The following is a 115,343-nucleotide window of genomic DNA, read 5'->3' as shown; positions in this document are numbered from 1 at the left end:
CTTTTATGATGCCCAGATCGCGCGCATCGATCTGCTGCCGCTGCCGGAAAATCCGTCGAGCAAGATGCGCCAGATCATCGAGGCGGTGATGCAGACCGGCGCGGTGCGCCGCCGCATCTCGATGATGCTGAACCGTGTCGCCCAGGATGCCGCGCGCCGCGCCATGCCGGTGATCACCGCGGCGATTCGCGGGATGAGCCGGGATGAGGCGCTAGCTGCCTTCAACGCGGGCCCCACCGCGGCGACCGACCTGCTGCGCGAGCATGTCGGCCCGGCGGTGATCGATGCGATCATCCCCGGCGTCTCGCAGGGGCTGCGCGCCGATGCGCTGGAGATTCTCGGCGCGGTCGGCGCGGCGGCGACCGGGGTCGATTATGTCGAGCTCGGCCGCGCGCTGGCCACCCAGGCGATGTACGGCATGTTCGCCGCGATCGGGCGGGAGGAGGCGGCGATCCGCGCCGATCCCGCCGCCACCCGCGATCCGGTGCTGATCGCGCTGATCCGCCCGCAACGTTAACGGACTCCCCCCCGGCTCTCGAAAGGTCTAGGGCTCGGAGGATCAGCTTTCCCCATCTGTCGGAGCCAGCTCATGAAATTCTTCGCCGATACCGCCGACACCGCCGAGATCCGCGAGCTCGCCGCGACCGGGCTGCTCGACGGCGTCACCACCAATCCGTCGCTGATCCACAAGTCCGGGCGCAAGTTCGTCGAGGTGGTCAAGGAAATCTGCGCGATCACTCCGGGGCCGGTCTCGGCCGAGGTGGTGGCGATGGATCACGAGACGATGATGCGCGAGGCCAATGTGCTGCGCGCCATCGCCGACAATGTCTGCATCAAGGTGCCGCTCACCGTCGACGGCCTCAAGACCTGCAAGGCGCTGACCAGCGAGGGCACGCTCGTCAACGTCACGCTCTGCTTCTCGGCCAACCAGGCGCTGCTTGCCGCCAAGGCGGGCGCGTCGTTCATCTCGCCCTTCGTCGGTCGCTGGGACGATATCGGCACGGACGGCATGAGCCTGATCGCCGACATCCGCCAGATCTACGACAATTATGATTTCGGCACCGAAATCCTCGTCGCCAGCGTCCGCCACCCGATCCACGTCCTCGAGGCCGCCAAGATCGGCGCCGACGTGATGACCGCGCCGCCGGCCGTGATCAACAAGCTGTTCGACCACCCGCTTACCGCCAAGGGTCTGGAAAGCTTCGCCGCCGACTGGGCCAAGACCGGCCAGACCATCGGCTGACTGGTCGAGGGGCGGGGAGGCAGGCGCCCCCGCCCTCCTTGCCGCTGAACGTGTTCAGGGGGCCACACCGCCACCGGCCGGGAGCCTGTGGTCGGATGGATGCTGAACCGAGTTCAACATGACGGGGTAGGGCGCGGCACTGGCGCACGTTCCGAGGCCGTCACCCCGGACTTGATCCGGGGTCCATCTCTCCATGCGGGCAGGCGCCATGTGCGGGCGATGCCGCACCGGGTGCAGCACGACGGGTGTGGCGCGGCCCTTGCGTGCCCCCCCCTCTTCCCCGCGCAAGGCAAACGCCCTACTCCTTGGCCTCCGCTTGGGTATCGAGGGCTGGATATGGCGACGCTGGCGCGGAACGGGGAAACGTCGGGCAGGGATCCCGGCCTCGGCATGCCGCGGCGCGATCGCATGGTCATCGCCGCCGCGTCGCTCGGCACCGTGTTCGAATGGTATGACTTCTTCGTCTACGGCACCCTCGCGGCGCTGATCGGACGGCTCTATTTCCCGGTCGGCAGCGAGACCGCGCAGTTCCTGCTCGCGCTTGCCACCTTCGGCATCGGTTTCGGCGTGCGGCCGATCGGCGCCGCGCTGTTCGGCTATCTCGGCGACCGGCTCGGTCGCAAATACACTTTCCTCGTCACCATCACCATCATGGGCCTCGCCACCGCCGGGGTCGGGCTGGTGCCGACCTATGGCCAGATCGGCATTGCCGCGCCGCTGGCGCTGATCGTGCTGCGCGTGCTGCAGGGCCTCGCGCTCGGCGGCGAATATGGCGGGGCGGCGATCTATGTCGCCGAAAACGCGCCGCGCAACCGCCGTGGCTATTATACCAGCTTCATCCAGGCGAGCGTCGGCGGCGGATTCCTGCTCAGCCTGCTCGTCGTGCTCAGCGCCGAATATCTGGTGCCGCCCGAATATTGGGACGGGATCGGCTGGCGGCTGCCCTTCCTCTTCTCCCTGCTGCTGCTGGCGTTGTCGCTGTTCATGCGCATGCGCATGGAAGAGAGCCCGGTGTTCATGAAGCTCAAGGCGCGGCAGGAGCTCTGCCACAATCCGCTCAAGGAGAGCTTCACCACGCCGGGCAATATCCGCCGCATCCTCGTCGCGCTGTTCGGCGTCTCGGCGGGCCTGACGGTGATCTGGTACACCGCCCAGTTCCAGACAATGTATTTCCTGCAGAACGCGCTGCGTGTCGACGATACGGCGGTGCGCATCATCGTCGGGCTCGGCGCGATCCTGTCGCTCGGCTGGTTCATTCTGTTCGGCCGATTGTCCGACACCTATGGCCGCAAGCCGGTGATGATGATCGGCTATGCCGCCACGCTGGTGCTGATCTTCCCGCTGTTCCACGTCATGGCCGCGCTCGCCAATCCCGCCCAGGCGGAGGCGGCGCGCCGCGCCCCGGTGCTGGTGAGCGGCCCGAACTGCGCTTACAATCCGTTCGCGAGGGCTGGCCAGAACAGCGAGTGCGCGCAGATCATCGATCACCTGTCGCGCAAGGGCATCGCCTATTCCAAGGCGATCACGCCGGGGGTGGCGCTGGTCGTCGGCGGCCGGCCGATCCTCGATCGCAGCCCCGAGGCGATCGACCGCGCGCTGACCGAGCACGGCCATTCGACCGAGACGGTGGTGCCCTCGATCCGGGCCGCCGCCGGGCTGGTGCTGGTCGTGGTGGCGCTCGGCTTCCTGTCGGCGATGACCTACGGTCCGGCGGCAGCCGCGCTGGTCGAGATGTTTCCGACGCGCATACGCTACAGCTCTTTGTCCATCCCCTATCACATCGGATCGGGCTATTTCGGCGGTTTCCTGCCGTTCATCAGCCAATATATCGTGGCGCGTACCGGCAATCCCTTTTCCGGGGTGTGGTACACATTCGCGGTGGTGGCGCTGGCGCTGGCGGTCACCATCGTCGGCTATCGCGAGACCGCCGGACGGGAGCTGGACTAGCACGCGCCCCCTTTCGGCGCAGCGATCCCGCCCTGAGCCCCTCTCAGGCCCAGGACGGCGCTTGTTTCAGGCTCCGCCCGGCAACATGCTCAGGAGCCGTGGCCGGGCGGATGCTGAACCGAGTTCAGAAGGATGAGCGGCGTCACTTGTCCGCTGGATTGCGATAGTGGAAGGGATCGGTATCGACCGGCTGGGTCGGCAGTGGCGCGGCCGGCAGCGGCTCGTCCGCGTTCGCCGCCGAGAGCAGCACCGACGCCAGGATCACCGCCGCCTGCCGCAGATCCTCCGCGCGGAGATGATCATAGGTGTCGACGTCGGTGTGGTGGGTGCGGCTGTCATAATCCAGCGGATCCTGGATGAACTGGAAGCCGGGCAGGCCGACGGATTGCATATAGACATGGTCGGTGCCGCCGGTGCGCTGCGTCACCACCGTGCTGGCGTCGAAGCTCTTGAACGGCGACAGCCAGTCCTTGAGCACCGGCACCGCCGCGAAATTATTCTCCGCATGGATGCCGCGCAGCCGGCCGGAGCCATTGTCGATGTTGAAATAGCCGGCGAGCTTCTCGTAATCCGGGAGCTTGCGGATCGGATAGGTGCGGCTGTTGAAGGACGGCCCGAGCGCCGCCAGTTCCGCGTCGGGGTTGAGCGGGCGCGTCGCGAAATGGGCGCGCACATAGGCGTCCGATCCCCAGATGCCCTGTTCCTCGCCCGACCACAGCGCAAAGCGGATCGTGCGCTTCGGCCTGGCGCCGATCGCCTTGAGGATGCGCGCCGCCTCCATGATCACCGACGAGCCGGCGGCGTTGTCGGTGGCGCCGTCCGCGGCCACCCAGGAATCGAGATGCGCGCCGGCCATCACCACTCCGGCCTTCGGATCGCTGCCGGGAAGATCGGCGAGGATGTTGTACGCCTTGGTATCGGCATCCTCGAAGTGGACCTTGCTGTCGATCTCGAGGGTCACCGGGCCGACCTTGGCCAGGCGGGCGAGGCGGCGATAGTCCTCCGCTGCCACCTCGACGCCGGGCAGCGCCGGCGTCTGGCCGACCTGATAATTATAGCCGGTGCCGTGGACGAGGCCGTTGTCGCGCGTCGACATCCTCACCCAGGCCACCGCGCCCTCCGCCTTCAGGAACGCGTCCAGCTTGCGGGGAAACATCGTGCGCTCGTAGCGTGCCTTGTCGGCCTCGGTGCTGCTGTCGTTCACCGGCTGGCGATATTGATCCAGCTTGGTGATGTCGGCGTCACTCAGCCGCTTGAACGGCGCGCTGGTGTCGTCCTTGGGCGGGGCGGGATAACTGACCAGCACGATGCGGCCGGCGAGCTTGCCCTTCCAATCGGCGAAATCCTTCTCGTCAGCCATCGGCGCGACCACGATCGGCGCGGCCAGCGCGCCGCTGGTGCCCGGCGTCCAGGCGATCGGGATGGAGCGCAGCTGTAGCGGGCGCGGGCCGGTCATGCGGACGCTGGCCCGTTCGATCCACCAGCCGCGGCCGAAATCGAAGCCCTCCTTGTGGACGTTCGACAGCCCCCATTGACGGAACTGCTCCTGCGTCCAGCGCTCGGCCTCGCGCATCGCCGGCGAATTGGTCAGCCGCCCGCCAATCTGGTCGGTGAGATGGGCGGCGGTCTGCATCACCTGGCTGTGATTGAAACTCTCATCGGCGATGCGGTTGATGGTGTTGGCATCGAGCGGCGCGGCGGCGGCCGGCAGGGCGAGCGGCAGGATCGCGGCGGTTGCGGCGAGCAAGGTGAACAGGCGCATGCGGTGAAATCCCTTTTATCTCAACGTGGCACAACTCCTAAAACGGGGTGCGCCGACCGATCCAGATCAAATCGCCCGTCATCAGGATGAAATGCTGTTCACCATAGATGCGGTGGGGCCGTCGCCCCGTCGGGCGGCGCAGCGGGGAGACATGGAATGTCGATTTCGGGGAAGGCGGCTTTGGTCGCCACGATTCTGGCGGCCGGCGTCGTCGCGGTATCGCCGGCGCAGGCGGTGACGGTGACGATCGAGAAGATCGGTGCCGGCTCGTTCAACTATGGCCCGAGCACCGGCGGCTTCCTCGGCTCCAGCCCGGCACCGATGATCAGCTATGACGTCGACGGCACGAGCTATTCGGCGCAACTCTCCGTCACCCTGCAATATGGCTATATATCCTCGCCCGGGGTGATGTCGTTCCAGCTCGGCTCGGTGATGCTCGTCGGCGAGAACAGCGCCTATTATCTGTTCATGGGCGCGCCCGCAGCGGTGTGGACCGGCCTCGGCGTCGGCTCGACCCGGCAGAGCCTGAAGCTCGGTCCGGTGTCGATCAATCCTCCCGCCTCGACGCTCGATCCGGCCGTGCAGGCAGGTCTGGCCGATGCGCTGTCGAAGCTCATCATCACCACCCATGCCGACAGCTCGACGCTGACCGCGGGCAAGCCGACCACCGGCACCTTCGCCATCGAGGCCGCCACGTTCGGCGCCACTCCGGCCGTGCCCGAGCCGGCGACATGGGCGCTGATGATCGCCGGCTTCGGCACCGCGGGCGTGGCGCTACGCGGCCGCAAGCGTGCGACGGCGTGATTTTCTCCCCCAGCTTGCTGGGGGAGTTACCCCTTCTTCGCGCGCTCGGCGTCGATCGCCGCCTTGAGCTGGTCATAGCCGACAGCGCCGTTCAGGATGCGGTCGCCGACGATGAACGCCGGAGTCCCGCTCAACTGGAGTGCGCGCGCCAGCATCACGTTCTTCTCCAGCTCCTTGTCGTGATCGGCGTCGATCTGCCCGGGGTGCGGCGTGCCGGTGGCCTTTTCGACCTGGGCGATGTCGGCCGCGGTCACCTTGCCCTTGGCGTACATCGCCCGGTGGAAGGCCATGAAGGTGCCGGCTTTCGCTGCCGACAGCGAACTGCGCGCCGCCACCTCGCTCTGGGGCGACAGGATCGGGAATTCACGGAACACGACGCGGAGATTCCTGTCATCCGCGATCAGCCGGTCGACGTCGGCGACCGAGGCCCGGCAATAGCCGCACGCATAGTCGAAGAACTCAACCAGCGTGACGTCGCCTCTCGGATTGCCGCCGACGGCGCCGGCATAGGGCGTCTCCAGCGCGGATTTGTTGGCGCGCACCAGCTGCGCGACGGCGTTCTCCTGCGCCTTGGCCATCGCCTGCGGGATGATCTCGGGATGGGCCATGATATAATCATGGACGAGGCTTTCCATCTCCGCCCGGTTGGACGGCATCGCCTGCGGCACCGCTGCGTAGAGCACGCCGGCGCCCACCGCCCCGATCGTCGCGCCCAAAGCCAGTCCGCGCCAGTCCCTCGCCATCATCGCCTCTTCTTTTCCTGTTCGACGAGCCCGCGTGAGGCGAGCGCGATGTCCTGCGCCCGGATATAGTCCGGCGTGCCGACAGGGATACCCCGCATCGCCGCCTCCGCCGCGCCGAGCGCGAGGCGCGGCTGGCCCATCAGGCTGTAGCGTTCGGCCGTGGCCATCGCGGCGCGCGGCTGATCGCCCTCGCGATCATAGACCATGCCCAGCGCATACCAGGCGAAGGGATTGTCCTCGTCGCGGGCCAACGCCAGCTTCAGGACCTGGCGCGCCTCGCCGAAATGGCTGGAATCCTCGGTCGCGATCAGCGCATGGCCGAGCAGCGAGGCGATCAGCGGCGCGTTGTTGGATCGCTCCACCGCCTCGCGCAGCGGCGCGATCGCGAGGGCCGGCTTGCCGCCCTCCAGCAGGATCTGGCCCTTGAGTTCGAGATAATAGGGATCGTGCGGCTTGAGCGCGACGAGCTTGTCGATCTCCGCCACTGCCTTGTCCGGATAGGCGCCCTTGTGCCAGGCATAGGCACGGGCATAAAGCGCGCCCTCGCTCTGGTCCTTTTCCGGATATTTGCGCAGCGTCTCCGGCGGATCCTTGAGGAATCCGAACAGCTTGCCCTTGATGCGCGCCAGACGGGCATGAAGCGCCGGGTCCTCCGGCACCCCATACCAGGGCGATTTCTCGACATCGCCGGACAGCGCCTCCTGCCGATCGGCCGACATCGGGTGGGTCTGCATATAGGGGTCGATATCGGTGTAGCTGGGCGACAGGCGATATTCCTGGTTGCGCAGCTTGCCGAAGAAGCTGATCAGCCCGCGCCCCGAAAGGTGCGCGTTGTTAAGGAAGCGGATGGCGGCGGCGTCCGCGCTCGATTCCTGGGCGCGGCTGAAGGCGAGATATTTGCCGATCGCCGCCGACTGGCCCATCATCATCGCCGCCATGCCGGCCTCGCCGGCCCCCGCTGCGATCGCCGCCGCGCCGAGCAGCAGCGAGAGGATCGAGACATTGGTGTAGGCGCGCGTATTCTGCCCGGCGAGCGCGATATGGCCGCCGACGATGTGGCCGATCTCGTGGGCGATGACGCCCTGCACCTCCTGCACGCTGTCGGCGGCGAGGAGCGTGCCGGAGTTGATGTAGACGATCTGCCCGCCGGCGACGAAGGCGTTGATCTCCGGATCGTTGAGCAGCACCACCTGCAGATGGCCGGGGGCGAGCCCGGCGGCCACCGCCAGCGGTTCGGAAATGTCGCGCAGGAAGCTTTCGGTTTCGGTGTCGCGCAGCACCGATGGGCCGCCCTGCGCCAGCACCGGCTCGGCGGCCAGCACCAGCGACAGGATCAGCGCGACGGCGCCGCGCAGCAGGCGCGTGGGGAAGGCCATGGGCGTCCTCATGCCACGCCAGCGCTGAACGATGGGTGAAGGCCCGGCAGGGGGGCGCGGTGGAGGGCGGCGCTGGGCACGACCTCCACCGCGCGCCTCAGGCCCCGAAGGTCCGCTGCCACCAGCCGCGGCGCGGCTGGCCGGCCTCTCCGGCCGGTGCTTCGCCCTCAGCCGCGCCATCGGCCTCCGCGTCGGGCCTGGCCGCCGCCTCGGCGGGGGCGTCGGCCTTCTTGCGGCGGGCGCGCTTGGGCTTGGCCGGCGCCTCTTCCGCGGCGACCGGGGCCGGAGCCTCGGGCTCGGCGACTGCCTCGACCGGGGCGTCGGCCTTCTTGCGGCGGGCGCGCTTGGGCTTGGCCGGCGTCTCTTCCGCGGCGACCGGGGCCGGAGCCTCGGGCTCGGGAGCCGGGGCGAGGGCCTCGGCAACCGGCGTCGCGACCGTCTCGGCTTCGGCAGCGCGGGCGCGCGGCCGGCGGCGGGTGGTGCGCTTCGGCGCGGGCTCGGCGGCCGGCTCGTCCTCGGGCAGCCCGGCCAGCGCCGGGGCTTCCTCGGCGGCGAGCGTCTCGATCGCCTCGGGCAGCTCGGTCACCGCCGTGTCGGTCGTGGCCTCGGCCTTGCGGCGGCCACGCCCGCCGCGGCGGCCGCGACGGCCGCGGCGGCGGCGCTCATCGCCCTCGCCCTCGGCTTCGGCCTCGCTGGCGTCCTCCGGCGTCTCGGCGGCGGCAAGCTCTTCCTCGCCCTCGCCCTCGCTTTCGCTTTCATCCTCACCGGTGGCATCGCTATCGGCGGCACCGGCCTCACCGGCCTCACCGGCCTCACCGGCCTCGCCGTCCTCGCGCTGACCACCCCGACGACGCCGGCGGCGACGACGCTTGCGACCGCCTTCGCGATCGCCACGCTCGCCTTCTTCGCCGCTGCGGCGCGGAGCATCCTCGGCGGCCTCGGCCTCCTCGTCCTCCAGCTCCTCCTCTTCCTCCTCAGGGAGGTCCTCGTCATCCTCGATGGCATAGTCGGCGGGGGCGGGAATGCGCGGGGCGTGCTCCGGCGGCGGGCCGGAGACCTCGACGGCCATGCGCGCGCCCTCGGCCTCGCCGTTGGGCATCACCTCGATATGGACGCCGTAGACATCCTCGATCTCGGCGAGTTCGGCGCGCTTGCGGTTGAGCACATAGATCGCCGCTTCCTGGCTGGCGCGCAGCGTCAGGCGCGAGCCGCGGCCGCGTGCCGCCTCGTCCTCCAGCATGCGCAGCGCCGACAGGCCGGCCGACGATGCCGTACGCACGAAGCCGGTGCCGTCGCAGTGCGGGCAGGGGCGGGTGGAGGCCTCGAGCACGCCGGTGCGCAGACGCTGGCGGCTCATCTCCATCAGGCCGAAGGAGGAGATGCGGCCGACCTGGATGCGGGCGCGATCGTCCTTCAGCGCCTCCTTCATCGCCTTCTCGACCTTACGGATGTTGGAGCTGTTCTCCATGTCGATGAAGTCGATGACGACGAGGCCGGCCATGTCGCGCAGGCGCAGTTGCCGCGCGATCTCGCGCGCCGCTTCGAGGTTGGTGGCGGTCGCGGTCTGCTCGATATTATGCTCGCGCGTCGAGCGGCCCGAGTTGATGTCGATCGACACCAGCGCCTCGGTCGGGTTGATCACCAGATAGCCGCCGGACTTGAGCTGGACGACCGGCTGGTACATCGCCGAAAGCTGGTCCTCGGCGCCGAAGCGCTGGAACAGCGGCACGGCATCGGCATAGGCCTTGATGCGACGCGTGTGGCTGGGCATCAGCAGCTTCATGAAGTCGCGCGCGGCGCGGTAGCCCGCCTCGCCCTCGACCAGCACTTCCTCGATGTCGCGATTATAGATGTCGCGGATGGCGCGCTTCACCAGATCGCTGTCGCCGTAGATCAGCGCCGGCGCGGAGGAGGTCAGCGTCTTTTCGCGGATGCCGTCCCACAGCCGGGCGAGATAATCGAAGTCGCGGCGGATCTCGGTGCGGCTGCGGCTGAGGCCGGCGGTGCGCACGATGCAGCCCATCGTCCGCGGCAGGCTGAGCTCGGCCATGATCGACTTGAGCCGCTTGCGGTCGGAGGCGTTGGAGATCTTCCGGCTGATGCCGCCGCCATGGGAGGTGTTCGGCATCAGCACGCAGTAGCGGCCGGCCAGCGACAGATAGGTGGTGAGCGCCGCGCCCTTGTTGCCGCGCTCTTCCTTGACGACCTGGACCAGCAGCACCTGGCGCCGGTGGATGACGTCCTGGATCTTGTAGCGGCGGCGCAGATTCATCCGCTTCTGGCGGAGCTGCTCGGCGGTGTTCTCGTCGGAACCGTTGGTGGAGGGGGCCGGCGGCGGCGGCGCGTCCTCGTGATCATGATCCTCGGCGGCGTCGAGCGATTCCTCGGCCCCGTCATCGTCGAGGCGCTCGATCGAGTCGAGGTCCGGATCGTGCTGGCCGGAGGCGGCGGCGGCCTCCTCGGCCGCTTCCTCGGCGGCGCGCAGCGCCTCTTCCTCGGCGGCGTGCTGGGCCTCCTCGCGCAGCAGCGCCTCGCGATCCTCCTTGGGGATCTGATAATAATCCGGGTGGATTTCCGAGAAGGCGAGGAAGCCGTGGCGGTTGCCGCCGAAATCCACGAACGCCGCCTGGAGCGACGGCTCCACGCGGGTCACCTTGGCGAGATAGATATTGCCCTTGAGCTGCTTGCGTTCGGCGGATTCGAAATCGAATTCTTCGATCCGGTTACCCTTGACGACCGCGACGCGCGTCTCTTCCGGGTGGCGCGCGTCGATGAGCATACGCGTGGTCATTGGTGTGTCTCCGGGCGCGGGCCTCTCCGCCCGAAGCGGGGCGCGCGCCAAAATAAGGATATGGATGTGCCTTGGCCGTTGCTGCATCCCCGGCGGTCCGCGCCGGGAAGAAGGCCGCCCACAGGCCACCCGTGAGGGGGCTGTCCGGGGCGGGCGAAGGATGCGGCATTATACGGCGTTCAACCTGAGCAAAGCCGGTCGCCCGAAGGGCCGGCGGGATATCGGGGCGACGGGCCGATGAGGCGCGATGCCGTTCCGATGGCGGTGTTGCTAGCATCTGGCCCGGTTCGGGGCAAGCTGTCGCCGCCGGACCGTCCGATGCGGGCATGACAAGCCGCGTTCCGGCCGGCTAAGGCCCGCCGCGTGCCTGCGTCCCGTCCCCTGATGCTGCTGCCGCTGCTGGCCGGCCTGGCGGCAGTTGCGTCCGCCGTCGCCGCGCCCGATGTGGGAAGGGGGCCGGCAGCGATCAAGGCTGCCCAGTCGGCCTCGCCGCCGGTTTCAGAGCCGGCGCGCGGCCGCGGTCGGCCGCTCGTCGTCATCGATCCGGGCCATGGCGGGCATGATCCCGGGACGCTGGCTGCCGGCGGCTCCGTCGCCGAGAAGCGCGTCGTGCTCGCCACCGCGCTCGCCATCCGCGATGCGCTGGTCAGGTCCGGCCGGGTGCGCGTGGCCCTGACCCGGGCCGATGATCGTTTCCTGCCGCTCACCGAGCGCGTCGCCATCGCCCGCCGGCTGAAGGCCGACCTGTTCCTCTCCATTCATGCCGACAGCGCCCCGAACCGGGCGGCGCGCGGCGCCTCGGTCTACACCCTGTCGGACGTCGCCTCGGATCGCGAGGCGGCGCGCCTCGCCTCGCGGGAGAACAGCGCCGATCGTTTCGGCGGCCTCGACCTGCGCGCGCAGGCGCCGGACGTACGCTCGATTCTCGCCGATCTCGCCCAGCGCGAGACGATGAACGAGAGCGCCGCCTTCGCCCGCCTGCTTCGCCAGCAGACCGACCCCGTGGTCCGCTTCCGCACCGTCGCGCATCGCTTCGCCAATTTCAGCGTGCTGCGCTCGGGCGGCATCCCGGCGGTGCTGTATGAGACCGGCTATCTCTCCAACGCGGCCGATGCCGCGTTCCTCCAGTCCGCCGCGGGCCGGCGCGCCATCGCCGAGGGCGCGCGCCGGGCCGTCGAGATGCAGCTGGCGCGGATCGCCACCGGGCCCCGTCCGGCACCCTGATCCCCTCGCCGGGCTCAGGGCAGGCTTGTTTCAGGGCTACCCGCCGGTCAGGGCCGTCGCACGGGATCGGCCGGATGCCGGACCGGATCGGCATGAAGGACGGGGGCGGGCGGCACGGACCAGCTTCCATCCGCCCGCGCATCTGCTAGACCGCGCGCGATGGAATGGGTGGAGCGGATACGGATCAGGCGGGACATGCCCCCGATCCTCAAGCGGCGCTGGGTGCAGCTGATCCTGGCGGCGATAGTCACATTCCTCTTGGCAATAGGAATTTTCCTAACAATCTTCGGACGCGGACTGCCATCCGCCGATGCTCTCCTGACGTACGAGCCGCCGCTGCCGTCGAATCTCCGGGGGCTGGACGGCACGCCGATCCAGACCTTCGCGCGTGAGCGCCGCGTGCAGCTGGCTTTCGACGAATATCCGGCCGTCGTCGTCAACGCCTTCCTCTCTGCCGAGGACAAGGACTTCTTCCGCCACGGCGGTATCGACTATCTCGCCTTCCTCAACGGCGTGTTCGAATATGTCACCAAGATGGGCTCGGGCGAGCGGGCACGCGGCGGCTCGACGATCACCCAGCAGGTCGCCAAGAACCTGTTGATCGGCGACGAATATTCGCCCACGCGCAAGATCCGCGAGGCGATCCTCGCGCGGCGCATCGAGCGTGCGCTCGACAAGAAGCAGATCCTCGAACTCTATCTCAACCAGATATTCCTCGGTCGTAACGCCTATGGCGTGCAGTCCGCGGCGCAGGCCTATTTCCGCAAGGATATCGGCCAGCTCAGCCTGTCCGAGGCGGCCTATCTCGCGGCGCTGCCCAAGGCGCCCGCCAATTATACCCCCGAGCGCGATATGGCCCGCGCGCTGGAACGCCGCGCCTATGTGCTGCGCGAGATGGAGGCCAACGGCTATATCACCGCCGCGCAGCGCGCCGAGGCGGATCGCCAGCCGCTCGGCGCCGTCACCCTCGGCAGCGGCCAGCCGCGGCCGCAGCCGCCCGGCGGCTATTTCACCGAGGAAGTCCGCCGTCAGCTCATCGATCGCTTCGGCGAGACGGCCAAGGATGGCGACTATTCCGTCTATGCCGGCGGCCTGTGGGTGCGCACCTCCTTCGATCCGAACAACCAGCAGGCCGCCGAACGCGCGCTGCGCGACGGGCTCGTCCGTTACGAAAGCGGGCGCGGCTGGTCCGGGCCGCTCGGCCGGATCGAGGTCGGCGACGGCTGGCCGCTGCGCCTCGCCCAGGCCAATAAAGGCGTCGGCTATGCCGATTGGCGGGCGGCGGTGGTTCTGTCCAAAACCCGCCAGGCGGCCGAGATCGGCCTGCCCGGCGGCGTCACCGGCACGCTGCCGGCCTCGGCGGCGACGATGCCCAAGCGCGGCGTCGGTGGCCGCGCCTTCGACTTCCTCAAGGCCGGCGACATCATCGCCGTCAAGCAGGAGGGTGACCGCTGGGCGCTGCGCTCGGTGCCCAAGGTGCAGGGCGGCTTCATCGTCGAAAACCCGCACACCGGCCAGATCCTCGCAATGCAGGGCGGCTTCGACAGCAAGGGCGACAGCTTCAACCGCGCCACCCAGGCCGAGCGCCAGCCCGGCTCCAGCTTCAAGCCGTTCGTCTACGCCGCCGCCTTCGACAACGGCCTGACCCCGGCCTCGATCATCGTCGACGGGCCGTTCTGCGTCTACCAGTCGGTCAAGCTCGGGCGGAAATGCTTCCGCAACTTCTCCGGTGGCTATGCCGGCCCGCGCACCATTCGCTGGGGCCTCGAGCAGAGCCGCAACCTGATGACGGTGCGCACCGCCGCCACCATCGGCATGGAGCGCGTCGTCGGCGTTGCCGAGCGCATGGGCATCGGCCGCTATCCGGCGACGCTGGGCGTCGCCCTCGGCGCCGGTGAGACGACGGTGGAGCGGCTCACAAACGCCTATGCGATGCTCGCCAATAACGGCCGCGAGCTGAAACCGACGCTGATCGATTTCGTGCAGGATCGGAAAGGCAAGGTGATCTATCGCGCCGACACCCGTCCTTGCGATCGCTGCAACATGGCCGAATGGGACGGCAAGCCGATGCCGCGTCCGCCGGTGGTCGCCCGCCAGCTTCTCGATGCGATGACGGCCTATCAGGTCGTGCATGTGCTGGAAGGCGTCGTCCAGCGTGGCACGGCGACGGTCCTGCGCGATCTCGGCCGGCCGCTGTTCGGCAAGACCGGGACGACCACCGGGCCGACCAATGTCTGGTTCGTCGGCGGTTCGGCCGACGTCGTGGCCGGCGTCTATGTCGGCTATGATCGTCCGGTTCCCCTCGGCGGCGCGGAGGGCGGCACGGTCGCGGCGCCGATCTTCAAGCAATGGGCGCAGGTGGCGATGAAGGACATGCCAGTGGTGCCATTCCGCGCCCCGGCCGGCATCCGTCTCGTGCGCATCGATCGGCGCACCGGCCGGCAGGTGTTCGGCGGCTGGCCGACCAGCGATCCGCTCGCCGGCACGATCTGGGAAGCGTTCAAGCCCGCCACCGAGCCGCGGCGCGCCCTCCACCGCGACGAGGTCGTGCCCAAGGTCACCGAGGCTGTGCAGCAGGGCCCGCGCGACAGCGAGTTCTTGCAGCGCGAGGGTGGCATCTACTAAGGCCCGCGCCCACATAGGTGTTGCGCGCCCCGCCGCGCTCCCGCCATTCAGGAGTTTCCCCGATGCGCGCCGAAGCGCAGGCTCATGTCGATCAGATCAATGCGGCGATGGCGCTCGTCCGCCGCTTCCTCGTCTGGGACCGCGCGCTGCGCCGGCTCGACGAGCTGAACGCCCGCGTCGAGGACCCCAGGTTATGGGACGATCCGAAGCAGGCCCAGTCGGTGATGCAGGAGCGTCGCCGCCTCGACGAGGCGGTCGCTGCGGTCAAGGCGATCGAGCGCGAGCGTGACGACACCATCGAGCTGATGGAGATGGCCGAGGCCGAGGGCGACAGCGCCCTGGTCGACGAAGGCGTTGCCAGCCTCGCCGCGCTCGCCCAGCGGGCCGAGGCGGACAAGGTGCAGGCGCTGCTTGCCGGAGAGGCGGACGCGAACAACAGCTATATCGAGGTCAATGCCGGCGCCGGCGGCACCGAGAGCCAGGACTGGGCGGAGATGCTGCAGCGCATGTACACGCGCTGGGCGGAGCGCCACGGGATGAAGGTCGAGCTGGTCGATCATCACGCCGGGGAACAGGCGGGCATCAAGTCCGCCACCCTGCTGCTCAAGGGCGAGAACGCCTATGGCTGGGCCAAGACGGAAAGCGGCGTCCACCGCCTCGTCCGCATCAGCCCTTATGACAGCTCGGCACGGCGCCACACCAGCTTCGCCAGCGTCTGGGTGTATCCCGAAGTCGACGACGATATCGAGATCGAGGTGCAGGAAAAGGACCTGCGCATCGACACTTATCGCGCGTCGGGCGCCGGCGGTCAGCACATCAACACCACCGATTCGGCGGTGCGCATCACCCATATCCCGACCGGCATCGTCGTCTCCTGTCAGAACCAGCGTTCGCAGCACAAGAATCGCGCCGAGGCGATGAAGCAGCTCAAGGCGCGGCTGTTCGAGGCGGAACTGCGCAAGCGCGAGGAGGAGGCCAACGCGGTCAACGCCACCAAGACCGATATCGGCTGGGGCCACCAGATCCGCTCCTACGTCCTCCAGCCCTATCAGCTGGTGAAGGACCTGCGTACCGGCGTTACCTCCACCGCGCCGTCGGACGTGCTCGACGGCGACCTCGACCGCTTCATGTCCGCCGCGCTTTCCCAGCGGGTGACGGGCGAGAAGGTTGACGTGGAGGATGTCGACTGACGGCGCCAGCGCCGCGCTTGCGCCCGTCATGCACGGCGAGACGATCAGTCGATATGCACCGCCGTATAGGGCACCTGGAAATAATCCAGCGCGCCCCGGCCGATCTTCGCGGCGCGCGAGCGCGGGTGCGGGAACAGCAGCTCCTGCAGGTTGAGGCCGATGCCGATGAACGGCTTGCGTTGCGGGATCTTGCCGGCGTCGCGATCGGGGCCGGAGAAATCCTTGCCGTAATAGCCGGCGTGGAGCTCCACGAAGCGCAGCGGCGTGTGCTTGAACGCCTCGAAGCCGGACAGTTGCAGCGCGAGCAGGAAGCGCTCCTGCTCATAATGCTCGCCGCCCATGAAGGTGTAGATGTCGGAATTGGGGATGAACAGCAGGCGGAAATCGAGCTTGTCGCGCATCCCCGGCACGCTGTTGCGCAACGCCGACAGCGCCGCGCCGGCGGTGTTGAAGGCGACGTCCTGCACCGAAAAGCCGCTGCTCTTCTTCACCGCGTCGAAGAACTCGCTGTAGATCTGTAGCCCCGAGGCGAGCACCGCTGCCGTCACCGCCGCGCTCGGCGCGTCGGTCTTGCGGCGCAGGCGGGCGTAGAGGATGTCCGAGATCGCATAGGTGTTGAAGGCGTGCGCCAGCTTGTCGACGCCGAGGTTGAGCGTCGATTTACCGAACCAGCCCTCGTTCTGGAAATGGAAGCCGCGGGTGCCGACTTCGGTCATCTTCTTGACGTTGATCACCGTCATGTAGGCGGCGATCCCGCCCACTTCCCATTTCACCGCGCCGACTTGCTCGCTGAACGTCCGCAGGTCGCGCTTCGCCGGCCGGCCATTGTCCGGCGCGGGCGGGCCGTAGGCCGCCTCCGCCACGGCGGGAGCCGCCGTGGATGGTTCGCCTGCGGGTTGCGTCACCACCAGCGACACCGGCTGCGCATGGAGGTCGGCGATATCGAGTGCCGGCGCCTCGATCATCGCCAGCGCCTCCTCCGCGCGGGCGGGGACCCAGGCGGCGCCCGTCATCAGCAGGCAGAGCGTCGTGCGGAAGAGGAGAGGGGAAGCCATCCGGCCGGTCGCTAACACCGGGCGCGGCCGTGCTGTCAATGTGTCGCGCCGCCTCATGCGCCGGTCGCCATGCCGATCAGGCTGATCTGCCGGCCATAGCCGGGCTCGCCGCGATGGGTGGCGCGACGATAGCTGAAGAACCGCGCCTCGTCGGCATAGGTGTCGAGCCCGACCAGCTCGGCCCGCGTCACCCCCGCCTCGGCAAGCCGGTGGGCGACATAGGCCTCGATGTCGAACTGGTGATGGCCCTCGCGCTGGCCGTCGAGGAAGAAGCGCTCATTTTCGGCATCGTCCATGCAGAAGCGCCGCAGAAAGCCATCGTCGACTTCGTAGGACGCGCGTCCGATGCACGGCCCCACCGCTGCCGTGATCCGCTCCGCGCGTGCGCCCAGCCCTGCCATCGCCGCCACCGTCGCCGCGACCACGCCGCCGAACGCGCCCTTCCACCCGGCATGGGCGGCGCCGACGACGCCGGCGTCCCTGTCCGCGAACAGGATCGGCACGCAATCGGCGGTGAGGATGCCGAGCAGCAGGCCCGGCCTGTCCGTCACCAGTGCGTCGGCATGGGGGCGGGCCTCGTCCGGGAACGGCGCCGTCACCGCCACGGCCTCGGCCGAATGGACCTGATGCACCGTCACCAGCGCCGCGCCGGGCAGCACCGCAGCCACCGCCCGCCGCCGGTTCTCGACGATCGCGGCGCGATCATCGTCCGAGCCGAACCCGACATTCAGGCCGGCATGGATGCCGGTCGAAACGCCGCCGGCGCGACCGAGAAATCCGTGGGGCAGGGGGGCGAGCAGCGGCGAGGTGATCGGCGTGACACTCATCTTCTCTTCCTCAAAACCCGGCCGGCTGCGGCCATGACGGAGCCGACACCGCCAGCACCTTGAACAGCCGCCCCATTTCGGCCGGATCGGCGAGCCGGCGATACGCCGCGGCGATTTCGTCGCCCCGCGCCGGCGCCGCGCGGGCCAGCGCCGCCGCCCGCTGGGCAAGGCCGAGCGCGGTAAGGAACGCGCCCTGCTCAACCGGCCCGTGCGTGCGGGCGCCGGCCGCTGCTGCGGCGGCGGCGAGCGCGGCGAAATCGACATGCGCGGTGAGATCGCGCGTTCCCGGCGCTGCGAACGGATCGGCATGGGCGTGCCGGCTCACCGCCTGCAGGGTATCGCCAATCGACGTCCGGTCGTGGCCGTAATCGACCATCAGCATCGCCCCGCCCCGGGCGACGATGCGCCCGGCCAGCTCGGTGACGATCGCCAGCGCCGCCGGATTGGCTTCGAGGATGGCGCCGTCCTCCGCCTCGGGAAGCCCCTTTTCGGCCACCGCCGTGCCGGCGACGGCTACGAACCGCCCGTCGCGCCAGTCGACCAGCCGCTCCCGCCAGGCCGCCCCTTCGCGTACCAGCTGCCGCACCGGCAGCGCGTCGAAAAACTCGTTGGCCACGACCAGCAGCGGCCGATCCGCGGGCAGGCCGGCCGCTGCCTCATGCCAGCGCGCGCCGGGCAGCAGCCGCGCCTGCGCCGCCCTGAGGGCCGGGCTCGTCTCGACCAGATGCACCGGGGGTGCCAGCCCCGCGCGCCCGGCGGCGCGGAGCGCGTCGTGGCTCAGCGTGCCGCGTCCCGGGCCGAGCTCGACCCACGCCACGTCGGCAGGGGCGCCGGACCGCGCCCACAGATCGGCGAGGCACAGGCCGATCAGCTCGCCGAACATCTGGCTGATCTCCGGCGCGGTGATGAAGTCCCCGGCCGCGCCCAGCGGATCGCGTTCGGCATAATAGGTGGCGTTGGCGGCGGCCATATAGTCGGCGATCGGGATCGGCCCGCCCGCCGCGATGCGCGCCGCCAGCTCGCTCGTCAGGTCAGGAGACGCTCGCGTCACCGGCGGTCGGCTCCACCCGCACGCGCCGCCCCCTGGCGGTCCACACCAGCCACAGCCCGCCGAGGATCATCGGCACGCACAGCCACTGGCCCATATGAAGCCCGGTTGCCTGGGCGAAGCCAACCAGCTGTTCGTCGGGCTCGCGATAGAATTCCACGAAGAAGCGGAACAGGCCATAGAAGAGGATGAACAGCCCGGCGAGCTTGCCCGGCTGATAGCGGGCATCGGTGCGCCAGAACGCGAACCACAGGATCGCGAACAACACTATGCCCTCCAGCCCGGCCTCGTAGAGCTGGCTCGGATGGCGGGGCAGCGCGTCGGCGCGCGGGAAGACGATCGCCCAGGGCACGTCGGTCGGCCGGCCCCACAACTCGCCGTTGATGAAGTTGGCCAGCCGCCCGAAACCGAGCCCGAACGGCGCGCAGCAGGCGATATAATCGTGGATGCGCAGCCAGTTCAGCCCGTTGCGCCGCGCGAACAGCAGGATCGCGAGGATCGTGCCGAGCACGCCACCGTGCAGCGACATGCCGCCCTCCCACAGGCGGAAAATCTCCCCGGGGTGGGCCATGTAATAGTCTGGCCGGTAGAAGGCGACATAGCCCAGCCGGCCGCCGAGGATGATGCCGACCGTCGCCCATGTCACGAAATCATCGGCATGGCGCCGCGCCATCGGCGCGCCCGGCTTGTCGAGCAGCTTGAGCAGATACCACCAGCCGATGACGATGCCGGCGATATAGGCCAGCGAATACCAGCGGATCTGGAAGAAGCCGAGGTCGAGCGCAACCGGCGACAGGCCGAGCTCGCTGAACTGGATCGCGGATGAGGCGCTGGCCACGAGGCCGGTGACGAGGAGGCTGCTCAAAACTCTTCCCGCGGCTGTTTCGCTGCCGCCTTAGAGCGGGCGGGGCGATCTGGAAAGCGGCGCTTTACGCCGGCGGCCGATCGGGGGCGGGCACCTGTCCGCGCACCCTGCCGCGCTCACGCCGGATTCGGTTCGCCGCCCGCCCGCCACAAAAGGCCCGCAGTCGGCGGAGGGGCGCGCCCTGGACCAGGCCCGTGCCGACCTGTCGAACGGGTCCGGGGTGACGCATCGCGCTCACCGGGCCGCGCCGCCCGCCAATATCGCAACTTCGTCGACTTGGGCCGCAGGCGCCCTCATCCGGGCATTGCGCCCGCCGGCAACCCGGCCCTATCAGGCGCCATGGCCGGACGTTTCTCCATCTCGCGGCGGAGCCTGCTCGTGGGCGGCGGCGCCGGCATCGGGCTGGCGATCGCCTTCATGGGCTGGCCGCGCCACTATCGGCCGAACCTGTCCGCCGCGCCGGGCGAGCATCTGTTCAATGCCTTCCTCAAGATCGGCGAGGATGGCCATGTCGCCGTCGCCGTACCGCAGGCGGAGATGGGGCAGGGCGTGTTCACCAGCCTGCCGCAGGTGCTTGCCGACGCGCTCGGCGCCGACTGGCGTACCGTCGCGGTCGAACCGGCGCCGATCGGCCCGCTCTACGCCAACGACTTCCTCGCCAAGGAGCTGGCGCGGGACAGGCTGCCCGTCTTTCTTCACGACGTCGCTGGCTGGGCCGGCCATGAATATGCGACCCGATCGGCCCTGATGATGACCGCCGGATCGACCTCGATCCGCGGCTTCGCCGGGCGCTTCGCCGAGGCGGGGGCGGCAGCGCGCGCAATGCTGTGCATGGCCGCCGCCAAACGCTGGGGAATTTCGTGGGAGGCGTGCGAGACTGCTGACGGTTTCGTCACGCGCGGCCCTGACCGGCTGCGCTTCGCCGAGCTTGCCGCCGAAGCCGCCGCCTTCGCGCCGCCGGAAGAGCTGCCGCTGCGTGAGGCGCCGCTGCTCATCGGCCGCAGCGTGCCCCGGCTCGACCTCCCGGCGAAGGTCGACGGATCGGCGCGCTATGCCGCCGATGTCCGTTTGCCCGACATGGCCTTCGCCGCGATCCGCCAGCGCCCGCCCGGCGCGGGGGCGCGACGACCGCTCGATCGCAAGGCCGCCGAGACCGTCCCCGGCGCGCTGATGCTGGTCGAGCAGGACGGCTGGCAGGCCGCCGTCGGCGAGACGAGCTGGGCGGCGGCCGAGGCCCTCGATCGTGCCGGCGGCGGCTTCGCGCCGGGTGCCGCGCCTGACAATGCCGCGATCGAGCGCGCGCTCCGCGCCGCGCTCGGCGGCACGGGCGAGGCGCTGGTCGAGGAGGGCAAGCTGCCGCCAATGCCCGTCAAGGCCGAGTATCGCGTCGGCCTCGCCGCCCATGCCGCGATCGAGCCGATGTGCGCGACCGCGCGCTATGCCGGTGACCGGCTGGAGATCTGGGCGCCGACCCAGGCGCCCGGCCTGCTCCGCGCCGCTGCGGCGCGCACGCTTGGCCTGTCCGAGACGCAGGTGACGATCTATCCGATGCTCCATGGCGGCAGCTTCGGCGCCAAGATGGAGGTGGCGGCGGCCTGTCAGGCGGCGGTGATCGCGGCGAGGGCACGGCGGCCGGTGCAGCTGCAATGGTCCCGCGCCGAGGATCTCGCCCATGATCGCTTCCGCCCGCCCGCGCTGGCCAGCCTTTCGGCGGGCCTCGCTGGGCCGCGCATCGTCGGCTGGCAGGCGCGCATCGCGGTGCCGGCCAGTTTCGGCGAGGTGATCGGCCGGATCATGCCCGGCGCGCCGCTCGGCCGCGCCGCCGCCGCCCGCGCCGTCGAGGGCGCCCGCCCGCCCTATGCCATCCCGGCGGCCAGCGTCACCCATCACCCTGCCGCTATCGGCGTCGCCACCGGCCTGTGGCGCTCCGAGAGCCACAGCTACACCGCATTCTTCACGGAGTGCTTCATGGATGAGCTGGCGGGGATCGCCGGGCTCGATCCCTTGTCGTTCCGCATGGGCCAGCTCAGCGGCAATCCGCGCCTCGCCCGCTGCCTGTCCGCCGCGGCGACGCTGGGCGGCTGGGAAGGTGGCTCGGCCGGTCAGGGCCTCGCCTGCCACAGCGCCTTCGGCAGCCATATCGCGGTGCTCGCTGAAGTGGCGATGGAGGGCGGGCGGCCGCGCGTCACCCGCATCGCCGCCGCCGTCGATTGCGGCCGGGCGATCAACCCGGACATCGTCCACCAGCAGATCGAGGGTGGGCTGATCTTCGGCCTTGGCGCCGCGCTCGGTCCGGTGCTGACGCCGGCGGGGGCGGCCAGCCTCGATGCGCTCGCCCTGCCGCGCCTCGCCGGCTCGCCGGACATCGCCGTCGAGCTGATCGCCACCAACGCGCCCTCCGGCGGCGTCAGCGAGCTTGCCGTGCCGGTGATCGGCCCCGCCGTCGCCAATGCCCTCGCCGCCGCCACCGGCCGCCGCATCCGGAGCCTGCCGCTCATATGACGAGACACTGCCACCCCTGCCGTTCGCCTCGCGCCTGTCGAGAAGCAGCCAGCCGTGCCGCGGCGCCTTCCCGACTACGGGCCTCGACGGGCTCGCCCCTCCGCCTGACCCAAACGGGAAGAGGATGATGACGGACGAGAAGCCCGGCAATCATCCCGCCGTGCCGCCCCCCAAGGTCGGCCTGCTCATCATCAACCTCGGCACGCCGGATGCGCCCGACGCCGGCGCGGTGCGGCGCTACCTCGCCGAGTTCCTGTCCGACCGCCGCGTCGTCGAGATTCCGAGGCTGGTGTGGCAGCCGATCCTGCGCGGGGTCGTGCTGCGCACCCGCCCGGCCAGGTCAGCCCATGCCTATAGCCTCGTCTGGCGGGAGGACGGCTCGCCGCTCGCCGCGATCACCCGCGCCCAGGCCGAGGCGCTGAAGGGCGCGTTCGGCCCTCATGTCGTCGTCGATCATGCGATGCGCTATGGCCGGCCGGCGATCGGCGACCGCATCGCGGCGTTGAAGGCCGAGGGGTGCGAGCGCATCCTGCTTGCCCCGCTCTATCCGCAATATTGCGCGGCAACGACGGCCACCGCCAATGACGCCGCCTTCGCCCAGCTGGCCGGCATGCGCTGGCAGCCGGCGGTGCGCACGCTGCCGCCCTATCATGACGATCCTGCCTATATCGACGCGCTGGCCGGCTCCGTCACCGCGCGTCTCGCCGCGCTGGATTTTGCGCCCGACCTGATCCTCGCCAGCTTCCACGGCATGCCGGCGCGAACGCTGGCGCTCGGCGATCCCTATCACTGCCATTGCCAGAAGACGGCGCGGCTGCTGGCGGAACGACTGGGGCGCGAGGTGCGCGTCGCCTTCCAGTCGCGTTTCGGGCGGGCGAAATGGCTGGAGCCGGCCACCGACACGACGCTGGCGGCGCTGCCCGGCCAGGGGGTGAAGCGCATCGCTGTGCTGTCGCCCGGCTTCTCGGCGGATTGCCTGGAGACGCTGGAGGAGGTGGCGATCCGCGGCCGCGAAACGTTTCTTGCGGCGGGGGGCACCCATTTCGACTATATCCCGTGCCTCAACGACAGCCCCGCAGGCATTGAAATGCTGCGTATCCTTCTCAACCGCGAGCTTGAAGGCTGGGTCCGCCCCGCTTAGGGTTGCCGCAAATGGGTTGAGGAGGATGCCATGGCGCGCGTTGCGATCGTTACCGGAGGAACTCGCGGCATCGGTGAGGCGATCAGCCTCGCCCTCAAGGAAAAGGGCATCACGGTCGCAGCCAATTTCGCCGGCGATGAAAGCAAGGCGAAGTCCTTCACCGAGAAGCACGGCATCCAGTCCTTCCGCTGGAACGTCGCCGATTTCGACGCCTGCCAGGAAGGGGTCCGCCGCGTCGAGGACGCGCTCGGCCCGGTCGACATCGTCGTCAACAATGCCGGCATCACTCGCGACGGCACGTTGCTCAAGATGAGCTACGAGGCGTGGAAGGATGTCATCGACACCAATCTCGGCGGCTGCTTCAACATGGCCAAGGCGACCTTCTCGGGCATGAAGGATCGCGGCTGGGGCCGCATCGTCAACATTGGCTCGATCAACGGCCAGGCCGGCCAATATGGCCAGGTCAACTATGCTGCCGCCAAGTCCGGCATCCACGGCTTCACCAAGGCGCTGGCGCAGGAGGGCGCGCGTTTCGGCATCACCGTAAACGCCATCGCGCCCGGCTATATCGACACCGACATGGTCGCCGCCGTGCCGGCCGAGGTGCTCGCCAAGATCGTCGCCAAGATTCCAGTCGGCCGGCTCGGGCAGGCGCACGAGATCGCCCGCGGCGTTGCCTTCCTCTGCTCGGATGATGCCGGCTTCGTCACCGGCTCGACGCTGTCGATCAATGGCGGCCAGCATATGTACTGATGGGGAGGCGTGGCGTGTCCGGCCCGGTCAAGCGATCGGTGATGATCGCCGGCCACGCCACCTCCGTCAGCCTGGAGCCGGTCTTCTGGGACGCGCTAAGCCGCGCCGCGCAGGAGGACGGCCTGCCGCTTTCCGCCCTGGTTGCGCGCATCGATGCGGAGCGGATCGGAGAGGCCGCCCCGGCCAACCTCGCCAGCGCGTTGCGCGTCTGGCTGTTCCGCCGCGCATTGATCGAGCGCGGCGATGAAAGTGAAAGTCGTTCTCAATAAGGGTTGACCCTGCGAGCGACTCTCAATAGCAGCCCCTTCGAACCGCGCAGGCGGTGGTCAAAAGGGGACATGAGATGTCGCAGCGTTCATCCACCAGCTTCCTGGCGCTCTCGTGCGTGGGCTTCGTCGCCTCGGCGTCGATGGCCGCGCCGGTCGGCGCTCAGGCTCCCGCCGACGATCAGCCGGCGACGCAGCTCAAGGGCATGACTGTTTCCGACACGGCGATCGACGACGCGACCGTGAAGGTGGACCGGCTGGAGAGCCCGAAAGCGACCCGTCCGCTGCTCGACACGCCGCAGACCATCACGGTGCTGTCGGCCGAGACGATGCGCCAGCAGAACCTGCTCACGCTGCGCGATGCGCTGTCGACGCTGCCCGGCATCACCTTCGGCGCGGGCGAGGGCGGCGGCGGCTTCGGCGACAGCATCAACCTGCGCGGCTATTCCGCCAACAACGACATCCTCTATGACGGCGTCCGCGACAGCGCGCAGTACAGCCGCACCGAGACGTTCAACGTCCAGCAGATCGAGGTCTATAACGGCGCCAACAGCGTGTTCAACGGTGCCGGCTCGATCGGCGGCTCGATCAATCTCGTCCAGAAGACGCCGAACGGCGGCAATCTGACCACCGTTTCCGCCGGCGTTGGCACCGACGATTATTATCGCGGCACGGTGGACAGCAACGTCCGCGTCAATGACCTGATCGCGGTGCGTCTCAACGGCGTCTATCATCGCAACGACTATCCGGGCCGCGACGTCGAGAAGAGCAAGCGCTGGGGCATCGCACCGTCGGTGAAGATCGGCGTCGAGGGGCCGACCAGCCTGACGCTGTCCTACCTGCACCAGCGCGACAATAATATTCCGGTCTACGGCGTGCCCTATTTCCGCAACGACGTGTATGCCGGCCCGCTGCCGGGCGTGGACGACAGCAGCTATTTCGGCATTCGCAACCTCGATCGGCAACGCATCACCATGGATCAGGCGACGATGCGCTTCGACCATGCGTTCAGCGACACGGTATCGGTGCGCAACCTCACCCGCTGGCAGCGCGTCGCGCAGGATACCAACACGTCGGCGCCGCAAGCCTCGGGCACGGGTGCGACGAGCGGCGAATGGTGCCTCGCCAACGGCACCAACCAGCTCGGCGCGCCCTGCTTCACCGGCCGCACGCCCGGCTTTTATTACCCGAGCGGGCCGCGCGGCCTCGTCCGCGACCAGGAGAACCAGCTCCTTTATAACCAGACGGACCTGAAGGCGGACTTCTCGACCGGCTCATTGCGTCACACCTTCGTGCTCGGCGTCGCCTTCACGAAGGAGGACTATAGCATGGACACCGGCAACCTGCTCCGCAACGCGGATGGCAGCACGGTCGCCCAGTCGCCGATCAACATCGCCAACCCGAACACCGTCTATGCCGGACCGATCAACTATATCCGCAGCAGCATGGCCCATGGCCACACCACCAACAAGGCGGTCTATGCGTTCGACACGATTGCGCTGATCCCGCAGGTCGAGCTCAACCTCGGCGCGCGCTACGAGAACAACAAGGCGACCTTCCGCAGCGACACATTTAACACGACGGTTGGCGCGAACCTCGGCGCCTTCACCCGTGGCGCCGACCAGGTCAGCGACGACACTCTCTTCTCCTGGCGCGCCGGCCTCACCTACAAGCCGGTGGAATGGGCGAGCCTCTATGTCGCCTATGCCAATTCGCGTACCCCGCGCTCGACCTCGGTGCGCGCCGGCTGCGGCACGGTGATCCAGGGCACGACCGGCGGCAGCTTCGACCCGTGCGACGTCTCCCCGGAAAAGGCGTTCAACTACGAGATCGGCGCCAAGGCCGAATTGTTCGATCGCAAGCTGCTGCTGACCGCCGCGGTCTTCCGCAACGATCGCACCAATTTCAGCGTCAACACCAACGATCCGGTCGCCCCGACGCTCCCGGTGCAGGATGGCCATAGCCGTGTCGACGGGATCGCGCTCGGCGCATCCGGCAATATCACGCCGGCATGGGCGATCTTCGCCAATTACACCTATCTGCACAGCAAGATCCTGCAGGGCGTGTCCAATTACTGCCTGGACAATCCTGGCGCGGCGGGCTGCGCCAACACGGTCGGCGTGCCCGATCCGCAGCGCGGCCAGATCATCAACCAGACGCCGCCCCATTCGGGCAGCCTTTTCACCACCTATCTGCTGCCGTTCGGCCTGCAGCTGGGCTATGGCCTTACCTACCAGGGCAGCTTCAACCTCAACACTCCTGCGCTGCTCGCCGGCACGAGCACGCTCGGCCCGCTGTACAAGAGCAAGAGCTATCTGATCCACCGCGCCTTCCTCGGCTACGAGCTGGCCGACGGGGTCAATGTGCAGCTCAACGTCCAGAACTTCACCGACAAACGTTACTTCACCGGCATCCGCAACAATGGCTGGGCGACGCCCGGCGAGGGCCGCGCTGCCCGCCTGTCGTTGAACTACAGCTTCTGACTCCGTTCGCCTGATCGCCCGCGCGGCGTGGGGAAGGGGGCGGCGTCCGGCGAGGACGCCGCCCTTTTCATTCGATGGCGGGTCGCGAAGCAATCGGCACGCGCGTCGCCCGTCATGCTGACCCTTCGATAAGCTCGGGACGGGCTGTTTCGTCGCCGATCACGCGACGAGCCCGAAGGGCGGGACGGCGCGGATGGTGAATTGAGTTCAGCATGACGGCCGGAAAGGAATGGGCGTGTGTGGCACCCGGTGACCGGCGCTTCTTGTCTTACGTCAAAGACATGGTCCGTCTTTTGTCGGAACTGTCGCATTGAGATTGATTTGCAATACCAACTCCTGTAGCCGGGCCGGGAAACCAAGGGGCGTGCGTCATGCGGATGGAAGCCTATCGGCGAAGTGTCGCGTTGGAAGCGCTCGGCGCCGCGGATGTGGCGCGGCAAGGCGGGCGTTATGGCGCCGACAGGGGCGGCCCGCGCTGGCGGGCGTTGGGGCTGATCGTCGCGCTGCATGCCGCCGGCCTCTATGCATTGATCGCGCTCGACGTGATCCATGTCACCCGCGTCAAGGCGCCGCCCACGGTCGTCACCTTGCTGCCCGACGACGTGCCGCCGCCGCCGCCGGCCTCGCCGCAGCCGGCGCCGCCAGTGCCGGCCGCGGTGCAGATCGTAGCGCCGCCGCCCGTCGTCACCGTGCAGATGCCGCCGTCACCGGCGACGGTGCAGACCGTGGCCGTGCCGCCGCCGGCGCCTGCTCCCGTCGCGGTCGCGGCGCCTGCCGCCGGCCCGTCCGGGCCGGTCGGCGAGGCGGTGGTGCCGCCAGATTTCGCCGGCGACCAGCTCGGCAACGCCGCTCCGAAATACCCGATCGACTCGCGCCGCAAGCGGGAGCAGGGCACCGTCATCGTTCGCGTGACAGTCAGCGCCTCGGGGGAGCCGGGAGATTGCCGGGTGCGTACCTCCAGCGGGTTCGAGCGGCTCGACAAGGCCGCGATGCAGGCGGTGTGCCGCTGGCGCTTCTCCCCCGCCACCCGCGGCGGCCAGCCGGTCGCCTGGCCGATGGACGTGCCGATCCCGTTCGTGCTGCGCGGCTGAGCGGCCGGATCGCGCGATGCTGATCGCCATAGCCGATGTGCTCGACGCCGGGTCCTGCGGGCGTGTGCGCGCCATGGTGGAGGCCGGGGAGTGGGTGGACGGGAACGTCACCTCCGGCCACCAATCCGCGCTCGCCAAGCGCAATCGCCAGCTCGTCGAGGGCTCGCCCGCGGCGCGGGAGGCGGGGGCGGCAATCCTCGAGGCGCTCGGCCGCACGCCGTTGTTCGTGGCCGCGGCGCTGCCGCTCAAGGTCTTCCCGCCCTTGTTCAACAGCTATGAAGGCGGCGAGGCGTTCGGCGTGCATGTCGATAATGCGGTGCGCATGCTCCGCGGCAGCGACTTCCGCATCCGCTCCGACCTTTCGGCGACCTTGTTCCTCGCCGAGCCCGACGAATATGACGGCGGCGAGCTGATCATCGAAACCCAGTTCGGCGAGCGGCAGGTCAAGCTGCCGGCGGGCCATATGGTGCTTTACCCGGCCTCCAGCCTGCACCGCGTCGCGCCGGTGACGCGAGGGCGGCGGCTGGCGAGTTTCTTCTGGATCCAGAGCATGGTCCGCGACGAAGGCGCGCGCCGCACCCTGTTCGACCTCGACGAGGGCGTCCGCGGCGCGACGGCGGCGCTCGGCGGAGAGCACCCGGCGGTGGTGCGCCTGACGGGCGTGTATCACAACCTGCTGCGGCGCTGGGCGGACGCCTGAACCGGCAAGCCGCTGCACTCCGCGGCGGTCAGCCCCGGGTCGCCATCGAGGATGTCCAAATGGCGTCCCGAGGGCGGATGCGGGCAGGCCCGCGATACGAGGCTTGGCGGGGCTAACCCTCCGCTCCCGCCCAACGGGCAGCAGTGGAAGCCGCGGACTCCTGACAAGCGTCCGGGATTGTTGCGAATCATTCTCAACCTTCCACCACCTTGCTTCGCTGGTGCAGCGGGCATAGAAGCCGCCCCGAACGCCGGTTCTCCCCGGTGTCCCATGGAGTAAGAGCATGGCGTCGGTCGCCGGCGGATATCTGCCGATCCTGCTGTTCCTGTTCGTGGCGCTGGCCCTGTCCAGCGCGTTCGTGATCCTGCCGATGATCGTCGGCCGGCTGACCGGCGCGCACCAGCCGACGCCCGAGAAGCTGTCGGAATATGAGTGCGGCTTCCCCGCGTTCGAGGACAGCCGGGCGCAGTTCGACGTGCGCTTCTACCTCGTCGCCATATTGTTCATCATCTTCGACCTCGAGGCGGCGTTCCTCTTCCCCTGGTCCGTCTCCCTCAAGGAGATCGGCTGGGCGGGCTGGGGCGCGATGATGGTGTTCCTCGCCGAGCTTGGTCTCGGCCTTGCCTATGCCTGGAAGAAGGGGGCGCTGGAATGGGAATAGAGGTCAGCCCCTACCCGAACGAGAATGTCGTCGTGCAGCCCGATCGGGCGTTCTTCGACGATCTCTCGGCGCATGTCCAGGACAAGGGTTTTCTCGTCACCTCGACGGAAGAGCTGTTCCAGTGGGCGCGGACCGGCTCGCTGTGGTGGATGACGTTCGGCCTCGCCTGCTGCGCGGTCGAGATGATCCACGTCAACATGCCGCGCTACGATCTGGAGCGGTTCGGCGCCGCGCCGCGCGCCTCGCCGCGCCAGTCGGACGTGATGATCGTCGCCGGCACGCTCTGCAACAAGATGGCGCCCGCGCTCCGCAAGGTCTACGACCAGATGTCGGAGCCGAAGTACGTCATCTCGATGGGCAGCTGCGCCAATGGCGGCGGCTATTATCATTACAGCTATTCGGTGGTGCGCGGCTGCGACCGGATCGTGCCGGTGGACATCTACGTCCCCGGCTGTCCGCCGACCGCCGAGGCGCTGCTCTACGGCATCATGCAGCTCCAGCGGAAGATCCGCCGGGTGGGCACGATCGAGCGCTGAGCCATGGCCAATAATACCGCCCCCCGCTACGCATCGAACGACGGCGTCATCGAGGCCGCGCAGGCTGCCCTCGGCGACATGCTGATCGATGCGCGCGTGCATGTCGGCGAGATCGCGCTGCATGTTCGCCGCGACGACCTTGCCTCGGCGATGATGCAGCTGCGTGATACCGAGGGTCTCGAATATCAGCAGCTGATGGAGATTGCCGGCGTCGACTATCCGGAGCGCGAGGAGCGTTTCGAGGTGGTCTATTGCCTGCTGTCGCTGACCCGCAACCATCGCCTGCGCGTCCATGTGTCGACCGACGATGCCCATCCGGTGCCGACAGTGACCAGCTTGTGGCCCGTCGCCGGCTGGCTGGAGCGTGAGGTGTTCGACATGTACGGCGTGCTGTTCGCCGGCAACACCGACCTGCGCCGCATCCTCACCGACTATGGCTTTCGCGGCCATCCGCAGCGCAAGGACTTCCCGCTCTCGGGCTATGTCGAGATGCGCTATTCGGAAGAGCACAAGCGCGTGGTGTACGAGCCCGTCAGCCTCGCCCAGGATTTCCGCACCTTCGATTTCATGAGTCCGTGGGAAGGCGCCGAATATGTGCTGCCGGGCGACGAGAAGGCGCCGCAGGCGCCGGGCGCGCCGACCCCGCTCAAGGCCGACGAGGTGAAGAAGTGAGCGACCGCCTCGAAACCCTGGTCACCGACGAGAAGCCGAGCGTCGGCGATGTCGAGATCCAGAATTACACGATCAATTTCGGGCCTCAGCATCCGGCCGCGCACGGCGTTCTGCGCCTCGTGCTGGAGCTGGACGGCGAGATCGTCGAGCGCGTCGATCCGCATGTCGGCCTGCTCCATCGCGGCACCGAGAAGCTGATCGAGTACAAGACCTATTTGCAGGCGCTGCCCTATTTCGACCGGCTCGATTATTGCTCGCCGATGTGCATGGAGCACAGCTATGTGCTCGCCATCGAGCGGCTGCTCGGCCTCGAAGTGCCGCTGCGCGCGCAATATCTGCGCGTGCTGTTCGCCGAGATCACGCGCATCTCCAACCACATGCTGAACCTCGGCAGCCACGTCATGGACGTCGGCGCGATGACGCCGAACCTGTGGCTGTTCGAAATTCGCGAGGACACGCTCGGCTTCTACGAGCGGGCCTCTGGCGCGCGCATGCACGCGGCGTGGTTCCGGCCGGGCGGCGTCCATCAGGACGTGCCGCTGAAGCTGCTCGCCGATATCGGCGACTGGGTCGACAATCGCTGCCCGCAGCTGTTCGAGGATGCGATCAGCCTCGTCGCCGACAATCGCATCTTCAAGCAGCGCAATGTCGATATCGCCGTGGTGCCGAAGGATGATGCGGTGGCGTGGGGCTTTTCCGGCCCGATGATCCGCGGTTCCGGCATCCCGTGGGACATCCGCAAGTCGCAGCCCTACGACGTCTATGATCGCATGGACTTCGACGTGCCGGTCGGCACGCGCGGCGATTGCTATGATCGCTTCATGGTGCGCGTCGAGGAAGTCCGCCAGTCGATGCGGATCATCCGCCAGTGCCTTGCCCAGATGCCGGAAGGGCCGATCTCCAGCCTCGACCGCAAGGTGGTGCCGCCCAAGCGCGGCGAGATGAAGCAGTCGATGGAAGCGCTCATCCACCACTTCAAGCTCTACACCGAGGGGTTCCATGTCCCGGCCGGCGACATCTATGTCGCCACCGAGAGCCCCAAGGGCGAGTTCGGCGTCTATCTGGTGTCGGACGGCACCAACAAGCCCTATCGCTGTAAGATCCGGCCGACCGCGTTCAGCCATCTTCAGGCGATGGACTATATGTCCCGTGGCCATATGCTCGCCGACACCACCGCCATCCTCGGCGCGATGGATATCGTGTTCGGGGAGTGCGACCGGTGAGCCGGGATCGCCTGGCCGTCGCCGAGGCCATGATCGAGGCCTATAACGCGCAGGACGCCGACGCCTATGTCGCGTTCATGACCGACGACGCCTGCGAGGCGGCCTATCGCGGTGCCGTGGTGCGGGAAGGCAAGGAAGGCACGCGCGCCGGGCTCAAGGCGATGTTCGCGCAATTCCCCCAAAACCGCGCCGAGATCGTCGGCAGCTGGCTGCTCGGCGAAACCGTGGTGCTGCACGAGAAGGTCTCGCGCGCGCCGGATGGCGACAAGTTCGAGGTCATGTCCGTTTATTCGTTCGAGGGCGGGAAATGCTCTCGCGTGGAGTTCATCCGCTGATGGCTGAAGCAGCCCATATCCCTGACGAAGCCGAGACGCGCGCCCGCTGGGGCGGCTTTGCCTGGACGGCCGAGAACGCCGACAGGGCCAAGGTGGTGATTGCCCGTTATCCGGCCGGCCGCCAGCATTCGGCGATCCTGCCGCTGCTCGATCTTGCCCAGCGCCAGGTCGGCGCCGAGACGCAGACCCAGGGCTGGCTGCCGGTGCCGGTGATCGAATATGTCGCCGCCCAGCTCGACATGCCGTACATCCGGGCATTCGAGGTCGCGACCTTCTACACCATGTTCAATCTCGCGCCGGTCGGCCGCTATCATGTGCAGGTATGCGGCACGACGCCGTGCATGCTGCGCGGCTCCGACGACGTGCTTGACGCCTGCTACAAGAAGGGCCTGAAGAAGGGGCACACCACCCCCGACGGCCTGTTCACGCTGACCGAGGTGGAATGCCTCGGCGCCTGCGCCAACGCGCCGATGGTCCAGATCAACGACGATAATTACGAGGACCTGACCTTCGACAGCACGACTGCGCTGCTCGAGGCGCTGGCCCGCGGCGAGACGCCGAAGCCCGGGCCGCAGATCGCCCGGCAGACGAGCTGCCCCGAAGGCGGCCCGACCTCGCTTGCCGAGATGGTCGACGCCAATGTCGATTATCGGAGCCGCTGGTGATGAGTTTCGCCATCGCCCTCGTCATCGGCATCGTCGCCGCGGTGCTGCTGTTCAAGCTGGCGCTGGGGCTGATCGCGCTCGCCATCGGGCTGGCGCTGGCCGTGGGCGCCTATTTCCTCGCCGAGAAGCTGATAGGGGCGGGTCGCTGATGCTCGACGACAAGGACCGGATCTTCACCAATGTCTATGGCTTCCAGGATTGGGGCATAGACGCGGCGATCAAGCGCGGCGACTGGGACGATACCAAGGCGCTGATGGCGCGCGGCCAGGACGCGATCATCGACGAGATCAAGGCCTCGGGGCTGCGCGGCCGCGGCGGCGCCGGCTTCCCGACCGGCATGAAGTGGAGCTTCATGCCCAAGGAATCCAAGGACGGGCGGCCGAGCTTCCTGGTCATCAACGCCGACGAATCCGAGCCCGGTTCGTGCAAGGATCGCGAGATCATCCGCCACGATCCGCACAAGCTGATCGAGGGCGCGCTGATCGCCGGCTATGCGATGCGCGCGCGCGCCGCCTATATCTATATTCGCGGCGAGTTCATCCGCGAGGCGGAGACGTTGTTCGCCGCCGTCGCCCAGGCCTATGACCGCGGCTTCCTCGGCAAGAACGCGGCCGGCTCCGGCTATGATTTCGACGTGTTCGTGCATCGCGGCGCCGGCGCCTATATCTGCGGCGAAGAGACCGCGATGATCGAGAGCCTGGAGGGCAAGAAGGGCCAGCCGCGCCTCAAGCCGCCTTTCCCTGCCGGCGCCGGCCTCTATGGCTGCCCGACCACCGTCAACAATGTCGAGAGCATCACCGTTGGGCCGACCATCCTGCGGCGCGGCGCCTCCTGGTTCACCCAGTTCGGGCGGGACAACAACAAGGGCACCAAGCTCTTCCAGATTTCGGGCCATGTGAACAAGCCCTGCGTGGTCGAGGACGCGATGAGCGTCCCCTTCCGCGAGCTGATCGAAAAGCATGCCGGCGGGATCCGCGGCGGCTGGGACAATCTGCTGGCGGTGATTCCGGGCGGCTCGTCGGTGCCGCTGGTGCCGGCCGCCGAGATCATTGACGCGCCGATGGATTTCGATGGCCTGCGTGCGCTCGGCTCCGGCCTCGGCACGGCGGCGGTGATCGTCATGGACAAGTCAACCGACATCGTCCGCGCGATCAGCCGCCTGTCCTATTTCTACAAGCATGAGAGCTGCGGCCAGTGCACGCCGTGCCGCGAGGGCACCGGCTGGATGTGGCGGGTGATGGAGCGGCTGCGCACCGGCGAGGCCGACATTTCCGAGATCGACATGCTGCAGGAAGTGACCAAGCAGGTCGAGGGCCACACCATCTGCGCGCTGGGCGACGCGGCGGCGTGGCCGATCCAGGGCTTGATCCGCCATTTCCGTCCGGAGATCGAGCGCCGGATCAATGTACGCCGCGGCAGCGACCTGGCGGTGGCGGCCGAGTGATGATCGCTGCCCGCCTTCCTCTCCTGTCGCTTGCCAGCGTGGCGGCGCTGCTCGCAGCCCCGGCCGTGGCGCAGCGCATGGAGTCGGAGACAGGCAGCCATATCCCGCAGGCGAAGTCCGCATCCATTCCTCAGCCCGGCACGATGTCCGATCAGACCCGCGCCAGGGCCACCGCCGTCGAGTTCGGTGAATGTGTGGTCGGCCGTTTTCGCGCGAAGGCGATAGCCGCCGTCAAACCCTTCCCGAATTCGCCCGAGGAAGCCAGGGCGCTGCACGGCGTCGCTGAACCGGAATGCCTCAATGGTGGACGGCTGAAGATGGCCGGCCCGGTGATGCGCGGCGCCATCGATATCGCTCTCTACCGCCACGCCTTTGGCAACGCGGCTCCGGCAATGATCGCGCAAGCGCCGGATTTTTCGGAAGGCGCCGGCCAGCCGTCGGGGACTGCTGCGGAGCAAGCGGTCGCGCTGCGCCAGTTCGGCGATTGCGTCGCGCGCCGCAATCCGGCGAACACGTGCGCCGTCGTGCTCGCGCCGGTCGGCAGCGCTGCGGAAAATGCAGGCTATGCCGCGCTGGCGGCGCAGTTCAATGCGTGCGTGCCGCAGGGTGCAAACCTGACCTTCACCAAGGCGCTGCTTGGTGGCCTGTTCGCCGAAATCCTGTATCGCGAGGCGGCTTCGGCCGCTCCCGTCGTAACTGCAGAGAAGAATAATGCCTAAACTCACCGTCGACGGGATCGAGGTCGAAGTCCCTGCGGGCGCTACCGTGCTGCAGGCTTGCGAGGCCGCCGGCAAGGAAATCCCGCGCTTCTGCTATCATGAGCGGCTGTCGATCGCCGGCAATTGCCGCATGTGCCTTGTCGAGGTGAAGCCCGGGCCGCCCAAGCCGCAGGCGAGCTGCGCGCTGCCGGCTGCCGACGGCCAGGAAATCCAGACCATGTCGCCGATGGTCAAGAAGGCCCGCGAGGGCGTGATGGAATTCCTGCTCATCAACCACCCGCTCGATTGCCCGATCTGCGATCAGGGCGGGGAGTGCGACCTGCAGGACCAGTCCGTCGCCTATGGCCGCGGCCAGAGCCGCTTCCACGAGAACAAGCGGGCGGTGACCGAGAAGTACATGGGTCCGATCGTGAAGACGGTGATGACCCGCTGTATCCAGTGCACGCGCTGCGTGCGCTTCGCCGAGGAAGTGGCCGGCGTCGAGGAGATCGGCGCGATCGGCCGCGGCGAGAATATGCAGATCACCTCCTATCTGGAGAAGGCGATCACGTCGGAGCTTTCGGGCAATGTCGTCGATCTCTGCCCGGTGGGCGCGCTCACCTCCAAGCCCTACGCCTTCGAGGCGCGGCCGTGGGAGCTGAAGAAGACGCCGGCGATCGACGTGATGGACGCGGTCGGCACCAATATCCGCCTCGACAGCCGCGGCCGTCAGGTGCTGCGCGCGCTGCCGCGCATCAACGATGACGTCAACGAGGAATGGGCGTCGGACAAGACGCGCCATGCCGTCGACGGGCTGGTGCGCAGCCGGCTGGACAAGCCCTTCGTGCGCAAGAACGGCCGGCTCGTCGCCGCCAGCTGGGACGAGGCGTTCGCGGCGATCCGCGCGGCGAATGCGGGCGCGAGCGCGGCCGCGATCGCCGGCGATCTCGTCGATGCCGAGACGATGTTCGCTGCCAAGGCGCTGGTGCGGGCGATGGGCTCGACGATGCTGGAGGGCCGGCAGACCGGCCTCGCTTATGACGTGTCGAGCCTGTCGGCGGTCAATTTCAACACCACCATCGCCGGCATCGAGACGGCGGACGCGATCCTCATCCTGGGCTCGAACGTCCGCTGGGAAGCGCCGCTCGTCAACACGCGCATCCGCAAGGCGGTGAAGCGCGGCGCCAGGGTATGGGCGATCGGGCCGGAGGTGGATCTCACCTACAAGGTGACGTGGCTCGGCAATGACCTGTCGCTGCTCGGTGATCTGCCGAAGGAGCTGGTCGAGGCGTTCGGCAAGGCGCAGCGCCCGGCGCTGATCGTCGGCGGCGCGGCGCTGAAGCCGGAGGGCGCGCAGGCCGCCAGCCTCGGGCTGATCGACACGCTCGGCCTGATCCGCGACGGGTGGAACGGCTATAACGTGCTGCACTTCTCGGCGGCGCGGATGGCGGGCCTGATGCTCGGCTATGCGCAGGCCGGCGGCATCGCCGACATCGTCGCGCAGGCGCCCAGGCTGGTCTTCTTCCTGGCCGCCGACGAGGTGGATTTCAGCCGCTTCGAGCAGAGCTTCAAGGTCTATGTCGGTCATCACGGCGATGCCGGCGCGGCGGCGGCGGACGTGGTGCTGCCGGGGGCGGCCTATACCGAAAAGTCGGGCACCTGGGTCAATCTCGAGGGCCGGGTGCAGCGTGGCGAGCGAGCGGTGTTCGCGCCCGGCGACGCGCGCGAGGACTGGACGATCTTCCGCGCGCTGGCCGACGTGCTGGGCCTGACGCTGGGTTTCGACACGTTCGAGCAGCTGCGTGCCGCGATGGCGCGCGAAGTGCCGGCGCTTGGCCAGCTCGGCCTCGCCGATATCGCCTGGCAGCGCCCGTCGCTGTCCGGCCCGGCGCCGACCGGCCCGATCGGGGCGGCGATCAAGGACTTTTATCTGACCAACGCGATCTGCCGGGCGAGCCCGACCATGCAGCGCTGCTCGGCCGAAATCCTCCACGGCGAGACCTTCCTGGAGGCCGCAGAATGACCGCGCTGTTCCAGGATTATCTCGGCTATGGTTTCGGCTGGTTCCTCGCCACGCTGATCCTGATCCTGATCATCGCGCTGCCGCTGATGCTGGCGGTAGCGATGATCATCTATGCCGATCGCAAGATCTGGGCAGCGATGGCGCTGCGCAAGGGGCCGAACGTGGTCGGCCCGTTCGGGCTGCTCCAGTCCTTCGCGGACGGCCTCAAGGTCTTCCTGCAGGAGACGATCATCCCGTCGGCGGCCAATCGCGGCCTGTTCCTGATCGCGCCGATCATCACCTTCACGGTGGCCTTGATCACCTGGGCGGTGATCCCGTTCGGGGCGGGCATGGTGCTGGCGGACATCAATGTCGGCCTGCTCTATATCCTCGCGGCGTCGTCGCTCGGCGTCTACGGCATCATCCTTGCCGGCTGGGCATCCAATTCCAAATATCCGTTCTTCTCGGCGATCCGCGCCGCGGCGCAGATGGTCAGCTACGAAGTTTCGATCGGCTTCGTGCTGATCACGGTCGTGCTGTGGGCGGGCACGTTCAACCTGTCCGGCATCGTGCTGGCGCAGAAGGGACATATCCTCGGCCTCGTCAACGGCTTCGGCTTCAACCCGCTGCTGTTCCCGATGGCGGTGGTGTTCCTGATCTCGGCGATGGCCGAGACGCAACGCGCGCCGTTCGACCTGACCGAGGCTGAGAGCGAACTCGTCGCCGGCTATCAGACCGAATATTCATCGATGTCGTTCGCGCTGTTCTGGCTGGGCGAATATGGCAACGTGCTGCTGATGTGCGCGCTGAATGCCACGCTGTTCTGGGGCGGGTGGCTGCCGCCGATCGACTGGGCGCCACTTTATGTCGTGCCGGGCATCATCTGGCTGTTCATCAAGATCTTCGCCTTCTTCTTCATCTTCTCCTGGGTGAAGGCGACGGTGCCGAGGTATCGCTATGACCAGCTGATGCGGCTCGGCTGGAAGGTATTCCTGCCGTTCTCGCTGATCTGGGTGTTCCTGGTCTCCGGCTATCTCATGCTGACGAGGTATGGCGCATGAGCGTCGCACATTTCATCAAGTCCTTCACTCTCTGGGAGTTCGTGAAGGCGCACGCGCTGACCTTGAAGTATTTCTTCAAGCCGAAAGCGACGATCAACTATCCGTTCGAGAAGAACCCGCTGAGCCCTCGCTTCCGCGGCGAGCACGCGCTCAGGCGCTATCCGAACGGGGAGGAGCGGTGCATCGCCTGCAAGCTATGCGAGGCGGTGTGTCCGGCGCAGGCGATCACCATCGAGGCCGAGCCCCGCGCCGACGGCTCGCGCCGCACGACGCGCTACGACATCGACATGACCAAGTGCATCTTCTGCGGCTTCTGCCAGGAAGCCTGCCCTGTGGATGCGATCGTCGAGGGCCCGAACCTCGAATATTCGACCGAAACCCGCGAGGAGCTGATCTATGACAAGGCCAAGCTCCTCTCGAACGGCGATCGATGGGAACCTGCGCTCGCGGCGAACCTTGCCGCCGACGCACCCTATCGTTAAGCCGCGCCGCAATACGTAACGCCGCACTGTCACAGGGGGCACCCGCGAGACCGTGATCCAGACGATCGCCTTTTATCTGTTCGCCATCCTGGTGATCGCCGCCGGTGCGCTCACCGTGACGGCGCGCAACCCGGTGCACTCGGTGCTCTGGCTGATTCTCGCCTTCTTCAACGCGGCGGGGCTGATGCTGCTGGTCGGCGCGGAGTTCATCGCGATGCTGCTCGTCATCGTCTATGTGGGCGCGGTCGCGGTGCTGTTCCTGTTCGTGGTGATGATGCTCGACATCGACTTCGCCGAGCTGCGCGCCGGATTCGCCCGCTATCTGCCGTTCGGCCTGATGGTCGCAGCGGTGCTGCTCGCGGAGATGATCTTCGCCGTCGGCGCATGGCAGGCGGGCGGCCTCGCGCTCACCCAGCGCGCCGGGCCGGCGCCGAGCGATCTGCCCAACATCCATGCGATGGGGGCGCTGCTCTACACCCGCTATCTCTACGTGTTCGAGGCGGCGGGGCTGGTGCTGCTGGTGGCGATGATCGGCGCGATCGTGCTCACCCATCGCGGCCGCGCTGGCACCCGCTCGCAGAATATCACGCGCCAGAACATGCGCCGCCCGGAAGACGCGGTGCGCAACGTCAACCAGCCGGTTGGTGAGGGAGTGGAGCTGTGATCGGCATCCAGCATTTCCTGATCGTCTCGGCGATCCTGTTCGTGACCGGCGTGCTCGGCATCTTCCTCAACCGGAAGAACGTGATCATCATCCTGATGGCGATCGAGCTGATCCTGCTCAGCGTGAACATCAACCTCGTCGCCTTCTCCGCCTATCTCGGCGATCTGGTGGGACAGGTGTTCGCGATGTTCGTGCTGACGGTGGCGGCCGGCGAGGCGGCCATCGGGCTCGCCATCCTCGTCATCTATTTCCGCGGCCGCGGCACCATCGCGGTCGACGACATCAACCGGATGAAGGGCTGACAATCCCGTGATCCAGCTCCTCGTCTTCCTCCCCCTTCTCGCGGCGATCGTCGCCGGCCTGGGCGGGCGCATCATCGGCAATGTGCCGGCGAAGGCCGTCACCACGGCTTCGCTGTTCATCTCCTGCGCGCTCGCCTGGCCGATCTTCCTCGGCTATCTGTCGGGCAGCAGCGAGGCGCAGGTCGCCCATGTGCTGACCTGGATCGTGTCCGGCGACCTCAAGGTCGACTGGGCGTTGCGCGTCGACACGCTGACGGCGGTGATGCTGGTGGTGGTGACGACCGTTTCGGCGCTCGTCCACCTCTACAGCTGGGGCTATATGGCGGAGGATCCGTCGCAGCCGCGCTTCTTCGCTTATCTGTCGCTGTTCACCTTCGCGATGCTGATGCTGGTGACGTCGGACAACCTCGTCCAGATGTTCTTCGGCTGGGAAGGGGTGGGCCTCGCTTCCTACCTGCTGATCGGCTTCTGGTATCACAAGCCATCGGCGAACGCGGCGGCAATCAAGGCGTTCGTGGTCAATCGCGTCGGCGATTTCGGCTTCTCGCTCGGCATTTTCGGGACGTTCCTGGTGTTCGGCACCGTTTCGATCCCGGCGATCCTGGAGGCGGCGCCGGGCATGGCGGGCTCGACCATCGGCTTCCTCGGCTATCGCGTCGACACGATGACGCTGCTCTGCCTGCTGCTGTTCGTCGGCGCGATGGGCAAGTCGGCCCAGCTCGGCCTGCACACCTGGTTGCCGGATGCGATGGAAGGCCCGACGCCGGTGTCGGCGCTGATCCACGCCGCGACGATGGTGACGGCGGGCGTGTTCATGGTCTGCCGGCTGTCGCCAATGTTCGAGACGAGCCATGCCGCGCTCACTGTCGTCACCTATGTCGGCGCGGCGACCGCGCTGTTCGCCGCGACCGTCGGCACGACGCAGACCGACATCAAGCGGGTCATCGCCTATTCGACCTGCTCGCAGCTCGGCTACATGTTCTTTGCGGCAGGCGTCGGCGCCTATGGCGCGGCGATGTTCCACCTGTTCACCCACGCCTTCTTCAAGGCGCTGCTGTTCCTTGGCGCGGGCTCGGTGATCCATGCCATGCACCATGAGCAGGACATGCGCTTCTATGGCGGGCTGCGTAAGTCGATCCCGTGGACGTTCGCGGCGATGACCGCGGGCACGCTGGCGATCACCGGCGTCGGCATCATCGACGTGTTCGGCTTTGCCGGTTTCTATTCGAAGGACGCGATCATCGAGAGCGCCTATGCCAGCGCGACGCAGGCGGGCGGCATCGCGTTCTTCGTCGGCATCTTCGCGGCGCTGCTGACCAGCTTCTATTCCTGGCGGCTGGTGTTCCTGACCTTCTTCGGCACGCCGCGCTGGGCGGCGAGCGAGCACATCCAGCATGCCGTGCACGACGCCCACGGGCACGGGCACGACCATGACCATGATCACGGCCACGCGCAGCATCAGCAGGACGCGGACCATGTCGCGCCGGACGAGGGCGCCGGCCATGAGCCGACCGCGCATGATCCGGGCGCCGAGGATGTGGTGCATGGCACCGCCGGCTATCACCCGCACGAGAGCCCGATCCCGATGATGATCCCGCTCGGCGTGCTGTCGCTGGGCGCGATCTTCGCCGGTTTCGTCTTCGCCGGCGCCTTCGTCGGCGCGGACGCCGGCGAGCATTTCTGGAAGGGCGCGATCGCCTTCAACGAGCATCTCGTCCACGCCAGCCACGAAGTGCCCTTGTGGGTGAAGCTGTCGCCGGGCATCGTCATGCTGATCGGCCTGCTCACGGCGTGGATGGCCTATATCCGCGATCCTTCGATCCCGGGCCGCTTCACGGCGACGTTCCGCGGTCTGTACAGCTTCCTGCTCCACAAATGGTATTGGGACGAGCTGTATGATTTCGTGTTCGTGAAGCCTGCCTTCGCCATCGGCCGCTTCCTGTGGAAGCGCGGCGACCAGGGCACGATCGACCGCTTCGGCCCGGACGGTATTTCCTGGGTCGTCTCCGCCACCGGCGCGGCCGCTCGTCGGCTCCAGTCCGGCTATGTCTACACTTATGCGCTGGTGATGCTGCTCGGCCTCGCCGGTCTCGCGACCTGGGCGATGGTGCGCTGATCCGATGAGCTTCCCGATCCTCTCTCTTCTGCTCGCCGTTCCCGTGCTCGGCGCCATCGCCTGCCTGTTCGTGGACGACGCGACGGCGCGGCGCGTGGCGTTGATCACCACGCTGGTCGATCTCGCGCTGGGCGTGGTGCTGTGGGTCGGCTACGACCCGGCCGGCGCCCAGTGGCAGTTCGTCGAGAATGCCCCGGTTTTCGGCCGCTTCGCCTGGGCGCTCGGCATCGACGGCATCGCCATGCTGCTGATCGTGCTGACGGTGTTCCTGATGCCGATCTGCATCCTCGCCAGCTGGGAATCGATCACCAAGCGCGTGCCGGAATATATGGCGTGCTTCCTGGTGATGGAGACGCTGCTGCTGGGCGTGTTCATGGCGCAGGATATCTTCCTGTTCTACCTGTTCTTCGAAGCCGGCCTGATCCCGATGTACCTGATCATCGGCATCTGGGGCGGCGCGCGGCGCATCTACGCCAGCTACAAATTCTTCCTCTACACGCTGCTCGGCTCGATCCTGATGCTGATCGCGATGCTGTGGATGGTGAACGAGGCGGGCACCACCTACGTGCCCGAGCTGATGGCGCATGATTTCCCGGTCCATGCCCAGACCTGGCTGTTCCTCGCCTTCTTCGCGTCTTTCGCGGTGAAGATGCCGATGTGGCCGGTCCACACCTGGCTGCCCGACGCGCACGTCGAGGCGCCGACCGCGGGCTCGGTGATCCTGGCGGGCGTGATGCTGAAGCTCGCCGGCTATGGCTTCATCCGCTATTCGCTGCCGATGTTTCCGGAGGCGTCCAGCCAGTTCTTCTGGCTGGTGATGGGCCTTTCGATGATCGCCGTGGTCTACACCTCGCTGGTCGCGCTGGTGCAGACCGACATGAAGAAGCTGATCGCCTATTCGTCGGTGGCGCACATGGCGTTCGTGACGATCGGCCTGTTCACCTTCAATCGCCAGGGCCTGGAGGGCGCGATGATGGTGATGCTGGGCCATGGCCTGGTGTCGGGCGCGCTCTTCCTGTGCGTCGGCGTGGTTTATGACCGGCTGCACACGCGCGAGATCGCCCGCTATGGCGGCCTCGTCGAGAACATGCCGAAATACGCCTTCTTCTTCCTGCTGTTCACCATGGCGTCGGTCGGCCTGCCGGGCACGTCCAACTTCGTCGGCGAGTTCCTCAGCCTGCTCGGCGCCTATCACGCCAATAGCTGGGTGGCGTTCGTCGCCACCACCGGCGTGATCCTCGGTGCGACCTACGCGCTCTATCTCTACGCCCGCGTCGTCTATGGCCCGCTCGACAAGCCCGACGTGGCGGCGATGCTGGACCTTAGCCCGCGCGAAGTGGCGATGCTGCTGCCGATCGGCATCATCGTGATCTGGATGGGCGTCTATCCGGAAAGCTTCATCGCGCCGATGCGCGCCGATGTCGGGCGGGTGATCGCCCGGATCGAGCGGGCGGCGCCGCCATCCGATGCCCGGCCCACCGCCGGCCATCCCGCGCCGGCCGGTCATGCCGCCAATAATGTAGCCGCGCACGGGGAGGCGCACTGATGTCCGCCTCGCTCCTGCTCGCACTTCCGGAGCTGATCCTTTCGATCGGCGCCATCCTGCTCATGCTCGCCGCCGCGTGGGGCGGCGACGGCTCCTCGCGCGGCATCACGCTGGCCGCGGTGGCGTTGCTGGTCGTCGCCGGCGCGGTCGCGCTGATCGCGCCGGGCGGCCATGGCGACGGCTTTGGCGGCCTTTACCGCGCCGACGCCTTCTCCGACTTCGCCAAGCTGCTCATCTATGCGGCGACGGCGGTCGCGCTGCTGATCGCGCCCAATTATTTCGAGCGCAACGGCGAGATGCGCGCCGAGTATCCGGTGCTGATCCTGTTCTCGGCGGTCGGCATGGGGATGATGGTCTCGGCGCTCGACCTGCTCACCCTTTATGTCGGCCTCGAGCTGCAGAGCCTCGCCGCCTATGTGCTGGCGAGTTTCACCCGGCGTGACACCCGCGCTGCCGAAGCCGGCCTCAAATATTTCGTGCTGGGCGCGCTCGCCTCGGGCATCCTGCTCTACGGCATCTCGTTGCTGTACGGCTTCTCGGGCACGACCAGCTATGGCGGCGTCGCCCAGGCGATGGGCGGAGAATTCTCGGCCGGCCTGCTGTTCGGCATCGTCTTCGTGCTGGCGGGCCTCGCCTTCAAGATCTCGGCGGTGCCGTTCCACATGTGGACGCCGGACGTCTATGAAGGCGCGCCGACGCCGGTCACCGCCTTCTTCGCCTCCGCGCCGAAAGTGGCGGCGATGGGCCTGCTCGTCCGCGTCGCTGTCGAGGCGATGGGCCCGGCCTATGATGCGTGGCGGCAGATCATCATCTTCACCGCGCTAGCCTCGATCGTGCTTGGCGCGGTGGCGGCGATCGGCCAGACCAGCATGAAGCGGCTGCTCGCCTATTCCTCGATCAACAATGTCGGCTTCGCGCTGATCGGCCTCGCCGCCGGCACCGAGGCGGGCGTGGCGGCGACGATGACCTATATGGCGGTCTATATCGTCATGACGCTGGGCGCCTTCCTCTGCATCCTTCAGATGCGCGACGCCGACGGCAATCTGCGCGAGGGCATCGCCGACCTTTCCGGTCTCGCCCGGACCCGGCCGATGCTGGCCGGCGCGCTGATGATGTTCATGTTCAGCCTCGCCGGCATCCCGCCGCTGTTCGGTTTCTGGCCGAAATTCCTGGTGTTCGACGCGGCGACCCGCGCCGGCCTGTTCCCGCTGGCGGTGGCCGGCGCGGTCGGCTCGGTGGTCGGCGCCTATTATTATCTGAAGATCGTCAAGACGATGTACTTCGACGAGCCGGCGCCGGCCTTTGCCCCGTCCGAATCTCCGCTTGAAGGCGGCCTGATCGCGGTGACGGCGGCGCTGATCTCGCCGTTCGGTTATCTCGCCATCCCCGTGCTCGGCGGGATCAGCCTGGCGGCGGCGCACGCGCTTTTCTAAGAGCTGATGACGGCGCGCATCCTGACGGTCGCCGTCACCGGATCGACCAACGCCGACATGCTGGCGCTGGCCGCTGCCGGTGAGCCGGAGGGCCTGTGGCTGCGCGCCGAGCGGCAGGAAGCGGGGCGGGGCCGCCACGGCCGCCGCTGGGTGAGCGAGGGGGGCAATCTCTACGTCTCCACGCTCGTCCGCCTGCGCGAGACGGATCCGGCCCCCGGCACCCTGTCGCTGGTCGCGGCGGTCGCGCTGGATCAGGTGCTGAGCCCGCGGCTGCCCGAGGCGGACCTGCGCATCAAATGGCCGAACGACCTGCTCGTCGGCGGCGCCAAGATCGCCGGCATCCTGATGGAGCGCGAGGGCGGCGGCGTCGTCATCGGCATGGGCGTCAATCTCGCCCATCATCCGGGCGATCTCGGCCGCGCCACGACCAGCGTCGCTGCGCTCACCGGCAGCGCGCCCGATCCGGCCGACCTGCTCGCCGACCTTGCCGACAGCTTCGCCTATTGGCTGGGCCGCTGGCGGAGCGGGGCCCGGCATGATCCGGTGCGCGCCCGCTGGCTGGAGCGCGCCCATCCGCTGGGCTCGGCGCTGGCCGTGCGTATCGCCGAGGGGCCAGCGATCGAAGGGCTGTTCGACGGTCTGGATACGTCGGGCGCGCTCCGCCTGCGCTTGGCGGACGGCGCCGTGCGTGTCATCCACGCCGGTGACGTGTTCCTGGTCTGAGAGGTTCTCGCGATGCTGCTCGCCATCGATGCCGGCAACACCAACATCGTTTTCGCCATGGTCGAGACCGACGGCGAGCGCGCCGGGGAAATCCGCGCCCGCTGGCGCATCGCCACCGATCCGCGCCGCACCGCGGACGAATATGCGGTGTGGCTCCACCAGCTGCTCCAGCTCGAAGGGCTGAGGCGGGATCGCGTGGAGGCGGTGATCATCGCCACCGTGGTGCCGCGCGCGCTCCACAATCTGGAGGTGCTGGCCAGCAAATATTTCGGCCAGCGCGCGCTGGTCGCCGGCCGGCCGCCGCTCGACTGGCCGATCCGCCTCGACGTCGACGAGCCCAACAATGTCGGCGCCGATCGTGTCGTCAACGCCATCGCCGCCCATGCCAAGCATCCCGGCGACCTGATCATCGTCGATTTCGGCACCGCCACCACCTTCGATGTCATCGACGGGGAGGGCACCTATCATGGCGGCATCATCGCGCCCGGCCTCAACCTGTCGCTCGATGCGCTGGTGTCGGCGGCAGCCAAGCTGCCGCGCATCGCCATCGCCGAGCCGACCACCGACGCGGTGATCGGCCGCACCACCGAAAGCCAGATGCTGACCGGCATCTATTGGGGCTATGTGGCGATGATCGAGGGCCTGGTAGATCGTTTGCGCCGCGAAATCGGCCGGCCGGCAACGCTTGTATCCACGGGCGGGCTCGCCACATTGTTCCAGGGGCGGACCCGCGTTTTCGATGTCATCGAGCCGGACCTGACCATACAGGGGCTATGGCTGTTCTATGCGCGCCACCGCGCCGCCTGACGCCCGACGAATCTTGTACGAAAGATAACATAAACAGTGACAAAGCCCGGAAATGAGCTGCTCTTCCTCGCCCTTGGCGGGTCAGGCGAGATCGGCATGAACGTCAACCTCTACGGCTGCCAGGGCAAATGGGTGATGGTCGATCTCGGCCTCACCTTCGCCGATCCGGCCTATCCGGGGATCGACCTCATCCTGCCCGACCTCGAGTTCATCGAGGAGCGGCGCGGCGACCTGCTCGGCATCGTCCTCACCCATGGGCATGAGGATCATATCGGCGCCATCCCCTATCTCGCCGCCGATCTCGGCGTGCCGCTCTATGCGACGCCGTTCACCGCCGGGCTCATCCAGGGCAAGCTGGACGAGGAGGGGCTGGGCGGACAGGTGAAGCTCAACATCATCGAGAATGAGGGCAGCTTCCGCCTGGGGCCGTTCGGCTTCACCTATGTGCCGCTCGCCCATTCGATCCCGGAGGGCAATGCCGTCCTGATCGAGACGCCCTATGGCCGCGTCTTCCACACCGGCGACTGGAAGCTGGACGAGCAGCCGCTGCTCGGCACGCCCTCCACCGCCGCCGAGCTGGAGGCGATCGGCGACAAGGGCGTGCTGGCGCTGGTCGGCGATTCCACCAACGTCTTCAACGAGGATGCCTCCGGCTCAGAGGCGGCGGTGCGCGAGGGGCTGGACGGGGTCATCTCCGCTGCCAGGGGCCGCGTGCTCGTCACCACCTTCGCATCGAACGCCGCACGCCTGCAGACGCTGGGCGAGGTGGCGCGCGATACCGGACGGCAGCTCTGCGTCGCCGGCCGCTCGCTGGATCGCATCCTGAAGGTCGCCAAAGCGACCGGCTATCTCCGTGATTTCCCCGAGACGATTGATTTCGACACGGCGATGCGCCTGCCGCCGCGCGACGTGATGATCGTCGCCACCGGCGGGCAGGGGGAATCCCGCGCCGCCCTCGCCCGCATCGCCTTCGACAGCCACAAGATCAAGCTCAGCGAGGGTGACCTTGTCGTCTTCTCGTCCAAGCAGATCCCCGGCAACGAGATGGCGATCGGCCGCATCCAGAATGCGCTCGCCGCGAAGAACATCCAGATGATCACCGACCGGCAGGCCCATGTCCACGTCTCGGGTCACCCGGGGCGGCCCGAGCTGGAGCTGATGTATCGCTGGATCAGGCCGGAGATCGTGCTGCCCGTGCATGGCGAGCGGCGCCATATGGCTGAGCAGGCCCGCTTCGCGCTGGAGAAGGGCGTGCCCAAGGCGATCGTGCAGGAAAACGGCACGTTGCTCCGCCTCGCGCCTGACGGCCCGCTGGCGATCGGCCATGAGCGGGCCGGGCGGCTGGTGCTCGACGGGGACGTGATCCTGCCCGCCGATGGCGGCACCATGAACGAGCGGCGCAAGCTCGCGCTGAACGGTCTCGTCGCCGTGGGCGTCGCGCTGGACGGCAGGGGCCGGCTGGCCGGCACGCCCGCCATCTCCATCCAGGGCCTGCCCGTGGAGGAGGACCGCGCCGACTTCCTCGCCGATGCCGAGGAGGCAGCGGCTGAAGCCGCAGCGGGCGGCGGCCGCGATCGCGAGAAGCTGCGCGAGGCCATCCGCCTTGCCGTGCGCCGTTGCGCGACGCGCTGGACCGGCAAGAAGCCGGTTGTCGACGTGATGCTGCTGAACGTCTGAGGAGGGCGAGCCCATGCGGTGGACATCGGCGCTGGCGATCTATTTTCTGTTCTGGTCGCTGTGCGTGTTCTTCGTTCTGCCCATGGGCGTGCGCACCACCGACGAGACCGGCGGGGACCGTATCCCCGGCCAGGCCGATTCAGCGCCGCATCGATATGATGCGAAAAAGGTCGTGATCCGCACCACGATTGTCTCGACCGTGATGTTCTTTGCCTTCTATCTGAATTATGTCTATGGCTGGATCACGCCCGACATGCTGGACTTTTTCTCCCCGCCGAACCGGCTGACCTGATCGGGTAAGCCGGCGACGCTGCGTCGTATCGCCTGCGTGATCCTGTTTCAATGGCGGCCCATGATACTGGCCGCCGAGGCGCGCCCGTCGCCACGCCCCCCTCCCAAGGCTTCGTCACCCCTGACCTGACCCCGGCTCAGCCAGCCCGGACGCTACCGCCCTGGGCGCACGCCCTGCTGCGGCCGGATGAGCATGGGCGCGGGTAGAACTCACTTTTCGACGGCGCCGGAACGCATTACCCGCCGGCTGCGTGCGGATCAAGTCGATCGCAATCTCTATACGATACGCAGCTGTATTGACTTGACCATCATATATGGCGCAAAGGGGGTCTCGGAACCGGGATCGATTGAGCCCGCAGTCCGTGCACCGCGGAGGCCGGCGGTGCACGTGCCGCTTGGGCATCCGGTCCCAGACCTGTTTGCAGTCGATTGGAGAGATTCCCAGATGGCTACCTTTATCTTCGAGAACATGACTCAGGACGACGCGGCCGGACTCACGGCCGGGGAGAACACGATTCAGTTCTTCGACACCACGGTCAGCGCCATCGATGTCGGCGTGTCCGCTGCGGCGGGCACGTCCCTCACCAGCGCGTCCACGACGCTGACCGTTAATGGCAAGGCGCTGATCTTCCCGTCTAACGCCCTGATCGGCGCGGACCTCATTTTCGGTGATAAGTCGTCACTGATCCTCGGTGACGGTGGCGTCAACACGCTGGCCGGCACTGACGGCGATGACGTGATCTATGGCCTCGGCGGCGGTGACGGCATCGATGGCGGTGCCGGCCATGACTATGTCTTTGGTGGCGTCGGCAACGACACGATCGTTGGCGGTCTCGGCAACGATCACCTCTACGGCAACTCCAACGTCTCCGATGTCGGCGTGACGGACGGCAATGACGTCATTAGCGGCGGCGCTGGCAATGATTATATCCAGGGCAATGTCGGCACTGACTCGCTGGATGGTGGCCTGGGCGATGACGTCATCCGCGGCGGCCAGGACGCCGACACCATCAATGGTGGCGGGGGCAATGACGTCGTCAACGGCAACCTCGGCAACGATGTGATCCACGGGAATGAAGGCAACGACATTCTGCGTGGCGGCCAGAACAACGACCTCATCACGGGTGATGAAGGCAACGACATCATCTATGGCGATCTCGGCGCGGACACCATCTTGGGTGGCGTGGGCCTTGATGTGCTCTTCGGTGGCGACGGCGCCGACGTCTTCTCGTTCGCGGCGGGTGACGCGGCCGTTGGTGCCGGCACTCTCGCCAACGTTGTCGACATCATCGCCGACTTCGTCGACGGCGAAGACAAGATCCTTCTCCCGCAGGTTCTGTCTGAATCAGAGGAAGGTGCCGACGATGCGGTTGACGCGGTGGTTCTGACCGACAACAGCGGCACCAGCTTCGGTACGCTGATCGCGGCGCGGAATTACGCGCAGCAGCTGCTCAATACCTATGACGCGGGCACTGGCACGGACCACGCTGTGGCCGCGCTGGAGTTTGGCGGCCACACCTATCTGTTCTCGCATGAGGGCGCGGCCGGCAGCACGGTGATCGACACCGTGATCAAGGTCGAGAATGTCGCCGCGTCGGCCTTCGACGCGACTGACTTCGCCGCCGGCGGGGTCGCCGTGCCTGTCTGATCCGAGCAACTCATCCCTGAATGCCTGAAGAAGGGCCGGTCCTGCGGGGCCGGCCCTTTTTTATTCCTCCCCGAGCGAGTCCGGGGCGGAATCGGGGTGCGACCGCCCGCCTACCGGCGTCATGCTGAACTTGATTCAGCATCCACTCATCACCTTGCGCAAAGCCATGGATCGCCACCCTTGCGTCTACATCCTCGCCAGCAAACGGAACGGCACGCTCCATGTCGGGGTGACGTCGGACCTTGCGAGGCGTCTCCACCAGCATAGCACCGGCACGGGAAGGGTTCGCCGCCCGTTACGACGTGCGGCGGCTGGTCCATTTCGAGATGTATGAAGACATGCCCACCGCGATCGCGCGGGAGAAGCATCTCAAGGGCTGGCGGCGGGAATGGAAGATCGCGCTGATCGAGACGCAAACCCGCAATGGGCGGATTTGGCGCCCTCGCTGGGATTGGCGAGCCCAACCGCTGTCCGCGCCGCGCCGAGGGATGGACCGTGAATCACGTTCAGGGTGACGGGTTGGAAGCGCGCAGCCACCCGCCAGCCCCCGCCAACCTCCGCCATGCTGAACTTGATTTAGCATCCGCGCCGCCACAAGCGGCTGCGCGCGAGGTTGGATGGACCCCGGATCAAGTCCGGGGTGACGGCTTCGGGTCGTGCGCCACCGCCGGCCCCCGTCCACGTCCGTCATGCTGAACTTGATTCAGCATCCACGCGGCCACAAGCGGCTGCGCGCGAGGATGGATGGACCCCGGATCAAGTCCGGGGTGACGGCTTCGGGTCGTGCGCCACCGCCAGCCCCCGCCCACCCCCGTCATGCTGAACTTGATTCAGCATCCGCGCTGCCACAAGCGCCTGCGCATGCGGATGGATGGACCCCGGATCAAGTCCGGGGTGACGGTTGGGGTCGTGCAGCCACCCGCCAGCCCCCGCCAACCTCGTCATGCTGAACTTGATTCAGTATCCATGCCGGCACAAGGGGCTGCGCGCGAGGATGGATGGACCCCGGATCAAGCCGGGTGACGGTGACGAGGACGGCGGCCGCAGGCCGGCGCCGCCTAATTCCGCAGCCGGCTGATCGCCTGGGCCAGCGCCACGTACAGCTTGCCCATGTCGGAGCCGAGCAGGGTTACGGCCAGCGGGGCGCCGTCGCGGCCGGCCATGATCGGGCGGAGCAGCGCCTCGAAGTCGTGGACATAGCGGTTCACCTGATCACGGAACTCGGCATCCTCGGCGTAGAGGCGGTTGATATCGCGAGCGTCGCCGGACTCCAGCAGGCGCACGGCGCGGCGGGTGAACACGCCACGGTCGCCCTTGAGATAGGCGGCCCACACCGTGTCGGTGACTTCGCTGGACAGGATCTTGGCGACGTCGATCGACGCCGAGTTGAGCGCGTCGATAAGGTGCGCGGCGCGACGCGGGAAGTTGTCGAGGTGCGCAGCCTGCGCCTTTTCCTCAGCCGAGGCGATGCGTTGCTCGACGGCGGCAGTGGTTTCGGCGAGGTGCAGCATCTGCCCGGCCAGCCGGTCGGCGGCATGGCGGGCGGCGGCGGTGGCCTCTTCGGATGCGGACTGAAGCCGCGCGATCTGCCCTTCCACCGCGCGGGTGACGCCATCGGCCAGCGCCTGCTCCCCGGCGCGGGCGAGCGCTTCCGCGCTGTCCGGGATAACCGCGGCGATCACTTCGCGGGCGCGCTCGGCCGCCTGGGCGGCGGTGGAGCGCACGCGCACCATGGCGTCGACCAGCGCCGCGACCGAGCCATCCGCGACGCGCTTCGCCGATGCATCCGCTTCGCCGATCGCCCCGTCGAGGGTGCGGGCGTGATCGGTGGCGACGGCGAGCTGCCGGTCGATCTCGGCGACGAGGCCGGTGCTCGCCTCGACCTGCGCGGCGAGCGCGGCGGCGACGCCGTCCAGCCGCCCGCCGATGCCGGCCATCGCCTCGTCGAGCCGGGCAAGCTGCGGCGCCATCTCGACGACCGTGGAGAGACCGCGCCGCGCCTGCTGCTCGAGGCGCTGCATGGCCTCGGGCATCACCTCGTGAAGCTGGCGCGCGGGCGCCTCCAGCCGTTCGGAAAGCAGGGTGGCGCGGGTGATCAGCGCATCGGCGACATCGCCGCCCACCACCAGCCCGTCGCGCACCTGCTCGGCATAGGAAACCACGGACTGGACGGCGGCGGCGAGCCGCTGGCTTTCGGCAAAGCCGCTCTCGCCGAGCCGCGCGAACCGATCCTCAAGCGCGTCGATATTGCCGCCGAGCCCGCCGAGCACGGCGTCATGCGCCCCGAGCCTGTCACCGATCATGTCGACCTGGGCGAGGAGGGCGGAGAGCCGGCCGGCGGCACTGTCATGCGCCTCGGTTCCGGCCTGGGCGAGCGCGGAGCGCGCCTGTTCGAGCAGGGCGCGCATCGCCGCGGCCTGCTCGTCAATCCCGGCGCGGCTGCGCTCCAGCGCCTCCGCGGCGTTGACCAGCGCCTCGTCGACGACGGTGGCGAGGCGGCGAGCGGCGTCATCCATGCGCTGCGCGGCAAGCTCCCCGGCGCTGTCGAGGCGGCCGATCTGCGTCGTCAGCCGTTCGGCGGCGCCGCCGGCCGTCGCGTCCACGGCGCGCCCCTGCTCGACGAGGGTGGCGAGCGCGGCGCCCAGCGCCTGCAGCTTGTCCGTCGCCTGTGCCCCGGAATCGCGCAGCGCCGCGGCCACGGCGCGCGCCTCCTGCTCGACGCGGGGCATGGATTCCATGAGCACGGCGAGGTCGGTGCGGGCGGCGGCGGCGGCATATTCCAGCGTCCGCCCCTCGCGCGACAGCAAGGCGGCGTCGGCCTGCATGGTGGCGCTCGTCTCGGCGAGCCTGCCGCTCGCCTCGCTGCCAGCGGCGGCGATGGCGCGGGCATGATCGGCGAGCGCCGCGCGGTCGGCGGCGAGGCGGCGCCCCAGCGACTCGAGCTGCCCGTCCAGCGCGCGCGCCTGCGCCTCGATCGCCGCGGCATTGCCGCCGAAGCGCAGCGCATTGCCGCCGCGCAGCACCACGAACAGCGCGGCGAGCAGGGTGAGCGGCACGCAGGCGAGCGCGGCATCGCGTGCATAGGGGGCGAACGCGGCGCCGCTACCGAGCATGATCCAGGCGAGGGCGGCCAGCCAGGCCAGCGCCGCCAGCGCGATCACGACCCCGGCAACGGTGCGCAGCGGGCTCGCCGAGGTGGATTCGGCCACCGCCGCGTCCCAGTTCGGGGCGGCTGGGACGGGCGAATCTTCTGGCGCCTCCGCGTGGATCGTTTCAGGCACGGACGCGTTGTCCCAGCTTCCCGTTTTTTGAGCCCCGGTGTTCATGCCGTTCTGGTATCATCTTTCGGCCCGCGGGAAAGGGTCTTCGCAGCAACCTCTGCTCAACCTTTTCCTGCCAGGATCCCGCACCATGAAGCATGACGCCCTTTCGCTCGAGGAAGCGCTCGCCGCCGCTGGTGGTGACGATGCTGATTTGCGGGCGGAATTGCGCGCCGCTTTCCTGGAAAGCCTCGGCCGTCACGGGCTGGCGCTGGCCAGCGCCGCGACGGTCACCGAGTGGCGCAACGCCGCATGGCGGCTGAAGGGCTGCGCGGCGAGCTTCGGCGCCACTGATCTGATGGCCGCCGCAGACAGCGCCGCCTGTTCCCGCGTCGGCGATGCCGATGCGCTGGCAGCCGTCGGCCGCGCGACGGAGGCACTCGCCGCCTGAGGGCCGTTGCCCCTTGGCGGCCGGCCCCGTTCGGGCCTATCCCTGTCGCGTAACGATCGGGACGACCGCTTGCCGCTCACCGCGCTCATTGCCGCCGTTCGCGAGGATGCCGCCCGTCCCGGCGGCCTGCGCGCGCTCCTGCCCGTCGCCGGCCGGCCGCTGATCGAGCATCAGGCGCGGCGCGCGGCGCGGGTCGGGGCGCAGGATCTTCTTGTCGTCGTCGATCGCCTGCCGCCGGAACTGGCCGCAGTGCTGGATCGGCTGCGTGCCGACGGGATCACCGCCCGGGTCGCGCTGGGCGCCGCGGACGCCTCCGGAAAATTGCCGGATGGCGCGACGCCGCTCCTGATCGCGGACGGCGTGCTGCCCTCGCTCGAGGCCCTTGAGGAGGTGGCCGGGGCAGCGGCGCCGGCGATGCTCGTCTTCGCCGATGCGCCGGGTCGCGAGGATTGGGAGCGGATCGACGCGGTGACGCGCTGGGCCGGCGTGGCGCTGATGGATGCCGGGGCGCTGGCCGAAACCGCGGCGATGCTGGGCGACTGGGATCTGGAGCTGACCTTGCTGCGCGCGCGTGTCGGCGTGGCGGCGCGCATTCCGGCCGAGCCCGGGGATGTGCAGCGCATCGCCGACGCGGGCGCGGCGGCGGGGCTCGCCGATGTGCTGCTCCAGAACGAGGGCTCGGCCGTGGAGCGGGCGGTTATCGCCTGGACGATGGATCGCCCGATCGAGGCGCGATGGCTCCGCATCGGGGCGGTGGCGGTGGCGGTGGCAGGCGCGCTGACGCTGGGGTTCGGGCCGGTCGGGGCGGGGCTGGCCGCGCTGATTGCGTCCGCGCCGATGGATCGGCTGGGCCGGCGGCTGGCGACGATCCGGCTGGAGGCGACGCGGATCGGCCCGCGCTGGCGACAGGTGAGGCTGGGCGCGATGGCGGCGGGGCTGATGCTCTATGGCTGGCGCCATTCCGGCCAGCCGGGCTGGGAGCCGCTGATGCTCGGCGGCGTCACGCTCGCCTTCCTGCTCGCCGCGCGCAACGAGGGGCGGATCGCCCGGTTGCGGCCGGAACGCTGGTCGGCCGCGCCGGAGCCCATGCTGTGGGCGGCGGCGCCGGTCGTGCTGGCGGGCTATGGCCGCTGGGCGCTGGCCGGGCTGGCGCTATGGGCGGCGGGCAGCTTCTTCCGCCTGCAGTGGCGGGCGTTGAAAGGCTAGGGGGAGCCGCGGCTCCCCCCGGACCACCTAGCGCTTGTCGACCGAGACGTAATCGCGCTGCGTCGCACCCGAATAGAGCTGACGCGGGCGGCCGATCTTCTGGGCCGGATCGGAGATCATCTCGTTCCACTGCGCCACCCAGCCGACCGTACGGGCCAGCGCGAACAGCACCGTGAACATCGTCGTCGGGAAGCCGATCGCCGACAGGATCACGCCCGAGTAGAAATCGACGTTGGGGTAGAGCTTCTTCTCGATGAAATAGGGGTCGTTGAGCGCGACCTGCTCCAGCTCGCGGGCGGTGTTGAGGACCGGGTCGTCGATGCCGAGCTTGTCGAGCACGTCGGTTGCCGCCTTGGACAACACCTTCGCGCGCGGATCAAAATTCTTGTAGACGCGGTGGCCGAAGCCCATCAGCCGGAACGGATCGTCCTTGTTCTTGGCGCGAGCGATATATTCCGGAATGCGATCGGGCGTGCCGATCTCGCGCAGCATGTTGAGCGCGGCTTCGTTGGCGCCACCATGGGCCGGGCCCCACAGGCAGGCGATGCCCGCAGCGATGCACGCGAACGGATTGGCGCCCGAGGATCCGGCCAGGCGCACCGTGGAGGTGGAGGCGTTCTGCTCGTGATCGGCGTGGAGGATGAAGATCTTGTCCATCGCGTCCACGATCACCGGATCGGGCTCATACTCCTCGGCCGGGACCGAGAAGGTCATGCGCAGGAAGTTGGCGGTGTAGCTGAGGTCGTTCTTCGGATAAACGAACGGCTGGCCCAGCGAATATTTATAGGCCATCGCCGCGATCGTCGGCATCTTGGCGATCAGCCGGTAGCTGGCGATGACGCGCTGCTGCGGATCCTCGATGTCGGTCGAATCATGGTAGAAGGCGGACAGCGCGCCGACCACGCCGCACAGGATCGCCATCGGATGGGCATCGCGGCGGAAACCGCGGAAGAAGGTGCTGAGCTGCTCATGCACCATGGTGTGGCGGGTGATGGTGGTGACGAACTTGTCCAGCTCGCTCTGGCTGGGCAGCTCGCCGTTCAGAAGGAGGTAGGCCACCTCCATGAAGCTGGACTGCTCGGCCAGCTGGTCGATCGGATAGCCGCGGTGGAGCAGGATGCCCTGATCGCCGTCGATATAGGTGATCTTGGATTCGCAGCTCGCCGTCGAGGTGAAGCCAGGGTCGTAGGTGAAGGCACCGCTGTCGCCATACAGCTTGCGGATGTCGATCACGTCGGGGCCGACCGAGCCGGACAACACCTTGTAATCAAAGTTCCTGTCGCCCAGCGTCAATTTGGCCGTCTGATCCGCCATCGGTCTTCCTTTCGCCTTTGCCGCCTTAGCCTGACGGCATTATCCTGGTCCTGTTCAAGCCGACGCGTGCGCCAGCCCATCGTCTAGGCGCCCCAGCCCCTCGGCGCGGCCGAGCAGCAGAAGCACGTCATATATGCCGGGCGATACCGCCCGTCCGGTTAACGCCGCGCGCAGGGGCTGCGCCACCTTGCCGAGGCCAACCCCCGCCGCCTCGGCGACGCCGGCCAGCGCCGTTTCGAGCGCCGGGGCGTCCCACGTCTCGACCGCGCCGAGCGCCGCCCGTGCCTGCGCCAGCAGCGCCAGGCCAGGCTCGTCGAGCAGCGCGGCGGCGCGATCGTCCAAATCTAGCGGGCGGGTGCGAAAAAGGAAGAGCGCTCCTTCGGCCAGCTCATTCAAATTGCGGGCTCGCGGCTTTAGCGAGGCCATGCTGCGGCGCAGGAGATCAGTCTCGTCTTCGCCCAGCGCACGGCCGATCAGAGCCGCGACGCGCGGCGCGACCAGGCCGGCGAGGCGCGCATCGTCGGCCTCGCGCAGATAATGGCCGTTCAGGTTCTCCAGTTTCTTCATGTCGAAGCGCGACGGCGAGCGGCCGACACCCGAAAGATCGAACAGCTCGACGGCGCGCTCGCGCGGGATGAACTCCTCGTCGCCATGGCCCCAGCCGAGGCGGAGAAGGTAATTGTCCAGCGCCTCGGGCAGGATGCCGAGCTCGTCGCGATAGGCGTCGACGCCCAGCGCGCCATGCCGCTTGGAAAGCTTGGCTCCGTCGGCGCCGTGGATCAGCGGGATATGGGCGTAGACCGGCTCGGGCCAGCCCATCGCCCGCACGATACCGAGCTGCCGGAAGGCGTTGTTGAGGTGATCGTCGCCGCGGATGACGTGGGTGACGCCCATGTCGTGATCGTCGACCACCACCGCCAGCATATAGGTGGGCGTGCCGTCCGAGCGGAGCAGCACCATGTCATCCAGCTCGGCATTGCGCACCGTCACCGCGCCCTGCACCTGATCGTGGATCGTGGTCTCGCCGTCCTGCTCGGCGCGCAGGCGGATCACGAACGGGGCGCCTGCCGGCGCGTCCGAGGGATCGCGATCCCGCCAGCGGCCGTCGTAGCGCAGCGGCAGCTTGTTCGCGCGTTGTTCGGCGCGCATCGCCTCAAGTTCGTCGGCGGTGGCGAAGCACTTATAGGCATGGCCCGAGGCGAGCATCTGGTGCGCGACCTCGGCGTGGCGGGCGGCGCGCTCGAACTGGAACACGGCCTCGCCGTCCCAGTCGAGCCCGAGCCAGCGCAGCCCGTCGAGGATCGCTTCGATCGCCGGCTGGGTGGAGCGCGCCCGGTCGGTATCCTCGATGCGCAACAGGTAACGGCCGCCATGGCGGCGGGCGTAAAGCCAGTTGAACAAGGCGGTGCGGGCGCCGCCGATATGCAGGAATCCGGTGGGCGAGGGGGCGAAGCGCGTAACAACTTCAGAAGAAGCAATTTTGTCGTCGAAACTTGCGCCCACGCGCTCTTTCTCCAAGGATCGGGCGAATGCCCCAGGAAACGGCGCCCGCCCCTAGCATGGAGTTATCTCCCGGACAAACCGGGGCGGCGGGCCGTGCCCGGGCCGCGCTGGGCCGAGTTGCAGGCGATGTCGAATCGTTGCTGGAGGCCGAACGCGAACAGCTGCCGCTGTGGATTCCGGCGGCGCTGGGCGCGGGGATCGCCGCGTGGTTCGCGCTGCCGCGGGCGGTGGAGTGGGCGGCGCTGATTCTCGCCTCGGCGGGGATTTCCCTGGCGGCGCTGGCGATGGGCCGCGGCGGGCGCGCGGCGCGGGCGGCCGCAATCGCCGCGGGCTGCGTTGCCCTCGGCGCGGCGCTTATCTGGGCGCGGGCGGAGCGTGTCGCCGCACCGGTGCTGGGCCGGCCAATGGTGGCGACGTTTACGGCGCGGGTGGTGGATCTCGATCGGCTGCCGGCGCGCGGCGCCGTGCGGCTGGTGCTGGCTCCGGAACGGGGGGAGGGCGGGCTCCCGCCCCGGTTCCGCTTGTCGGTAGACGAGGAGAACATGGCCGACGGCGTCGCGCCGGGCGCGCGCATCAGGGTGCGGGCCCGGCTGGTTCCGCCGCCGACCGCCGCCGTGCCGGGCGCCTATGATTTCGCGCCGGTCGCATGGTTCCAGCGCATCGGCGCGACGGGCAGGGCGCTCGATCCGGTCGTGCTCGAGGCGCCCGCCGTCGCCGACTGGCGGACGCGGCTGGCCAGCTGGCGCATCGGCCTGTCGCGCCACATTCAGGCGGCCTTGCCGGATGCCGAAGGGGGCATCGCCGCCGCGCTCGCCACCGGCGACACCGGCGCCATCCCGGAAGACGATAACGAGGCGATGCGCCGCGCCGGCCTCGCGCACCTCCTCTCGGTGAGCGGGCTGCACCTGACGGCGGTGGTCGGCGCGACGATGGTGATGGCGCTCAGGCTGCTGGCATTATGGCCGGGGCTGGCGCTGCGCGCGCCGCTGGTGCTGATCGCGGCGGCGGCGGGCGCGCTCGCCGGCATCGCCTATACGCTGATGACCGGCGCCGAGGTGCCGACGGTGCGCTCCTGCGTGGCGGCCTTGCTCGTCCTGCTCGGCATCGCCCTCGGGCGCGACGCGATGACGCTGCGGCTGGTCGCGGCGGGCGCGCTGGTCGTCATGCTGCTCTGGCCGGAGGCGGTGATCGGGCCGAGCTTCCAGCTCAGTTTTGCAGCGATCATCGCCATCGTCGCGCTCGGCGATCAGCCGCTGGTCCGCGCCCGGCTTGCCGCGCGCGAGGGGGAAGGGCGCGGCCGCAGGATCGCCCGCGCGCTTGCCGGCCTGCTGCTCACCGGGCTCGTGGTGGAGGCCGCGCTGGCGCCTATCGCGCTTTATCATTTCCACCGCGCCGGGCTGTACGGAGCACTTGCCAACATCGTCGCCATCCCGCTCACCACCTTCGTGGTGATGCCATTGGAGGCGGGTGCGCTGTTGCTCGATGCGATCGGGCTGGGCGGCCCGCTGTGGTGGCTGGCGGGGCAGGGGCTGCGGTTGCTGCTCGGCCTCGCCCATCTGGTGGCGGCGATGCCGGGTGCGTCGGCGATGCTGCCGGCGATGCCTGGCGGCGCCTTCGCGCTGGTCGTGGGCGGCGGCCTGTGGCTGGCGCTGTGGCGGACGCGGCTCAGGCGTTGGGGACTGGCGCCGCTCATCCTCGGCATGGCGTGGGCGGCGGTGGCGCCGGTGCCGGCCCTGCTCGTCACCGGCGACGGCCGGCATATGGCGATGCGCACGGCGGACGGCCGCGTCGCGCTGCTGCGCGCGCGGGTCGGTGATTATGTGCAGGACATGTTCGGTGAGCTCGCCGGCACCGACGAGACGGCGCTCGCTTTTGAGACGCTGCCCGGCGCGCTATGCAACGCCGATCTCTGCGCGGCGACGATCAGGCGGGGCGGGCGAAACTGGCGTCTCCTTGCCACACGCAGCGCCTATCCGGTGGCGATCGGCGCGCTGGTCAGGGCCTGTCGGGAGGCCGACATCGTCGTGTCCGATCGCCGCCTGCCGCGCACCTGCACGCCGCGCTGGCTGAAGGCCGACCGGCCGTTCCTTGCCCGCACCGGCGGCCTCGCCATCGATCTGGATCGGGGCCTAGTTCGCACCGTCGCCGAGCGGGCCGGCGAACACCCCTGGACAGCGACCAATCCGGAAAATGAAATGACGGCCGCCCGGCTTCCCGCGCGGCCATCAGCGCATCAATGATAGCGACGCAACAGGCCGGCGAGCTTGCCCTGCACGCGCACCTGATCCGGGCGATAACGCTGCGGATCATAGGAGCGGTTCGCCGGGTCGAGGCGGACCATCTGCCCTTCGCGCCGGAAATATTTGAGCGTCGCCTCGCTGTCGTCGATGAGCGCGACGACGATCTCGCCCTCGCGGGCCGATTCGGTGCGGCGGATCAGCGCATAATCGCCGTCGAGGATTCCGGCCTCGACCATCGAATCGCCTGACACTTCAAGCGCATAATGTTCGCCGGGGCCGAGCAGGGCGGCGGGCACGGGCAGCGCCGACTGGCCCTCCAGCGCCTCGATCGGGGCGCCGGCGGCGATGCGGCCATGCAGCGGCACCTCGATCACATTCTCGTTGGCGGGTCGCGGCGGCGCGACGATCGCCGGCGCCGGCCTGGGAGCCGCCGCCGTGGCGCCGTCCCGGTCGGGCATGCGCATCACTTCCAGCGCGCGGGCCCGGTTGGGCAGGCGGCGGATGAAATTCCGCTCCTCCAGCGCGCTGATCAGGCGATGGACGCCAGACTTGGATTTGAGGTCCAGCGCCTCCTTCATCTCCTCGAACGACGGCGAGATGCCGGTGGCGCGCAACCGCGCATCAATGAAGCAGAGCAGGTCATGTTGCTTGGCGGTCAGCATCGTCACACCCCATCCGGGAACGAACGGGGAACAATTATTCCGGTTCCGTTCGCATGTCAAGCAAGCGTCGGAATTGTCGCGAGTCGTTTTTCAGCGCGTGCCGAGCAAGGTCCGCGTCGCCGCCGTCACGTCGTCCTGTCGCATCAGCGATTCCCCGACCAGGAAGCAACGCACGCCGGCCTTCGCCAGCCGCGCGACATCGGTGGGGCCGGCGATCCCGCTCTCGGCGACGAGGGTGGCGCCGGCAGGGGCCAGCCTCGCCAGTTCCTCGCTGCGGGCGAGATCGACGGAGAAATCGCGCAGGTTGCGGTTGTTGACGCCGATCAGGCGGGATCGGAGGTGATGGGCGCGCTCCATCTCGGCGGCGTCATGCACCTCGACGAGCACGTCCATGCCATGTTCGATCGAGGCGGCCTCGATCTCGGCCATGGCGCCGTCATCAAGGGCGGCGACGATGATCAGGATCGCATCCGCTCCGAGCGCTCGCGCCTCGGTCACCTGCCACGGGTCGACCATGAAGTCCTTGCGCAGCGCCGGCAACGATACCGCCGCGCGCGCCGCGACGAGATAGTCGTCCGCCCCCTGGAAGTAAGGCGCGTCGGTCAGCACCGACAGGCAGGCGGCGCCGCCCGCTTCATAGGCGCGGGCATGGGCGGGGGGATCGAAATCGGCGCGGATCAGCCCTTTGGACGGCGAGGCCTTCTTGATCTCGGCGATCAGGCCATGGCCGCCGGCGGCGACCCTGGCGTCAAGGGCGGCGCGGAAGCCACGCGGCGGCGAGGCGGCCGCCGCCGCCGCGGACAGGTCCGTGAAGGAAATGGCCGCCTTGCGCGCGGCGACATGGGCGCGCTTGGCGGCGTTGATCTCGGCCAGCTTGTCGCTCATCGGAACGCGATCCAGCGGGCGAGCAGGTCGCGGGCGGCGCCGCCGTCGATCGCGTCTGCGGCAAGCGCGACGCCCTCCGGCCAGTCGTCCGCCCGCCCGGCAACGTTGAGCGCGGCAGCCGCGTTCAGCAGCACGGCGTCGCGATAGGGGCTCTTCTCGCCCGCCAGCAGCGCCGTCAGCGCGGCCGCATTATAGCCCGCATCCCCGCCCCGGATCGCGTCGAGCCCGTGGCGATCGAGCCCGGCATCCTCCGGCGTTACCCGCGTCTCGCCGGAACCGCAGGCGCCGAGGCGCACCACGCGGCTCGGCCCGGCGATGGAGAGTTCATCAAGGCTCTCCTCGCCCGAGACGAGCATCGCTGCCTCGGTGCCGAGCAGCTCGAGCGCGCCCGCCACCGTCTCGAGATAGTTGACGCGGGCGATGCCCATCAGCTGCCGCGTCACCCGCGCCGGGTTGGCGAGCGGCCCGATCAGGTTGAAGATCGTCCGCCGTCCGATCGCGCGCCGCACCGCCGCGAGCCGGCCAAGCGCCGGGTGATGGGTCTGCGCGAACAGGAAGCAGAGGCCGATCGCGTTCAGGCTGTCCTCGGCATTGGCGGCGGCGCGATCAAGGTCGAGGCCGAGCGCCTCGAGCGTGTCGGCGGCACCCGCCCTGGACGAGGCGGCGCGATTGCCGTGCTTGGCCACCGGCACCCCGCACGCCGCGACGACGATCGCGACGGCGGTGGAGATATTGAGGCTGTGCGCGCCGTCGCCGCCGGTGCCGCACACGTCGATGGCGCCGGCCGGCGCGCTGATCTCGACCATCCGCTCGCGCATCGCCTGGGCGGCGGCGGCGATCTCGATCGCGGTCTCGTCGCGCTCCGCCATCGCTGTCAGGAAGGCGGCGACGGCGGCGTCGGGTACGCGCCCGTCGAGCATGTCCTCGAACGCGGTGCGCGCGGTGACGAACTCCAGCGGGCTCGCCGGATCGGGCAGCAGGGCGAGTTCGGTCACGCCGGCACCTTGTGGGCGATCCCCGCCAGATCAAGGAAGTTGGCGAGCATCTGATGGCCGTGCTCGGTGGCGATGCTCTCGGGGTGGAACTGTACGCCGTGGATCGGCAGGCTTTCGTGACGGAAGCCCATGATGATGCCGTCCCCGGTGCGGGCGTTGACGACCAGCCCTGCCGGCAGATCTTCTGCCGCGACGATCAGCGAATGATAGCGCGTCGCCGTGAAGGGCGAAGGCAGGCCCGCGAACAGGCCGGTGCCGTCATGATCGATGAGGCTGGTCTTGCCGTGCATCAGCTCGGGCGCGCGCACCACCCGGCCGCCGAACGACTGGCCGATCGCCTGATGGCCGAGGCATACGCCGAGCAGCGGTCGCCCGGCCTCCGCGCAGGCGGCGACCATGTCGAGGCTGACCCCCGCCTCGTTCGGCGTGCACGGCCCGGGCGACAGCAGGAACGCCTCGGCCCCTGAGGAAAGCGCCTGCCCGGCGCTCATCGCGTCGTTGCGCACCACCTCGACGGCCACGCCCAGCTCCTGAAGATACTGGACGAGGTTCCAGGTGAAGCTGTCGTAATTGTCGATGACGAGGATCATGATGCTGCGGATTTAGCCGTTGCCCGCCCTTCCGCAAGCGCAAAAGCCTTAGTCGGAGACAGGCCCCGGCCCGGATCGGGCGCGCGCCGCCGAACCGATGAAGCCGAATGCCGTCATCAGGACGGTCCACGGCAGGATTTCCCACGTCCAGCCTGGGTCGATCGCCGCGAGGCCGGCCGACAGGGAAATAGCGAGCAACGTTAGCCGCATGAGATACGCTCCCTGATTACCGGCCGACCCCATGGGACGGCGGCGGCCATCAGGGAAATGGCGAAGCGACGGGCACTGCCGTCGCCACGACGAAACGGCGCGGCCGGATCGGGCGGCCGCGCCATTCACTCTTCCCGTCGTGCGGCGCGCGTCAGGCGGCGGCGGCGATGGCGGCGCGGCGGCGCCCGCTCCGCATCACGCCGCCCGCCACGCCGAAGCCGAGCAGCATCGTCGCCCAGGTCGCCGGCTCGGGCACGGCGCCACCGGTCACGGCGACATTGTCAAGCAGCACCACTGGCGGCCCGCCGGCGAGCGACGCGACGAACCGCAGCAGGATGCCATTGGCGGCGCAGGCGGCGTCGCACGTCACGTCCGTGCTGAAGCTGGACCAGCCGGTGAAGCTGCCGTCATCATTGCGGCCGGAGACGGTGCCGACGAGATCGTCGCCCCAAAAGGCGCTGAGCGTGTAGCTGAAGCCCGCCCCGCTGTTGACGGTGTTCATTTGCGCGCCGCCATAATCGAACGACAGCGAATAGATGCCCTCGGTCAGATCGGTCAGGAATTGCGAGATGCCGGAGCTTTTCTCCAGCGCGACGAAATTGCCGTGATCGGCAAAGGTGGCGGCGCTGTTCATGTTGCTGTTCTTGCAGTCCGGGCAGGATTCATCATTGGTGCCGCCATAGGTCACATTGCCGCCCGGCTTGGTGAACAGGAAGGCGATGCCCCTCGGCGATGCGTCCGCGACATGGGCGGTCTTCCATCCCGGAAGCATGTCGGAATCGGCCCGGGTGCCGGAGTTGGGAACTTCGACGTTCTCGAGTTCGAGGCGAGGCATGTTGACCCTCTCGAAATCGCCGTTCTTCACGACATTCTGGGCGCCGGCGGGCTGGGCCGCGCAGGCGGCGGCCGCGCATAAGGTCAGGAAGGTGATTTTGCGCATTCTCGTCCGTCCCCGTTTATTGGTTAAACATAAGCAAAGGCATTAACCAAGTTCTTCGATTCTTCGGATGAGGCGGATTCTTCCACGCTATTGCCGATCGTTTCGCGATTGGTTACGGCTTGTCAATGAATGCGGGCCATACAAGAATCCAATGTGCTATTTTGGATCATCGAATGAACAAGCCGAGGTTTCTGTATCATACTGGCGATGGGGTGCCGTCTTGACTGGGCCATCGGGTCGCGCGTCGAGCCTGAGCCAGCGATGGATGCTCTGCGATGTTAAGGATAATATTTGAAAGCGCGGCGTATCAGGCGGCCTGGCTGTTCCTGCTGTTCGCGATCATCACCCCGCTGGAATATTGGTTCGCGATTCGGCCGCGCGCCCGCTTCACGCGCGAGGGGCTGACCAACCTCGCGTGGTTCGGGTTCAACAATATGTGCACGCTGGCGCTGTTCGCGCCGATGAGCGGGCTGATCGCGGCGCTCGTCCACGCGCTGCTGCCCGCCGGGCTGACCGGCGCGGCGGCGGGCCTGCCGATCGGTGCGAAGCTGGTCGCGGCGCTGCTGGTCAGCGATTTCGGCACCTATTGGGGGCATCGCTGGTGTCACCGCAGCAATCTGCTCTGGCGGTTCCACGCGGTGCATCACAGCGCCCAGGACATGACCTTCCTCGTCGCCTCGCGCTCGCACCCGTTCGACATGCTGTTCACGCGATTTTGCGGGCTGGTGCCGCTCTATGCGGTCGGTCTCGCCTCGGCGGGCAGCGCGGGGGCGAACATGCCGGTGCTGTTCGTGATCTTCGTGGCGACGTTCTGGACCTTCTTCGTCCACGCCAACGTCAAATGGCGGTGGGGGGCGATGAGCTGGCTGATCGCGACGCCGGGCTTCCACCATTGGCATCACAGTGACGGCGCCAACGGCCACAAGAATTTCGCCGCCCTGTTCGCGCTTTATGACCGGCTGTTCGGAAGCTTCGTGCTGCCGGCGGAATGGCCGGAACGCTATGGCACCACCACGCCGGTGCCGCGCCGCTGGCTGGACCAGCTTCTGTTTCCGCTGACCTGTCGCGCGCGCTCGGGCGAGGCGGCGGATGCCGCGGACCGGGTGGCGGCGGAGTAGGGGCTGGCGGGCCGGGCAACGCAGGCCAGCGTCCACCCCCTCGCGTGGCAACGGCGGTTTGTTACGTATGGCCAATGACATGGGCGCGACTCGCCGGAACGCCCTATTCTCAGATCATCGTTGGCGATCGGCGTGGCGGCCGGGCTGAGCGTGTCGCTCCGCGATGCGACCGTGCCGATGTTCGGATCGGGGCCGGCCCTCGCCGCGGTGGCGATCAGCGCCCTCGCCCTGATCCGCAAATGGCGCGCCGCACGCTGATCACTGCCTGCTGATCACTGGCCGAAGCCGCTTTCTCCGGCGATCCTGACGGCCTCGCGCGCGGCGGCGATGAGGGCGCCGGCCTTGGCCTCGCATTCGCGCTGCTCATAGGCGGGATCGCTGTCCGCGACGATGCCGGCGCCGGCCTGCACATGCATCATGCCGTCCTTCACCACGGCGGTGCGTAGCACGATGCAGCTGTCCATCGACCCATCCGGCGCGAAATAGCCGACGCCGCCGGCATAGGCGCCGCGCGTTTCGGGCTCCAGCTCGGCGATGATCTCACAGGCGCGGACCTTGGGCGCGCCCGAGACGGTGCCCGCCGGAAAGCCCGCGAACAGCGCGTCGATCGCGTCATGCCGCGCGTCGAGCCGGCCGGTGACGTTGGAGACGATGTGCATGACATGGCTGTAGAATTCGACCATGTAGCTGTCCGTCACCTTCACCGTGCCGGCCTCGGCGACGTGGCCGACATCGTTCCGGCCGAGATCGAGCAGCATGAGATGCTCGGCGCGCTCCTTTGGGTCGGCGAGCAGGCTCTGGCGATTGGCTTCGTCCTCGGCGGCGGTCTTGCCGCGGGGCCGGGTGCCGGCAATCGGGCGAATCGTGACCTGTCCGTCGCGGACGCGGACGAGGATCTCGGGGCTCGATCCGGTCAGCGCGAAGCCGGGCAGGTCGAGATGATAGAGGAAGGGCGACGGATTGATCCGCCGCAGCGCCCGGTAGAGATCGAAAGGCGGCAGCGGGAAAGGCGTGGTGAAGCGCTGTGCCAGCACCACCTGGAAGATGTCGCCGGCAGCGATATACTCCCTGGCGGCACGCACCATCTCGCCATAGCGGCCCGGGGCCAGCACGGACGTCGGCGCCACCTCCGGCAGCGGCGCGGCGTCGCGGGCCGGGGCGGGGAGCGGCGCGGCCAGCCGGGCCTGCGCCGTCTCGATCCGTTCCAGCGCGTCGGCCACCGTCTCGCCGCGTTCCGGCCAGAGCGGCGCGACGAGGTGCAGTTCGTCGGTCAGCCTGTCGAAGACGAGGAGCAGGGTCGGGCGCACGAACAGCATGTCCGGCAGCGCCAGCGGGTTGGGCGCCGGCCGCGGCAATGTTTCGACCAGCCCGACCGTTTCATAGGCGAAATAGCCCACCAGACAGGCGAGCGCGCGCGGCAGGCCGGCGGGCACGTCTGCGCGGCAGCGCGCGACGAGATCGCGCAACGCCGTCAGCGGCCCGGTGTCGAGCGGCTCGAACGCCGCGCGATCCTCCAGCCAGCGCCGGTTGATCGCGGCGCCGCGTTCGTCCGCGCGAAACACGAGGTCGGGGGCGAGGCCGAGCAGGCTGTGCCGCCCGCGCGTCGCCCCGCCCTCGACGGATTCGAGCAGGAAGTCGCCGCGGCCCGGCTCGATCAGCTTGAGGGCGGCGGCGACCGGCGTGTCGACGTCGGCGATCTGCCGGCGCCAGACCAGAGCCGGCCGGCCGGCGGCGAGCGCGGCGGCGGCGATCGCGTCCTGTTCCGGTGTCACGGCTGGGCCGCGCCCCCGGCCAGTTCACCCTTCAGCCGGGCGATGGCAGCGGTGTCGACCTTCATGCCCAGCGCGGCGCGCGCGGCATTGGCGAACTGGCTGACATATTCGTCGCCGACAACGCGGGAGAACTGGCCGCGCGTCGCCTCGACGAGGCTCGGCATGCTCCGCGCGTCGCCCGGCTTGATCGAGTCCAGCTTGACGACGAACCAGCCCTGATTGCCGGGCGCGGCGAGTACCCGCGCCTGCCCCGGCGCGAGCGAGAAGAGCAGCTGTAGCGGCGGCGGCACCGGCTTGCCCTGCTGGGTGAGGTCGGCGCGGCGCCCGCCGGCGCGCAGCGGCACGCCCAGCTTCACGGGCGCGGCGGCGAAGGCGGCCGCCAGCGTCTGGCCGCCGCCGGCCTTGGCGGCGATCGCCTCGGCGACGGCGCGGGCGCGCTTCTGGCCGCGATCGGCGATGATGTCGGCAACCACCTTGTCGCGCACCTGGGCGAGCGGCCGGGCGGCGGCGGGCACCACGCTGGTCACCGCGAGCACCGCGAAGCGCTCCGACGGCACGATCGTCGCGACGACCGGATCATCGTCCGCAGTCATGTCGAAGGCGCGGGGGAGCAAGGGCCGCACATCGGCGGGCACCTGATAGTCCGGCTGATCCGGGGCATCCCCATTGGCGGTCAGGGCAGGGGTGGTGACGGCGACCAGCTTCTGCGCGCGGAGAAGCTCGTCGAAATTGGCGCCCTTCTCGATGCCGTCGTCGATCTTCTGCGCGGCCTCGGTGATCAGCGTGCGGGTCTTTTCGGCGGCGAGCTTGGCGGTCAGCTCGCCGCGCACCTGATCGAGGGTGCGGCCGGCGATCTGGGCGATGGCGTCGACGCGCGCCACATGCCAGCCAAAGGCCGAACGGGCCGGCGCGGTGACGCCGCCCTTGGCCGCGCCGAACACGGCGTTGGCGACATCGGGGGAGGCGAGGTCCGTCAGCTCCGCCTTGGTCTTGGCGGCGACCCGGGAGGGCGTCAGCCTCGCGGCGGCGGCCGCCTTCTCGAACGGGGTGCCGGCCTTGATGGCGGCGGCGAACGCCTGGGCCTTGGCCTCGCTGTCGGCGACGATCTGCGTGATGTCGCGCTTCTCGGCGGGGGCATAGCTGGCCGCGGCCGCCTTGTAGGCGGCGGCAAGCTCGGCCTCGGTCGGCCTGGCCTGCTCGGCAACCTGTTCGGTGCCGACCACCGCGTAACGCATCACCCGCCGCTCGGGCACGGTGTAGGCGGCCTGGTGAGCGCGATACCAGGCGTCGATCTCCTGCTGGCTCGGGGCATCGCCTCCGGCCATGGCGGCGGCAGGAACGATGCCGACCCAGCCCTGCCGCTCTTCGAGCAGCAGCGAGGCATAGGGGAGGACGAGGCTGCCCGGGACGTGCGAGGCGGCGTTGATCGGCACCAGCAACTGGCGGCGGACCCCGTCGGAGGCGACATCCTGGCGCAGCTGCTGCTCGGTAATGCCCTGCTCGCGCAGGACGGCGCGCATCGCATTCTCGTCGAACTGGCCGGTCAGGCCGCGGAAGCCGGGGATGCTGGCGATCTCGCCGTCGACCATGCGCCGGCTGGCGGTGAGGCCCTGCTTGCGGCCGAACTGCTCGACGGCGGTGCCGGCAAGCATCGTCTCCACCACCTGCTCAAAGCCGCCGCCATTGATGAACTGCGCCATGGTGAGGCCGTTCTGGTCCTGCTGGGCGCGGCGGAAGGCCGCCTGGACGCGCTGTTGCAGCTCAAGGCTGCCGACCTTCTGCCGGCCGATGGTGGCGATGGTCGTGCCGCCGGCGCGGACCTCGCCTTCGCCCAGCCCGCGATTGCTCACGCCCGTGATGATGAAGGCGATCATGATCAGGCCGAGCAGGCCGAGCACCAGCCAGGACGACAGGGCCTTACGAAAGAATGAGATCATCAAAAAGCGTCCGTCGCGAGGAATGGCGTTGATCTGTCGCCATAGAGGCCGCGCCGGGGGGCTTCAAGCGCGCGGCGTCGGCTGTTACGGGATGCCGCAAAGCAGCAAAGCAACTTTAGGGGGCATGACATGGCACGGCGCAAGCTGGTTGCGGGCAACTGGAAAATGAATGGCAGCCTCGCGGCGCTCGCGGAGCTGGACGGAATCGACGCGGCGGCGCGCGCCAATCCGGGGGTCGACGTGGCGATCTGCCCGCCGTTCACGCTCATCGCGCCGGCGGTGGCGCGCGCGCCCGGCCTGCCGATCGGCGGCCAGGATTGCCACGCCGCGCGCTGTGGCGCGCACACCGGCTGCACCTCCGTCGAGCTTCTCAGGGAGGCCGGCGCCGCCCTCGTCATCGTCGGCCATAGCGAGCGGCGTGCCGACCAGCACGAGACCAGCGAAGAGGTGCGGGGCAAGGCCGGGGCGGCGATCGCCGGCGGCCTCGTCGCCATCGTCTGCGTCGGCGAAACCGAGGCGGAGCGCGACGCCGGGCAGGCGCTGGCAGTGGTCGAGCGCCAGCTTGCCGAATCGCTGCCGGCCGGCGCCGACGCGGCGACCCTCGTCGTCGCTTACGAGCCGGTATGGGCGATCGGCACCGGCCGCACCCCGTCCTGCGACGACATCGCCTGCGTCCATGCGGCGCTCCGCGCGCGGCTCCGGACGTTGATCGGCGGCGAGGCGGACGGGGTACGCATTCTCTATGGCGGCTCGGTCAAGCCGGACAATGCCGCAGAGATCCTCAACCTGCCCGATGTGGATGGCGCGCTGGTCGGCGGCGCGAGCCTTACCGCAGCACAATTCGCGCCGATCATAGCGGCCTGTATCTGATTTCCACAGAAATCCGATCGGATTTCCCCAAATGTAAGGACGATGTTAACCGAGCAGGTCAATAGCCGACGCCATCAGTAGCGTTTGGAGTTGGCATGACCCACGGTAGCGGAAGCTTCGCGAATCGCCTCGCGGTATTTGGTTTCGGCAGCAGGAATTTCGACGTCTTCCCGGCTCTCAAGCGCTTCGTTGAGCGCTTTGCCGGGGCGGCGTTGAGCGATCTTTACGTGCATATCCGCGCCACGCCCGAGGCACGGGGGAAATTCTCCTCGGACGCGGGCATGGATCGCGCCCAGGGATTGCAGCAGCAGCATTGGAGCGAGATGTTCGCGCGTCCGCTCGACCAGGATTATTACAAGCGCGCCGAGAAGATCGGCCATATCCATGCCCGCATCGGCCTGTCACCCACCCTCTATATCAGCAGTTACGCCCGGCTGATGGAGGGCATGGTGACGCGCATGCTCGGCGCGCCGCTGGCGCGTCTCGGCGTCGGTCGCCCGTCGCCGCGTGTGATCGGCACCTTCATCAAGACCGCGTTGCTCGACATGGAGATCGCGCTGTCCAACTATTTCGAGGCGGAGCAGGCCGGCCGCCAGGCCGTGCTCGAGAAGATCGGCGCGGCACTGGATCGGCTGGCCAATGGCGATTTCACAGCGGTGCTGGATGATCTGCCGCCCGGCTATGAGCGGCTCGTCGCGGATTTCGAATCCGCCCGCCAGCGCATCGCCGACACGCTCGCCGAGGTCTCCGCCACCGCCGCCAGCATCAACACCGGTTCGGCGGAGATCAACGCGGCGGCAACCGATCTTTCCCACCGCACCGAGCAGCAGGCGGCCAGCCTGGAAGAAACGGCGGCGGCGATGAAGGAGGTGACGGACGGCGTCAGCGCCACGGCGCGCGATGCCGCCAACGTCGCCCGGACGGTGCACACCGCGCGCGCCGACGCCGCCGAGGGCGGCCGCGTCGCCGCCGAGGCAGTGACGGCGATGGCCGGCATCGAGCAGGCGTCCCACCAGATCAACCAGATCATCTCCGTGATCGACGGCATCGCCTTCCAGACCAACCTCCTCGCCCTTAATGCCGGCGTCGAGGCGGCGCGGGCAGGGGATGCCGGCAAGGGCTTCGCGGTGGGCGCATCCGAGGTGCGTGCGCTTGCCCAGCGCTCCGCCGACGCGGCGCGCGACGTCAAGCAGCTCATCGAGGACAGTTCGCGTCAGGTCGAGGCCGGGGCGATGCTGGTCGGCGAGACGGGCAAGGCGCTGGAGCGGATCGTCGCCGGCGTCGGGGAGGTGTCGACGCTGGTCGAGCGCATCTCGTCCTCCGCCGACGCGCAGGCGAGCAGCCTCCATCAGGTCAACACCGCCGTCGCCGAGATGGACGGCATGACCCAGCAGAATGCGGCGATGGTCGAGCAATCGACCGCCTCCTCGGCCAGCCTTGCCGGCGAGGCGAACCGGCTGGCGACGCTGGTCGGCGGCTTCCGCTTCTCGGCCGATAGCGGGCAGGCGGGACCGGTGCGCGCCGCGCCCGCGCCGGCGCCGGCGCCGCGCGCCCCGCGCCCGCCGCGTCTGGCGGCGAGCGGCGGCCGGATCGCTGTCGCTGATGCCGGCGAGGATTGGTCCAGCTTCTGAGGCCGCCCGGCCAAGCACCTGAAATCGTGCGATTCCGGAGAGGCATCGTTAACTTCGCTTGACCATAACGGATCCGCAACAATGGAAGGACCGTGCGAGATGAGCCAAGAGAGCGATGATCGGGCGTTCGCGGAGCGCCTGGCGATGTACGGCTTCGACGGCGAGGGAGGCTTTCGCGCCTTCCCCGCTGTCAAGCGTGCCGTCGATCGCTTCGCGCCGCGCGCACTGAAAAACCTCTATGCGTTCATCCGCGCGACACCGGCCACCAGCCGCTTCTTCCGCTCGGATGCGGTGATGGACGTCGCGGCCGGCAAGCAGCTCGATCATTGGCGGGGGCTGTTCGCGCATAATCTCGACAGGGAATATCGGGCCAGCGCCGCGCGAATCGGCAAGATCCACGCCGATATCGGCCTGCCCTACAGCCTCTACATCGCAGCCTATGCGCGGGTGATGGGTGACATGATCCCGGCGATGCTGGGTAATCGCATCCAGCGCACGCTCGGCCTCGGCGCCTCGCCGCGGACCATCACTACATTCATCAAGGCCGCCCTGTTCGACATGGACATGGCGATGAGCGTCTATTTCGACGTCGTCACCGATCGCCGCGATCTCGTCGTCGACGAGGTCGGCAGCACCTTCGCACGTCTGGCCGACGGCGATTTCCTCGCCGAGCTTTCGCTGCCGGAAGGCTATGAGCGCCTCGTCACCGACTTCTCGTCGATGCGCGCGCGAATGGTCGACACGCTGTCCCAGGTGGCGTCGGCGTCGGACAGCATCCGCACCGGCTCCAGCGAGATCAACGCCGCGGCGCTCGACCTCTCGCGGCGGACCGAGCAGCAGGCCGCCAGCCTCGAGGAGACCAACGCGGCGATGCGCGACGTCACCGAGGGCGTGACCGCCACCGCGCGCGATGCCGCCAATGTCGCGCGGGCGGTGGTCGGCGCCCGCACCGACGCCGCCGAGGGCGGCCGGGTCGCCGGCGAGGCGGTCGCGGCGATGAAGCGGATCGAGCATTCCTCGGAGCAGATCAACCAGATCATCTCGGTGATCGACGGCATCGCCTTCCAGACCAATTTGCTCGCGCTCAATGCCGGCGTCGAGGCAGCGCGGGCAGGCGATGCCGGCAAGGGCTTCGCGGTGGTCGCCTCAGAAGTGCGCGCGCTGGCCCAGCGATCCGCGGACGCCGCGCACGACGTGAAGCGCCTCATCGAAGAGAGTTCGCGGGAAGTGGCGACGGGCGCCGAGCTGGTCGGCCGTACCGGCGAGGCGCTGGAGCGGATCGTCGCCGGGGTGCGCGAGGTGTCGACGCTGATCGAGCGCATCTCGGTCTCGGTGGAGGCGCAGGCTTCCGGCCTGGGCGAGGTCAGCGCCGCGATCGTCGGAATGGACGCGGTCACCCAGCAGAATGCGGCGATGGTCGAGCAATCCTCCGCCGCCTCGAGCAGCCTCGCCACCGAGGCGAACCGGCTGGCGGAGCTGGTCGGCGGCTTTCGGCTGCGCAAGGGGGGCGCCGTGGCGGCCGTGTCGGCACCGGGGCGGGCCGGTCGCCCGGTGAAGCTCGCCGCATCCGGCGGCGGACGGGCGGTGGTGACGCAGGAGACGGACGACTGGTCGAGCTTCTAACCGCGCATCTCTTTGCCACCCGTTTGTCCTGAGGAGGCATCGGGCCCCTAGACGGGCTCAGCCTCGGCTCGGGGCGAACGGGCTCAGCGCATGAAGGCGTTGCTCAGGCTGGACTTGTTAACCTCATTGCGTCCAAAGGCCCCGCAGACAAGGAAAAATCCGGAAGCCATCGCGTGAACAGCTCTTCTGCCGCCGCTGCAGGCAGCCAGCGTATCCATGGGATCGATGCGTGGCGGGGCCTCGTCCTCGCCATGCTGGGCATCGCCTTTCATTCCGTGGACGCGCTCGGTTCGGGCATGGGCTGGACGCTGATCAAGGAAGGCATCCACGTCTTCCGGATGGAGACGTTCTTCGCCATCGCCGGCTTCCTGGCCTTCCTCGCCAATGATCGGCCGGGATGGGTGAAGAAGCGGGCGGCGCTGCTGCTGGTGCCCTTCGCCTTCACCGCGCTCGCGGTAATCGGGGTGAGGACGATGTTCAGCGAGCCGGCGCGCTGGTGGGCGGAGACCGATCATCTGTGGTTCCTGCCGGTGCTGATGCTCTGCGCCTTCCTGCCGCGCCGCGCGCTGCCGCTGTGGCAGATCGGCGTCGCCGCGATCCTGCTCTCGCCTTTCATGCTGATCCATGTGCCGGTGTGGAAGGCGGCGATCTACCCGCTGTGGATCACCGGCCTGATCACCGCGCCCTATTATGCCGTCTTCTATCTGGCCGGGCAGGCCATCGCCGCCGGCACGATCAGGCTCGGCCGCGTTCACATGTGGCTGGCGATCGCCGCCTTCGCCGCCTGGATCGCGCTGCTGATCGTGGCGCCGGGGGTGCTCGACGATCCGGCCGCCTCGATCGTCGTCCAGCTCGTCCGCACCACCGTGGCGCTGCTGGTGATGCTCGGCATCTTCCAGCAGGCGCTCGGCGTGCGCCGGATCAGCTGGCCGGTGCCGGAATTGTCGCGCGCCTCCTACACCATCTATCTGGTCCATTATCCGGTGACGGTGGGCCTCCAGAACGCGGTGATGATGCTGGCGCCGGGCTATCGCGGCTGGGCGGGGTTCGCGCTGATCTGCGGCGCGACGCTGGCCATCTGCCTGATCGTTCATTTCGGCATGGTGGCGCGCCGGCCGCTCGCCGCCTTCCTGCTCAATGGCCGGCCGCTGCCGCGACCGGTGTTCGCGCCGATCGGCTGGCCGCGCCCGGCAGCGCAGGAATGAGGGGGGCGTGCCGCTCCGCCTTGCCGGATCGGCCCGCATCCACTATGTCGCGCCCCTTGTCCGTATCCCCACGAAAGCCGCCATGTTCACCTTCCTGCTGATAGTCCATGCCCTCATCGCCGCCGCGCTGGTCGGCGTGATCCTGATGCAGCGGTCGGAAGGCGGCGGGCTCGGCATGGGGCAGGGGCCGGCCGGCCTGATGACGGCGCGCGGCGCCGCCGACTTCCTCACCCGCGCGACGACGATTCTCGCCGCCCTGTTCGTGCTGATGTCGATCGGGCTGGCGGCGCTGGCCAGCGTTCACAACCGGCCGGCCAGCATCGACACGTCGCTCGCGCGGCAGGCGCCGGTGGTGCCGGACGCGGGCGCGCCCGCACCTGCGCCGACGGATCCGATCGCGGCCGCCGTGGGCGCGGCACCCACCGCCAATGCTCAGGCGCCCGCCGCCGCGGCGCCGGCACCCGCGCCCGCCCCGGCCCCGGCCCAGGGCAACGCCGCCGTTCCGATGGAACGCTGAGCGCCCGCGGCGGGCCCGGTTTTTTCGTCACAAGGCGGCCCCCCCCCGGGAACATTCGGGGGCTTGAAAGGCGCCGGATGATCCCATCCGGTCGCTTAATGTGATTCGCTGCCTTGCCCTTTCTGCACCCCCTTCGCTAAGCGGTGATTCCCATGGCGCGGTTCATTTTCATCACCGGCGGCGTGGTCTCCTCGCTCGGCAAGGGCCTCATGGCGGCCTCCCTCGCGGCGCTCCTTCAGGCGCGTGGCTATCGGGTCCGCATCCGCAAGTTCGACCCCTATCTGAATGTCGATCCGGGCACGATGAGCCCGTATCAGCATGGCGAGGTTTACGTCACCGACGACGGCGCGGAGACGGACCTCGATCTCGGCCATTATGAGCGGTTCACCGGCGTGCCCTCGCGCCAGTCGGACAATGTCACCTCGGGCCGCATCTATCAGACGATCATCGCCAAGGAGCGGCGCGGCGACTATCTCGGCGCCACCGTGCAGGTGATTCCCCACGTCACCGACGCGATCAAGGCGTTCGCGCGCACCGATGTCGAGGATCTCGATTTCGTGCTGTGCGAGATCGGCGGCACCGTCGGCGACATCGAGAGCCTGCCGTTCATGGAGGCGATCCGCCAGATGCGGAACGACCTCGGGCGGGACATGACGCTGTTCATCCACGTCACGCTGGTTCCCTATATCGCCGCAGCCGGCGAGCTGAAGACCAAGCCCACCCAGCACAGCGTGCGCGACCTTACCGCGCTCGGCATCCAGCCGGACATCCTCGTCTGCCGCTGCGAGCGGCCGCTGCCGGCGTCCGAGCGGGCGAAGATCGCCCTGTTCTGCAATGTGCGGCCCGAGGCGGTGGTGCCCGCGCTCGACGCGGCCAGCATCTATGGCGTGCCGCTCAACTATCATGGTGAGGGGCTGGACACGGAGGTGCTGCGCGCCTTCCGCATCGAGCCGGGCACCGCGCCCAATCTCTCCCGCTGGGAGACGATCATGGATCGCCTCACCAATCCGGAAGGCGAGGTGACGATCGGCGTCGTCGGCAAATATGTCGGCCTGCCGGACGCCTACAAGTCGCTGTCCGAGGCCTTGGTGCACGGCGGCATCGCCAATCGCGTCAAGGTCAATCTGCGCTGGCTGGATGCCGAGCTGTTCGAGCAGGAAGGCTCGGACGTCGCCGCGCAGCTGGAGCCGATGCACGGCATCCTCGTCCCGGGCGGCTTCGGCGAGCGCGGGTCAGAGGGCAAGATCGCGTCCGTGCGCTTCGCCCGCGAGAAGAACGTGCCGTTCTTCGGCATCTGCCTCGGCATGCAGATGGCGTGTATCGAAGGCGCGCGGAATACCGCCGGCATCGCCGGTGCCTCGACCACCGAGTTCGGCCCGACCGAAGAGCCGGTGGTCGGCCTGATCACCGAATGGATGACCGCCGACGGTCTGCAGAAGCGCGAGGAGGGTGGCGACCTCGGCGGCACGATGCGGCTCGGCGCCTATCCGGCGATGCTCGCCGGCAACTCGCACGTCTCGACGATCTACGGATCGGCGGAGATTTCCGAGCGGCATCGCCACCGCTACGAAGTGAACGTCCATTATCGCGACGCGCTGGAGAAAGGCGGGCTGGTCTTCTCCGGCATGTCGCCCGATGGAACGTTGCCCGAAATCGTCGAGCGGCCGGATCATCCCTGGTTCGTCGGCGTGCAGTTCCACCCCGAGCTGAAATCCAAGCCGTTCGATCCGCACCCGCTGTTCGCCAGCTTCATCGCCGCCGCCGTGAGGCACAGCCGGCTGGTGTGAGCCGGCGCGCCTGACGGGTGGAACGATGGCGGCGCCTGGCCTTGTGCGATCCTCAATCCGGCGGCGTGGGCTGGGTCGGCACCGGATCACTGGGCGTGGGCGGGATCGGATCGGTGGGGGTCGTCGGCATCGGATCGACCGGGGTCGGGATCGGGTCGCCGGGGGGCTGGCTGGCCATGCGCATTCTCCTGTCTCGCCCGACCGGAACGTTCAGGCGCAGGAAAGGCTCAACGGCCGATATCGATCCACGATGAGGCCCAGATACACAAACGCCCGGGCCGATTTCTCGACCCGGGCGCCCGCGTGACGAATGCTCGCCAGCCCCCTTTGGGGCTTGGGCTCGACGCGCTTGTTGGATCGCCCCCTTTCGACGATCCTGGCGGAGCCCTTGCCTCCCCGAACCACGGCCATCGACCTGCGTTTCGTGAGAGCTTGGCTACGCTGGATTCGCAGTTCTGTCATGAGCCAAACCTAGGGTATGTTGAGATAATGCCCTGCTTGTGGCGTTTGCGCCACAGATCGCGCGGGCAGGCTGATGCTTGTCGATTGCCGGCGCGCGCCCTACAGCCTCAAGCCGATCATTCCTCCGGCCGATAAAGAGACCGATGCGCCTCACCCGTTATTTCCTGCCCGTCACCAAGGAAACGCCTGCCGATGCGCAGATCATCAGCCACAAGCTGATGCTTCGCGCCGGCCTCGTCCGGCAGACCGCCGCGGGCATCTATGCCTGGCTGCCGCTCGGCTATCGCGTGCTGCGCAAGATCGAGCAGATCGTGCGGGAAGAACAGGATCGATCCGGCGCGATCGAGCTGCTGATGCCGACGCTGCAATCCGCCGACTTGTGGCGCGAATCCGGGCGCTACGATGCCTATGGCCCGGAGATGCTGCGCATCACCGACCGGCATGATCGTGAGATGCTGTACGGGCCGACGAATGAGGAGATGATCACCGCCATCTTCCGCGACAATGCCCGCAGCTATCGCGACCTGCCGCGCTCGCTCTACCACATCCAGTGGAAGTTCCGCGATGAGGTGCGCCCCCGCTTCGGCGTGATGCGCGGCCGCGAATTCCTGATGAAGGACGCCTATTCCTTCGACATGGACGAGGCCGGCGCGCGGGCCAGCTACAACCGCATGTTCGTCGCCTATCTCAACACCTTCGCGCGGATGGGCCTGCGCGCCATCCCGATGCAGGCCGATACCGGCCCGATCGGCGGCGACCTCAGCCACGAGTTCATCATCCTCGCGCCGTCGGGCGAAAGCGATGTGTTCTATCATGCCAACTGGGAGCGGCCGGCGGATCTGAGCTCGGTCGACTTCGATGATGCCGCCGCCCTCCAGGCGATCGTCTCGGGCCACACCGCCGACTATGCCGCCACCGACGAGAAGCGCGATCCGGCCCGCGAGGCGGAGGCCGGCGAGGCGTTGCGTCAATCGCGCGGCATCGAGGTCGGTCATATCTTCTATTTCGGCACCAAATATTCGGGCGCGATGGGCCTCAAGCTGCAGGGCCCGGACGGCGCCGAGGTGGTGCCGCACATGGGCAGCTATGGCGTTGGCGTGTCGCGCCTGATGGGCGCGATCATCGAGGCGAGCCACGACGACAAGGGCATCATCTGGCCCGACGCGGTGGCGCCCTATGCGGTCGGCATCGTCAATATGCGCGACAATGACCCGGCCTGCACGGCGGCGGCGGACGCGCTCTACGCGAAACTGAACGCCGCCGGCGTCGAGACGCTCTACGACGATCGTTCGCTGTCGGGCGGCCAGAAGCTGGCGACGATGGACGTGATCGGCCTGCCCTGGCAGATCGTCATCGGCCCGAAGGGGCTGGAGCGCGGCGTCGTCGAGCTCAAGCGCCGCGCCACCGGCGAGACGATCGAGCTTGCTCCGGACGAGGCCGTGGCGAGGCTCGCGGCGAAGTGATTCTCAACCGCTATGAGCGGATGATCGCCCGGCGTTATCTGCTGCCGGGCAAGGGCGAGGCGTTCATCTTCCTGGTGGCGGGCATCAGCCTGTTCGCGGTCACGCTGGGCGTGGCGGCGCTGGTCATCGTCATGTCGGTGATGAACGGCTTCCGTGTCGAGCTCTTCGACAAGGTGATCGGCCTCAACGGCCACGCCGTGGTGCAGGGCTATGGCAACCGCCTCGACAACTGGCGCGACATCGTGGCGCAGGCCAAGGCGACCCCCGGCGTGACCAGCGCCGTGCCGCTGATCGAGCAGCCGCTGATGGCGAGCTATGAGGGCCGTGTCGAAGGGGTGGTGACGCGCGGCATGCGGGTGGAGGATATCCGCGACAATGCCGTGCTGAACGGCAAGGTGACGGCGGGCAGCCTCAAGGCGCTGACCCCGGGCTCGGGCAATGTCGCGATCGGCGCGCGCCTCGCCGAGGAACTTGGCGCGAGCGTCGGCGGCGAGGTCAGCCTGATCAGCCCGCAGGGACAGACGACGCCGTTCGGCACGGTGCCGCGCATCGTCTCCTATCGGGTGGCGGCGATCTTCGAGGTCGGCGTCTATGATTATGACAAGGCGTTCGTGATCATGCCGATGGAGGACGCGCAGACGCTGCTGATGCTCGACGATGCCGTCGGCATGATCGAGGTGCAGACCGCCGATGCCGACCGGGTGGCCGAGATCCTTGCCCCGCTCGCCGACAAGGTGAGGCGCAAGGGCGTGATCTCCGACTGGCGACAGATGAACTCGGCGCTGTTCGAAGCGCTGGCGGTGGAGCGCGTGGCGATGTTCGTCGTGCTGTCGCTGATCATCCTGGTGGCGGTGTTCAACATCCTGTCGTCACTGATCATGCTGGTCCGCGCCAAGACCCGCGACATCGCCATTCTGCGCACCATGGGCGCCACGCGGCGCGGCCTGATGAAGGTGTTCATCACCGTCGGCCTGACGATCGGCACGCTGGGTACGGTGTCAGGGCTGATCCTGGCGCAGATCTTCCTTTATTTCCGCCAGTCGGTGGTCGGGTTCGTGCAGTTCGTGACCGGGCAGAATCTGTGGGATCCGTCGATCCGCTTCCTCACCGAATTGCCAGCCAAGACCAATCCGGTCGAGGTCGTGGCGGTGACGGTGATGGCGCTCGGCCTGTCCTTCCTCGCCACGCTCTATCCGGCGTGGAAGGCGGCCAGCACGGACCCGGTGCAGGTGCTGCGCTATGAGTGAGCCGGTCCTCGACGTGCGCGACCTGCGCCGCAGCTTCGAGCAGGGCGGCGTGCGTATCGACGTGCTGCGTGGCGTCTCGCTGGCGGTGGCGCCGGGCGAGATCGTGGCGCTGCTCGGACCCTCGGGCTCGGGCAAGTCGACGCTGCTGCAGGCGGTCGGCCTTCTGGAGGGCGGTTTCGAGGGCGTGATCCGCATCGCCGGCACCGAGGCCTCCCGGCTCGACGATGGCGGGCGCACCCGTCTGCGCCGCGACGCGCTCGGCTTTGTCTATCAGTTCCACCATCTGCTTCCGGATTTCTCGGCGGTGGAGAATGTCGTGCTGCCCCAGCTCATTCACGGGGCGGACCGGCCGGCAGCCAACGCCCGGGCGGCGGACCTGCTCACCACCCTCGGCCTGGGCAACCGACTGACGCATCGTCCGTCCCAGCTGTCCGGCGGCGAGCAGCAGCGGGTCGCCGTGGCCCGCGCCCTTGCCAACCGACCGGCGCTGGTGCTGGCCGACGAGCCGACCGGCAATCTCGACGAGGCCACCGCCGATGTCGTGCTGGCCGAGTTCCTGCGGCTGGTGCGCGGCCAGGGGGCGGCGGCGCTGGTCGCCACCCATAATGAGCGCCTGGCGGCGAAGATGGATCGCCTCGTCCGCCTGCACGAGGGCGTGCTCGCCTGATCGGCAGGCTTTAACCGTCCGGTAACCATCTCGTCATCGCTCGCCTTCATGGTCTTCCCCGAGCCCTCTTCCCGACGGGATGACGGCCGTCTGCATTCGTGAACCAAGGGGGAATGCCATGAAGACCGCTCTTTTGCGCGCCGGCGTCGCCGCGCTCGTCCTCACCACCGCCGTCTCCGCCAGTGCCGCGGGGCTGCTCGACCATTATACCACCGCCTGGTCGGTGGCGATCGCGACGCCGGAGGCCAGCGCCGTCGCCTATAACTGGGATACCCACCGGCTGATGGTCACCAATGACGAAGAGGATGGCAATTTCGCCCGCTTCGGCGAGTATGACATGAACGGCGCCAAGGTTGCCGACATCAACCTGCCGGGCTGCCTGTCGCTCGGCAGCAGCCAGTGCGACCCCGAGGGCCTCACCTATGTCGGCAACGGCCAATATGTCGTTGGCGAGGAGCGCTATCAGGATATCGCGCGCATCAGCCAGACAGCCGTCAACGGCACCACGCGCACCTACACCGATCTCTCTGCCGCGCCGACGATCAGCGTCGGCCCGAACGCCGGCAATACCGGCCTCGAGGGTGTCGCCTACGACCGCACCTCCGGCGACTTCTACGCCGTGAAGGAGACCGGCCCCCAGACGATCTGGAAGATCACCAACGCCGATTTCGGCAATGAGACCGCGACCATCAGCGCGCTCTTCGATATCGGCAGCCTCGGCCTCGACCGGCTGTCGGACATCGCGGTGCTTTCCAATGGCCTGTTCGCCGGCACGGCTTTCGGCGACAATCTGCTGATCCTCAGCGGCCGTTCGCAGGTCATCTACGAGCTTAGCCAGACCGGCCAGCTGATCAGCCAGTTCGACCTGTCGGGTTTCGACGCCCTGATCAACCCGCTGGACGAGGGCGGCAAGTTCGAGGGCATGACGCTGGACGAGGACGGCAATATCTATCTCGTCAGCGACGACGGCGACGGACGTAACCAGTCCTATTTGGTGAAGCTCCAGTACAACGCTCTCGCCGCCGTGCCGGAGCCGGCCAGCTGGGCGATGATGGTCGGCGGCTTCAGCCTGGTCGGCGTCGCCGCCCGCCGCAGGCGCCGCGTCGTCGTCGCCTGATCGCCGGAGGCGGAAGAATGGGATGCCGCTCGCCGCGTGGCGGGCGGCATCTTCGTTTCCGGCGCTTGATGACGGGAGGCGGACCATGCATCCTGCCCGCACAGAACAGACAGGGAGAGGGATCATGGAAACCAGGCGCATTCTCGCGACGCTCGGGGCGGCGCTGATCGGGACGGCGATGGCGGGCGCCGCGTTCGCCCAGGCGCCCGCAGCAGCAACGCCGCTGCCGTTGGCCATTTCGGCGGCGGAGATCGCCGCGGTCGCGGCGAAGGCCAAGGCGACGATCAAGCCCGGTCAGCCGACCTTTTCGCAGAACCTCATCTCGGCCGAGCCCTATACGGCGCATCTCGAATATCGCCCGCTCGTCGGCCCGGCGGCGATCCATGCGGCGCAGGCCGAATTCTTCTACGTGATCGACGGCGCCGGCACGGTGACCACCGGCGGCACGCTGACCGAGGCGGGCGCGCCGAACGGCGGCGGGACCACCATGGGCAAGGCGATCGCCGGCGGCCAGACCCGGGCGGTCGGCAAGGGTGACATGTTCATCGTGCCGGAAAAGACGCCGCACTGGTTCGGGACCATCACCAGCCCGCTGGTGCTGATCTCGATGTACGTGCCACGCGGCGGGTGAGCGGGGGGGGGGGATAGCACCCCTTTCCAGAATCGGCCCGCGCTCCCATAGTCCGGAGATGACGTCCCCGATCTTCGTGCCGCTGCGTGTCTTCTCCAGCTACACCATGCTGGAGGGGGCGATCGATCCCAAGCTGATCGCCAGGCACGCTCGCGCGCTCGGCTTTCCGGCGGCCGCGATCACGGACCGCAACGGCCTTTACGGAGCGATGGCCTTCTCCGCGGCGTGCAAGGCGGAAGGGGTGCAGCCGATCGTCGGGACGATGCTCGCGGTGGCGCGGCCTGACGGCATTGGCGGGGCGGAGGCCGGCAAGCCGCCGGTGATCGACTGGCTGGCCCTCTATGCGCAGGATGCGGCCGGCTATGACAATCTTTGCGCGCTCGTCTCGGCCGCCCATCTCGACCGCCCGGCGCATGATGATCCGCACGTCCCCATGGAGGCGCTGGCCGGCCGCACCGACGGGCTGATCGCGCTCACCGCCGTCGGCGAGGGCGCGCTCACCCGGCTGATCGCCGCCGAACAGCAGGCGGACGCGGAGGCCTATGTCCGCCGGCTGGAGACGCTGTTCCCTGACCGGCTCTATATCGAGCTGGCGCGGCGCGGCGACGCGGACGAGACGAAGGCCGAGCCGGCGCTGGTCGACTTGGCCTATGCGCGCGACCTGCCGCTGGTCGCGACCAACCCGGCCTGCTTCGCGGTACCCGAGTTCCACGCCGCCCACGACACCATGCTGTGCATCGCCCAATCCACCTATGTGGAGACGGACGACCGCCGCCGCTCGTCGCCGGAGACGTGGCTGAAGCCGGCGGCGGAGATGGCGCGCCTGTTCGCCGATCTGCCGGAGGCGATCGCCAATAGCGCCGTCGTGGCCCAGCGCACCGCCTTCGCCGCGCCCAAGCGCAAGCCGATCCTGCCCAGCCTCGCCGGCGATCGCGAGGCGGAGGCGGAGATGCTGCGCGAGGACGCCCGTGCTGGCCTGGAGGCGCGCCTTGCTCTCTACAATGACGGCGTCGATCGCGACGCCTATTTCAGCCGGCTCGAATTCGAGATCGACGTCATCATCCAGATGGGTTTTCCGGGCTATTTCCTGATCGTCGCGGACTTCATCAAATGGGCCAAGGCGCATGACATCCCGGTCGGGCCGGGCCGTGGATCGGGCGCGGGATCGGTGGTGGCCTGGGCGCTGACCATCACCGATCTCGATCCGCTCAAGCTGGGCCTGCTGTTCGAGCGCTTCCTGAACCCCGAGCGCGTGTCGATGCCGGACTTCGACGTCGATTTCTGCGAAACGCGGCGGAGCGAGGTGATCCGCTATGTGCAGGAGAAATATGGTCGCGATCACGTCGCCCAGATCATCACCTTCGGAAAGCTGAAGGCCCGCGCCGTCCTCAAGGATACCGGCCGCGTGCTGCAGATGAGCTATGGCCAGGTCGATCGCCTCGCCAAGCTGGTGCCCAATCACCCGACCGATCCGTGGACGCTGGAGCGCGCGCTAAACGGCGTGTCCGAGCTTGCGACCGAGTATAAGCGCGATCCGGACGTGAAGCGCCTGTTCGATCTCGCCAAGGAGTTGGAGGGCCTGCCGCGCCACAGCTCAACCCACGCTGCCGGCGTGGTGATCGGGGATCGGCCGCTCGACAAGCTGGTGCCGCTTTATCGCGATCCACGCTCGGATTTCCCCGTCACCCAGTTCGACATGAAGCATGTCGAGGACGCGGGGCTGGTGAAGTTCGACTTTCTCGGCCTGAAGACATTGTCGGTGCTGAAGAAGGCGCAGTCGCTGCTCGCTCAAAGCGGCGTGACGGTCGATTTCGATCGCCTCGCCTGGGACGATCCGGCGGTCTACGCGCTGTTGCAGTCCGGCCAGACGGTGGGCGTGTTCCAGCTCGAATCGGAAGGCATGCGCCGGACGCTGGCCGCGGTGAAGCCGACCTGTTTCGAGGACATCATCGCGCTCGTCTCGCTCTATCGGCCGGGGCCGATGGACAACATCCCGAGCTTCGGCGCGCGCAAGAACGGACGGGAGGAGATCGACTATCCCCATCCGTTGCTGGAAGGCATCCTCAAGGAAACCTACGGCATCTTCGTCTATCAGGAACAGGTGATGCAGGCCGCGCAGGTGCTGGCCGGCTACACGCTCGGCGGCGCCGACCTGCTGCGCCGCGCGATGGGCAAGAAGATCAAGGCCGAGATGGATGCGCAGCGCGCGATCTTCGTCGAGGGTTGCGAGAAGACCAACCAGATCCCCTCCGCCAAGGCCAATGAGCTGTTCGACCTGATCGACAAGTTTGCCGGTTATGGCTTCAACAAGAGCCATGCCGCGGCCTATGCGCTGGTCGCCTATCAGACGGCGTGGCTGAAGGCGCATCACAAGGCCGAATTCTTCGCCGCCTCGATGTGCTACGACATGAGCCAGACCGACAAGCTGGCCATCTTCATCGAGGATATGCGCAGGCTGGGCGTGGCGTGCCTGCCGCCCTGCATCAACCGGAGCGGCGCCGAGTTCGGCGTGGAGGATGGCGCGGTGCGCTATGCCCTCGGCGCGCTCAAGGGCGTCGGCGAGAAGGCGATGGAAACGCTCTGCGCCGAACGTGATGCCGGTGGCGCGTTCAAATCGCTGGCCGATTTTTCCGATCGCATCGACCCTCGCCTGCTCAACCGCCGCCAGCTTGAGAGCCTCGCCGCTGCCGGCGCGCTCGACGCCCTCGAGCCGGACCGCGCCACCGCCTTCGCCGCGGTGGAGACGGTGCTCGCCCATGCCGCCAGCGCCGCCGATGCACGCGAAAGCGGACAGGGCGGCCTGTTCGGGGAAACGGCGGGCAGCGTCGCCCCGCTCCACCTGCCGCGTGCCGAGCCGTGGACGCTGGCGCACCGCATGGGCCAGGAGAAGGAGGCGTTCGGCTTCTATTTCTCGGCGCACCCGACCGATCGCTATCGCCATCTCGCCGCCGCCAATCGCGCGCGCACCTTCGCCCAGCTGGCGGCGATGCCGGTGTCGGCCGATCCCGAGCCGCGCTTCGTCGACGGCCAGCGGGTCGCCGCGCCCAAATCGGCGATGGCGGTGCTGGTCGAGGATGCGCGCTGGCGGGTGTCGGCGCGCGGGCGACGCTACCTTCTCGCCACCTGCTCGGACAGTTCCGGCCAGTTCATGGCCTCATGCTTCGACGATGATATCGCCGAGACCGTCGAGGCGGCGGCCAAATCGGGGGCGTGCGGACTGATGACGGTGGAGCTGGATCGCCGCCCGGGCGAGGAGACGCCACGCATCACCGTGCGCCGCATCCAGCCATTCGAGGAAATGTCCGGCACGATCCGCCTGCGCCTGTCAGTGGAAACGGGTAGCGCGGAGGCGGTGCGCCGCATCGCCGCGGTGGCGGGCGCCGCCGGTGGCGGGCGCGGCGAGCTGGAGCTGCTCGCGCGGCTTTCCGATGGACGGGTGCTGCCGATGCGGCTGATGCGCGATCTCGCCGCCGACGCAGAGCTGGCAGCGCGGATCGAGCAGGTACCGGGCGTGATCGCGGTGACGCTCGACACGATCGGGCCGATGCTGGCGCTGGTCGGGTAGATCAGGCCGGAAGACGCAGGCGACCGGCGCCGCCAGGATTTCTGTTCCTGATTTGTTCTCGGCATGCTAATGCGGGGGAATGTCACAAGCTGGCAAGACACGGCCGACGCGCGGCGCCACCGACAACGCATTGAGCGGGCGGTTCAATCTGCCGACTCACGAGGCTGATGGGGACTGGCTCGATGCCCGGGATGTCGTCGACGGCGCGGTCGCGCCAGCGAGGACGGACATCCAGGTCGTCCATCCGAAGACGGCGATAACCTATAACAAGTCACCCGACATCGCCTTCGACCGCAGCATCAATACGATCCAGGGCTGCGAGCATGGCTGCATCTACTGCTTTGCACGGCCGACCCATGCCTATCATGACCTTTCTCCGGGCCTGGATTTCGAGACGAAGCTGTTCGTGAAGCCTGATCTGCCGGCGTTGCTGCGGGCCGAGCTGGCCAAACCCGGCTATCGGGTTAGCCCGATCGCCATGGGTACCAACACCGATCCCTATCAGCCGGCCGAGAGCCGGTGGCGGATCACGCGCGGGGTGATCGAGGTGCTGGCGGAGCATGATCATCCGCTGGTGATCACCACCAAATCCGACCGTGTGCTACGCGATCTCGATCTGCTTGCGCCGATGGCCGCCAAGGGACTGGTTGCGGTGGCCATATCCGTCACCTCTCTGACGCCGCGCGTCGCGATGACGCTGGAGCCGCGCGCCCCGCATCCGGAGAAAAGGCTGGCGGCGGTCAGGGCGCTGGCTGACGCCGGCGTGCCGGCATTCGTCAATATCGCGCCGATCATCCCGGCGATCACCGACAGCGAGGTGGAGGCGATCATCGCCCGCGCGGCGGAAGCGGGCGCAACCAATATATCCTATATTCCGGTGCGTCTTCCCTGGGAGGTGGCGCCGTTGTTCCGCGCCTGGCTGGACGCGCATTTTCCCGAGCGTGCCGGCAAGGTGATGGCGATCATCCAGTCGCTGCGCGGCGGCCGGGACAATGATCCGGGTTTCTTTTCGCGGATGCGCGGCCAGGGGCCATGGGCCGAGCTGATGCGCACCCGGTTCCAGATCGCCAAGGCGCGTCACGGTTTCCCGCAGGAGCGGCGGAAGCTGGATATGCGCTGCGACCTGTTTCGGCCGCCGGCGGGGGCGCAGGGGGAATTGTTCTGATGGGGCGCGATCGGCCTCTTGCCGCCTGATCCAAAGGCCGACCCCGGCGCGATGCGGCATTGGCGCCGCCGAGCCGGGCGGCGGACGCTTTGGCTTCAGGCGTTTTGCGGCTATGCGATCATGTAAATTCGGATAAACCTAGCCCGTTGCTGCGAGAATCAACCAGTATCGTAGTTCATATGAGCCAAAATGCCGCGTTTTTTCGCCCCATTTTGGAATTACATCTCTACCGCGATGATGCATATTAAAAATGTCACGAGTCGGGGAGATCGTTGCCGCTTTCAATCGCAAAGCCGGCGAAGTGTGGCTGATAATAAGAAGCATTCGCTAGAAGCGTTCGCGAGGAAAATAACTGTCCGAAGACGGCAGGATTGCGCGCGCGGCACGGTGACGATGATCTTGCGAATTGCAATATTTCTAAATCGGGAGAGTCCGCTCCAAAAAAGTTGCACACGAAAAGGGGGTTCTGATGAAGCTTGCTGCCAATAAAACTCGCCAAGTGTTATCTTTTCGTATCGCCCTGGCTTGCTCTTCCGCATTGGGTTTCATGGCGCCGGCTCATGCACAGCAGGCGGCCGCGCCCGCCGCGCCAGCCGATGATACGGAGATCGTCGTCACCGCGCTGAAGCGCGCGACGAGCATCCAGGAAACGCCGCTGGCGATTTCGGCGGTGGGCGCCGGCACGCTGACCAATCAGAACATCACCGATTCGACGCAGCTGACGCGGGTTACCCCGAACCTGCGCATCGAGGAGGGCAATGCCGGCAGCCGCATCACCATCCGCAACCTCCGCGCGACGGGCGAATCGCTTGTCGGCCTTTATTACGATGAAGTCCCGCTGACCGGGACGGGCGGCGTCAGCAACGATGCCGGCGCCAATTCGCCGGCCGTGCGCCTGTTCGACGTCGAGCGCGCCGAGGTGCTGCGCGGGCCGCAGGGCACGCTCTACGGCGCCAGCTCGATGGCCGGCACGATGCGCATCATCTTCAACAAGCCCAACCTCGTCGATGTCGAAGGGGCGGTGAACGGGCAGGTGACCACCGTCTACAAGGCGGGCAAGACCGGCCAGATCTTTGATGCGATGGTCAATGTCCCGGTCGTCACCGACAAGCTGGCGGTGCGTGTCGTCGGCTATTATGATTATACGCCCGGCTACATCGACAATTCGGTGCTCGGGCTGAAGGATATCAATGATGGACAGGGCTATGGCGGTCGCCTGCTGGTGCGTTTCCGCCCGATCGAGGACCTGACCATCGACGGCATGGCGGTTTATCAGAACCGCAGCAGCTATGGCTCGGCCTGGAACAATACCGAGAACCGCCTCACCGGCCGCAAGTTCGACCAAACGCTGACCATCCAGCAGCCACAAAAGGACGCGATGGAGCTGTACAGCGGCACGGCGAACTGGGACTTCGGCTTCGCGACGCTGACCGCGGTCGGTTCCTATGCCAAGCGCGACGTCAAATATAATTTCGATTATACGCCCTATTTCGCACGCTATTACAACGGCACGTACAAGGGCGATCCTGCGCGGATTCCGGGCTATGCGGCCTTCGCCTCGGACTGCCGCGCCGGCATCATCGGCGGCGTGACCGGATGTAGCGGGCCAGACTATCAGAACTTCGTCAGCGCCTGGGGCAGCATGACCGCCTACCAGCCGCAATCGACCAAGGCTTCGACCGAGGAAGTGCGGCTGGCCAATGCGGACCACGCGCTGAAGTGGACGGTGGGGCTCTATCACAGCTTCCGCAAGAACACGACCCAGAGCCTCCTCAACACCGTCGATCCGGTGACCGGCCTGCAGGATTATCCGAACGGCTATACCTTCCCCTATGCCTATGGCGCCAAGACGAACCTCAATCGCGTCATCGACGACACGCTGGAGCAGACGGCTGGATTCGGCGAGCTGACCTGGGACATCACCCGCAAGCTCAGCCTGACCGGGGGCTTCCGCTATTTCGACTACAAGAAGGTCACCGGCTCCGAGGTGATCATCCCCAACTATGTCGCCGGCAACACGATCACGCCCTTTTCCGAGCTGAAAGGGTCGGAGAACGGCACCCTGCTCAAGTTCAGCGCCAGCTACAAACTGACGCCCGACGTGATGCTGTTCGCCTCCGCCTCGCAAGGCTATCGCCCGGGCGGCGTCAACCAGACGCTCGGCCTGCCCAGCTACGCGGCGACCTACAAGTCGGACAAATTGTGGGATTATGAGCTGGGCTTGAAGAGCACCTGGTTCGATCGCAAGCTCGTCATGAACGTCAGCCTGTTCCAGATGGACTGGAGCAGCATGATGGTTTCGGCGTCCTATCAGGGCGCGTTCGGCTTCATCACCAACAGCCCCGGTGGCGCGCGCATCCGCGGCGTCGAGGTGGAAAGCACGATCATGCCGCTGCAGGGCCTGACGCTGCGCGCGTCCGGCAGCTACACCTCGGCGAAGCTGCAGGACGACATCAAGCTGCCCGACGGCATCAATATCTGCACCAACACCTCGCCGCCCTATGTCAATTGCACGGTGTTCCGCGGTCTTGGCGTCGCCGGCAACACCTTGCCGAACACGCCCAAGTGGACGCTGCAAGGCTCCGCCGACTATATCCAGCCGCTCGGCGACGACTTCCAGATCCTCTATCACGCCGATGCCAATTACCGCAGCGGCTATTGGTCGATCTATGATCCGAACGCTGCCAATGTAATCCCGGAAAACGATCATCTTGCCGGCTATGCTCAGGTCAATGCCCGCATCGGGTTCGAAAAGCAGGACGGGCAGTGGGGTGTCTATGCTTTCGTCAACAATATGTTCAACAAGCTGGCCATTCTCGGCAAATCGTCGAGCGCGACCAGCTCGACGATCGCGCAGACTGTCATCAACGGCCAATCCTATGCCACCCAGAACATCACCACCGTCATGCCGAGGACGATCGGTCTCAGCTTCAGGACGAAGTTCTAGGGCAGGAATTTTCGTTTATGAACAATAGTGACAAATATTTTCCTTGAACCCGATTTGGCCCGGCGCGACTGTCGTTCGCGCCGGGCCGCTGATCTTCCCGGCCTGCCCGAATCTGCCGTGATGCCAAGCTTTGAAAGGACGAACGATGCGTGCGCGTAGCATGACTTTGGTGGCGTTGCTGATCGGCACCGCGATCGCGGGGATGCCCATCACCCTGTCGGCGGCGTCAGCCGCGATCACCGATACCGGGCCGCTCTCGATGGAGGGCATGAAGTATCGCATGATCGGGCCGTTCCGCGGCGGGCGCGCCACCGGGGTCGCCGGCGTGCCGGGGGATCCGACCGTCTATTATGCCGGCATGTCCTCGGGCGGGCTGTGGAAGACGACGGATGCCGGGCGCAGCTGGGCGCCGCTATGGGACAAATTCCCCGAAGCGTCGCCGGCGGTGGGCGCGGTGGTGGTGTCGCCGTCCGACCCGAACGTCATCTATGCCGGCACCGGTGAGGGCGGCGCCCCGCGCGGCAATGTCGTCGGCGGCAACGGCGTGTTCAAATCGACCGACGGCGGCAAGAGCTGGGCCTATGCCGGCCTGCGCACGTCGGAATTCATCGGTCGGATGGCGATCAGCAGCACCGATCCCAACCTCGTCTTCGTGGCGGCGGGCGGCTCGCTGTTCCGCGACGGCGGCGAGCGCGGCGTCTACCGCACCCGCGACGGTGGCAAGACCTGGCAGCGCGTGCTCTTCGTCGACGACAAGACCGGTGCCGTCGACGTGCAGATCGACCCCACCAATCCCAACATCGTCTGGGCAGCGATGTGGCAGGTCCATCGCAAGCCCTGGATCATGGAAAGCGGCGGCCCGGGCAGCGGCCTTTATCGGTCGACCGACGGCGGCACCACCTGGCAGAAGCAGACCGGCAAGGGCCTGCCCGCCGGCATCCTCGGCAAGATCGGCGTGGCGCCGGCCGCCGACGGCAAGCGCGTCTATGCACTCATCGAGGCGGAGAAGGGTGGGCTCTATCGCACCGACGACGGCGGCGCCTCGTGGCAGCTGATCAACGCCGACAACGCCTATAAGCAGCGCGCTTGGTATTACACCAACATCTTCGCCGATCCGAAGGATGCCAACAAGGTGTTCGTGATGAACACCGGCGCCTATCGCTCCACCGATGGCGGCAAGTCGTTCAAGTCGATGCCGACGTTCCACGGCGACAATCACCAGCTGTGGATCAATCCGGCCGATCCGCGTTACATGGTGAACAGTAATGACGGCGCCGTGAACGTCTCCGTCAATGGCGGCGACAGCTGGACCCAGGGCGATAATCAGCCGACCGGCCAGATCTATCATATCGCCGTCGACAATCAGGTGCCGTACAACATCTATGGCGCGCAGCAGGATAACACCACGGTGCGCATCGCCTCGGCCAGCGTCAGCGGCGGCATCACCATGCGCGACTGGCAGCCCGTCGGCGGCGGCGAGAGCGGCTATGTCGTCCCCGATCCCAAGGATCCGCACGTCGTCATCGCCGGCAGCTATTGGGGCGAGGTGTCCCGCTATGACGACCGCACCGGCCAGGCGATCCCGATCAAGCCGTGGCCGCACGAGACGATGGGCTGGGCGCCGAAAGACGTGCAGCATCGCGGCCAGTGGACCGAGCCGCTGCTCTTCTCGCCGCACGATCCGAACACCCTCTACAACGCCAATGAAGTGGTGTTCAAATCGACCAATAACGGCCAGTCCTGGGACATCATCTCACCGGACCTGACCCGCAACGACAAGACGAAGCAGCAATCCTCGGGCGGCCCGCTGACCAAGGACAATACCAGCGTCGAACTATTCGGCGTGGTGTTCTCGCTCGCGGAATCGCCGGTGCAGAAGGATCTGATCTGGGCCGGTACCGACGATGGGCTGATCCAGGTCACCAGCAATGGCGGCAAGGCATGGGCCAACGTCACCCCGAAGGACATGCCGGAATGGGGCACGGTCGACATGGTCGAGCCGCACCCCAAAAAGGCCGGCACCGCTTATATCGCGGTCGAGCGCCACAAGCTCGGCGACCTCAAGCCCTATGCCTTCCGCACGGATGATTTCGGCAAGAGCTGGGTGCCGATCACCAATGGCCTGCCGGCGGATGCCTATGTCCATGTCGTGCGCGCCGACCCGGCCCGCGACGGCCTGCTCTATGCCGGCACCGAGAACGGCATCTTCGTCTCGCTCGACGACGGCGCGCACTGGAAGCCGCTCAGCCTCAACATGCCGCGCGTGCCGGTGCATGATCTCGCCGTTCACCCGACCGGCGATCTGGCGGTGGCGACGCATGGCCGCGCTTTCTGGGTGCTGGATGATCTGACGCCGCTGCGGCAATGGTCGGACGCCATCGCGCAGGAGCCGGTTCATCTGTTCACGCCGCGTCCGACCTTGCGGATGCTCTATTCGGGCCGCGGCGATTCGATGACCAAGTTCACCGGCGAGAATCCCCCGACGGGCGCCATCCTTTATTATAATCTCGGCAAGGATGTCGCGCCCGACGCCATCAAGCTCGAAATTCTGGATGCCTCCGATACCGTCATCCGCAGCTTCAAGCCCTCGGCGCGGCCGGCGGCGCGGCCCTCCGGCGACGAGGACGAGGATGAGGCGCCCCGCGCCCCGGCGCCCTCGCTCGGCACCAAGGCGGGGCTCAACCGCTTTGCCTGGGATATGCGCGTGCAGGGGCCGGTGCAGGTGCCGAAGTCGGCGATGTGGCATGCATCGACGCTCGGCCCGATCGCCATCCCCGGCCAGTACAAGGCGCGGCTGACGGTCAATGGCCAGGTACAGACCCAGCCGATCGAGATTGTCGCCAACCCCAATGTCAAGGTGACCCAGGCCGAACTCAAGGAGCAGTTCGATCTCGCTCTGGCGATCAACCGCGAGCTGAGCATGGTGCAGGACGCGGTGCTGGAGATCCGCGAGCTGCACGCCAAGCTGGCCGAAACCCGCAAGGCGGCAGGCGGAAAGCGGGCGGTGATCAAGGCCGCCGACACGCTTGAGGCCAAGGTCAATGCCGTTGAGGACAAGCTGATCCAGAAGCTGTCGATCGCCAATGAAGATCCGCTGAACTTCCCGGTCCGGCTGAACAACCAGCTCGCTTCCCTAGCGTTGACCGTCGGCACCGGCGACAACAAGCCGACCAAGCAGGCTTATGCGGAGTTCGACATCCTCAAGGCGCAGGCCACCGCCTATCTCGCCGAATGGAGCAAGCTGAAAACCGGCGAACTGGCCGGCTTCAACAGCCAGATCGGCAAGGCGAGGCTGGAGCCCGTGTCGATCACGCCACAGACCGCGATCTGACGTTGGGGCGAGGGGCGCCGGCCATTGCGCTCCTCGCCGGCTGCCGACAGGTTGGCGTCAGGCAAGCCTGTTAACTCTGATCTTTCGCCTCGGGAGACTCCCATCATGGTCGATAAACGCCTCTTCTCCCGCCGCGAGGCCAGCGGCCTGTTGCTGGCGGCGGGTGCGGCGGCGTTGCCGGGCCGGGCACTGGCGGCGGGGCCGGGCAACCGGGTGGTGTGCGTTTCCAAGCAGATCAACGAGTTCATCTACGACATCGGCGCGCAGGGCCACCTCGTCGCGCGCGATCTCACCTCGATCTCGCCGCCGCAGATCACGCGGCTGCCCAATGTCGGCTACCACCGGGCGCTGAGCGCCGAGGGCATCATCTCGATGCGGCCCAGCGTGCTGCTGACCGATGGCAATGTCGGCCCGGACCCGGTGCTGGCGCAGGTGAAGAGCGTCGGCGTGCCGGTGGAAACGATGGCGCCCGGCAGCTCGATGGCCGATGCGCAGGCGCTGATGCTGAAGCTCGGCACCTATTTCGGGCGAGAAGCGCAGGCGAGGGCAGTGGTGTCCCGCTGGCAGGCGGATATCAAGGCGGCGCTGGCGGCGATGGCCCCCTATGCACGCGGCCCGCGACCGAAGGTGCTGATGATCCATTTCGGCCAGATCGGGAACAGCTATCTCGGATTGTCGCGGGGCGGCGCTGCCGACCAGATCATCGCCTGGGCGGGCGGGGTCAACGCGCTCGACCAGGTCGGTGGCATGGCGCGGCTGACGCCCGAGACCATCGCGCGCGCCGCGCCGGACATCATCATCGCCACCGATGTCGGCTTCGACCGCTATGGCTCGGCAGCGAAGTTCCGCGACCTGCCCGGTGTCGCGCTGACGCCCGCTGCCAGGACGCTCAACATTCACCGCGTGCTGGAAAGCGAGATCATGTACTTCACGCCGCGCACCGCAGCCTCGCTGCGCAAGGTCGCCGCCTGGCTGCATCCGCCGGCACGTCGAGGCGCATGAGGCGGCTGTCCTGGATCCAGGTCAATGTGCTGCTGGCCTGCCTGCTCGCCGGATGCGTGCTGCTCGCGCTCTCCGCGGGCTCTTTTTATTTCGCGCCGGCGCAGATTGCCCGCTTCCTCGCCCACGGCCTCGGCCTCGGCGCGATCGCTCCCGAAGAAACGCTCGACCTTAACGTGTTCACCACGCTGCGGCTGCCGCGCGTGCTGCTCTGCGGGGTGACCGGCGCTACGCTCGGCCTGTCGGGCACGCTGATGCAGGGCCTGTTCCGCAACCCGATCGTCGAGCCCGGGCTGGCCGGCACCTCGGCCGGCGCCGCGCTGGGCGCGTCGAGTGTGTTCGTGCTCGGCAATAGCGCGCTCAGCTTCACCGCCCCACTCGGCACGGCAGCGGTGCCGGTGATGGCATTCGCCGGCGGCATGCTGGCGACGCTCGTCGTCTTCCGCATCGCGACCCTGTTTGGCCACACCGACGTGCTGGCGCTGCTGCTGGCGGGCATCGCCGTCAACGCGATGTGCAATGCGGGCACCGGCTTCCTCTCCTACATCGCCCGCGACCCGCAGGCGCGCAACATCACCTTCTGGAATCTGGGCACCTTCACGACCGCCGACTGGCGCGGCAGCCTGCTCGTCACCGCGATCTTCCTGCCCTGCCTGATCCTCATCCTGCGGCGCGGGAAAGACCTCAACGCGCTGATGCTGGGCGAGGACGACGCCGCCTATCTCGGCTTCGATCCGGAGCGGCTGGTGTGGCGTCTGCTCGTGCTCAACACGCTGATCGTGTCGGTGGCGACGGCGATGGTCGGCGTCATCGCCTTTGTCGGGCTGATCGTGCCACACATGATGCGGCTGTTGCGCTCGTCCGACTACCGCTTCCTGCTGCCCGCCTCGGCGCTGGGCGGCGCGTTGCTGATGGAAGCGATCGACGTCGTCGCCCGCCTCGTCATCCGCCCGGCGGAACTGCCGGTGGGGATCATCACCGCGCTGATCGGCGCGCCCATCTTCCTGTGGATCCTGCTCGCCCATCGGCGGCGGATCGCCAGCGCATGACCATTCGCCTGGAGGCAGTGCGCTGGGCGACCGGCGGCACGACGATCATCGAGACGATGACCCTCGCCTTCGCCGCCAACCGCGTGAACGTCATCCTCGGCCCGAACGGCGCCGGCAAATCGACCCTGATGAAGCTGGCGGCCGGCCGGCTGCGCCCGACAGGCGGGCGGGTGTTGCTGGGCGAGAGCGACATGCTGACGCTGGACGGCCGGGCGCTCGCCCGGACGCGCGCCTTCCTCTCCCAGCATGTCGAGATCGACTTCGCGATCAGCGTCGAGGAGGTGGTGCTGATGGGGCGCTACCCGCATTTTTCGCGTGCGCCGGGGCGGGAGGATCGGCGCATCGTCGCGGCCGCGCTCGAACTGGTCGGCATGGCGGAGCGGCGCCATCGCATTTACCCGACGCTGTCCGGCGGGGAGCAGCAGCGCGTGCAGCTCGCCCGCGTGCTGGCCCAGCTATGGAGCGACGAGGCCGACCCGCCGGCCCGCATCCTGTTTCTTGACGAGCCGATCGCGAGCCTCGACGTCCATCACCAGCTCCACATCCTCGAGACGGTGCGCGCGCTGGCCGCGCAAGGCTGCACCGTCATCGTTACGCTGCACGACCTCAACCTGGCTCTGGCCTATGGCGACCGCCTGATCTTCCTGCGCGACGGCAGGCTCCAGGCGATCGAGGAGCCGGGCGGAGTCACGCCTGCGCTTGTCCAGCGCATCTTCGACGTTCGCGCGACCGCCCTCGGCGACGCCGACGGGCGCGTGCTGCGCTTCCACCTTTAAGCCAACGACCGATCAAGCGACCAATATAAGGGGAAACGACAATGAGAATGAGAACGCGTCTGGTTAGCACTGCCGCGGCCGGCCTGCTCGCCGTCGCTGTCGGCGCCACGCCGGTGATCGCCGAGGCCCCCGGCGAGGCGAGCATCACCGTCACCGCGCCTTCGACGACGCCGTTCGATCAGGCGCCGTCGCTCGACAAGGCCGGCGCCACCCTGTTCGACAATCCGCGCAGCATCCAGGTGATGCCGCGCGAACTGCTCGACCAGCAGGGCGCGACCCAGCTGCGCGACACGCTTCGCAACGTCAGCGGCCTCGTGCAGGGCGGGCAATTCTCGTTCGGCTTCTACGACCGGTTCGTGTCGCGCGGGCTCAACGTCACCTTCCTCAATGATGGGCTGCCCGATACCACGTCCGATCTCGGCGGTTATGTCCACGCCCTGACCGGCGTCGAGCGCGTCGAGGTGCTGAAGGGACCCGGCTCGGCACTGTTCGGCACGACCGCCCCCGGCGGCACGATCAACCTCGTCCATTACCGCCCCGACGACACGCTCTCGGCCGGTGGCAGCATCCAATATGGTTCGTTCGACACGATCACCGCCAGCGCTTCGCTCAACGCCCCGCTCAGCGACGGGCTCGCAGCGCGGGTCGATGGCCAGTTCCAGCATTCGGACGGCCTGCGCGGTGCCCGCAACAAGACCGGCGAGGTCTATGGCTCGCTCGGCTTCCACCCCGAGGGCCACGATATCCTGGCGCGGCTGGAATATCACCGCATCGAGGTGCGGCCGGACTCGATCGGCCTCCCGTTCACGCCGCCGACCGGCACCGGGCTTCCCGCCGACGTCGATCGCGACAACCGTTACTACACGCCGTTCGCCTATGCCGATCAGACCATCAAGCGCGCCTTCCTGAGCGATGCGTGGTCGCTTAGCGATGCGCTGACACTCAACCTGCGCGGCGCCTATACCGATCGCGACGTCGATCTCGCGCGCAATGCCGGCGGGCGGCTGACGGCGTCGGCTGGCACATTCTCGTTGACGGGGCGTCAGCTGCGCCAGCAGGCCGACCGCGTCCATGACCTCGTGCTACAGGCCGAGCCGACATGGAAATTCACCGCAGGGTCGATGCCGGTGACGCTGCTGGCCGGGTTCGAATATCGCAACATCAGCGCGCGCACGCGGCGGGCGACGGCCGACCTGCCCAGCATCGCCGACATCTATAACCCGGTGACGCCGGAGACGAGCCTGTCGGGGCTCACCTTCCTGTGCAACAGCAGCCATAGCTGCAACGACGCTGACGTCGACGGCCGCTTCTATGGGCTTTATGGCACTGCCCAGATCGACGTTACCGAGCGCCTCAAGCTGCGCCTGTCGGGCCGCGAGGACTGGTTCAAGACCTCCGCCGAGGGCCGCTCGGTGATCCCGACCAACCCCGGTTCGGAGCATCCGTGCAGCCCGCCCCAGGCGACGACCTGCCCGTTCGTGCCCGGCCAGCCGGTGATCCGCAAGGACGACCGGTTCGAATGGGATGTCGGCGCGGTCTATCAGCTCGCCGACGCCTTTGCGCTGTTCGGCGGCTATTCCAGCAACTCCTATCCGATCTTCAACACCGAAGAGCCGCAGAGCATCGGCCAGGTGCCGGAAAAGGGCACCCAGATCGAGGCCGGCCTGCGCGTGCGGCAGGGCAATTGGCTGTCGCTGTCGTCGTCGCTGTTCCGAACGACGCGGCGGAACGTCTACACCATCCTGCTTGATCCCACGACCGGTCTCGATGTGTCGCAGGTCTTCTCCTACCGGGTGAAGGGCTGGGAGACGGACCTGACGCTGCGGCCGGTGCCGGCGTGGAATATCATCGCCAATTTCACGCTGCAGGATCCCGTGCTCATGGATTATCCGCAGAACCCCGGCCAGATCGGCAATCGCGTGCCGAGCGTGCCGAAGCGGATCGGCAATATCTGGACGAGCTACGATCTCGCCCTGCCGGACGAGACCGGGACGCTCCAGCTGGCCGCCGGCCTGCGCTATCGCAGCGCTTATTTCGGCGACACCGGCGAAACCCGCGTCCTGCCCGGCGCCACGATGGTCGATCTGTCGGCGGCGTGGCTGCGCGGGCCGTGGACGCTCCGCGCGGGTGTCTCCAATATCGGCGACAAGCGCAATTACAGCTACGCCGCGGGCGTCGGCAGCGGCGCCATTCCGGGGCTGGGACGGACATTCTTCGTAAGCCTCGGCGTCAAGGCGTTCTGACAGCGGGGGAGGGTCCGCAACGGACCCTCCCTCCGATCATGACGGGTGATCGAAACGACAAGAACGGCGCGTTGGATCAACGGCCCCGCGGTTCGTAAGCACCACGGCGAAAGGAACGCGCCGTGGCAAGCTTCGCCCGTCACCGGAGAGCATCGCCGGCCCGCGGCCTCCAGTGCGGCACGTCTCTGGTCCCGGGCGTGGGCCTGTGCCTCGCGATCGCCGCCGCGGCGGTCGCCGTCGAAGCGGTCGAGCGAGTCCTGACCGGCAAGGCGTGGCTGGAGGGTCTCGTCCTCGCCATCCTGATCGGCGTGGCCGTCCGCAGCCTGTGGACGCCGGGCAGGCGATGGCAGCCGGGCATCGCCTTCAGCGGCAAATATCTGCTGGAGGTGGCCGTGGTGCTGCTCGGGGCGTCGGTCAGCACGGCGACGATCCTGGCGGTGCGCCCGGCACTGCTGCTCGGCATCGTCGGCGTGGTCGGCGCGGCAATTCCTCTGGCCTTCGGCATCGGTCGCATGTTCGGCTTGCCGACCCGGCTGGCCTTGCTGGTGGCATGCGGGAACGCGATCTGCGGCAATTCGGCGATCGCCGCCGTCGCCCCGGTGATCGGCGCCGACGGCGACGATGTCGCGGCTTCGATCGCCTTCACGGCGGTACTCGGCATCATCGTCGTGCTGCTGCTGCCATTGCTTGGCGCGGCGTTCGGCATGAACGCCATCGCAGCCGGGACGCTGGCCGGGCTTACCGTCTACGCCGTGCCGCAGGTGATCGCGGCAGTCTCCCCGCTCGGGGTGGTGGCGGTGCAGATAGGCACGCTGGTGAAGCTGGTCCGCGTGCTGATGCTCGGGCCGATATGCCTTATCCTGTCGTTGATCGCGCCGCATCTCGCCCCGGCCGGCGACGCCAGGGGCGAGGGCAGGCGGGCCGATCTCGCCCACCTTCTTCCATGGTTCATCATCGGCTTTCTGGCGCTCCTCGGCTGCCGCTCGCTGGGCCTCGTGCCGCAAGCCGCGATCGGACCCATCCGCGAGGCGGCGACGGTGCTGACGATCGTCTCCATGGCCGCTCTCGGAATTGGCGTCGATCTCGGCGCGCTGGCGCGATCGGGTGCGCGGGTGACGATGACGGTGGTCCTGTCGCTGATCGTCCTCGGGCTGCTCAGTCTGGCGTTGATTCGCCTGCTGGGGATGGCGTGATCGCTCGCCCGCGAGTGACAGCTTCATGACAGCTAGGCGACCTATGACCGAACCCCATGGTTCGCGGGCACGGCGCGGCCGCGTCCGCCGGCAACCCGCGTCGCACCGGGGTGGCTTCTTTTCGCAAGGGGATGGACATGAAGTTTGGCCGTTGGCTTGTCGCGCTCGGCGCCGGCACCATGCTCGCCGCCCCGATCCATGCCGCCTACGACAAGAGCCAATGGTCCGGCCTCCATTATCGCCAGGTCGGCCCGTGGCGCGGCGGGCGCGTCACCACCGTCACCGGCGTGCCGACGCAGCCCTTCACCTTCTACATGGGAACGGTGGGCGGCGGCGTGTGGAAGACGACGGACGCCGGCCATAATTGGGTGAATACCACGGACGGGCAGATTTCGGTCGGCTCGATGGGCGCCGTGGCCGTCGCGGACAGCAATCCGGACGTCATCTATGCCGGCACGGGCTCGTCCAAGATCCGCAGCAATGTGTCGATCGGGCGCGGCCTCTACAAATCCGTCGACGGTGCCAGGAGCTGGACCTTCATGGGCCTGCGCGACGTGGGCCAGATCGCCACGATACGCATCAATCCGACCAACCCGGACGAAGTGTTCGTCGCCTCGATCGGCAATCCGTTCAAGAACAACAAGGAGCGCGGCGTTTATCGCACCCGCGACGGCGGCCGGACGTGGCAGCAGGTGCTGTTCCTCACCGACGAACTGGGCGCGGCCGATATCGAGTTTCAGCCGGGCAACCCGCAAGTGCTTTACGCGGCGATGTGGCATGGGCTGCGCCGGCCCTGGTCGATCATCTCGGGCAGCAAGGATGGCGGCCTCTACAAGTCGACCGACGGCGGCGATCACTGGGCGAAACTTGGCGGCGGCCTGCCCACCGGGCTCTTCGGGCGCGCCAATATCGGCGTGAGCGCCGCTTCGCCGAACCGCGTCTACGCGCTGATCGAGGCCAAGCCCGGCCAGGGCCTCTATCGCTCCGAGGACGCCGGCGCGACGTGGACGCTCGTCAACGGCGAGACGCGGCTCACCACGCGCCCCTTCTACTACACCACGCTCGGGATCGATCCGAACAATGCCGATCTGGTGTTCGTCGGCGACGAGGGCTGGTTCAAGTCGACCGATGGCGGCAAGAGCTTCAAGAGCCAGCGCACCCCCCATGGCGACAATCACGACATCTGGATCAACCCGCGCAATTCCAGCTATCTGATCCAGTCCAACGACGGCGGCGCCAACGTGTCGCTGGACGGCGGTACGACGTGGAGCACGCAGGCCAACCAGCCGACCGCCGAAATCTATCAGGTCGCCGTCGACAACCAGTTTCCGTATCGCCTCTATGGCGCGCAGCAGGACAATACGACGGTCATCATCCCCTCTCTCCCGCTCGGCGACGGACAGGAGTTCAAGGTCGGGCCCGGCTGCGAGACCGGGCCGATCATCCCGAAGCTCGGCGATCCGAATGTCGTCTGGGGCGGCTGCAAGGGCCAGTTCAGCCGCATGGACATGCGCGCCAATGGCAATGAGGAGCGCTACTGGATCGGCGCCGAATCGCTCTACGGCAACGACCCCAAGGTGCTGCGCTATCGCTTTCAGCGCGTGGCACCGATGGAGATTTCGCCCACCAAGCCCAATACCGTCTATTACGGATCGCAATATGTGCACCGGTCGCGCGACGGTGGCGTTTCCTGGGAAAAGATCAGCCCGGACCTGACCGCCAATCCGCCCGACAAGCAATATGGTTCGGGCGAGCCGATCACCCGCGACGCCACCGGCGAGGAGGTCTATTCAGTCGTCTACGCCATCCGCGAGAGCGCGGTGAAGCCGGGAGTGATCTGGGCCGGCTCCAACGACGGCCTCGTCTGGGTGACACAGGATGACGGCAAGAGCTGGCAGAATGTCACGCCCAAGGATCTGCCGCCGGGCGGCCGCGTGCAGAATATCGAAGCGGGGGTCCGCGCGCCGGGCACCGCCTATGTCGCCATCTATCGCTATCTGCTCGGCGATTTCGCACCCTATCTCTATCGCACCGACGATTACGGCAAGAGCTGGACGAGGATCACCAAGGGCATCGCCGCGGATGAGCCGACCCGCGTGATCCGCGAGGATCCGGAGCGGCCGGGGCTGCTCTATGCCGGCACCGAGTTCGGCATGTATCTGTCCTTCGACAATGGTGCGAACTGGCAGACCTTCCAGCTCAACCTGCCGGCGGTGCCGGTGACGGACATCCGCCTCGCCCATGGCGACCTCGTCTTCTCGACGCAGGGACGGGGATTTTATGTCCTCGACAATCTCGGCGTGCTGCGCCAGCTCCCCGGCGAGGCGGATGCGGTCAGGGCGAGCCGGCTCTACACGCCGGCCACCGCGATCCGCATCAATGCCGGCGCGGACAAGGGACCCAATCCGGGTACCGGCCCGGAATATATCCTGCCCGGCGCGCAGATCGATTATTATGTCGCACCAGGCCAGAGCGGGCCGCTGACGCTCACCATTTTCGACAAGTCCGGCGCGGTCGTACGCCGCTTCACGGGCGATGGCCCGGCCGAGCGCGGTGAGGCCGGGGAGGGCGGCGGCGAGGACGGCCTTGGCACCTATCGTCCCACCTATCCGACCAAGCTAGACACGGCCCCCGGCATGCATCGCTTCATCTGGGACCTGCGCTATTCGGGCGAACCGCAAGTGTCCGCGCCCGCGGCCGCGACGGCTGGCGGCGGGCGTTCGCGCTTTCCGGCGGGGCCGGTGGCGGCACCGGGCGGCTATACTGTCGAGCTGTCGGTCGGCGGCACCGCCATGCGCCAGCCGCTGACCATCGTCGAGGATCCGCGCGTGCTGGCAAGCGGCGTCACCGATGCCGACCTCGTCGCCCAGTTCGAGCATAATGTGCGCGTGCTCAAGCTGGTGAACGACACGAATCTCGATGTCTCGCGCCTCAATCAGGCGCTTGCCGCGCTGAAGCAGCATCCGAACCCGGCGCGCGAGAAGGCGCTCAGGTCGATCGCGGACCGGCTGCTGACCCCGCCGATCCGCTACAGCCAGCCGGGGCTGCAGACCCATGTCACCTATCTTTATAGCCTCACCAACGTGACCGACCAGAAGGTCAGCCACGACGCGATCGAGCGTTATCAGGAGCTTCGCCCGAAGATCGACGCGATCACCGCCGAGCTCAACCGCATTCTGGGCCCGGTGCAGACGGCCGAGCTCCGCGAATTTCTGAAAGGCGACTATGTTGTCCGCGCCGATGACGACGACGAAGAGGAAGAGAACGAAAACAACTGATCAGTTGCCGGCCTCCACCATGCAGCGGAGATGACAATGCGCCGTCACGTTCCGAGCGTCCTCATCCTTTTGATGGCGGGCACGTCCGTCCAGGCACAGGCGCCCGCAGCCCGGGCCGTCGCCGAGATCCGGCGCATCGAGGCGACGCCCGCCTTCCGCAAGGCAGTCGCCGCGCTCGATGCCGGGCACCCGCAATGGGTGGAGGACATCATCAGGCTCACCGAAATCCCCTCGCCGCCGTTCAAGGAAGCGGCACGAGCCAGAACCTATCTGGAGATGTTTCGCGCGCGCGGGCTCGCCGATACGGAAACCGACGAGGAAGGAAACGTCCTCGGCCTGCGCCGGGGCACGGGCGGCGGCGGGTTGATCGTCGTCTCCGCCCATATGGACACGGTGTTTCCGGAAGGCACGCCGGTCAAGGTCAGGCGTGAGGGCGACAAGCTGTTCGCGCCGGGCGTCGGGGACGACACGACGGGCCTCGCGACACTGCTCAAGCTGATCGACGCGATGAACGCCGGCGGCATCCAGACCCGCGACGACATCCTGTTCATGGGCACGGTCGGCGAGGAAGGCGCAGGCGATCTACGCGGCGTGCGCTACCTGTTCACCAAGGGCAAGTACAAGGGCCGGATCAAGGCCTTCTACTCGCTGGACGGCGGCGGGCTGGATTCGATCACTACCGGCGGCGCCGGCTCGAAGCGCTATCGCGTCACCTTCAAGGGGCCGGGCGGCCACAGCTACGGCGCCTTCGGGCTCGTCAACCCGATGGTGGCGATGTCGCAGGCAGTGGTGGACTTCTACAAGATCCCGGTGCCGCAGGGCATCAAGACCACTTATAGCGCCAGCGTGGTCGGCGGGGGCACCTCGGTCAACGCCATTCCGCGCGAGGTGTGGATGGAATTCGACATGCGTTCCGAAAGCGCGGCCGAGCTGGCGAAGGTCGAAAAGCGCTTTCTCGAGATTCTGCCCCAGGCGGCGGCCGGCGAGAATGCGGCGCGCTCCACCAAGGAGGGGCCGATCACGGTCGACATCAAGCTGATCGGGGATCGCCCCGCCGGGCAGACGGACAGGTCGTCCGATATCGTCCAGTTCGCATCCGCCGCTTATGCGGCCGAAGGGATTCCGCTGCGCTTCAGCTCCAGCTCGACGGATTCCAACATCGCGATCAGCCTCGGTATCCCCGCCATCACCATCGGCCGGGTCGCGAACAGCGGACGGGGCCATTCGCTCGACGAATGGATCGGCACCGAGAAGGAGCCGAATGTCCGCCTGCAAAAGATGGATCTCGCCATGATCCTGGCCATGGCCGGCATGAAATAGGCCCAGGTCAGGGGTTTTCCGGCGCGTCTTCGCGCGCGCCGGTGTAGCGTGTGATGGCGACGGCGATGGTGAGGTCGCCGACGACATTGAGGCTTGTGCGGCACATGTCGAGCAGCCGGTCGACGCCGATCACCAGCCCGATGCCTTCCGGCGGCACGCCGATCATGCCGAGCGTGGCTGAAACCACCGGCAAGGCGCCCGCCGGCACGCCGACGGTGCCGATGCCGCTCAGCACGCAGATCGCGAAGACGGTGAGCTGGCCGGTGAGGCCGAGCTGGATGCCGAAGAATTGGGCGAGGAACAGGATGGTCACGGCCTCGTAGATGGCGGTGCCGTTCTGGTTGGCGACCGCGCCGATACCGAGCACGAACCGCGTCACCTGCGAGGGCAGGCCGAGATTCTCATCGGCCACCTTGAGCGCCGTCGGCAGGGTGGCGTTGGACGACGAGGTGCTGAAGCCGATGAAGGCGGCCTCCTGCACGGCCTTGAAGAAAATCAGCGGCCTTATGCCGCCGACGATCCACACGAACGACGAGAACACGACGCCGACATGCAAGGCGAAAGCAACGAGCATGACGCCGACATAGGCGCTCAGATGGGCGAGCAGCGGCCAGCCGAACATCACCGTCAGGTCGAACATGAAGCAGGCGACGGCGACCGGGGCCAGCCGGATGACGATGCCGATCAGCCGCACGCCGACATCGAACAGCCCCTCGATCACCAGCAGCAGCTGCTTGCTCCCCTCTGTCCGGACCAGCATCAGCCCGACGCCGAACAACAGCGCGAAAAAGACGACGCCCAGGAGATTGCCCTGTGACGCGGCCGAGATGATGTTGGCCGGGACGAGCTGGACGACGGTGCCGAGCATCGTCGGCGTGTTGCCGGCAAGGATGCCGCCGGTCTTGTCGGCCGAGTTGAGCAGGATGTCGGCCGTCGCCGGATCAATGCCCTCGCCCGGCTGGAACAGGTTGACGGTTGCCAGCCCGATCAACGTCGCCAGCGTCGAGGCCACGAACATGAAGCTCAGCATCCAGCCGCCAAGCCGGCGAAACGCCTTGAGGTCGCGCAGCCCCGCAATGCCCGTCACCAGCGCGGAGAAAAGCAGTGGCAGGACGAGGACGAACAACAGCCGCAGGAACAGATTTTCGATCGGGCGGGTGACGTTGGCGGTGAAATCGCTCACCCAGTCGGCGCGGCCGGTGGTGATATTCACCAGCAGACCCCCGCCAAGCCCAGCCGCCAGCCCGATCAGAACCGAGAAATGCGGCGACAGACTTGACCAGCGACCTGTTCTGGAGACTGACACGGCGCCCTACCGGGGGACCGGGGTGGTGATCGTCATAGTGCCTCGCATCGTTTCAAACGCGGTCAGGCTGCTTCCTGGAATTCGACCCGTGCGCACAGGCCGCAGCCGTTCGCCCCATTGTTCAGCGACACGCTGGCCCCCATGCGCTCGGCCAATGATCGGACGATAGAGAGGCCGAGGCCGCTGCCGACCTGATCGTTCTCGGCGGCGCCGCGATAGAAGCGTTCCCACACCCTGTCCCGATGCTCCTCGGGGATGCCGGGGCCGTCATCCTCGATCTCGATCCGGCCGCGCCCGCCGCCGCGCCCGAGGCGAATGACCACCGAGCCCCCCGGCCGGTTGTAGCGGACGGCGTTGTCGAGAAGATTGGTGATCAACTCGGCGGCGAGCAGTGGATGGCCCTTGACGGCGATCGCCCCTTCCTCGTCCTGCTCATAGATGAGATCGATATCGAAGGTGGAGAGGTGGCCCAGCCGTTCGTCCAGCACATTCGTCGCCGTCGCCACCAGGTCGAACGACATCGCCGGATCGATCGCCTGCTCACTGGTCCGGGCCAGCGAGATGAGCTGTTGGAGCAGCCGCTCGAGAGACTGGACGGCATGCGAAATGTCTTGGAGTGCCGTCCTGCCTTGCGGCGAGTCCGGGCCGAAGCGGTCGAGCAGCCCGAGATGCATGCGCGCGATGGCCAGCGGCGTGCGCATCTGGTGGGAGGCATTGGTGGTGAACTGGCGCAGGGATTCGGTGGCATTTTCCATCCGCGCCATCAGTGCGTTGAAGGCGACGATGAAGGACATGGCCTCCCGCGGCGTTTCCGGTGATTGCGCCAGCCGAAAATGGGCTGGAGGATCCAGGCGCGCCTTTTCGACCTGCTCGGTGAGCGCGGAGAACGGCTTGAGGCCCCACGTAATCGCTTCGTAGAACAGCAGGACGGCGATCATCAGGATCAATATGCCGCCGCCGATCACCTGCAGGCACTGGCTGAAGATATAGGCGCGGCGATCGTCGTCATAGTCGGCAACCTGCACGATGGTGGGCGTGCGGTCCCCCTTCAGCAGCCTGATCTCGGTGGCGATGCGCGCCGACTTGCCGGCGAGCTTGCCGTCCCAGAGATAAGCCGCCTGGAGAACGGTGTCGGCATCCTTGGGGTCGACATAACCGCGATAGAGGCGGGTCTTGCGATAGGTGTCGGGGAAGGTCGCCGGCGGATGGCGGTCGATCACCCGGCCGGACGGATCATAATCCGGAGGCGGCGTGAGCGCGGCCGATCCCGCCACCAGCGCCCCACCGTGGTGGACGCTGTAGAAGGTGATCGGCTGCGAGCGCTGCTGCAGCTGGACGGCCAGCGGAACGAGGCGGGAGCGCATGTCCGGCTCGGCATCGAGCGCGACGCTCAGCGTCCGCACCGATCCGATCAGCATGCGGTCAGATGACATGCTGGCCGTCTTGAAGATCACCCAGCAGGCAATGCCGCCGAAGATCACCACGAGGGCGGCGAGAGGAAGCATGACGGCGCCGGTAAGACGTGCCCGGAGCGATCGTAACATCCTCCTCACCTGCTCTCCATCACGGTCACTTGACCTCGATCATGTAGCCCAGGCCCCGCACGGTGCGGATCACGGGACCATCGGGAATGAGTTTGCGGCGGAGCCGCGCCACATAGACCTCGAGGGCGTTGGGCGCGACTGCGTCGTTGAAATTGAACACCTCCGCGGCCAGCCGTTCCTTGGTCACGATCTTGCCCGGACGGCCCATCAGCGTCTCGAGGACGGCAAGCTCGCGCCGTCGCAGCTCCAGCGTGATCTCGTTGAGGCATACCGTGCGGCTCGACCTGTCGAGGGTAAGCGAGCCGACCTTCAGCACCGGATCCGGCGTTCCCTGGCCGCGCCGCGCAAGTGCCCGCACCCGCGATTCCAGTTCTCGCAGGTGAAACGGCTTGGCGAGATAGTCATCGGCGCCCTTGTCGAGGCCATCGACACGATCAGCCAGCGAATCCCGGGCGGTGGAGATCAGGATAGGCGTGCTCACGCTTCGCCTCCTGAGCTGCTGGAGGACTTCGAGACCGTCCAGATCAGGCAGGCCGAGGTCGAGTATGATCGCGGCATAAGGCACGCTTTCGGCGATATGCAATGCCTCCTCTCCGGATGACAGAATATCCACGGAAAACCCCGCGGCATTCAACAAGGCCTCCATCCCATGCGCGAGACGGGGGTCGTCTTCTACGATCATGACCCGCAACTATCCCTCCCTCTAGATGTTGCGGCACCCTTTCCTTACTAACTTTTATATCAGGAGCCTCAAAAGCAAATGGGTGCCTGCCACCGCCCCATTGCAAATAGGGTTTCAGCTAAGCAGCAGAGGTGTGTGCATAAAGTCAGTGCATAACGCTTTTGGAGTCAAATGATTCTTTTGAGATTATGACAGGACGAGCAATTTTCCTGGCCGCCTATTTGTTTTTGCGCCGGATAAGCTCCGCAAATCCCGGATAGTGACAGCTTCGTGACAGGAAGCGGCCATATGCTGGCCTGGCTACACGGTTCGGTGGACGGGGAACGGCAAAGCCGCCCGATCAAGCCCCGACGAAGATGGCCGTTAGAGTCGATGGAGGAGAGGGGGCCAGGCGGCGCCTGCCGTGCATCCTTTTAAAAAAAGGGGGAACTCGATGTCAATCATTCAACCTCGTCGATCCGATCATCCATGCGCCCGCCTGTCCCTCCTCGGCACCAGCGGTATCGCGCTTGCCATGGCGATGCAGCTTGGCGCGGTTGCGCCGGCTCATGCGCAGGAAGCGCCGCCGCCGGGCCAGCCCTCGGCCGCGGCCCAGGCCGTCTCGGAAGAAATCACCGTCACCGGATCGCGCATCGTGCGCAACGGCTATGACATGCCGACGCCGGTGACGGTGATCAGCACCAAGGACCTGCAGGCCTCGGCGCCGGCCAATATCGCCGACTATGTCAACCAGCTCCCGGCCGTTTCCGGCAGCGGCACGCCGGCTACCAACATTCGCGGCCTGACGAGCGGGGCCGCCGGCCTCAACACCGTCAACCTGCGCAACCTCGGCAGCAATCGCACGCTGGTGCTCATCGACGGGCACCGCACCGTCGCCTCCACGCTCGCCGGCGCCGTCGACACGAATCTTGTCCCGCAGGGCCTGATCAAGAGCGTCGAAATCGTCACTGGCGGCGCATCGGCGGTTTATGGTTCGGACGCCGTCGCCGGCGTCATCAACTATATTCTCGACCGCGATTATACCGGCATCAAGGGCGATCTGAGCTATGGCCAGACCACCTATGGCGACGATAATACTTATCGTGCGACCCTGACGGCGGGCTTCAAATTCGCAGGAGGGCGCGGTCATATCCTGCTCAACGGCACCATCGTTCAGCGCAACGGCATTTATGGTGTGCCGCGCGATTGGGCGAGAAACGGCTATTACATGACCCAGAACCCGGCCTACGCGCCGGGTAACGGCCAGCCGCAATATATGCCCTCTGCCCATGCCGGCCTGAACAGCGTGACCGCGGGCGGGATCGTCGTCAACGGCCCGGCGCGCGGCACCTATTTCGGCCAGGGCGGCGTGATCAACCATTACAACTATGGCGAGAACTATACCGCCAACAGCGAATGGACGATCGGCGGCGACTGGCAAGTCAATCAGCACATCAACGGCACCTCGCTCCAGCCGGCGGAGCGCATGCGCGGCGCCTATGGGCGGCTGAGCTACGACATAACGGACGGCATCAACGTCTATGCCGAGGCGTCCTACAACCGAAGCCTCGGCCTGAGCTGGGGCGGGTACCAGACCGACCGCGGCAATATCGCGATCAAGGGCGACAATGCCTTCATCCCGGCGGCGTTGCTCGCCCAATATCCGGGCATAGCGACCGCGGGCCTTACGCTTGGCTCCTACAATCTCGATTATCCCACCCGGTCGAGCGCCAATCTGCGCCAGGTGCAGCGCTATGTCGTCGGCGCCGAGGGCAGTTTCGACCTGCTGAGCACCGATTGGCATTGGGACACCTATTATCAGCACGGCGTCTCCAAGAACCACGTGTCGCTGATCTCGCCGAACCGCGTGACGCTGGGCTATGCGCGCGATGCGGTGTGGAACGCGGACCACACCCAGATCGTCTGTCGCGTGACGCGCGACGGCAGCGCCGATCCGCTGGCCAAGGGGTGCGTGCCGTGGAACAGCTTCGGCGTCGGCGTGAATTCGCCGGCGGCGGTGGACTATGCGATGGGCAATCCCTGGACGAACCAGAGGCTCCAGCAGGATGTCGAGGCGCTCAACTTCAGCACCAACATCGCCAATCCGTGGCTGAAGCCGATCGGACTTGCCTTCGGTGTCGAGCATCGCCGGGAGGCGACCTCGGGATATACTCCGGACTTCGCGAAGACGGGTTGGTACAGCGGCAATTTCTCGGACACGTTCGGGCATTACAACGTCACCGAAGGCTATGTGGAAACGGACGTCTCGCTGCCGTTCAACATCGATTTCAACGGCGCCGTGCGCCTGACCAGTTACAGCCAGTCCGGCCGCGTCGTGACGTGGAAGACCGGCTTCACCTGGAATCCGATCAGCGACCTGCGCCTGCGCGTCGTGCGGTCCCGCGACATCCGGGCGCCAAGCCTTTCGGAAATGTTCGTGACCGGCGGCGGCAACACCAATGCGCTCGCCAATCCGTGGGCGGGCGGCGCCAGCGCGCGCTTCCGCGGCGTGCCGCAGGGCAATCTCAACCTCAAGCCGGAAAAGGCCGACACATGGGATTTCGGCCTGGTTTACCGGCCGTCCTTCCTGCCGGGCCTCGGCCTGTCGATTGATTATTACGACATCAAAGTCAATGGCGAGATTGCGTCGCTGAGCGCGCAGAACATCGTCGACCGTTGCTACGAGGGCAACGAAGATCTTTGTAAGCAGATCGCGCTTTCGATGCCGTCCAACCTCGCGGCGCCCGCTTACAGCTATGGCAATAACTGGAATCGCACGACCGGCCCGGTGCCGGGATTCGCGGATTTCTGGGTTTATACCATCCCCTACAATTATGTTTCGGAGCGCGCGCGCGGCATCGACTTCGAAGTCAGTTATCTCACGCCGCTCGACCGCATTGCGGAAAGCCTGCCTGGCACGCTTTCCCTGCGGGGGCTCGCCACCCGGGCGATCGAGGACACGACGAACAACGGCACACAGGCCCCGACCGATATCGTCGGCCAGAATTCGGGTTCGCTGACGAAGTGGAAATATCGCGTCACTGCGAACTACACTCTCGACGAGTGGACGATGCAGCTTACCGGCCGCGGCTTCAGTGCCGGTGTCTACGACAATACATATGTCCAGTGCACCTCGGGTTGCCCGGCATCGACGGCGCTCCATCGCACGATCTCGGACAATCATTTGCCGGGCGCATTCTACGTGGACGCCTATCTCGCACGAAGGCTGAAGCTTGGCGGTGTCGAGGGCGAGGTATATTTCCAGGCGACCAATCTGTTCAACCGTGATCCGGCCCCCTTCGCCTTTGGCCCGTCCGATACGTCCAGCCCGGAGCCTTCCGCCAATCGCGGGCTGTACGATTATCTCGGCCGTGCCTTCAGGATCGGCCTCCGCTTCAGCCTCGGCGGCTGATCCCGCGTGCCGGCTCCCCAGGCGGAGCCGGACCTCATCCGGGTGCCTCGCCAGGGGGCGGGGCACCCACAGGATAACGGCCGCGATGGTGGCCATCCGAGAAGGACATGACATGCGTGGAATGCTGCTGACCACCACCATGCTGGCCGCGCTGGCGATCACGCCCGTGCAGGCACAGCTCGCGCCGGCGACCAGCGCGCGCATCACCGATCCCAAGGATATGGTGGGCGGAGTGCCGGGCTCGGACTATTTCCTGGCGAATTACTCGAATATCGGAAAGTGGCTCCAGAAGATCGCGACCGAAAGCGATCGGATGAAACTGGTCTCGATCGGCAAGACCGCCGAGGGCCGCGAGCAATATATGGCGATCATCTCGTCGCCTGAAAATATCCGCAATCTCGAACATTATCGGGATATTTCGCGCAAGCTGGCGCTGGCCAAGGGATTGAACGACGATCAGGCCCATGCCCTGGCCCGCGAGGGCAAGGCGGTGGTCTGGATCGATGCCGGCCTGCACGCAACTGAGGTGGTCAACGCGCAGACGCATATCCAGATCATCCATGAGATGCTGACCAAGAACGATCCCGAGACGCTGCGCCTGCTGAACGACGACATCATGCTGTTCGTCTTCGCCAACCCCGACGGGCTGGAGCTGGTCGCCGACTGGTACATGCGTCCCAGCGACCCGAAGAAACGGAGCACGGAAAGCATTCCGGTGCTTTACCAGAAGTATATCGGCCACGACGACAACCGCGACAGCTTCGCCTCCACTCAGCCCGAGACGACGAACATGAACCGGGCGGGCTATCGCGAGTGGTTCCCGCAAATTCTCTACAACGAACATCAGACCGGCCCGGTCGGAACAGTCGTGTTCATCCCGCCTTTCCGCGATCCTTATAACTTCAACAATGAGCCGCTCGTCATCAATCAGACGGACGTGGTCGGCGGAATGATGCATGCCCGGCTCGTGTCGCAGGGCAAGGGCGGGTCGGTGATGCGTTCCGGCGCGCCTTATTCGACCTGGTTCAATGGCGGCATCCGCACCATCGGCTATTTCCACAACCAGATCGGCATTCTGACCGAGATCATCGGCAATCCCACGCCGATGGAAATCCCGCTCGTGCCAAGCAACCAGCTCGCCCGCGAAGACGAGGTGATGCCGATCGCACCGCAGCCCTGGCACTTCCAGCAGTCGATCGACTATGTGAAGGAAATGGATCGCGCGGTGCTGGACTATGCGTCGCGCTACCGCGAAATCGTGCTCTACAACCGCTACGTGATGGGCCGGAACCAGATCCAGAAGGGCAGCGAGGACAGCTGGGTCATCACGCCGAAGCGGGTCGACGCCGTCAAGGCCGAGGCCGCCAAGATCGACCAGAAGCGGGAGGGCAGTCCGCTCGACGGACTGACTGGCTACAATACCCGCGACATCGTGCCGTCCAGCCTCTACAAATCCGTCCTGCAGGACCCGGCGCAACGCGCCCCGCGGGCTTATATCATTCCCGCCGACAGCCAGCCGGACATGCCGACGACGGTGAAGTTCCTGAACGCCCTCATCAAGGCCGGCATCGAGGTGGAACGCGCGCCGGCGTCGTTCAGCGCGGGCGGCAAGACCTATCCCGCCGGCAGCTTCGTCGTGCGGACCGACCAGGCGTTCCGCCCGCACGTCCTCGACATGTTCGAGCCGCAGGATCATCCGCAGGACTTCGCCTATCCCGGCGGGCCGCCGATCAAGCCCTATGACGTGACCGGCTACACGCTCGCGTTGCAGATGAACGTGGCTTTCGATCGCATGCTCGATGCAGCCCCGCAGCATTTCCAGATGATCGACGACGTTATGGAGGCGCCGCCCCCAGGGCGAGTGACGGGCGCCGGCTCCGCCGGTTATCTCGTCAGCCACGCCACCGACAACAGCTTCATTCTCACCAACCGGCTTCTGAAGGCGAAGCTTCCGGTCTACTGGCTGAAGACGCCGGTCACGACGGGCGGGCAGACGCTGGCGCCCGGCGCGCTCTGGATCCCTGCGTCAGCCAGGGCGAAGGCGATCGTCGCCGAGAGCGTCGGGCCGCTCGGCATCGACGCCCATGCCGTCGGCGCGAAACCAGCCGGCGAGCTGATGGCGGTCAAGCCGGCGCGCATCGGCCTCGTCGACATCTATGGCGGCTCGATGGCGTCGGGCTGGACCCGGTGGATCTTCGAGAATTTCGAATTTCCCTACACCCTCGTCTTTCCACAGGAACTCGACCGGGGCGGGCTGGACAAGAAATATGACGTGCTGATCTTCCAGAGCGACCTGATCGGCCGCGCCCGCCGGCAACCCAGGGCCGAGGATCTTCCCGAGCAGTATCGGGCCAGGCTCGGCAACATCACCAAGCAGACGACCTATCCGCAGATCGCCGCCTTCGCCAAGGCGGGTGGCACGGTGATCGCTGTCGGCAATGCTACAGAGATGGGTGCCGATCTCGGCGTGCCGGTGACGAACATCCTCAATCCCACCGGCCCCGACGGCAAGCCGGCGCCGGTTTCCTCGACCAAATTCTACGTGCCCGGCTCGATCCTCACCACCCGCGTCAACCCCGCCGACCCGCTGGCCTATGGCATGCCCGAGACGGTCAATGTGTTTTACAACAACAACCCGGTGTTTGCCGGCGCGGGCGACAGCAATCCTGCGGCGCGCACGGTGGGCGCTTTCTACAATGACGATCCGCTCGTCTCCGGCTGGGCGTGGGGGCAGAAGATGCTGAATGGCCATGCCGCGATCGTCGATGCGACACTCGGCCGTGGCCATGTCTTCCTGCTCGGCCCGGAAGTCACGCAGCGCGGCCAGCCCTACGCAACCTTCAAGTTCCTGTTCAACGGGATCTTCTACGGCCCCAGCATGAAAGGACAGGTCACGGCCTCGTCGAACAGCGCCGCCTCCACCCGGCGCGCCGACTGAAGGTCGGGGAGGGGGCGGTTTCCCCAGCGCCGCTCCCTCCTGCCCCCTTGCGCTATGCCCATGAAACGATCGCTGACCCCCTTCATCCTCGCCGGGCTCGTCCTGGGCCTCGCTGCCGGCTTTGCCGCCCATGCCGCGCTCGCGCCGGACGGGCGGGCGGCCCTGGCGGCCGGCCTGTCGACGGTCACGGGTCTGTTCCTGCGGCTCATCAAGATGATCATCGCGCCGCTTGTGCTCGCGACCCTCATCGGCGGCATCGCCAAGATGGATAACGCCGCCAGCCTCGGCCGGATCGGGTTGCGCACGATGGGCTGGTTCATCGGCGCCAGCCTCGTCTCGCTGTCGCTCGGCCTGGTACTCGTCACGGTACTCCAGCCGGGACGAGGGGCGAATCTGGTCGTGGCGGTGGCGGCGGGGCCTTCGCCGGTCGAAGCTTTTTCGATGAACGGCTTTCTCGATCATCTCGTGCCGACGTCCATCGTGGCGGCGATGGCGCAGAACGAGGTCTTGCAGATCGTGCTGTTCTCGGTGCTTGCCGGGGTCGGGCTGCTCTCGATGGGTTCGGCGGCGCTGCCCCTGCTTGACGCCGTCGATGCCCTCGCGACCCTGATGCTGCGGTTGACCGGTTATGTGATGTGGCTGTCGCCGCTGGCGGTGTTTGCTGCCGTCGCCGCGGCGATCGCGGTGGAGGGGCCGGGGATCGTGCTGGTCTACGGCCGGTTTCTCGGCGGCTTCTATCTCGGCATTGCGCTGTTGTGGCTGCTGCTGTTCGCGGCGGGCGCCGCAATGGCGGGTCGCCGCATCCTGGGGCTGCCCGCCGTGCTCCGCGCGCCGCTGATGCTGGCCTTCTCGACTGCCTCCTCGGAAGCGGCGCTGGCGCCGACGCTCGCCGCCCTGGAGCGGTTCGGCGTGCGGCCGCGGGTGGCCGGGTTCGTGCTGCCGCTGGGCTATTCCTTCAACCTCGACGGCACGATGATGTACTGCACCTTCGCGGCGATCTTCATCGCGCAGGCCTATGACGTGCCGCTCAGTCTCTGGCAGCAGCTGTCGATGCTGCTGACGCTGATGGTCACCTCCAAGGGGATTGCCGGCGTGCCGCGTGCCGCCATCGTCGTGCTGGCCGCGACGCTGCCGCGCTTCGGCATTCCCGAGGCGGGATTGCTCGCGCTGCTCGGGATCGACCATTTCGTCGACATGGGCCGCACCGCGACAAACGTCGTCGGCAATTCGATCGCCGCCGTGGTGGTCGACCGTGCCGAGCGCCGCGCCGAGCAGGCGAGCGCGGAAACGCCGCCGTTGGAAGCGGCGGCCATCCCCTGGAACAGCTTATCCACGCCCAGCCAGATGTGAGAACGACATGACCAGCCTGTCCCGTTTCCCCCGCCGCCGCTACACGCTGGCGCCGACCGCGATCGAACGCATGGATCGCCTTTCTGCCCATCTCGGCGGGCCGACGCTGTGGATCAAGCGCGACGACCAGACCGGGCTGACCGGTGGCGGCAACAAGACGCGCAAGCTCGAATATCTCGTCGCCGATGCGCTGGCGCAGGGCGCCGACACGCTGATCACGGTCGGCGCCGTCCAGTCCAACCATTGCCGCCTCACCGCTGCCGCGGCGGTGCGCGAGGGGCTGAAATGCCGGCTGGTGCTGGAGGAGCGCGTGCCCGGCTCGTTCAGTCCGGACGGCACCGGCAATAATTTCCTGTTCGACCTGCTCGGCGTCGAGCAAGTGACGGTTGTCTCGTCAGGCAGCGACCTTGCCGGGGCGATGGCGACGGTCGCTTCCGATCTCGCCGCCGAAGGCCGGCGCGGCTATGTCATCCCCGGCGGCGGCTCCAACGCGCTCGGCGCATTGGGCTATGTCACCTGTGCCGAGGAACTGCTCTGGCAG

Annotated in this window: 88 protein-coding genes and 4 pseudogenes (1 of these 92 running past the window's edge); 69 read left to right on the top strand and 23 right to left on the bottom strand. The window is 67.5% G+C overall.

Annotation, left to right across the window (positions count from 1 at the left end; genetic code table 11):
* The 3 genes from KOF26_RS10590 to KOF26_RS10580 form a co-directional block, all read left to right on the top strand.
* A protein-coding gene (locus KOF26_RS10590) for a DUF4197 domain-containing protein (protein ID WP_216324347.1) crosses the window boundary here: on the top strand, positions 1 to 517 show its 3' portion. It extends 152 nt beyond the left edge of the window; the window shows 517 of its 669 coding nt (coding positions 153–669); the start codon falls outside the window, past its left edge; its stop codon occupies positions 515 to 517.
* A gap of 72 nt (positions 518 to 589) precedes the next feature.
* The gene (gene fsa, locus KOF26_RS10585) at positions 590 to 1,243 is read left to right on the top strand and encodes a fructose-6-phosphate aldolase (RefSeq protein WP_216324345.1); all 654 of its coding nucleotides are present in this window, start codon (positions 590 to 592) and stop codon (positions 1,241 to 1,243) included.
* 390 nt (positions 1,244 to 1,633) lie between these two features.
* Positions 1,634 to 3,190: an MFS transporter gene (locus KOF26_RS10580; RefSeq protein ID WP_253201339.1), complete on the top strand. Its 1,557-nt coding sequence runs from the start codon at positions 1,634 to 1,636 to the stop codon at positions 3,188 to 3,190.
* Positions 3,191 to 3,332: 142 nt separating this feature from the next.
* On the opposite strand, the gene KOF26_RS10575 is transcribed toward KOF26_RS10580, so the two are convergent.
* On the bottom strand, positions 3,333 to 4,952 hold the full coding sequence (locus KOF26_RS10575) for a M20/M25/M40 family metallo-hydrolase (RefSeq protein WP_216324340.1): 1,620 nt from the start codon (positions 4,950 to 4,952) through the stop codon (positions 3,333 to 3,335).
* A 156-nt stretch (positions 4,953 to 5,108) separates the two neighbouring features.
* Here KOF26_RS10575 and KOF26_RS10570 point away from each other — a divergent pair, with 156 nt between their 5' ends.
* Positions 5,109 to 5,756: a PEPxxWA-CTERM sorting domain-containing protein gene (locus KOF26_RS10570; RefSeq protein ID WP_253201338.1), complete on the top strand. Its 648-nt coding sequence runs from the start codon at positions 5,109 to 5,111 to the stop codon at positions 5,754 to 5,756.
* Positions 5,757 to 5,782: 26 nt separating this feature from the next.
* On the opposite strand, the gene KOF26_RS10565 is transcribed toward KOF26_RS10570, so the two are convergent.
* The 3 genes from KOF26_RS10565 to KOF26_RS10555 all read right to left on the bottom strand — a co-directional run bounded on the left by KOF26_RS10565 (position 5,783) and on the right by KOF26_RS10555 (position 10,666).
* Entirely contained in the window at positions 5,783 to 6,499 is a 717-nt protein-coding gene (locus KOF26_RS10565; protein ID WP_253201337.1) for a DsbA family protein, read from the bottom strand.
* Positions 6,499 to 7,875, bottom strand: a complete 1,377-nt coding sequence (locus KOF26_RS10560) for a M48 family metalloprotease (RefSeq protein ID WP_216324337.1) — start codon at positions 7,873 to 7,875, stop codon at positions 6,499 to 6,501. Before KOF26_RS10560 ends, KOF26_RS10565 begins: the two co-directional genes overlap by 1 nt.
* A gap of 97 nt (positions 7,876 to 7,972) precedes the next feature.
* Positions 7,973 to 10,666: an Rne/Rng family ribonuclease gene (locus tag KOF26_RS10555; RefSeq protein WP_216324334.1), complete on the bottom strand. Its 2,694-nt coding sequence runs from the start codon at positions 10,664 to 10,666 to the stop codon at positions 7,973 to 7,975.
* A gap of 363 nt (positions 10,667 to 11,029) precedes the next feature.
* Between KOF26_RS10555 and KOF26_RS10550 the strand changes: the two genes are divergently transcribed.
* The 3 genes from KOF26_RS10550 to prfB all read left to right on the top strand — a co-directional run bounded on the left by KOF26_RS10550 (position 11,030) and on the right by prfB (position 15,705).
* On the top strand, positions 11,030 to 11,890 hold the full coding sequence (locus KOF26_RS10550) for an N-acetylmuramoyl-L-alanine amidase family protein (protein WP_363182230.1): 861 nt from the start codon (positions 11,030 to 11,032) through the stop codon (positions 11,888 to 11,890).
* Between the two features lie 159 nt (positions 11,891 to 12,049).
* Complete coding sequence (locus KOF26_RS10545; protein WP_216324331.1) at positions 12,050 to 14,515, top strand: penicillin-binding protein 1A; 2,466 nt, start codon at positions 12,050 to 12,052, stop codon at positions 14,513 to 14,515.
* A gap of 62 nt (positions 14,516 to 14,577) precedes the next feature.
* Positions 14,578 to 15,705 (top strand): peptide chain release factor 2, encoded by a 1,128-nt coding sequence (gene prfB, locus KOF26_RS10540; protein WP_216324328.1) that lies wholly within the window; start codon positions 14,578 to 14,580, stop codon positions 15,703 to 15,705.
* A gap of 44 nt (positions 15,706 to 15,749) precedes the next feature.
* On the opposite strand, the gene KOF26_RS10535 is transcribed toward prfB, so the two are convergent.
* From KOF26_RS10535 to lgt, 4 genes are read right to left on the bottom strand one after another with little or no spacing between them, the layout of a single operon-like run.
* The gene (locus tag KOF26_RS10535; protein ID WP_253201335.1) at positions 15,750 to 16,760 is read right to left on the bottom strand and encodes a DUF2279 domain-containing protein; all 1,011 of its coding nucleotides are present in this window, start codon (positions 16,758 to 16,760) and stop codon (positions 15,750 to 15,752) included.
* Positions 16,761 to 16,813: 53 nt separating this feature from the next.
* Positions 16,814 to 17,587 carry a peptidoglycan editing factor PgeF gene (gene pgeF / locus KOF26_RS10530; protein ID WP_216324324.1) on the bottom strand — a complete coding sequence of 258 codons (774 nt, stop codon included), beginning with the start codon at positions 17,585 to 17,587 and terminating at the stop codon, positions 16,814 to 16,816.
* A 10-nt stretch (positions 17,588 to 17,597) separates the two neighbouring features.
* A complete protein-coding gene (locus KOF26_RS10525; protein ID WP_435876847.1) occupies positions 17,598 to 18,638 on the bottom strand; it encodes a class I SAM-dependent methyltransferase in 1,041 nt (346 codons plus the stop codon).
* Positions 18,619 to 19,500, bottom strand: coding sequence for a prolipoprotein diacylglyceryl transferase (gene lgt / locus KOF26_RS10520; protein WP_216324321.1), 882 nt, complete (start codon positions 19,498 to 19,500; stop codon positions 18,619 to 18,621). Before lgt ends, KOF26_RS10525 begins: the two co-directional genes overlap by 20 nt.
* Before the next feature lie 339 nt (positions 19,501 to 19,839).
* On the opposite strand from lgt, the gene KOF26_RS10515 reads away from it, so the two are divergent.
* From KOF26_RS10515 to KOF26_RS10370, 30 genes and pseudogenes are all read left to right on the top strand, one after another.
* Entirely contained in the window at positions 19,840 to 22,002 is a 2,163-nt protein-coding gene (locus KOF26_RS10515; protein ID WP_216324318.1) for a xanthine dehydrogenase family protein molybdopterin-binding subunit, read from the top strand.
* Positions 22,003 to 22,129: 127 nt separating this feature from the next.
* Positions 22,130 to 23,143: a ferrochelatase gene (gene hemH / locus KOF26_RS10510; RefSeq protein WP_216324315.1), complete on the top strand. Its 1,014-nt coding sequence runs from the start codon at positions 22,130 to 22,132 to the stop codon at positions 23,141 to 23,143.
* A 30-nt stretch (positions 23,144 to 23,173) separates the two neighbouring features.
* Entirely contained in the window at positions 23,174 to 23,896 is a 723-nt protein-coding gene (phbB, locus tag KOF26_RS10505) for an acetoacetyl-CoA reductase (RefSeq protein ID WP_216324313.1), read from the top strand.
* Complete coding sequence (locus KOF26_RS10500; protein WP_216324311.1) at positions 23,896 to 24,165, top strand: ribbon-helix-helix domain-containing protein; 270 nt, start codon at positions 23,896 to 23,898, stop codon at positions 24,163 to 24,165. Before phbB ends, KOF26_RS10500 begins: the two co-directional genes overlap by 1 nt.
* 74 nt (positions 24,166 to 24,239) lie before the next feature.
* Positions 24,240 to 26,645, top strand: a complete 2,406-nt coding sequence (locus KOF26_RS10495; RefSeq protein WP_216324309.1) for a TonB-dependent receptor — start codon at positions 24,240 to 24,242, stop codon at positions 26,643 to 26,645.
* 371 nt (positions 26,646 to 27,016) lie between these two features.
* The gene (locus tag KOF26_RS10490; protein WP_216324307.1) at positions 27,017 to 27,736 is read left to right on the top strand and encodes an energy transducer TonB; all 720 of its coding nucleotides are present in this window, start codon (positions 27,017 to 27,019) and stop codon (positions 27,734 to 27,736) included.
* A gap of 16 nt (positions 27,737 to 27,752) precedes the next feature.
* A complete protein-coding gene (locus KOF26_RS10485; RefSeq protein ID WP_216324305.1) occupies positions 27,753 to 28,436 on the top strand; it encodes a Fe2+-dependent dioxygenase in 684 nt (227 codons plus the stop codon).
* 283 nt (positions 28,437 to 28,719) lie between these two features.
* Complete coding sequence (ndhC, locus tag KOF26_RS10480) at positions 28,720 to 29,097, top strand: NADH-quinone oxidoreductase subunit A (protein WP_216324303.1); 378 nt, start codon at positions 28,720 to 28,722, stop codon at positions 29,095 to 29,097.
* The gene (locus KOF26_RS10475) at positions 29,088 to 29,633 is read left to right on the top strand and encodes a NuoB/complex I 20 kDa subunit family protein (RefSeq protein ID WP_216324300.1); all 546 of its coding nucleotides are present in this window, start codon (positions 29,088 to 29,090) and stop codon (positions 29,631 to 29,633) included. The genes ndhC and KOF26_RS10475 overlap by 10 nt, the downstream gene beginning before the upstream one ends.
* Before the next feature lie 3 nt (positions 29,634 to 29,636).
* Positions 29,637 to 30,302 (top strand): annotated as a pseudogene (locus tag KOF26_RS10470) (NADH-quinone oxidoreductase subunit C); the annotation flags it as partial.
* Positions 30,302 to 31,528, top strand: a complete 1,227-nt coding sequence (locus KOF26_RS10465) for an NADH-quinone oxidoreductase subunit D (RefSeq protein WP_216324294.1) — start codon at positions 30,302 to 30,304, stop codon at positions 31,526 to 31,528. The pseudogene KOF26_RS10470 and the gene KOF26_RS10465, both read left to right, overlap by 1 nt.
* Positions 31,525 to 31,863, top strand: coding sequence for a nuclear transport factor 2 family protein (locus KOF26_RS10460; RefSeq protein ID WP_363182228.1), 339 nt, complete (start codon positions 31,525 to 31,527; stop codon positions 31,861 to 31,863). Before KOF26_RS10465 ends, KOF26_RS10460 begins: the two co-directional genes overlap by 4 nt.
* Positions 31,863 to 32,528, top strand: a complete 666-nt coding sequence (locus KOF26_RS10455) for a complex I 24 kDa subunit family protein (RefSeq protein WP_216324291.1) — start codon at positions 31,863 to 31,865, stop codon at positions 32,526 to 32,528. The genes KOF26_RS10460 and KOF26_RS10455 overlap by 1 nt, the downstream gene beginning before the upstream one ends.
* Positions 32,525 to 32,677, top strand: coding sequence for a hypothetical protein (locus KOF26_RS10450; RefSeq protein WP_216324946.1), 153 nt, complete (start codon positions 32,525 to 32,527; stop codon positions 32,675 to 32,677). The genes KOF26_RS10455 and KOF26_RS10450 overlap by 4 nt, the downstream gene beginning before the upstream one ends.
* Positions 32,677 to 33,972, top strand: coding sequence for an NADH-quinone oxidoreductase subunit NuoF (gene nuoF / locus KOF26_RS10445; protein WP_216324288.1), 1,296 nt, complete (start codon positions 32,677 to 32,679; stop codon positions 33,970 to 33,972). The genes KOF26_RS10450 and nuoF overlap by 1 nt, the downstream gene beginning before the upstream one ends.
* Complete coding sequence (locus KOF26_RS10440) at positions 33,972 to 34,691, top strand: hypothetical protein (RefSeq protein ID WP_216324285.1); 720 nt, start codon at positions 33,972 to 33,974, stop codon at positions 34,689 to 34,691. Before nuoF ends, KOF26_RS10440 begins: the two co-directional genes overlap by 1 nt.
* The gene (gene nuoG / locus KOF26_RS10435; RefSeq protein WP_216324282.1) at positions 34,684 to 36,693 is read left to right on the top strand and encodes an NADH-quinone oxidoreductase subunit NuoG; all 2,010 of its coding nucleotides are present in this window, start codon (positions 34,684 to 34,686) and stop codon (positions 36,691 to 36,693) included. The genes KOF26_RS10440 and nuoG overlap by 8 nt, the downstream gene beginning before the upstream one ends.
* Positions 36,690 to 37,733: an NADH-quinone oxidoreductase subunit NuoH gene (gene nuoH / locus KOF26_RS10430; protein ID WP_216324279.1), complete on the top strand. Its 1,044-nt coding sequence runs from the start codon at positions 36,690 to 36,692 to the stop codon at positions 37,731 to 37,733. The genes nuoG and nuoH overlap by 4 nt, the downstream gene beginning before the upstream one ends.
* Complete coding sequence (nuoI, locus tag KOF26_RS10425) at positions 37,730 to 38,215, top strand: NADH-quinone oxidoreductase subunit NuoI (protein ID WP_216324276.1); 486 nt, start codon at positions 37,730 to 37,732, stop codon at positions 38,213 to 38,215. Before nuoH ends, nuoI begins: the two co-directional genes overlap by 4 nt.
* Positions 38,216 to 38,267: 52 nt before the next feature.
* Positions 38,268 to 38,879 (top strand): NADH-quinone oxidoreductase subunit J, encoded by a 612-nt coding sequence (locus tag KOF26_RS10420; RefSeq protein WP_216324273.1) that lies wholly within the window; start codon positions 38,268 to 38,270, stop codon positions 38,877 to 38,879.
* A complete protein-coding gene (gene nuoK, locus KOF26_RS10415) occupies positions 38,876 to 39,181 on the top strand; it encodes an NADH-quinone oxidoreductase subunit NuoK (RefSeq protein WP_216324270.1) in 306 nt (101 codons plus the stop codon). The genes KOF26_RS10420 and nuoK overlap by 4 nt, the downstream gene beginning before the upstream one ends.
* A 7-nt stretch (positions 39,182 to 39,188) precedes the next feature.
* Entirely contained in the window at positions 39,189 to 41,297 is a 2,109-nt protein-coding gene (gene nuoL / locus KOF26_RS10410; protein ID WP_216324267.1) for an NADH-quinone oxidoreductase subunit L, read from the top strand.
* Positions 41,298 to 41,301: 4 nt separating this feature from the next.
* Positions 41,302 to 42,843 carry an NADH-quinone oxidoreductase subunit M gene (locus tag KOF26_RS10405; RefSeq protein WP_216324264.1) on the top strand — a complete coding sequence of 514 codons (1,542 nt, stop codon included), beginning with the start codon at positions 41,302 to 41,304 and terminating at the stop codon, positions 42,841 to 42,843.
* Positions 42,843 to 44,276: an NADH-quinone oxidoreductase subunit NuoN gene (gene nuoN, locus KOF26_RS10400; RefSeq protein WP_216324261.1), complete on the top strand. Its 1,434-nt coding sequence runs from the start codon at positions 42,843 to 42,845 to the stop codon at positions 44,274 to 44,276. Before KOF26_RS10405 ends, nuoN begins: the two co-directional genes overlap by 1 nt.
* 6 nt (positions 44,277 to 44,282) lie before the next feature.
* A complete protein-coding gene (locus tag KOF26_RS10395; RefSeq protein ID WP_216324258.1) occupies positions 44,283 to 44,999 on the top strand; it encodes a biotin--[acetyl-CoA-carboxylase] ligase in 717 nt (238 codons plus the stop codon).
* 12 nt (positions 45,000 to 45,011) lie between these two features.
* Positions 45,012 to 45,806 (top strand): type III pantothenate kinase, encoded by a 795-nt coding sequence (locus KOF26_RS10390; protein ID WP_216324255.1) that lies wholly within the window; start codon positions 45,012 to 45,014, stop codon positions 45,804 to 45,806.
* A 96-nt stretch (positions 45,807 to 45,902) separates the two neighbouring features.
* Complete coding sequence (locus KOF26_RS10385; RefSeq protein ID WP_216324886.1) at positions 45,903 to 47,483, top strand: ribonuclease J; 1,581 nt, start codon at positions 45,903 to 45,905, stop codon at positions 47,481 to 47,483.
* Positions 47,484 to 47,496: 13 nt separating this feature from the next.
* Positions 47,497 to 47,775, top strand: a complete 279-nt coding sequence (locus KOF26_RS10380; protein ID WP_216324252.1) for a DUF1467 family protein — start codon at positions 47,497 to 47,499, stop codon at positions 47,773 to 47,775.
* Positions 47,776 to 48,219: 444 nt separating this feature from the next.
* Complete coding sequence (locus KOF26_RS10375) at positions 48,220 to 49,422, top strand: calcium-binding protein (RefSeq protein WP_216324250.1); 1,203 nt, start codon at positions 48,220 to 48,222, stop codon at positions 49,420 to 49,422.
* A gap of 166 nt (positions 49,423 to 49,588) precedes the next feature.
* Positions 49,589 to 49,921: pseudogene (locus tag KOF26_RS10370) on the top strand (GIY-YIG nuclease family protein).
* Positions 49,922 to 50,480: 559 nt separating this feature from the next.
* Here KOF26_RS10370 and KOF26_RS10365 read toward each other — a convergent pair.
* Positions 50,481 to 52,631 (bottom strand): coiled-coil domain-containing protein, encoded by a 2,151-nt coding sequence (locus KOF26_RS10365; RefSeq protein WP_216324247.1) that lies wholly within the window; start codon positions 52,629 to 52,631, stop codon positions 50,481 to 50,483.
* Between the two features lie 202 nt (positions 52,632 to 52,833).
* Between KOF26_RS10365 and KOF26_RS10360 the strand changes: the two genes are divergently transcribed.
* Complete coding sequence (locus KOF26_RS10360; protein WP_216324244.1) at positions 52,834 to 53,133, top strand: Hpt domain-containing protein; 300 nt, start codon at positions 52,834 to 52,836, stop codon at positions 53,131 to 53,133.
* 69 nt (positions 53,134 to 53,202) lie between these two features.
* Positions 53,203 to 54,339 carry a hypothetical protein gene (locus tag KOF26_RS10355; RefSeq protein WP_216324241.1) on the top strand — a complete coding sequence of 379 codons (1,137 nt, stop codon included), beginning with the start codon at positions 53,203 to 53,205 and terminating at the stop codon, positions 54,337 to 54,339.
* A gap of 27 nt (positions 54,340 to 54,366) precedes the next feature.
* Here KOF26_RS10355 and KOF26_RS10350 read toward each other — a convergent pair whose 3' ends face one another.
* Both KOF26_RS10350 and gltX read right to left on the bottom strand, forming a co-directional pair.
* Positions 54,367 to 55,653, bottom strand: a complete 1,287-nt coding sequence (locus KOF26_RS10350; protein WP_216324238.1) for a citrate synthase — start codon at positions 55,651 to 55,653, stop codon at positions 54,367 to 54,369.
* A gap of 54 nt (positions 55,654 to 55,707) precedes the next feature.
* Positions 55,708 to 57,156: a glutamate--tRNA ligase gene (gene gltX / locus KOF26_RS10345; protein ID WP_363182227.1), complete on the bottom strand. Its 1,449-nt coding sequence runs from the start codon at positions 57,154 to 57,156 to the stop codon at positions 55,708 to 55,710.
* A gap of 56 nt (positions 57,157 to 57,212) precedes the next feature.
* Between gltX and KOF26_RS10340 the strand changes: the two genes are divergently transcribed.
* Entirely contained in the window at positions 57,213 to 59,396 is a 2,184-nt protein-coding gene (locus tag KOF26_RS10340; protein WP_216324232.1) for a ComEC/Rec2 family competence protein, read from the top strand.
* On the opposite strand, the gene lexA is transcribed toward KOF26_RS10340, so the two are convergent.
* From lexA to KOF26_RS10310, 6 genes are all read right to left on the bottom strand, one after another.
* Entirely contained in the window at positions 59,390 to 60,058 is a 669-nt protein-coding gene (gene lexA, locus KOF26_RS10335; protein ID WP_216324230.1) for a transcriptional repressor LexA, read from the bottom strand. The two genes, KOF26_RS10340 and lexA, sit on opposite strands and share 7 nt — an antisense overlap.
* Before the next feature lie 90 nt (positions 60,059 to 60,148).
* Positions 60,149 to 60,943, bottom strand: a complete 795-nt coding sequence (trpC, locus tag KOF26_RS10330; RefSeq protein WP_216324227.1) for an indole-3-glycerol phosphate synthase TrpC — start codon at positions 60,941 to 60,943, stop codon at positions 60,149 to 60,151.
* Positions 60,940 to 61,938: an anthranilate phosphoribosyltransferase gene (gene trpD, locus KOF26_RS10325; protein ID WP_216324224.1), complete on the bottom strand. Its 999-nt coding sequence runs from the start codon at positions 61,936 to 61,938 to the stop codon at positions 60,940 to 60,942. Before trpD ends, trpC begins: the two co-directional genes overlap by 4 nt.
* Positions 61,935 to 62,528 carry an anthranilate synthase component II gene (locus tag KOF26_RS10320; protein WP_216324221.1) on the bottom strand — a complete coding sequence of 198 codons (594 nt, stop codon included), beginning with the start codon at positions 62,526 to 62,528 and terminating at the stop codon, positions 61,935 to 61,937. Before KOF26_RS10320 ends, trpD begins: the two co-directional genes overlap by 4 nt.
* A gap of 48 nt (positions 62,529 to 62,576) precedes the next feature.
* Positions 62,577 to 62,726, bottom strand: coding sequence for a hypothetical protein (locus tag KOF26_RS10315; protein WP_216324218.1), 150 nt, complete (start codon positions 62,724 to 62,726; stop codon positions 62,577 to 62,579).
* Positions 62,727 to 62,889: 163 nt separating this feature from the next.
* Positions 62,890 to 63,678, bottom strand: a complete 789-nt coding sequence (locus KOF26_RS10310) for a PEPxxWA-CTERM sorting domain-containing protein (RefSeq protein ID WP_216324215.1) — start codon at positions 63,676 to 63,678, stop codon at positions 62,890 to 62,892.
* A 275-nt stretch (positions 63,679 to 63,953) separates the two neighbouring features.
* Here KOF26_RS10310 and KOF26_RS10305 point away from each other — a divergent pair, with 275 nt between their 5' ends.
* Both KOF26_RS10305 and KOF26_RS10300 read left to right on the top strand, forming a co-directional pair.
* The gene (locus tag KOF26_RS10305; protein ID WP_216324213.1) at positions 63,954 to 64,796 is read left to right on the top strand and encodes a sterol desaturase family protein; all 843 of its coding nucleotides are present in this window, start codon (positions 63,954 to 63,956) and stop codon (positions 64,794 to 64,796) included.
* A gap of 120 nt (positions 64,797 to 64,916) precedes the next feature.
* Positions 64,917 to 65,054: a hypothetical protein gene (locus KOF26_RS10300; protein WP_216324210.1), complete on the top strand. Its 138-nt coding sequence runs from the start codon at positions 64,917 to 64,919 to the stop codon at positions 65,052 to 65,054.
* Positions 65,055 to 65,068: 14 nt separating this feature from the next.
* On the opposite strand, the gene KOF26_RS10295 is transcribed toward KOF26_RS10300, so the two are convergent.
* Positions 65,069 to 66,568, bottom strand: a complete 1,500-nt coding sequence (locus tag KOF26_RS10295) for an anthranilate synthase component I family protein (RefSeq protein WP_216324207.1) — start codon at positions 66,566 to 66,568, stop codon at positions 65,069 to 65,071.
* Positions 66,565 to 68,505: a peptidylprolyl isomerase gene (locus KOF26_RS10290; protein ID WP_216324204.1), complete on the bottom strand. Its 1,941-nt coding sequence runs from the start codon at positions 68,503 to 68,505 to the stop codon at positions 66,565 to 66,567. Before KOF26_RS10290 ends, KOF26_RS10295 begins: the two co-directional genes overlap by 4 nt.
* Before the next feature lie 129 nt (positions 68,506 to 68,634).
* Between KOF26_RS10290 and tpiA the strand changes: the two genes are divergently transcribed.
* The 6 genes from tpiA (at position 68,635) to pyrG (ending at position 76,138) form a co-directional block, all read left to right on the top strand.
* Positions 68,635 to 69,375 (top strand): triose-phosphate isomerase, encoded by a 741-nt coding sequence (gene tpiA / locus KOF26_RS10285; RefSeq protein WP_216324201.1) that lies wholly within the window; start codon positions 68,635 to 68,637, stop codon positions 69,373 to 69,375.
* A gap of 95 nt (positions 69,376 to 69,470) precedes the next feature.
* Positions 69,471 to 71,006 carry a globin-coupled sensor protein gene (locus tag KOF26_RS10280; protein WP_216324198.1) on the top strand — a complete coding sequence of 512 codons (1,536 nt, stop codon included), beginning with the start codon at positions 69,471 to 69,473 and terminating at the stop codon, positions 71,004 to 71,006.
* 99 nt (positions 71,007 to 71,105) lie between these two features.
* Positions 71,106 to 72,629, top strand: a complete 1,524-nt coding sequence (locus tag KOF26_RS10275) for a globin-coupled sensor protein (protein WP_301183134.1) — start codon at positions 71,106 to 71,108, stop codon at positions 72,627 to 72,629.
* 173 nt (positions 72,630 to 72,802) lie between these two features.
* Complete coding sequence (locus KOF26_RS10270) at positions 72,803 to 73,834, top strand: acyltransferase family protein (protein ID WP_216324196.1); 1,032 nt, start codon at positions 72,803 to 72,805, stop codon at positions 73,832 to 73,834.
* 82 nt (positions 73,835 to 73,916) lie between these two features.
* Positions 73,917 to 74,351, top strand: a complete 435-nt coding sequence (gene secG, locus KOF26_RS10265) for a preprotein translocase subunit SecG (protein WP_216324882.1) — start codon at positions 73,917 to 73,919, stop codon at positions 74,349 to 74,351.
* 152 nt (positions 74,352 to 74,503) lie between these two features.
* Positions 74,504 to 76,138, top strand: a complete 1,635-nt coding sequence (gene pyrG / locus KOF26_RS10260) for a CTP synthase (RefSeq protein ID WP_216324194.1) — start codon at positions 74,504 to 74,506, stop codon at positions 76,136 to 76,138.
* A gap of 52 nt (positions 76,139 to 76,190) precedes the next feature.
* Here pyrG and KOF26_RS17310 read toward each other — a convergent pair whose 3' ends face one another.
* Positions 76,191 to 76,316, bottom strand: a complete 126-nt coding sequence (locus KOF26_RS17310) for a hypothetical protein (protein WP_301183133.1) — start codon at positions 76,314 to 76,316, stop codon at positions 76,191 to 76,193.
* A gap of 427 nt (positions 76,317 to 76,743) precedes the next feature.
* Here KOF26_RS17310 and proS point away from each other — a divergent pair, with 427 nt between their 5' ends.
* From proS to KOF26_RS10180, 17 genes and pseudogenes are all read left to right on the top strand, one after another.
* Positions 76,744 to 78,063 (top strand): proline--tRNA ligase, encoded by a 1,320-nt coding sequence (gene proS, locus KOF26_RS10255; protein WP_216324192.1) that lies wholly within the window; start codon positions 76,744 to 76,746, stop codon positions 78,061 to 78,063.
* A complete protein-coding gene (locus KOF26_RS10250; RefSeq protein WP_216324190.1) occupies positions 78,060 to 79,310 on the top strand; it encodes a lipoprotein-releasing ABC transporter permease subunit in 1,251 nt (416 codons plus the stop codon). The genes proS and KOF26_RS10250 overlap by 4 nt, the downstream gene beginning before the upstream one ends.
* Complete coding sequence (locus KOF26_RS10245; protein WP_216324188.1) at positions 79,303 to 79,977, top strand: ABC transporter ATP-binding protein; 675 nt, start codon at positions 79,303 to 79,305, stop codon at positions 79,975 to 79,977. The genes KOF26_RS10250 and KOF26_RS10245 overlap by 8 nt, the downstream gene beginning before the upstream one ends.
* Positions 79,978 to 80,056: 79 nt before the next feature.
* Positions 80,057 to 80,932 (top strand): annotated as a pseudogene (locus KOF26_RS10240) (SdiA-regulated domain-containing protein); the annotation flags it as partial.
* Between the two features lie 60 nt (positions 80,933 to 80,992).
* Positions 80,993 to 81,094: pseudogene (locus KOF26_RS17475) on the top strand (PEPxxWA-CTERM sorting domain-containing protein); the annotation flags it as partial.
* A 124-nt stretch (positions 81,095 to 81,218) separates the two neighbouring features.
* The gene (locus KOF26_RS10235) at positions 81,219 to 81,725 is read left to right on the top strand and encodes a cupin domain-containing protein (protein ID WP_216324183.1); all 507 of its coding nucleotides are present in this window, start codon (positions 81,219 to 81,221) and stop codon (positions 81,723 to 81,725) included.
* Positions 81,726 to 81,783: 58 nt separating this feature from the next.
* Positions 81,784 to 85,290 carry a DNA polymerase III subunit alpha gene (dnaE, locus tag KOF26_RS10230; RefSeq protein WP_216324180.1) on the top strand — a complete coding sequence of 1,169 codons (3,507 nt, stop codon included), beginning with the start codon at positions 81,784 to 81,786 and terminating at the stop codon, positions 85,288 to 85,290.
* Between the two features lie 79 nt (positions 85,291 to 85,369).
* Complete coding sequence (locus KOF26_RS10225) at positions 85,370 to 86,455, top strand: PA0069 family radical SAM protein (RefSeq protein WP_216324177.1); 1,086 nt, start codon at positions 85,370 to 85,372, stop codon at positions 86,453 to 86,455.
* Positions 86,456 to 87,002: 547 nt separating this feature from the next.
* Positions 87,003 to 89,402, top strand: a complete 2,400-nt coding sequence (locus KOF26_RS10220) for a TonB-dependent receptor (RefSeq protein WP_216324174.1) — start codon at positions 87,003 to 87,005, stop codon at positions 89,400 to 89,402.
* Positions 89,403 to 89,547: 145 nt separating this feature from the next.
* Complete coding sequence (locus KOF26_RS10215; protein WP_216324172.1) at positions 89,548 to 92,733, top strand: WD40/YVTN/BNR-like repeat-containing protein; 3,186 nt, start codon at positions 89,548 to 89,550, stop codon at positions 92,731 to 92,733.
* Positions 92,734 to 92,838: 105 nt separating this feature from the next.
* Positions 92,839 to 93,735 carry a heme/hemin ABC transporter substrate-binding protein gene (locus tag KOF26_RS10210; protein ID WP_216324170.1) on the top strand — a complete coding sequence of 299 codons (897 nt, stop codon included), beginning with the start codon at positions 92,839 to 92,841 and terminating at the stop codon, positions 93,733 to 93,735.
* Positions 93,732 to 94,781 (top strand): FecCD family ABC transporter permease, encoded by a 1,050-nt coding sequence (locus KOF26_RS10205; protein WP_216324168.1) that lies wholly within the window; start codon positions 93,732 to 93,734, stop codon positions 94,779 to 94,781. The genes KOF26_RS10210 and KOF26_RS10205 overlap by 4 nt, the downstream gene beginning before the upstream one ends.
* Entirely contained in the window at positions 94,778 to 95,557 is a 780-nt protein-coding gene (locus KOF26_RS10200) for an ATP-binding cassette domain-containing protein (RefSeq protein ID WP_216324166.1), read from the top strand. Before KOF26_RS10205 ends, KOF26_RS10200 begins: the two co-directional genes overlap by 4 nt.
* A 47-nt stretch (positions 95,558 to 95,604) precedes the next feature.
* Positions 95,605 to 97,800: a TonB-dependent receptor gene (locus tag KOF26_RS10195; protein WP_216324164.1), complete on the top strand. Its 2,196-nt coding sequence runs from the start codon at positions 95,605 to 95,607 to the stop codon at positions 97,798 to 97,800.
* 122 nt (positions 97,801 to 97,922) lie between these two features.
* Positions 97,923 to 98,993, top strand: a complete 1,071-nt coding sequence (locus KOF26_RS10190; RefSeq protein ID WP_216324162.1) for a YeiH family protein — start codon at positions 97,923 to 97,925, stop codon at positions 98,991 to 98,993.
* Positions 98,994 to 99,130: 137 nt separating this feature from the next.
* A complete protein-coding gene (locus tag KOF26_RS10185) occupies positions 99,131 to 102,271 on the top strand; it encodes a WD40/YVTN/BNR-like repeat-containing protein (protein ID WP_216324160.1) in 3,141 nt (1,046 codons plus the stop codon).
* Positions 102,272 to 102,343: 72 nt separating this feature from the next.
* A complete protein-coding gene (locus KOF26_RS10180) occupies positions 102,344 to 103,591 on the top strand; it encodes a M20/M25/M40 family metallo-hydrolase (RefSeq protein WP_253201333.1) in 1,248 nt (415 codons plus the stop codon).
* 7 nt (positions 103,592 to 103,598) lie between these two features.
* Here KOF26_RS10180 and KOF26_RS10175 read toward each other — a convergent pair whose 3' ends face one another.
* From KOF26_RS10175 to KOF26_RS10165, 3 genes are all read right to left on the bottom strand, one after another.
* Positions 103,599 to 104,897 carry a dicarboxylate/amino acid:cation symporter gene (locus KOF26_RS10175; RefSeq protein WP_216324154.1) on the bottom strand — a complete coding sequence of 433 codons (1,299 nt, stop codon included), beginning with the start codon at positions 104,895 to 104,897 and terminating at the stop codon, positions 103,599 to 103,601.
* 62 nt (positions 104,898 to 104,959) lie between these two features.
* Entirely contained in the window at positions 104,960 to 106,402 is a 1,443-nt protein-coding gene (locus KOF26_RS10170; RefSeq protein ID WP_253201332.1) for a sensor histidine kinase, read from the bottom strand.
* Between the two features lie 64 nt (positions 106,403 to 106,466).
* Positions 106,467 to 107,132, bottom strand: coding sequence for a response regulator (locus KOF26_RS10165; protein WP_216324147.1), 666 nt, complete (start codon positions 107,130 to 107,132; stop codon positions 106,467 to 106,469).
* Between the two features lie 505 nt (positions 107,133 to 107,637).
* On the opposite strand from KOF26_RS10165, the gene KOF26_RS10160 reads away from it, so the two are divergent.
* The 4 genes from KOF26_RS10160 to KOF26_RS10145 form a co-directional block, all read left to right on the top strand.
* The gene (locus KOF26_RS10160; RefSeq protein WP_216324145.1) at positions 107,638 to 110,514 is read left to right on the top strand and encodes a TonB-dependent receptor domain-containing protein; all 2,877 of its coding nucleotides are present in this window, start codon (positions 107,638 to 107,640) and stop codon (positions 110,512 to 110,514) included.
* Positions 110,515 to 110,626: 112 nt separating this feature from the next.
* Positions 110,627 to 113,452, top strand: coding sequence for a M14 family metallopeptidase (locus KOF26_RS10155; RefSeq protein ID WP_253201331.1), 2,826 nt, complete (start codon positions 110,627 to 110,629; stop codon positions 113,450 to 113,452).
* A 60-nt stretch (positions 113,453 to 113,512) separates the two neighbouring features.
* The gene (locus tag KOF26_RS10150) at positions 113,513 to 114,802 is read left to right on the top strand and encodes a dicarboxylate/amino acid:cation symporter (RefSeq protein WP_216324142.1); all 1,290 of its coding nucleotides are present in this window, start codon (positions 113,513 to 113,515) and stop codon (positions 114,800 to 114,802) included.
* A 7-nt stretch (positions 114,803 to 114,809) separates the two neighbouring features.
* The coding region (locus tag KOF26_RS10145; RefSeq protein WP_216324139.1) for a pyridoxal-phosphate dependent enzyme at positions 114,810 to 115,343 on the top strand (534 nt) is incomplete at its 3' end.

It is taken from the genome of Sphingomonas quercus (genome assembly GCF_018863195.1).
Lineage (GTDB): Bacteria > Pseudomonadota > Alphaproteobacteria > Sphingomonadales > Sphingomonadaceae > Solisphingomonas > Solisphingomonas quercus.
This window is presented reverse-complemented; position numbering and strand designations above follow the sequence as displayed.

Coding starts and splice junctions, on each gene's coding strand:
- KOF26_RS10495 (WP_216324309.1), top strand. CDS start 24,240: ATGTCGCAGCGTTCATCCACCAGCTTCCTGGCGCTCTCGTGCGTGGGC.
- KOF26_RS10275 (WP_301183134.1), top strand. CDS start 71,106: ATGAGCCAAGAGAGCGATGATCGGGCGTTCGCGGAGCGCCTGGCGATG.
- secG (WP_216324882.1), top strand. CDS start 73,917: ATGTTCACCTTCCTGCTGATAGTCCATGCCCTCATCGCCGCCGCGCTG.
- nuoF (WP_216324288.1), top strand. CDS start 32,677: ATGCTCGACGACAAGGACCGGATCTTCACCAATGTCTATGGCTTCCAG.
- KOF26_RS10570 (WP_253201338.1), top strand. CDS start 5,109: ATGTCGATTTCGGGGAAGGCGGCTTTGGTCGCCACGATTCTGGCGGCC.
- KOF26_RS10360 (WP_216324244.1), top strand. CDS start 52,834: ATGAAGCATGACGCCCTTTCGCTCGAGGAAGCGCTCGCCGCCGCTGGT.
- KOF26_RS10180 (WP_253201333.1), top strand. CDS start 102,344: ATGGCGGGCACGTCCGTCCAGGCACAGGCGCCCGCAGCCCGGGCCGTC.
- KOF26_RS10490 (WP_216324307.1), top strand. CDS start 27,017: ATGCGGATGGAAGCCTATCGGCGAAGTGTCGCGTTGGAAGCGCTCGGC.
- KOF26_RS10170 (WP_253201332.1), bottom strand. CDS start 106,402: ATGCTTCCTCTCGCCGCCCTCGTGGTGATCTTCGGCGGCATTGCCTGC.
- KOF26_RS10475 (WP_216324300.1), top strand. CDS start 29,088: ATGGGAATAGAGGTCAGCCCCTACCCGAACGAGAATGTCGTCGTGCAG.
- KOF26_RS10150 (WP_216324142.1), top strand. CDS start 113,513: ATGAAACGATCGCTGACCCCCTTCATCCTCGCCGGGCTCGTCCTGGGC.
- KOF26_RS10385 (WP_216324886.1), top strand. CDS start 45,903: ATGAACGTCAACCTCTACGGCTGCCAGGGCAAATGGGTGATGGTCGAT.
- pyrG (WP_216324194.1), top strand. CDS start 74,504: ATGGCGCGGTTCATTTTCATCACCGGCGGCGTGGTCTCCTCGCTCGGC.
- fsa (WP_216324345.1), top strand. CDS start 590: ATGAAATTCTTCGCCGATACCGCCGACACCGCCGAGATCCGCGAGCTC.
- KOF26_RS10580 (WP_253201339.1), top strand. CDS start 1,634: ATGCCGCGGCGCGATCGCATGGTCATCGCCGCCGCGTCGCTCGGCACC.
- ndhC (WP_216324303.1), top strand. CDS start 28,720: ATGGCGTCGGTCGCCGGCGGATATCTGCCGATCCTGCTGTTCCTGTTC.
- phbB (WP_216324313.1), top strand. CDS start 23,174: ATGGCGCGCGTTGCGATCGTTACCGGAGGAACTCGCGGCATCGGTGAG.
- trpC (WP_216324227.1), bottom strand. CDS start 60,943: ATGAGCGACAAGCTGGCCGAGATCAACGCCGCCAAGCGCGCCCATGTC.
- KOF26_RS10235 (WP_216324183.1), top strand. CDS start 81,219: ATGGAAACCAGGCGCATTCTCGCGACGCTCGGGGCGGCGCTGATCGGG.
- KOF26_RS10305 (WP_216324213.1), top strand. CDS start 63,954: ATGTTAAGGATAATATTTGAAAGCGCGGCGTATCAGGCGGCCTGGCTG.
- KOF26_RS10395 (WP_216324258.1), top strand. CDS start 44,283: ATGACGGCGCGCATCCTGACGGTCGCCGTCACCGGATCGACCAACGCC.
- KOF26_RS10375 (WP_216324250.1), top strand. CDS start 48,220: ATGGCTACCTTTATCTTCGAGAACATGACTCAGGACGACGCGGCCGGA.
- KOF26_RS10560 (WP_216324337.1), bottom strand. CDS start 7,875: ATGGCCTTCCCCACGCGCCTGCTGCGCGGCGCCGTCGCGCTGATCCTG.
- KOF26_RS10290 (WP_216324204.1), bottom strand. CDS start 68,505: ATGATCTCATTCTTTCGTAAGGCCCTGTCGTCCTGGCTGGTGCTCGGC.
- KOF26_RS10320 (WP_216324221.1), bottom strand. CDS start 62,528: ATGATCCTCGTCATCGACAATTACGACAGCTTCACCTGGAACCTCGTC.
- nuoI (WP_216324276.1), top strand. CDS start 37,730: ATGAGCGTCGCACATTTCATCAAGTCCTTCACTCTCTGGGAGTTCGTG.
- KOF26_RS10565 (WP_253201337.1), bottom strand. CDS start 6,499: ATGGCGAGGGACTGGCGCGGACTGGCTTTGGGCGCGACGATCGGGGCG.
- KOF26_RS10555 (WP_216324334.1), bottom strand. CDS start 10,666: ATGACCACGCGTATGCTCATCGACGCGCGCCACCCGGAAGAGACGCGC.
- prfB (WP_216324328.1), top strand. CDS start 14,578: ATGCGCGCCGAAGCGCAGGCTCATGTCGATCAGATCAATGCGGCGATG.
- KOF26_RS10455 (WP_216324291.1), top strand. CDS start 31,863: ATGGCTGAAGCAGCCCATATCCCTGACGAAGCCGAGACGCGCGCCCGC.
- KOF26_RS10535 (WP_253201335.1), bottom strand. CDS start 16,760: ATGGCTTCCCCTCTCCTCTTCCGCACGACGCTCTGCCTGCTGATGACG.
- proS (WP_216324192.1), top strand. CDS start 76,744: ATGCGCCTCACCCGTTATTTCCTGCCCGTCACCAAGGAAACGCCTGCC.
- KOF26_RS10515 (WP_216324318.1), top strand. CDS start 19,840: ATGGCCGGACGTTTCTCCATCTCGCGGCGGAGCCTGCTCGTGGGCGGC.
- KOF26_RS10245 (WP_216324188.1), top strand. CDS start 79,303: ATGAGTGAGCCGGTCCTCGACGTGCGCGACCTGCGCCGCAGCTTCGAG.
- KOF26_RS10390 (WP_216324255.1), top strand. CDS start 45,012: ATGCTGCTCGCCATCGATGCCGGCAACACCAACATCGTTTTCGCCATG.
- KOF26_RS10160 (WP_216324145.1), top strand. CDS start 107,638: ATGGCGATGCAGCTTGGCGCGGTTGCGCCGGCTCATGCGCAGGAAGCG.
- nuoG (WP_216324282.1), top strand. CDS start 34,684: ATGCCTAAACTCACCGTCGACGGGATCGAGGTCGAAGTCCCTGCGGGC.
- KOF26_RS10225 (WP_216324177.1), top strand. CDS start 85,370: ATGTCACAAGCTGGCAAGACACGGCCGACGCGCGGCGCCACCGACAAC.
- KOF26_RS10440 (WP_216324285.1), top strand. CDS start 33,972: ATGATCGCTGCCCGCCTTCCTCTCCTGTCGCTTGCCAGCGTGGCGGCG.
- KOF26_RS10155 (WP_253201331.1), top strand. CDS start 110,627: ATGCGTGGAATGCTGCTGACCACCACCATGCTGGCCGCGCTGGCGATC.
- KOF26_RS10185 (WP_216324160.1), top strand. CDS start 99,131: ATGAAGTTTGGCCGTTGGCTTGTCGCGCTCGGCGCCGGCACCATGCTC.
- KOF26_RS10210 (WP_216324170.1), top strand. CDS start 92,839: ATGGTCGATAAACGCCTCTTCTCCCGCCGCGAGGCCAGCGGCCTGTTG.
- KOF26_RS10405 (WP_216324264.1), top strand. CDS start 41,302: ATGAGCTTCCCGATCCTCTCTCTTCTGCTCGCCGTTCCCGTGCTCGGC.
- KOF26_RS10380 (WP_216324252.1), top strand. CDS start 47,497: ATGCGGTGGACATCGGCGCTGGCGATCTATTTTCTGTTCTGGTCGCTG.
- nuoH (WP_216324279.1), top strand. CDS start 36,690: ATGACCGCGCTGTTCCAGGATTATCTCGGCTATGGTTTCGGCTGGTTC.
- KOF26_RS10215 (WP_216324172.1), top strand. CDS start 89,548: ATGCGTGCGCGTAGCATGACTTTGGTGGCGTTGCTGATCGGCACCGCG.
- KOF26_RS10200 (WP_216324166.1), top strand. CDS start 94,778: ATGACCATTCGCCTGGAGGCAGTGCGCTGGGCGACCGGCGGCACGACG.
- KOF26_RS10485 (WP_216324305.1), top strand. CDS start 27,753: ATGCTGATCGCCATAGCCGATGTGCTCGACGCCGGGTCCTGCGGGCGT.
- KOF26_RS10575 (WP_216324340.1), bottom strand. CDS start 4,952: ATGCGCCTGTTCACCTTGCTCGCCGCAACCGCCGCGATCCTGCCGCTC.
- KOF26_RS10195 (WP_216324164.1), top strand. CDS start 95,605: ATGAGAACGCGTCTGGTTAGCACTGCCGCGGCCGGCCTGCTCGCCGTC.
- hemH (WP_216324315.1), top strand. CDS start 22,130: ATGACGGACGAGAAGCCCGGCAATCATCCCGCCGTGCCGCCCCCCAAG.
- nuoN (WP_216324261.1), top strand. CDS start 42,843: ATGTCCGCCTCGCTCCTGCTCGCACTTCCGGAGCTGATCCTTTCGATC.
- lexA (WP_216324230.1), bottom strand. CDS start 60,058: ATGCTGACCGCCAAGCAACATGACCTGCTCTGCTTCATTGATGCGCGG.
- tpiA (WP_216324201.1), top strand. CDS start 68,635: ATGGCACGGCGCAAGCTGGTTGCGGGCAACTGGAAAATGAATGGCAGC.
- KOF26_RS10280 (WP_216324198.1), top strand. CDS start 69,471: ATGACCCACGGTAGCGGAAGCTTCGCGAATCGCCTCGCGGTATTTGGT.
- KOF26_RS10545 (WP_216324331.1), top strand. CDS start 12,050: ATGGAATGGGTGGAGCGGATACGGATCAGGCGGGACATGCCCCCGATC.
- KOF26_RS10220 (WP_216324174.1), top strand. CDS start 87,003: ATGGCGCCGGCTCATGCACAGCAGGCGGCCGCGCCCGCCGCGCCAGCC.
- pgeF (WP_216324324.1), bottom strand. CDS start 17,587: ATGAGTGTCACGCCGATCACCTCGCCGCTGCTCGCCCCCCTGCCCCAC.
- KOF26_RS10340 (WP_216324232.1), top strand. CDS start 57,213: ATGGAGTTATCTCCCGGACAAACCGGGGCGGCGGGCCGTGCCCGGGCC.
- KOF26_RS10310 (WP_216324215.1), bottom strand. CDS start 63,678: ATGCGCAAAATCACCTTCCTGACCTTATGCGCGGCCGCCGCCTGCGCG.
- KOF26_RS10500 (WP_216324311.1), top strand. CDS start 23,896: ATGGGGAGGCGTGGCGTGTCCGGCCCGGTCAAGCGATCGGTGATGATC.
- KOF26_RS17310 (WP_301183133.1), bottom strand. CDS start 76,316: ATGGCCAGCCAGCCCCCCGGCGACCCGATCCCGACCCCGGTCGATCCG.
- dnaE (WP_216324180.1), top strand. CDS start 81,784: ATGACGTCCCCGATCTTCGTGCCGCTGCGTGTCTTCTCCAGCTACACC.
- KOF26_RS10205 (WP_216324168.1), top strand. CDS start 93,732: ATGAGGCGGCTGTCCTGGATCCAGGTCAATGTGCTGCTGGCCTGCCTG.
- KOF26_RS10350 (WP_216324238.1), bottom strand. CDS start 55,653: ATGGCGGATCAGACGGCCAAATTGACGCTGGGCGACAGGAACTTTGAT.